Origin of the sequence: Paracidovorax cattleyae, from assembly GCF_900104515.1 — a bacterium.
GTDB classification, from domain to species: domain Bacteria; phylum Pseudomonadota; class Gammaproteobacteria; order Burkholderiales; family Burkholderiaceae_C; genus Paracidovorax; species Paracidovorax cattleyae.
The window spans coordinates 26,645-135,871 of record NZ_FNJL01000010.1 but is presented as its reverse complement, the minus strand read 5'-3'; the positions used below and the strand labels follow the sequence as shown (position 1 = coordinate 135,871).

General features: G+C 69.0%; 116 protein-coding genes, 2 tRNA genes and 5 pseudogenes. 48 read left to right on the top strand and 75 right to left on the bottom strand.

Annotated features, from left to right (window positions below):
• Window positions 1-5: 5 nt before the first annotated feature.
• Together BLR05_RS26760 and BLR05_RS26535 are read left to right on the top strand one after the other, a co-directional pair.
• A pseudogene (locus BLR05_RS26760) lies at window positions 6-83 on the top strand (Arm DNA-binding domain-containing protein); the annotation flags it as partial.
• A 165-nt stretch (window positions 84-248) separates the two neighbouring features.
• On the top strand, window positions 249-416 hold the full coding sequence (locus BLR05_RS26535; protein ID WP_167361234.1) for a hypothetical protein: 168 nt from the start codon (window positions 249-251) through the stop codon (window positions 414-416).
• Between the two features lie 548 nt (window positions 417-964).
• Here the strand turns inward: BLR05_RS26535 and BLR05_RS10435 are convergent.
• The gene (locus tag BLR05_RS10435; protein ID WP_225979252.1) at window positions 965-1,921 is read right to left on the bottom strand and encodes a LysR family transcriptional regulator; all 957 of its coding nucleotides are present in this window, start codon (window positions 1,919-1,921) and stop codon (window positions 965-967) included.
• Between the two features lie 31 nt (window positions 1,922-1,952).
• On the opposite strand from BLR05_RS10435, the gene BLR05_RS10430 reads away from it, so the two are divergent.
• The 6 genes from BLR05_RS10430 to BLR05_RS10405 all read left to right on the top strand — a co-directional run bounded on the left by BLR05_RS10430 (window position 1,953) and on the right by BLR05_RS10405 (window position 7,269).
• Window positions 1,953-2,738, top strand: coding sequence for an SDR family NAD(P)-dependent oxidoreductase (locus BLR05_RS10430; protein ID WP_092834368.1), 786 nt, complete (start codon window positions 1,953-1,955; stop codon window positions 2,736-2,738).
• Window positions 2,739-2,817: 79 nt separating this feature from the next.
• Complete coding sequence (locus tag BLR05_RS10425) at window positions 2,818-3,435, top strand: nitroreductase family protein (protein ID WP_092834366.1); 618 nt, start codon at window positions 2,818-2,820, stop codon at window positions 3,433-3,435.
• A 445-nt stretch (window positions 3,436-3,880) separates the two neighbouring features.
• Window positions 3,881-4,198 carry a pyrimidine/purine nucleoside phosphorylase gene (ppnP, locus tag BLR05_RS10420; RefSeq protein WP_092834364.1) on the top strand — a complete coding sequence of 106 codons (318 nt, stop codon included), beginning with the start codon at window positions 3,881-3,883 and terminating at the stop codon, window positions 4,196-4,198.
• A 61-nt stretch (window positions 4,199-4,259) separates the two neighbouring features.
• Entirely contained in the window at window positions 4,260-5,603 is a 1,344-nt protein-coding gene (gene argG / locus BLR05_RS10415) for an argininosuccinate synthase (protein WP_092834362.1), read from the top strand.
• Between the two features lie 153 nt (window positions 5,604-5,756).
• The gene (gene sigJ, locus BLR05_RS10410; protein ID WP_225979251.1) at window positions 5,757-6,677 is read left to right on the top strand and encodes an RNA polymerase sigma factor SigJ; all 921 of its coding nucleotides are present in this window, start codon (window positions 5,757-5,759) and stop codon (window positions 6,675-6,677) included.
• A 121-nt stretch (window positions 6,678-6,798) separates the two neighbouring features.
• A complete protein-coding gene (locus BLR05_RS10405; RefSeq protein ID WP_092834360.1) occupies window positions 6,799-7,269 on the top strand; it encodes a carboxymuconolactone decarboxylase family protein in 471 nt (156 codons plus the stop codon).
• 25 nt (window positions 7,270-7,294) lie between these two features.
• On the opposite strand, the gene BLR05_RS10400 is transcribed toward BLR05_RS10405, so the two are convergent.
• Window positions 7,295-8,185 (bottom strand): LysR family transcriptional regulator, encoded by an 891-nt coding sequence (locus BLR05_RS10400; protein WP_092834358.1) that lies wholly within the window; start codon window positions 8,183-8,185, stop codon window positions 7,295-7,297.
• 106 nt (window positions 8,186-8,291) lie between these two features.
• Here BLR05_RS10400 and BLR05_RS10395 point away from each other — a divergent pair, with 106 nt between their 5' ends.
• Entirely contained in the window at window positions 8,292-9,185 is an 894-nt protein-coding gene (locus tag BLR05_RS10395) for an MBL fold metallo-hydrolase (protein ID WP_092834464.1), read from the top strand.
• A 31-nt stretch (window positions 9,186-9,216) separates the two neighbouring features.
• Here the strand turns inward: BLR05_RS10395 and murB are convergent, their stop codons facing one another.
• The gene (gene murB, locus BLR05_RS10390; protein WP_092834356.1) at window positions 9,217-10,290 is read right to left on the bottom strand and encodes a UDP-N-acetylmuramate dehydrogenase; all 1,074 of its coding nucleotides are present in this window, start codon (window positions 10,288-10,290) and stop codon (window positions 9,217-9,219) included.
• Window positions 10,291-10,356: 66 nt separating this feature from the next.
• Here murB and BLR05_RS10385 point away from each other — a divergent pair, with 66 nt between their 5' ends.
• The 3 genes from BLR05_RS10385 to BLR05_RS10375 are packed head-to-tail and all read left to right on the top strand — an operon-like array spanning window position 10,357 to window position 12,630.
• Window positions 10,357-10,842 carry a YajQ family cyclic di-GMP-binding protein gene (locus BLR05_RS10385; RefSeq protein ID WP_092834354.1) on the top strand — a complete coding sequence of 162 codons (486 nt, stop codon included), beginning with the start codon at window positions 10,357-10,359 and terminating at the stop codon, window positions 10,840-10,842.
• 34 nt (window positions 10,843-10,876) lie between these two features.
• A complete protein-coding gene (locus tag BLR05_RS10380; protein ID WP_208606000.1) occupies window positions 10,877-11,566 on the top strand; it encodes a retropepsin-like aspartic protease family protein in 690 nt (229 codons plus the stop codon).
• Between the two features lie 14 nt (window positions 11,567-11,580).
• Window positions 11,581-12,630: an HD-GYP domain-containing protein gene (locus BLR05_RS10375; protein ID WP_092834352.1), complete on the top strand. Its 1,050-nt coding sequence runs from the start codon at window positions 11,581-11,583 to the stop codon at window positions 12,628-12,630.
• Here BLR05_RS10375 and plsY read toward each other — a convergent pair whose 3' ends face one another.
• The 3 genes from plsY to BLR05_RS10360 are packed head-to-tail and all read right to left on the bottom strand — an operon-like array spanning window position 12,631 to window position 14,880.
• Window positions 12,631-13,263 (bottom strand): glycerol-3-phosphate 1-O-acyltransferase PlsY, encoded by a 633-nt coding sequence (gene plsY, locus BLR05_RS10370; protein WP_092834462.1) that lies wholly within the window; start codon window positions 13,261-13,263, stop codon window positions 12,631-12,633.
• Between the two features lie 55 nt (window positions 13,264-13,318).
• Window positions 13,319-13,822: an aminoacyl-tRNA deacylase gene (locus BLR05_RS10365; RefSeq protein ID WP_092834351.1), complete on the bottom strand. Its 504-nt coding sequence runs from the start codon at window positions 13,820-13,822 to the stop codon at window positions 13,319-13,321.
• The gene (locus BLR05_RS10360) at window positions 13,819-14,880 is read right to left on the bottom strand and encodes an aldo/keto reductase (RefSeq protein WP_092834349.1); all 1,062 of its coding nucleotides are present in this window, start codon (window positions 14,878-14,880) and stop codon (window positions 13,819-13,821) included. Before BLR05_RS10360 ends, BLR05_RS10365 begins: the two co-directional genes overlap by 4 nt.
• Before the next feature lie 78 nt (window positions 14,881-14,958).
• Here BLR05_RS10360 and BLR05_RS10355 point away from each other — a divergent pair, with 78 nt between their 5' ends.
• From BLR05_RS10355 to BLR05_RS10320, 8 genes are all read left to right on the top strand, one after another.
• Window positions 14,959-15,435: a hypothetical protein gene (locus tag BLR05_RS10355; protein ID WP_092834347.1), complete on the top strand. Its 477-nt coding sequence runs from the start codon at window positions 14,959-14,961 to the stop codon at window positions 15,433-15,435.
• Window positions 15,436-15,496: 61 nt separating this feature from the next.
• Complete coding sequence (locus BLR05_RS10350) at window positions 15,497-16,423, top strand: alpha/beta fold hydrolase (RefSeq protein WP_092834345.1); 927 nt, start codon at window positions 15,497-15,499, stop codon at window positions 16,421-16,423.
• Between the two features lie 118 nt (window positions 16,424-16,541).
• Window positions 16,542-17,646 (top strand): peptide chain release factor 2 gene (gene prfB, locus BLR05_RS10345; protein WP_107204751.1). Its coding sequence is split into 2 segments (ribosomal slippage): window positions 16,542-16,622 and window positions 16,624-17,646, totalling 1,104 coding nucleotides; the frame shifts between segments, so codons are not numbered across the junction.
• 7 nt (window positions 17,647-17,653) lie between these two features.
• The gene (locus tag BLR05_RS10340) at window positions 17,654-18,883 is read left to right on the top strand and encodes an AAA family ATPase (RefSeq protein WP_092834343.1); all 1,230 of its coding nucleotides are present in this window, start codon (window positions 17,654-17,656) and stop codon (window positions 18,881-18,883) included.
• Window positions 18,880-19,473: a DUF4276 family protein gene (locus BLR05_RS10335; protein WP_092834342.1), complete on the top strand. Its 594-nt coding sequence runs from the start codon at window positions 18,880-18,882 to the stop codon at window positions 19,471-19,473. Before BLR05_RS10340 ends, BLR05_RS10335 begins: the two co-directional genes overlap by 4 nt.
• A 60-nt stretch (window positions 19,474-19,533) precedes the next feature.
• On the top strand, window positions 19,534-22,245 hold the full coding sequence (pepN, locus tag BLR05_RS10330; RefSeq protein WP_092834340.1) for an aminopeptidase N: 2,712 nt from the start codon (window positions 19,534-19,536) through the stop codon (window positions 22,243-22,245).
• A 53-nt stretch (window positions 22,246-22,298) separates the two neighbouring features.
• The gene (locus BLR05_RS10325) at window positions 22,299-23,306 is read left to right on the top strand and encodes a class 1 fructose-bisphosphatase (RefSeq protein ID WP_092834338.1); all 1,008 of its coding nucleotides are present in this window, start codon (window positions 22,299-22,301) and stop codon (window positions 23,304-23,306) included.
• An 11-nt stretch (window positions 23,307-23,317) separates the two neighbouring features.
• Window positions 23,318-23,393: transfer RNA gene (locus tag BLR05_RS10320), tRNA-Thr, on the top strand.
• 38 nt (window positions 23,394-23,431) lie between these two features.
• Here BLR05_RS10320 and BLR05_RS10315 read toward each other — a convergent pair.
• On the bottom strand, window positions 23,432-24,346 hold the full coding sequence (locus BLR05_RS10315) for a LysR family transcriptional regulator (protein ID WP_092834336.1): 915 nt from the start codon (window positions 24,344-24,346) through the stop codon (window positions 23,432-23,434).
• A gap of 111 nt (window positions 24,347-24,457) precedes the next feature.
• On the opposite strand from BLR05_RS10315, the pseudogene BLR05_RS10310 reads away from it, so the two are divergent.
• The 3 genes and pseudogenes from BLR05_RS10310 to BLR05_RS10300 all read left to right on the top strand — a co-directional run bounded on the left by BLR05_RS10310 (window position 24,458) and on the right by BLR05_RS10300 (window position 28,316).
• Window positions 24,458-26,174, top strand: a pseudogene (locus BLR05_RS10310) (acyl-CoA dehydrogenase family protein).
• On the top strand, window positions 26,126-27,115 hold the full coding sequence (locus tag BLR05_RS10305; RefSeq protein ID WP_092834334.1) for a Bug family tripartite tricarboxylate transporter substrate binding protein: 990 nt from the start codon (window positions 26,126-26,128) through the stop codon (window positions 27,113-27,115). Before BLR05_RS10310 ends, BLR05_RS10305 begins: the two are co-directional and overlap by 49 nt.
• A 70-nt stretch (window positions 27,116-27,185) precedes the next feature.
• Window positions 27,186-28,316 (top strand): CaiB/BaiF CoA transferase family protein, encoded by a 1,131-nt coding sequence (locus tag BLR05_RS10300; protein ID WP_092834332.1) that lies wholly within the window; start codon window positions 27,186-27,188, stop codon window positions 28,314-28,316.
• A 21-nt stretch (window positions 28,317-28,337) separates the two neighbouring features.
• Here BLR05_RS10300 and BLR05_RS10295 read toward each other — a convergent pair whose 3' ends face one another.
• The 16 genes from BLR05_RS10295 to rpsB form a co-directional block, all read right to left on the bottom strand.
• Window positions 28,338-29,126, bottom strand: a complete 789-nt coding sequence (locus tag BLR05_RS10295; protein WP_092834330.1) for a TrmH family RNA methyltransferase — start codon at window positions 29,124-29,126, stop codon at window positions 28,338-28,340.
• Entirely contained in the window at window positions 29,123-29,848 is a 726-nt protein-coding gene (gene rnhB, locus BLR05_RS10290) for a ribonuclease HII (RefSeq protein ID WP_092834328.1), read from the bottom strand. Before rnhB ends, BLR05_RS10295 begins: the two co-directional genes overlap by 4 nt.
• Window positions 29,817-30,968, bottom strand: a complete 1,152-nt coding sequence (lpxB, locus tag BLR05_RS10285; protein WP_092834326.1) for a lipid-A-disaccharide synthase — start codon at window positions 30,966-30,968, stop codon at window positions 29,817-29,819. The genes rnhB and lpxB overlap by 32 nt, the downstream gene beginning before the upstream one ends.
• A gap of 16 nt (window positions 30,969-30,984) precedes the next feature.
• Entirely contained in the window at window positions 30,985-31,773 is a 789-nt protein-coding gene (lpxA, locus tag BLR05_RS10280; RefSeq protein ID WP_092834324.1) for an acyl-ACP--UDP-N-acetylglucosamine O-acyltransferase, read from the bottom strand.
• Between the two features lie 18 nt (window positions 31,774-31,791).
• Window positions 31,792-32,232 (bottom strand): 3-hydroxyacyl-ACP dehydratase FabZ, encoded by a 441-nt coding sequence (gene fabZ, locus BLR05_RS10275; protein ID WP_092834322.1) that lies wholly within the window; start codon window positions 32,230-32,232, stop codon window positions 31,792-31,794.
• On the bottom strand, window positions 32,229-33,230 hold the full coding sequence (lpxD, locus tag BLR05_RS10270) for a UDP-3-O-(3-hydroxymyristoyl)glucosamine N-acyltransferase (RefSeq protein ID WP_092834320.1): 1,002 nt from the start codon (window positions 33,228-33,230) through the stop codon (window positions 32,229-32,231). Before lpxD ends, fabZ begins: the two co-directional genes overlap by 4 nt.
• A gap of 39 nt (window positions 33,231-33,269) precedes the next feature.
• Window positions 33,270-33,797, bottom strand: a complete 528-nt coding sequence (locus BLR05_RS10265; protein WP_092834318.1) for an OmpH/Skp family outer membrane protein — start codon at window positions 33,795-33,797, stop codon at window positions 33,270-33,272.
• Complete coding sequence (gene bamA / locus BLR05_RS10260; protein WP_092834316.1) at window positions 33,797-36,094, bottom strand: outer membrane protein assembly factor BamA; 2,298 nt, start codon at window positions 36,092-36,094, stop codon at window positions 33,797-33,799. Before bamA ends, BLR05_RS10265 begins: the two co-directional genes overlap by 1 nt.
• Window positions 36,095-36,137: 43 nt before the next feature.
• Window positions 36,138-37,505 carry an RIP metalloprotease RseP gene (gene rseP / locus BLR05_RS10255; protein WP_092834314.1) on the bottom strand — a complete coding sequence of 456 codons (1,368 nt, stop codon included), beginning with the start codon at window positions 37,503-37,505 and terminating at the stop codon, window positions 36,138-36,140.
• A gap of 33 nt (window positions 37,506-37,538) precedes the next feature.
• Window positions 37,539-38,717, bottom strand: coding sequence for a 1-deoxy-D-xylulose-5-phosphate reductoisomerase (gene ispC, locus BLR05_RS10250; protein WP_092834312.1), 1,179 nt, complete (start codon window positions 38,715-38,717; stop codon window positions 37,539-37,541).
• Window positions 38,714-39,568 (bottom strand): phosphatidate cytidylyltransferase, encoded by an 855-nt coding sequence (locus BLR05_RS10245; RefSeq protein ID WP_092834461.1) that lies wholly within the window; start codon window positions 39,566-39,568, stop codon window positions 38,714-38,716. Before BLR05_RS10245 ends, ispC begins: the two co-directional genes overlap by 4 nt.
• A gap of 11 nt (window positions 39,569-39,579) precedes the next feature.
• Window positions 39,580-40,314, bottom strand: a complete 735-nt coding sequence (uppS, locus tag BLR05_RS10240) for a polyprenyl diphosphate synthase (RefSeq protein WP_377777748.1) — start codon at window positions 40,312-40,314, stop codon at window positions 39,580-39,582.
• A gap of 34 nt (window positions 40,315-40,348) precedes the next feature.
• Entirely contained in the window at window positions 40,349-40,909 is a 561-nt protein-coding gene (frr, locus tag BLR05_RS10235; protein WP_092834308.1) for a ribosome recycling factor, read from the bottom strand.
• A 70-nt stretch (window positions 40,910-40,979) separates the two neighbouring features.
• Complete coding sequence (gene pyrH, locus BLR05_RS10230; protein WP_019700064.1) at window positions 40,980-41,702, bottom strand: UMP kinase; 723 nt, start codon at window positions 41,700-41,702, stop codon at window positions 40,980-40,982.
• A gap of 49 nt (window positions 41,703-41,751) precedes the next feature.
• Window positions 41,752-42,648, bottom strand: coding sequence for a translation elongation factor Ts (gene tsf, locus BLR05_RS10225; RefSeq protein ID WP_092834306.1), 897 nt, complete (start codon window positions 42,646-42,648; stop codon window positions 41,752-41,754).
• A gap of 104 nt (window positions 42,649-42,752) precedes the next feature.
• Window positions 42,753-43,505, bottom strand: coding sequence for a 30S ribosomal protein S2 (gene rpsB, locus BLR05_RS10220; RefSeq protein ID WP_092834304.1), 753 nt, complete (start codon window positions 43,503-43,505; stop codon window positions 42,753-42,755).
• A gap of 311 nt (window positions 43,506-43,816) precedes the next feature.
• Between rpsB and BLR05_RS10215 the strand changes: the two genes are divergently transcribed.
• The 3 genes from BLR05_RS10215 to BLR05_RS10205 all read left to right on the top strand — a co-directional run bounded on the left by BLR05_RS10215 (window position 43,817) and on the right by BLR05_RS10205 (window position 47,019).
• Window positions 43,817-45,064 carry an FAD-dependent oxidoreductase gene (locus BLR05_RS10215; RefSeq protein WP_092834302.1) on the top strand — a complete coding sequence of 416 codons (1,248 nt, stop codon included), beginning with the start codon at window positions 43,817-43,819 and terminating at the stop codon, window positions 45,062-45,064.
• 61 nt (window positions 45,065-45,125) lie between these two features.
• A complete protein-coding gene (locus tag BLR05_RS10210; protein ID WP_092834459.1) occupies window positions 45,126-46,664 on the top strand; it encodes an NAD(P)H-hydrate dehydratase in 1,539 nt (512 codons plus the stop codon).
• Between the two features lie 169 nt (window positions 46,665-46,833).
• Entirely contained in the window at window positions 46,834-47,019 is a 186-nt protein-coding gene (locus BLR05_RS10205) for a hypothetical protein (protein WP_092834300.1), read from the top strand.
• 71 nt (window positions 47,020-47,090) lie between these two features.
• Here BLR05_RS10205 and BLR05_RS10200 read toward each other — a convergent pair whose 3' ends face one another.
• The 4 genes from BLR05_RS10200 to BLR05_RS10185 all read right to left on the bottom strand — a co-directional run bounded on the left by BLR05_RS10200 (window position 47,091) and on the right by BLR05_RS10185 (window position 50,189).
• Entirely contained in the window at window positions 47,091-47,813 is a 723-nt protein-coding gene (locus BLR05_RS10200; RefSeq protein ID WP_092834298.1) for a hypothetical protein, read from the bottom strand.
• The gene (locus BLR05_RS10195) at window positions 47,810-48,823 is read right to left on the bottom strand and encodes an MlaD family protein (protein ID WP_092834297.1); all 1,014 of its coding nucleotides are present in this window, start codon (window positions 48,821-48,823) and stop codon (window positions 47,810-47,812) included. The genes BLR05_RS10200 and BLR05_RS10195 overlap by 4 nt, the downstream gene beginning before the upstream one ends.
• 25 nt (window positions 48,824-48,848) lie before the next feature.
• Complete coding sequence (locus BLR05_RS10190) at window positions 48,849-49,649, bottom strand: MlaE family ABC transporter permease (RefSeq protein WP_092834295.1); 801 nt, start codon at window positions 49,647-49,649, stop codon at window positions 48,849-48,851.
• Window positions 49,650-49,724: 75 nt separating this feature from the next.
• Window positions 49,725-50,189 (bottom strand): Cd(II)/Pb(II)-responsive transcriptional regulator, encoded by a 465-nt coding sequence (locus BLR05_RS10185; RefSeq protein ID WP_092834293.1) that lies wholly within the window; start codon window positions 50,187-50,189, stop codon window positions 49,725-49,727.
• Window positions 50,190-50,281: 92 nt separating this feature from the next.
• On the opposite strand from BLR05_RS10185, the gene BLR05_RS10180 reads away from it, so the two are divergent.
• From BLR05_RS10180 to BLR05_RS10120, 14 genes and pseudogenes are all read left to right on the top strand, one after another.
• Window positions 50,282-52,381, top strand: coding sequence for a heavy metal translocating P-type ATPase (locus BLR05_RS10180; RefSeq protein WP_092834291.1), 2,100 nt, complete (start codon window positions 50,282-50,284; stop codon window positions 52,379-52,381).
• Window positions 52,382-52,390: 9 nt separating this feature from the next.
• Window positions 52,391-53,350 (top strand): LysR family transcriptional regulator, encoded by a 960-nt coding sequence (locus BLR05_RS10175; protein WP_092834289.1) that lies wholly within the window; start codon window positions 52,391-52,393, stop codon window positions 53,348-53,350.
• A 108-nt stretch (window positions 53,351-53,458) separates the two neighbouring features.
• Window positions 53,459-54,904 (top strand): FAD-dependent tricarballylate dehydrogenase TcuA, encoded by a 1,446-nt coding sequence (gene tcuA, locus BLR05_RS10170; protein ID WP_092834457.1) that lies wholly within the window; start codon window positions 53,459-53,461, stop codon window positions 54,902-54,904.
• A 1-nt stretch (window position 54,905) separates the two neighbouring features.
• The gene (gene tcuB, locus BLR05_RS10165) at window positions 54,906-56,114 is read left to right on the top strand and encodes a tricarballylate utilization 4Fe-4S protein TcuB (protein WP_092834287.1); all 1,209 of its coding nucleotides are present in this window, start codon (window positions 54,906-54,908) and stop codon (window positions 56,112-56,114) included.
• Window positions 56,115-56,384: 270 nt separating this feature from the next.
• Window positions 56,385-57,023 carry a YitT family protein gene (locus tag BLR05_RS10160; RefSeq protein ID WP_092834285.1) on the top strand — a complete coding sequence of 213 codons (639 nt, stop codon included), beginning with the start codon at window positions 56,385-56,387 and terminating at the stop codon, window positions 57,021-57,023.
• Between the two features lie 34 nt (window positions 57,024-57,057).
• Window positions 57,058-57,546, top strand: a complete 489-nt coding sequence (locus BLR05_RS10155; RefSeq protein ID WP_092834283.1) for a hypothetical protein — start codon at window positions 57,058-57,060, stop codon at window positions 57,544-57,546.
• A gap of 109 nt (window positions 57,547-57,655) precedes the next feature.
• Window positions 57,656-58,051, top strand: coding sequence for a hypothetical protein (locus BLR05_RS10150; protein ID WP_092834281.1), 396 nt, complete (start codon window positions 57,656-57,658; stop codon window positions 58,049-58,051).
• Window positions 58,048-59,535 (top strand): TolC family protein, encoded by a 1,488-nt coding sequence (locus BLR05_RS10145; protein WP_092834279.1) that lies wholly within the window; start codon window positions 58,048-58,050, stop codon window positions 59,533-59,535. The genes BLR05_RS10150 and BLR05_RS10145 overlap by 4 nt, the downstream gene beginning before the upstream one ends.
• 3 nt (window positions 59,536-59,538) lie before the next feature.
• On the top strand, window positions 59,539-60,957 hold the full coding sequence (locus tag BLR05_RS10140) for a multicopper oxidase family protein (protein WP_092834277.1): 1,419 nt from the start codon (window positions 59,539-59,541) through the stop codon (window positions 60,955-60,957).
• A 61-nt stretch (window positions 60,958-61,018) separates the two neighbouring features.
• A pseudogene (locus BLR05_RS27150) lies at window positions 61,019-61,534 on the top strand (DUF411 domain-containing protein); the annotation flags it as partial.
• Window positions 61,517-61,831, top strand: coding sequence for a copper-binding protein (locus BLR05_RS27145; RefSeq protein ID WP_225979345.1), 315 nt, complete (start codon window positions 61,517-61,519; stop codon window positions 61,829-61,831). The pseudogene BLR05_RS27150 and the gene BLR05_RS27145, both read left to right, overlap by 18 nt.
• A 165-nt stretch (window positions 61,832-61,996) precedes the next feature.
• Window positions 61,997-62,350 (top strand): cupin domain-containing protein, encoded by a 354-nt coding sequence (locus BLR05_RS10130; protein WP_092834456.1) that lies wholly within the window; start codon window positions 61,997-61,999, stop codon window positions 62,348-62,350.
• A gap of 211 nt (window positions 62,351-62,561) precedes the next feature.
• Complete coding sequence (locus BLR05_RS10125) at window positions 62,562-63,608, top strand: P1 family peptidase (protein ID WP_092834273.1); 1,047 nt, start codon at window positions 62,562-62,564, stop codon at window positions 63,606-63,608.
• Window positions 63,605-64,972, top strand: a complete 1,368-nt coding sequence (locus tag BLR05_RS10120) for a TAXI family TRAP transporter solute-binding subunit (RefSeq protein WP_092834271.1) — start codon at window positions 63,605-63,607, stop codon at window positions 64,970-64,972. Before BLR05_RS10125 ends, BLR05_RS10120 begins: the two co-directional genes overlap by 4 nt.
• Before the next feature lie 105 nt (window positions 64,973-65,077).
• Here BLR05_RS10120 and BLR05_RS10115 read toward each other — a convergent pair whose 3' ends face one another.
• The 3 genes from BLR05_RS10115 to atpC form a co-directional block, all read right to left on the bottom strand.
• A complete protein-coding gene (locus BLR05_RS10115; protein ID WP_092834269.1) occupies window positions 65,078-67,471 on the bottom strand; it encodes a DUF1631 family protein in 2,394 nt (797 codons plus the stop codon).
• Window positions 67,472-67,551: 80 nt separating this feature from the next.
• Entirely contained in the window at window positions 67,552-69,213 is a 1,662-nt protein-coding gene (ettA, locus tag BLR05_RS10110) for an energy-dependent translational throttle protein EttA (RefSeq protein WP_092834267.1), read from the bottom strand.
• 125 nt (window positions 69,214-69,338) lie between these two features.
• Window positions 69,339-69,794 (bottom strand): ATP synthase F1 subunit epsilon, encoded by a 456-nt coding sequence (atpC, locus tag BLR05_RS10105; protein WP_092834265.1) that lies wholly within the window; start codon window positions 69,792-69,794, stop codon window positions 69,339-69,341.
• A gap of 366 nt (window positions 69,795-70,160) precedes the next feature.
• Between atpC and BLR05_RS10100 the strand changes: the two genes are divergently transcribed.
• Together BLR05_RS10100 and BLR05_RS10095 are read left to right on the top strand one after the other, a co-directional pair.
• A complete protein-coding gene (locus tag BLR05_RS10100; protein ID WP_092834264.1) occupies window positions 70,161-71,978 on the top strand; it encodes a DEAD/DEAH box helicase in 1,818 nt (605 codons plus the stop codon).
• A 275-nt stretch (window positions 71,979-72,253) separates the two neighbouring features.
• Window positions 72,254-74,113: a M14 family metallopeptidase gene (locus tag BLR05_RS10095; RefSeq protein WP_092834262.1), complete on the top strand. Its 1,860-nt coding sequence runs from the start codon at window positions 72,254-72,256 to the stop codon at window positions 74,111-74,113.
• A gap of 41 nt (window positions 74,114-74,154) precedes the next feature.
• On the opposite strand, the pseudogene BLR05_RS10090 reads toward BLR05_RS10095, so the two are convergent.
• Window positions 74,155-75,911 (bottom strand): annotated as a pseudogene (locus BLR05_RS10090) (cation:proton antiporter domain-containing protein).
• Between the two features lie 183 nt (window positions 75,912-76,094).
• Here BLR05_RS10090 and BLR05_RS10085 point away from each other — a divergent pair.
• A tRNA-Arg gene (locus BLR05_RS10085) sits at window positions 76,095-76,171 on the top strand.
• 37 nt (window positions 76,172-76,208) lie between these two features.
• Here BLR05_RS10085 and BLR05_RS10080 read toward each other — a convergent pair.
• The 41 genes from BLR05_RS10080 to BLR05_RS09885 all read right to left on the bottom strand — a co-directional run bounded on the left by BLR05_RS10080 (window position 76,209) and on the right by BLR05_RS09885 (window position 104,771).
• A complete protein-coding gene (locus BLR05_RS10080; RefSeq protein WP_092834260.1) occupies window positions 76,209-76,430 on the bottom strand; it encodes a helix-turn-helix domain-containing protein in 222 nt (73 codons plus the stop codon).
• Entirely contained in the window at window positions 76,427-76,921 is a 495-nt protein-coding gene (locus BLR05_RS10075; protein ID WP_092834258.1) for a hypothetical protein, read from the bottom strand. Before BLR05_RS10075 ends, BLR05_RS10080 begins: the two co-directional genes overlap by 4 nt.
• Window positions 76,905-77,132, bottom strand: a complete 228-nt coding sequence (locus tag BLR05_RS10070) for a hypothetical protein (protein WP_092834256.1) — start codon at window positions 77,130-77,132, stop codon at window positions 76,905-76,907. Before BLR05_RS10070 ends, BLR05_RS10075 begins: the two co-directional genes overlap by 17 nt.
• On the bottom strand, window positions 77,129-77,299 hold the full coding sequence (locus tag BLR05_RS26530; RefSeq protein ID WP_167361233.1) for a hypothetical protein: 171 nt from the start codon (window positions 77,297-77,299) through the stop codon (window positions 77,129-77,131). The genes BLR05_RS10070 and BLR05_RS26530 overlap by 4 nt, the downstream gene beginning before the upstream one ends.
• A 97-nt stretch (window positions 77,300-77,396) precedes the next feature.
• Window positions 77,397-77,666 carry a hypothetical protein gene (locus BLR05_RS10065; protein ID WP_092834253.1) on the bottom strand — a complete coding sequence of 90 codons (270 nt, stop codon included), beginning with the start codon at window positions 77,664-77,666 and terminating at the stop codon, window positions 77,397-77,399.
• Window positions 77,663-78,028: a hypothetical protein gene (locus BLR05_RS10060; RefSeq protein ID WP_092834251.1), complete on the bottom strand. Its 366-nt coding sequence runs from the start codon at window positions 78,026-78,028 to the stop codon at window positions 77,663-77,665. The genes BLR05_RS10065 and BLR05_RS10060 overlap by 4 nt, the downstream gene beginning before the upstream one ends.
• Entirely contained in the window at window positions 78,025-78,246 is a 222-nt protein-coding gene (locus BLR05_RS10055; RefSeq protein WP_092834249.1) for a hypothetical protein, read from the bottom strand. The genes BLR05_RS10060 and BLR05_RS10055 overlap by 4 nt, the downstream gene beginning before the upstream one ends.
• Window positions 78,243-78,653 (bottom strand): hypothetical protein, encoded by a 411-nt coding sequence (locus BLR05_RS10050; protein WP_092834247.1) that lies wholly within the window; start codon window positions 78,651-78,653, stop codon window positions 78,243-78,245. The genes BLR05_RS10055 and BLR05_RS10050 overlap by 4 nt, the downstream gene beginning before the upstream one ends.
• Entirely contained in the window at window positions 78,640-79,020 is a 381-nt protein-coding gene (locus BLR05_RS10045) for a hypothetical protein (RefSeq protein WP_107204748.1), read from the bottom strand. Before BLR05_RS10045 ends, BLR05_RS10050 begins: the two co-directional genes overlap by 14 nt.
• 5 nt (window positions 79,021-79,025) lie before the next feature.
• Window positions 79,026-79,448 carry a structural protein P5 gene (locus tag BLR05_RS10040; RefSeq protein WP_092834243.1) on the bottom strand — a complete coding sequence of 141 codons (423 nt, stop codon included), beginning with the start codon at window positions 79,446-79,448 and terminating at the stop codon, window positions 79,026-79,028.
• Entirely contained in the window at window positions 79,445-79,762 is a 318-nt protein-coding gene (locus tag BLR05_RS10035; protein ID WP_092834241.1) for a hypothetical protein, read from the bottom strand. Before BLR05_RS10035 ends, BLR05_RS10040 begins: the two co-directional genes overlap by 4 nt.
• Before the next feature lies 1 nt (window position 79,763).
• Window positions 79,764-80,384 (bottom strand): hypothetical protein, encoded by a 621-nt coding sequence (locus BLR05_RS10030; RefSeq protein ID WP_152034219.1) that lies wholly within the window; start codon window positions 80,382-80,384, stop codon window positions 79,764-79,766.
• The gene (locus BLR05_RS27140) at window positions 80,384-81,337 is read right to left on the bottom strand and encodes a hypothetical protein (RefSeq protein ID WP_244160080.1); all 954 of its coding nucleotides are present in this window, start codon (window positions 81,335-81,337) and stop codon (window positions 80,384-80,386) included. The genes BLR05_RS10030 and BLR05_RS27140 overlap by 1 nt, the downstream gene beginning before the upstream one ends.
• On the bottom strand, window positions 81,334-82,245 hold the full coding sequence (locus BLR05_RS10020; protein ID WP_092834237.1) for a carbohydrate-binding protein: 912 nt from the start codon (window positions 82,243-82,245) through the stop codon (window positions 81,334-81,336). Before BLR05_RS10020 ends, BLR05_RS27140 begins: the two co-directional genes overlap by 4 nt.
• Window positions 82,242-87,581 (bottom strand): phage tail length tape measure family protein, encoded by a 5,340-nt coding sequence (locus tag BLR05_RS10015; protein ID WP_092834235.1) that lies wholly within the window; start codon window positions 87,579-87,581, stop codon window positions 82,242-82,244. Before BLR05_RS10015 ends, BLR05_RS10020 begins: the two co-directional genes overlap by 4 nt.
• A 72-nt stretch (window positions 87,582-87,653) precedes the next feature.
• Window positions 87,654-87,974: a DUF1799 domain-containing protein gene (locus BLR05_RS10010; protein WP_092834233.1), complete on the bottom strand. Its 321-nt coding sequence runs from the start codon at window positions 87,972-87,974 to the stop codon at window positions 87,654-87,656.
• Between the two features lie 17 nt (window positions 87,975-87,991).
• Window positions 87,992-88,411, bottom strand: a complete 420-nt coding sequence (locus tag BLR05_RS10005; RefSeq protein WP_092834231.1) for a phage tail assembly chaperone — start codon at window positions 88,409-88,411, stop codon at window positions 87,992-87,994.
• Window positions 88,412-88,509: 98 nt separating this feature from the next.
• Complete coding sequence (locus tag BLR05_RS10000; RefSeq protein ID WP_244160079.1) at window positions 88,510-89,031, bottom strand: phage tail protein; 522 nt, start codon at window positions 89,029-89,031, stop codon at window positions 88,510-88,512.
• A gap of 238 nt (window positions 89,032-89,269) precedes the next feature.
• On the bottom strand, window positions 89,270-89,773 hold the full coding sequence (locus BLR05_RS09995; RefSeq protein ID WP_092834227.1) for an HNH endonuclease: 504 nt from the start codon (window positions 89,771-89,773) through the stop codon (window positions 89,270-89,272).
• A 67-nt stretch (window positions 89,774-89,840) separates the two neighbouring features.
• A complete protein-coding gene (locus tag BLR05_RS09990) occupies window positions 89,841-90,197 on the bottom strand; it encodes a DUF3168 domain-containing protein (RefSeq protein WP_092834225.1) in 357 nt (118 codons plus the stop codon).
• The gene (locus BLR05_RS09985) at window positions 90,194-90,724 is read right to left on the bottom strand and encodes an HK97 gp10 family phage protein (protein ID WP_092834223.1); all 531 of its coding nucleotides are present in this window, start codon (window positions 90,722-90,724) and stop codon (window positions 90,194-90,196) included. The genes BLR05_RS09990 and BLR05_RS09985 overlap by 4 nt, the downstream gene beginning before the upstream one ends.
• Window positions 90,721-91,050 (bottom strand): phage head closure protein, encoded by a 330-nt coding sequence (locus BLR05_RS09980; protein ID WP_092834221.1) that lies wholly within the window; start codon window positions 91,048-91,050, stop codon window positions 90,721-90,723. Before BLR05_RS09980 ends, BLR05_RS09985 begins: the two co-directional genes overlap by 4 nt.
• A gap of 1 nt (window position 91,051) precedes the next feature.
• Window positions 91,052-91,375 (bottom strand): head-tail connector protein, encoded by a 324-nt coding sequence (locus BLR05_RS09975; protein ID WP_092834219.1) that lies wholly within the window; start codon window positions 91,373-91,375, stop codon window positions 91,052-91,054.
• A gap of 3 nt (window positions 91,376-91,378) precedes the next feature.
• Entirely contained in the window at window positions 91,379-91,834 is a 456-nt protein-coding gene (locus BLR05_RS09970) for a hypothetical protein (protein WP_092834217.1), read from the bottom strand.
• Between the two features lie 61 nt (window positions 91,835-91,895).
• Entirely contained in the window at window positions 91,896-93,143 is a 1,248-nt protein-coding gene (locus BLR05_RS09965) for a phage major capsid protein (protein WP_092834215.1), read from the bottom strand.
• Between the two features lie 92 nt (window positions 93,144-93,235).
• Window positions 93,236-94,027 carry a head maturation protease, ClpP-related gene (locus tag BLR05_RS09960; RefSeq protein ID WP_092834213.1) on the bottom strand — a complete coding sequence of 264 codons (792 nt, stop codon included), beginning with the start codon at window positions 94,025-94,027 and terminating at the stop codon, window positions 93,236-93,238.
• Entirely contained in the window at window positions 94,008-95,300 is a 1,293-nt protein-coding gene (locus BLR05_RS09955) for a phage portal protein (protein ID WP_092834211.1), read from the bottom strand. The genes BLR05_RS09960 and BLR05_RS09955 overlap by 20 nt, the downstream gene beginning before the upstream one ends.
• Window positions 95,300-97,009: a terminase large subunit gene (locus BLR05_RS09950; RefSeq protein ID WP_092834209.1), complete on the bottom strand. Its 1,710-nt coding sequence runs from the start codon at window positions 97,007-97,009 to the stop codon at window positions 95,300-95,302. The genes BLR05_RS09955 and BLR05_RS09950 overlap by 1 nt, the downstream gene beginning before the upstream one ends.
• Complete coding sequence (locus BLR05_RS09945; RefSeq protein WP_244160078.1) at window positions 97,009-97,254, bottom strand: hypothetical protein; 246 nt, start codon at window positions 97,252-97,254, stop codon at window positions 97,009-97,011. Before BLR05_RS09945 ends, BLR05_RS09950 begins: the two co-directional genes overlap by 1 nt.
• A 230-nt stretch (window positions 97,255-97,484) precedes the next feature.
• Window positions 97,485-97,832, bottom strand: coding sequence for an HNH endonuclease (locus tag BLR05_RS09940; protein WP_244160077.1), 348 nt, complete (start codon window positions 97,830-97,832; stop codon window positions 97,485-97,487).
• The gene (locus tag BLR05_RS09935; protein ID WP_092834205.1) at window positions 97,829-98,170 is read right to left on the bottom strand and encodes a hypothetical protein; all 342 of its coding nucleotides are present in this window, start codon (window positions 98,168-98,170) and stop codon (window positions 97,829-97,831) included. The genes BLR05_RS09940 and BLR05_RS09935 overlap by 4 nt, the downstream gene beginning before the upstream one ends.
• A gap of 449 nt (window positions 98,171-98,619) precedes the next feature.
• On the bottom strand, window positions 98,620-98,997 hold the full coding sequence (locus BLR05_RS09930) for a hypothetical protein (RefSeq protein ID WP_143015892.1): 378 nt from the start codon (window positions 98,995-98,997) through the stop codon (window positions 98,620-98,622).
• A gap of 240 nt (window positions 98,998-99,237) precedes the next feature.
• On the bottom strand, window positions 99,238-99,930 hold the full coding sequence (locus BLR05_RS09925) for a DnaJ-like cysteine-rich domain-containing protein (protein ID WP_092834201.1): 693 nt from the start codon (window positions 99,928-99,930) through the stop codon (window positions 99,238-99,240).
• A complete protein-coding gene (locus tag BLR05_RS09920) occupies window positions 99,911-100,426 on the bottom strand; it encodes a hypothetical protein (protein ID WP_092834199.1) in 516 nt (171 codons plus the stop codon). The genes BLR05_RS09925 and BLR05_RS09920 overlap by 20 nt, the downstream gene beginning before the upstream one ends.
• Window positions 100,426-100,866 carry a RuvC family protein gene (locus tag BLR05_RS09915; protein ID WP_092834197.1) on the bottom strand — a complete coding sequence of 147 codons (441 nt, stop codon included), beginning with the start codon at window positions 100,864-100,866 and terminating at the stop codon, window positions 100,426-100,428. The genes BLR05_RS09920 and BLR05_RS09915 overlap by 1 nt, the downstream gene beginning before the upstream one ends.
• Window positions 100,860-101,999 (bottom strand): hypothetical protein, encoded by a 1,140-nt coding sequence (locus BLR05_RS09910; RefSeq protein ID WP_092834195.1) that lies wholly within the window; start codon window positions 101,997-101,999, stop codon window positions 100,860-100,862. Before BLR05_RS09910 ends, BLR05_RS09915 begins: the two co-directional genes overlap by 7 nt.
• Window positions 102,000-102,186: 187 nt before the next feature.
• Complete coding sequence (locus BLR05_RS26525) at window positions 102,187-102,324, bottom strand: hypothetical protein (RefSeq protein WP_167361232.1); 138 nt, start codon at window positions 102,322-102,324, stop codon at window positions 102,187-102,189.
• Window positions 102,315-102,860 (bottom strand): hypothetical protein, encoded by a 546-nt coding sequence (locus BLR05_RS09900; protein ID WP_244160076.1) that lies wholly within the window; start codon window positions 102,858-102,860, stop codon window positions 102,315-102,317. Before BLR05_RS09900 ends, BLR05_RS26525 begins: the two co-directional genes overlap by 10 nt.
• A complete protein-coding gene (locus BLR05_RS09895; RefSeq protein ID WP_244160075.1) occupies window positions 102,857-103,597 on the bottom strand; it encodes a helix-turn-helix domain-containing protein in 741 nt (246 codons plus the stop codon). The genes BLR05_RS09900 and BLR05_RS09895 overlap by 4 nt, the downstream gene beginning before the upstream one ends.
• A complete protein-coding gene (locus BLR05_RS09890; RefSeq protein ID WP_092834189.1) occupies window positions 103,594-104,292 on the bottom strand; it encodes a phage antirepressor KilAC domain-containing protein in 699 nt (232 codons plus the stop codon). Before BLR05_RS09890 ends, BLR05_RS09895 begins: the two co-directional genes overlap by 4 nt.
• The gene (locus BLR05_RS09885) at window positions 104,292-104,771 is read right to left on the bottom strand and encodes a phage regulatory CII family protein (RefSeq protein WP_092834187.1); all 480 of its coding nucleotides are present in this window, start codon (window positions 104,769-104,771) and stop codon (window positions 104,292-104,294) included. The genes BLR05_RS09890 and BLR05_RS09885 overlap by 1 nt, the downstream gene beginning before the upstream one ends.
• Before the next feature lie 189 nt (window positions 104,772-104,960).
• On the opposite strand from BLR05_RS09885, the gene BLR05_RS09880 reads away from it, so the two are divergent.
• Complete coding sequence (locus BLR05_RS09880; RefSeq protein WP_092834185.1) at window positions 104,961-105,221, top strand: hypothetical protein; 261 nt, start codon at window positions 104,961-104,963, stop codon at window positions 105,219-105,221.
• On the opposite strand, the gene BLR05_RS09875 is transcribed toward BLR05_RS09880, so the two are convergent.
• Entirely contained in the window at window positions 105,199-105,408 is a 210-nt protein-coding gene (locus BLR05_RS09875; RefSeq protein ID WP_092834183.1) for a hypothetical protein, read from the bottom strand. The two genes, BLR05_RS09880 and BLR05_RS09875, sit on opposite strands and share 23 nt — an antisense overlap.
• Window positions 105,409-105,590: 182 nt before the next feature.
• On the opposite strand from BLR05_RS09875, the gene BLR05_RS09870 reads away from it, so the two are divergent.
• Window positions 105,591-105,935 (top strand): hypothetical protein, encoded by a 345-nt coding sequence (locus BLR05_RS09870; RefSeq protein ID WP_143015891.1) that lies wholly within the window; start codon window positions 105,591-105,593, stop codon window positions 105,933-105,935.
• On the opposite strand, the gene BLR05_RS09865 is transcribed toward BLR05_RS09870, so the two are convergent.
• Window positions 105,932-106,177 (bottom strand): transcriptional regulator, encoded by a 246-nt coding sequence (locus tag BLR05_RS09865; RefSeq protein ID WP_092834450.1) that lies wholly within the window; start codon window positions 106,175-106,177, stop codon window positions 105,932-105,934. The two genes, BLR05_RS09870 and BLR05_RS09865, sit on opposite strands and share 4 nt — an antisense overlap.
• A 48-nt stretch (window positions 106,178-106,225) precedes the next feature.
• Here BLR05_RS09865 and BLR05_RS09860 point away from each other — a divergent pair, with 48 nt between their 5' ends.
• Together BLR05_RS09860 and BLR05_RS25830 are read left to right on the top strand one after the other, a co-directional pair.
• A complete protein-coding gene (locus BLR05_RS09860; protein ID WP_092834179.1) occupies window positions 106,226-106,918 on the top strand; it encodes a LexA family protein in 693 nt (230 codons plus the stop codon).
• An 11-nt stretch (window positions 106,919-106,929) separates the two neighbouring features.
• Window positions 106,930-107,415 (top strand): hypothetical protein, encoded by a 486-nt coding sequence (locus BLR05_RS25830; protein ID WP_143015890.1) that lies wholly within the window; start codon window positions 106,930-106,932, stop codon window positions 107,413-107,415.
• Window positions 107,416-107,617: 202 nt separating this feature from the next.
• Here the strand turns inward: BLR05_RS25830 and BLR05_RS09855 are convergent, their stop codons facing one another.
• Window positions 107,618-108,019, bottom strand: coding sequence for a hypothetical protein (locus tag BLR05_RS09855; RefSeq protein WP_143015889.1), 402 nt, complete (start codon window positions 108,017-108,019; stop codon window positions 107,618-107,620).
• An 840-nt stretch (window positions 108,020-108,859) separates the two neighbouring features.
• Between BLR05_RS09855 and BLR05_RS26520 the strand changes: the two are divergent.
• Window positions 108,860-109,227 (top strand): annotated as a pseudogene (locus BLR05_RS26520) (hypothetical protein); the annotation flags it as partial.

Here is a 109,227-nt window from a genome sequence, read left to right as displayed (position 1 = left end):
TCACCATGGCAAAGATCAAGCTCACCAAGTCCGCTGTCGATGCGGCACCAGCTCAGGCACGGGCCGTCGAACTCCGGGACACGCAAGGTGTTCATGCTCCGGTACCGGACTGATTGACTCAGACCTGCCTTTGCGGCCTCACGATGACGAAGCTGTATTTAGTGCCGACGAGATTGTCGTGACTCTGCACGACGAGAGTGAACAGGGGCGGCTGTTCAAAATGCGTGCGTGGTGACTTCGAGGTGACGATGAGAAGACCCCACGACGAGACGGTGGCCGGGCTGAACCGCAGCGATCCGGCGTTCGCGCTCGAAGTCATCAACGGCATTCTGGAAGACGGCAACCAGGCCGAACTGCTGACCATGCACCGAAGACGAATGGGCCCATGTCTGAACAAGATGCGTTGGACATCTTGACGCTGGTGTCGCTGATCCATCGCAAGCTGAAGGGCGCGCAAAGATCGCCAACGACTTCTCCGTAGGCATCGCAGCGCCGCTTTGCGCGATGGCCGTATCGGTGATACGCGAACCAGCTTTCATTTACAGAACATTGCGTCCCGGCGTACCGCCGGCGGGCTCGCGGGCTACGCCCCGCGCTTCGTGCCGAATCGCGGCCAACCGGCTTTGATCCCTGCCGCCTCTCCATGCATATCCGAGCGCAACGCGTCGGCGCGCGGGATTAATCTTGGGATACGCGAGCCTGACCACTGAGCAGATCATCAGCGGTATACGCATCCTGGCCAGTGTTATCGCCACCTTCAAGCGCCAAGCTTGAGACATCGCACGTCTCGGCCCGCGCTGTGGTCGGCCATGTCGTTGGCTTTCACCCGCGCCCGGTAGGTCAGTTCTGCGTGGAAATCAACAGTCCTTCACAACTTGCTGCTACCGCAGGCTCATCTTGGACGTTGACATTCTGGGCAGCGACTTGGCCAAGCTCGTGTTGCACTTGCAAGAAACGGCCGCAGTCAGGCCGTCGTCCGCAACGCTTCTGCCAGAAAGTCCAGCAGTGCAGTCACTCGACGGCTGGGATGGCCACCGTGGTGCAACGCGTAAAGGTCCACAGGGCCGGCGTTGAAGCCCTGCAGCACTGCCTCCAAGGTTCCGGCGCCCAATTCACGGCTGACGTCCGAGGAGTTCTTCAGCGTCACGCCGAAGCCCTTGACGGCCCAGTGCCTCAGGACGTCGCCGTCACTGGTCTGGCGGTCGCCGCGAACCTTCACGTGGAACAGGCTTGTTTCGTCCCGAAACGGCCAGGATGCCAGGGTTGCACCGGGGCGGGCCAGTACGAGGCAGTTGTGTGCTGCAAGTTGATTCGGGTGCTCTGGACGACCCATGCGCTGCCAATAGGAGGGCGCTGCGCACACCAGTCGTCGACCCGGCAGCAGCAACCGGGCCCGATTGGACGAGTCGGGCAGCGGCCCGTAGCGCAGCGCGACGTCGATGTGGTCTTCGATGAGGTCAAGGTTGCTGTCGCTGAGCAACAAAGTCACCGATAACTGCGGATGCAGGGCCTGGAATTCGTCGACGAGCGGCAGGATGCGCGCGCGGCCGAAGTCGTTGGTGGCCGTCAGCCGGATAGGGCCGGACAGGACGCTGTCTTGCCCCAGTCCGCCGATGCTGGCGTCCCACTCGGACACGATGCGTCGGGCATCGCTCAAAAGCGTCATGCCCTCGTGCGTGAGTGCAAGTTGCCGCGTCGAGCGGGCCAGCAGGCGGGTGCGGAACTCTTCTTCGAGTTGCTTGACCGCGAGGCTCACGGTGGAGACGGCAATGGCCTGCTGGCGTGCGACTGCCGAGAAGCTGCCGGTTTCCGCAACCGCGATGTACAGCCTCAGTGCGTCAAGCCGGTCCATATTTCGAGTTTCTAAAAAAGTGTTTAGCGATGTTGCCAGATTGCCATCTTGAAGGTCGAGAAATAGCATTTACCCAGCGCAACTTACAGGGAACTCAGACATGCAGATTCGATTCGACAACAAGCGGGTACTGGTCACCGGCTCCACCGGCGGCATCGGCTTCTCGGCGGCACAGGCCTATCTCGACGCGGGCGCAACCGTCGTCATCAACGGCCGCAGCGAAGACAGCGTCGGCCGCGCTCTGAAGCGCCTGGGACAAAACCCACGCGCATCCGGGTTTGCCGGCGATCTGTCGCAAGTGGATGCTTGCAGTGCGTTGGCCAAACAACACCCGGACTTCGACATCCTCGTCAACAACCTGGGTATCTTCGGTCCGCAGGACTTCTTCGAAACGCCCGATGCGGACTGGGACCGGTTCTTCCAAACCAACGTCATGTCTGGCGTACGCCTGTCGCGCCACTACGCGCCGGGCATGGTTCAGCGGGGCTGGGGCCGCATCGTGTTCATTTCGTCCGAGTCGGCGCTCAACATTCCGGCCGACATGGTGCATTACGGTTTCAGCAAGACGGCGCAACTGGCGGTATCCCGCGGACTGGCCAAGCGGCTGGCGGGCACCGGCGTGACGGTCAATGCCGTGCTGCCTGGCCCGACGCTGTCGGAGGGCGTGGCCGACATGCTGCAGGGGGAGGTCGATAGAACCGGTGCGCCCGTCGAGCAGGTCGCTGCCGACTTCGTCAAGACCCACCGGAGCACCTCGATCATCCAGCGTGCCGCAAGTGTTCAGGAAGTGGCCAACATGGTCATCTACGTCAGTTCCGAACAGGCGTCGGCCACCACCGGTGCAGCGCTGCGCGTGGACGGCGGTGTCGTCGACACCATCGCCTGAGCATCAAATCAAATGCCCCTGCCGCGTTTTCGCATCGGGCGCAGACCGGCCTTCTCACAACCAACCGGAATCCATACACATGTCCGAAGCCGTCATTCGCACTATCGAAGAGCAGCGCACCACCAACCTGTTCGATCCCACGTTCCGCTTGCCCGACTCGGAGATCGCAGAGCTGGTACGCCTGGCCACGCTGGCACCCACCTCGTTCAATTTTCAGAACTGGCGCTTCATCGCCGTCCGCACGCCCGAGGCGCAGGCACGGCTGCGCAAGATTTCCTGGGATCAAGCCAAGATCACGGATGCAGCCGTGACCTTCATCGTCACCGGACACGCGCCCGACTTCGTCGCACTCGCAGACCGACTGACGCCTGCGGTCACGGCTGGGTTCTTTCCGGCCGCGATGATTCCTGGCTGGCAAGGCGCGGCCAAAAGCCTGTACCACGAGCAGCCGCAACGCGCTCGCGACGAAGCCGTCCGGACCGCCACCTTCGGCGCCATGACGCTGATCCACGCGGCCCACGCCAAGGGCTGGGGCACCGCGCCCATGATCGGCTTCGATGCGGAAGCGGTGGCCAGCGAATTCGGCCTTCGCGAGGGGGAAATCCCGGTGTTGCTGCTGTCTGTCGGGCGCGCTTTGCCTGAGAACTGGCCACGCAAGCCCCGGCGGCCGATCCACGAGGTGATGGAACTCGTGTAAGGCACATCGTTGATCGACACGCAGCAGGGCTGGCGGTCGATCAGCGGCAAGTGGTCTATTCGGGCGTCGGTGGGTGGCACGCCTCTCGTACCGAGCATGAGCAGTGGTACGTCAACCGGGTGATAAGGCCTTTTGGTCGCAACCCGTCACTCGCTTGAGCACTCCCAGCCTTGCAGTCGCGCCGCCCCTATGTAGCTCCTAGCTAAAAGGTCGGCGAGGTCGGCGCGAGCCTCAACGCCCGGATACGGGCCTAAACTGTTGCTCCACTCGGGTTTTGTTGCGCGCGCCCAGTTCACAACGCGCTTGGCAGCGGACATTTTTCATGCCCGGGCCGCGGGCGGCCTCCGGGGCCCTGCCGGGGCATCCCGTGCAGGACGCGGCCGGACACACTCTAGAATCTTCGGCTTCCGCCCTCCTCTTTCCCCTTTCAGAGAACAGCGCATCCATGACGACCGAAAAGATCGACGGCGTGTCCGTCACCACCCGAGCCAACGTGTACTTCGACGGCAAGTGCGTGAGCCACGGCATCACCTTCCCCGACTGCACGAAGAAGTCGGTCGGCGTGATCCTTCCCGCCACCCTCACCTTCAACACGGGCGCGCCGGAGATCATGGAATGCGTGGGCGGCTCCTGCGAATACAAGCTGGACGGCACCGATGCCTGGGTGACGTCCGGCGAGGGCGAGAGGTTCAGCGTGCCCGGCAACTCGAAGTTCGAGATCCGCGTGACCGAGGCCTACCACTACATCTGCCATTTCGGCTGACCTGCGGCCGAGACCGCTCCGCTGCTGCACCGCGACGCACCCGACAAGACCCGAGATTTCCATGGCGACCATCCTCCAGAACCTCCCCGCCGGCCAGAAGGTCGGCATCGCCTTTTCCGGCGGCCTCGACACCAGCGCAGCCCTGCGCTGGATGAAGAACAAGGGCGCCCTGCCCTACGCCTACACCGCCAACCTGGGCCAGCCCGACGAGCCCGACTACGATGCCATCCCGCGCAAGGCCATGGAATACGGCGCCGAGAAGGCCCGCCTGGTCGATTGCCGCACGCAGCTGGCCCATGAAGGCATCGCCGCCCTGCAGGCCGGCGCCTTCCACGTGCGCACCGCTGGCGCCACCTACTTCAACACCACGCCCCTGGGCCGCGCCGTGACGGGAACCATGCTGGTGGCCGCCATGAAGGAAGACGACGTCCATATCTGGGGCGACGGCTCGACCTTCAAGGGCAACGACATCGAGCGCTTCTACCGCTACGGCCTGCTGACCAACCCGTCGCTCAAGATCTACAAGCCCTGGCTCGACCAGTTGTTCATCGACGAGCTGGGCGGGCGCGCCGAGATGTCGGCCTTCATGACGAAGGAAGGCTTCGGCTACAAGATGAGCGCCGAGAAGGCCTATTCCACCGATTCCAACATGCTGGGCGCCACGCACGAGGCCAAGGATCTGGAGTTCCTGAACAGCGGCATCCGCATCGTGAACCCGATCATGGGCGTCGCTTTCTGGAAGGACGACGTGGTCGTCAAGGCCGAGGAAGTCTCGGTGCGCTTCGAGGAAGGCCAGCCAGTGGCCCTGAACGGCGTCGAGTTCAACGACCCGGTGGAGCTGTTCCTGGAAGCCAACCGCATCGGCGGCCGCCACGGCCTGGGGATGTGCGACCAGATCGAGAACCGCATCATCGAGGCCAAGAGCCGCGGCATCTACGAAGCCCCCGGCCTGGCGCTGCTGCATATCGCCTACGAACGCCTGGTGAGCGGCATCCACAACGAGGACACGATCGAGCAGTACCGCATGAACGGCCTGAAGCTCGGCCGCCTGCTCTACCAGGGCCGCTGGTTCGACCCGCAGGCCATCATGCTGCGCGAGACCGCCCAGCGCTGGGTGGCCCGTGCCGTCACCGGCACCGTGACGCTCGAACTGCGCCGCGGCAATGACTACTCCATCCTGAACACCGATTCGCCCAACCTGACCTACGCACCCGAGCGCCTGTCGATGGAAAAGGTGGAGGACGCGCCGTTCAGCCCCGCCGACCGCATCGGCCAGCTGACCATGCGCAACCTGGACATCGTGGACACGCGCGACAAGCTCGGCGTGTATGCGCAGGCCGGCCTGCTGTCGCTGGGCGGCAATGCGGCGCTGGCGCAGCTGGGCGACGACAGCGACCGGAAGTAAGCGGAAAAGGCCACACCGCGCCATCCCTGCGGTGGCACATGCCCGCCCGCGCCAAGCCGCCCCGCCGACAGGCCGGGCGGCTTTTTCGCGCCTGCGCACAGGGGCCGGCAGGGCGGCGTGTCACAAAATGGGGTCGCGATCCGTCTTGAGGGTATGAACACCGATTTTTATCCGTCGATGCCGATGCCTGTCCCCGGCCCCGCCCAGGATGACCATGCCGCCATGTTCCAGCGCCACCGCGCGCGGCTGGGCGCAATCGCCTACCGGATGCTGGGCTCGCGCGCGGACGCCGAAGACGCCGTGCAGGACGTCTGGCTGCGCTGGCAGGCGACACCGGCTGACCGCGTCCAGACGGCGGAGGCCTGGCTCGTCGCGACCACCACGCGCCTGTGCGTGGACCGGCTGCGTTCGGCGCGCGCCGAACGCGAGGCTTACCGCGGGCCCTGGCTGCCGGAGCCCTGGCTGGGCGCAGAGGCCGCGCCACCGGCCGATGCGCGCGCGGAACTGGCAGGCGACCTGTCCATCGCCCTGCTCGTGGTGCTGGAGCAATTGACCCCCGACGAGCGCGCCGCCTTCCTGCTGCATGACGTGTTCGATAGCGACTACGGCGATGTGGCGCACGTGCTGGGCCGCACCGAAGCCGCCTGCCGTCAGTTGGTGCACCGCGCCCGCACGCAGGTGCGCGCCCGCAGGACCCGTTTTTCCGCCACGCCGGAAGCGGCCCGTGCCCTGGTGGCACGCTTTCTGGAAGGCATGCGCACGCAGAGCCATGCCGAACTGCTATCGCTGTTTTCGGAAGAAGCGCAGTGGACCTCCGACGGCGGCGGCCGCGTGCGCGCGGCCAGCCGGGTGCTGCACGGCCCGCGCGCGCTCGCCCGGCTGGCCGCGGGCATCTGGCGCCGCTACCTCGCGGACAAGCACTTCGAAGCCGCCGAGGTCAACGGCGCGCCCGGCCTGATCGTGCGCGACGCAGACGGCGGCGCCGTGCGGTCGGTCATGGCTTTCGAGACCGACGGCGTGCGCATCCGTGCGATCTATTCGATCCTCAATCCGGACAAGTTACGCGGCCTCTGACCGCGCCACGGGCCGAGTGCCGGGGCGGGGGGCCATGCAGCGCACGCGCCCCTGCCCCGCGCCCTGCTCCGTTCGTTCGCTTCCCTTTTCTTTAACTGTTCCTCTCGACGAAAGGCCATCCATGACCACGACCACCGCCCACGCCCCACGCATCGACCTGCCGCGCCGGCACCCCGCCAGCTACCAGGCGATGTTCGCGCTGCAGAAGCACGTGAACGCCGGCACGCTGCCCGTGCAGTTGCACGAACTGGTGAAGATGCGTGCCTCTCAGATCAACGGTTGCGCCTTCTGCATCGACATGCACGCCCGCGTGGCGCGCGAGCACGGAGAGAGCGACCGCCGGCTGCACCTGCTGGCCGCCTGGCGGGAGTCCGGCGTGTTCGATGCCCGCGAGTGCGCCGCCCTCGCATGGACGGAGGCGCTCACTCTGGTGGCCTCTTCGCAGGTGCCCGACAGTGTCTACGACGAAGTGCGTGCCCGGTTCACCGAGGCGGAGATCGTGGAGCTGTCGATGGCCATCGTTGCCATCAATGGCTGGAACCGTCTCATGGTCGCGTTTCGCGCGCCGCCTGCAGGGCACGCGGTGTCTTGAGCCTTTTCTGGTGCGGCCGCAGCGCCTACCAGCGCGCGACCGCGAAGCGCTCGGCCAGGAAATCCAGCAGCGCCCGCACGGCCGCCGGCAGGTGCCGGCGCGAGGGGTACAGCGCATAGACCGTGAGCACGGGCGGCTGCCACTGCGGCAGCAGCGCTTCCAGCGCACCGGCGGCGATGCGCGGGCGTGCGAGATAGGCGGGCTGCAGCGCGATGCCTGCGCCGGCCTCGGCAGCCGCCAGCAGCACCACGGCGTCGTTCGCGGTCAGGCGTGTCGTCACGGGCACTTCCACCGACTCGCCGCCCGACGAGAAGCGCCACCGGCTGCGGCCGTAGGTGGCGTGCCCGAGGCAGGCATGGCCCGCCAGTTCGGCCGGATGCGCGGGACGGCCGGCGCACCGCAGGTATTCGGGCGCCGCCACCAGCACCGATTCGCACGCGGCGAGGGGCCGCGCGATCAGGGCCGGGTCCGGATCGCTGCTGATGCGGATCGCCAGATCGATGCGCGACGCGACGAGGTTCACCGTGCCTTCGCCCGCGTCCAGGTCGACCTTGAGGTGGGGATGAATCGCCAGGAAGTCACCCAGTGCCGCGGCCAGTTGCGCGGCTCCAAATGAGACGCTGCAGGCCAGGCGCAATTGGCCGCGCAGCGTGCCGTCGGACGGCGCGGTCTCGTCCACCACCTCGGCGGCGATGTCTAGCATCTGCAGGCTGCGGCGCAGGCACTGCTCGCCCGCATCCGTGAGCGTGACCCGGCGGGTGGTGCGCTGCAGAAGGCGCGCACCGAGCCAGCGCTCCATCGCTGCGACGTAGCGCGTGACCATGGCGCGCGACATGTCGAGCCGGTTGGCGGTGGCGGTGAAGCTGCCGGTGGAGGCCACGTCGGCGAACACCTGCATGGCGGTGAGTCGGTCCATCGATTTGATCGATCCAGGCAACAAATATGGGCATTTTGAAGCGTTTATTCGATCGATCCAAGAACATACAGTGGACAGCCTCAGCGACTCCTTCCATACCGACAGCATGACCTCGAACGCACCCGCCCCTGCATCTTCCCTTCGCGCCACCGTGATCGCCGCCACGCTGGCCGTTTTCTCCTCCGCATCGTCGGCCGCGCAGCCGCTGGCGCTCCAGGTGGTCAACGCGCCGGCCACGAGCTTCCACGTGAACTCGGCCCTGGTCACGGGGCCGAAGGAAGCCGTCGTGATCGACGCAGGCTTCACGCGGGCCGACGCATACCGCATCGCCGCCAACGTGCTCGACAGCGGCAGGACGCTGACCACGATCCTCGTGAGCAACGCCGATCCGGATTACTACTTCGGCGCGGAAGTGCTGAAGGCCCTCTTCCCGCAGGCGAAGGTGGTCGCCACGCCGGCGGTGCGCGAGAAGATCGTCGCCAAACTACCCGCCAAGGTGGCGTTCTGGGGCCCGAAGATGGGCGCCAACGCGCCCGCGCAGCCGATCGTGCCCGAGGCCCTCGCGGTGGACCGGCTCACGGTGGACGGCGAGGCGATCGAGATTCGCGGCACGACCGGCCCGCTGGCACACCGTCCGTATGTATGGGTGCCTTCGCTGCACGCCATCCTCGGCAACGTGGCCGTGTTCGGCAACATGCACGTGTGGACCGCCGATACGCAGAAGCCCGCCGAGCGACAGGCCTGGATCGCACAGCTCGACGAGATGAGGGCGCTGCAGCCGCGCACCGTCGTGCCCGGCCACATGGCACCCGGCACGCCGCTGGATGCCGGCACGATCGATTTCACGCGCAGCTACCTGGTGAAGTTCGAATCCGCGCTGCAGCAGTCCAAGGACAGCGCGGGCGTGGTGCGCGCGATGAGCGAAGCCTATCCCCAGCTCGGCGAGAGCACATCGCTCGAACTGGGCGCCAAGGTGCTCAAGGGCGAGATGGCCTGGTAAGCGTCCCGGCGGGTTCGGGCAGCGCGGCCGTTCAGACCACCACCGGCTCCGGCTCGAGCCGGATGCCGAAGCGCTCGTACACGCTGGTCTGGATGGCCCTGGCCAGCGTCATCACCTCGCCGCCCGTGACGCTGTCGGCGCCGCGGCCGCGGTTGACCAGCACCAGGGCCTGCTTTTCGTACACGCCGGCCTTGCCGACGGTCTTGCCCTTCCAGCCGCAGGCATCGATGAGCCAGCCTGCCGCGAGCTTGATGGTGCCGTCCGGCATCGGGTAGTGCACGATCTTCGGGTCGCGCGCGATGATGTCCGAACACTGCTCCGGCGTCACGGTAGGGTTCTTGAAAAAGCTGCCCGCATTGCCGAGCACGGCCGGGTCGGGCAGCTTGGCGCGGCGCACCTCGCACACCCAGTCGAAGATCTGGCGGGCCGTGGGCTGCTCCACGCCCGCCTCCTGGCGCTTGCGCTCCAGGTCCAGGTAGCCGAGCTCGGGCTTCCAGGGCTTGGGCAGGCGAAAGCGGACATGCGTGATGACCGCGCGGCCCGCCAGGCCCATTCCCCGGGGCAGGCCGGTGTCGGCCCCATTGCCGGCAGGCGCGTGCTTGAAGACGGAGTCGCGGTAGCCGAAGGCGCACTGTGCCGATTCCAGCGAGAACGAGCGGCCGGTGGCGAGGTCGATGGCGTCCAGCGAGTCGAAACGGTCCTGCAGCTCGACGCCGTACGCGCCGATGTTCTGCACCGGGGCGGCCCCCACGGTGCCGGGGATGAGGGCCAGGTTCTCCAGCCCCGGGAGGCCGTGCTCGAGCGTCCAGGCGACCGCGTCGTGCCAGCGCACGCCCGCGCCGGCCTCCACGATCCAGGCGCGCGGGGTTTCCTCGACCAGGCGGATGCCCGGGATCTCTATCTTGAGCACGACGGGCTTGACGTCGCCCGTGAGCACGATGTTGCTGCCCCCGCCCAGCACGAACAGCGGGCCGGCGCCGAGCTGCGGATCGGCGAGCAGCGCACGCACGTCGTCGGCCGAGCACGCGCGCACCAGCGTATGGGCGCGCGCCACGATGCCGAAGGTGTTGCAGGCCTGCAGGGGGACGTTTTTCTCGACTAACATCCACCGGATTGTCGCATTCGGGCCTCGCTGGCGAGGCCCCCCACCCGAGATACCGAGAGCGAATCCATGCCTTCTTTTGATACCGTCTGTGAAGCCAACCTCGTGGAAGTGAAGAACGCCGTGGAGAACTCGGCCAAGGAAATCGGCACCCGCTTCGATTTCAAGGGCACCTCCGCCGCCATCGAGATCAAGGACAGGGAGATCACCCTCTTCGGCGATGCCGAGTTCCAGCTGCAGCAGGTCGAGGACATCCTGCGCAACAAGCTGACCAAGCGCAACGTGGACATCCGTTTCCTGGACAGGGGCGATGTGCAGAAGATCGGCGGCGACAAGGTCAAGCAGGTCATCAAGGTGCGCAACGGCATCGAGAGCGAGCTGGCCAAGAAGATCCAGAAGCTCGTCAAGGAGAGCAAGATCAAGGTGCAGGCCGCGATCCAGGAAGAGAAGGTGCGCGTGACCGGCGCCAAGCGCGACGACCTGCAGGCCGTGATGGCGCTGATCCGCAAGGACATCACCGACGTGCCGCTGTCCTTCGATAATTTCCGCGACTGACCTGACGGGCCGCCCGCTGCCTGCCCACCCCGCCATGCTCCCGCTGCCCGACGCCCCTGCCCTGGCCCAGGCGCCGCGCCTGGCTCGGGCGTGCGCCGTCGCCTGCGCGCTGGCATGGCTCGCGCCGCTGCCGGCGGCCTCCCAGGCGATCGCGCTCACGGGCATCCTGGGCACCAAGGCGCTGCTGGTGGTCGATGGCGGCGCGCCCCGCGCGCTGGCCGCGGGCGAGTCGCTCGGCGGCGTGACGGTGGTCTCCGTCGGCCGCGACGATGCCGTGCTGGAAACGGCCGCTGGACGCCGCACGGTCCGGCTGGGCGAGGCGCCGGTGAGCGTCGGCAGCCGGGGCGCGGGCACGGGGCGCACCGTGGTGCTCATCGCCGACGGCCGCGGGCATTTCTCGGGCACCGGCACGGTCAACGGCCGCAGCATGCAGTACCTCGTGGACACGGGCGCGAGCATGGTGGCCATCGGCCAGCCCGATGCCGAGCGCATGGGCCTGGACTACCGTGGCGGCCAGCCCGTGGCGATAGGCACCGCCAACGGCACGGCCCGCGGCTGGCGCCTGCGGCTCGACTCCCTCCGGCTGGGCGACGTGGAGCTGTTCGGCGTGGACGCCATCGTCACGCCGCAGGGCATGCCCTACGTGCTGCTGGGCAACAGCGCCCTCAACGAATTCCAGATGAACCGGTCGGGCGACCGGCTGGTGCTGGAAAAGCGGCACTAGGGCCTGTCAACGCCATGCCCTTCCCGCCGCCCTCGTCATCCCGCCCTGCGGCCCTGCATGCAGAGGCCCCCGACAGCGAATACGAAGACCTGCTCGGCCTGTGGTCCGACCTGGAATCGGCCCTGTCCGTCCTGCTTTCGCGGCCCGGCAGCGTGGTGGACTTCGCCGCCAAGATGCGCCAGTGCGACGCCTGGCTGCAGGATCTCGTCGCGCACGACACGGATGCGGCGCTCTACCTGATGTTCCAGCTCGCCGCCACCTCCAGCGTGGGCTACAGCGCCTCGCACGCGCTGGTCTGCGGCACGCTCTGCCACATCCTCGCGCACGAGCTGCAGTTGCCGCCCGCCGAACGCGACAGCCTGGTGCGCGCGGCGATGACGATGAACATCGGCATGACGGCCCTGCAGGACGAACTGGCCAACCAGCGGGAGCGCCCTTCATCCACCCAGCAGAAAGCCATCGACGAACACCCCCGGCGCAGCCGGATCCTGCTGGAGCAGTTGGGCATCGGCGACACGCTGTGGCTCGAAGTGGTGGGCCACCACCATGCCCCGCTTGCCGAGGGCGATGCGCGCGCGGTCGCCACCCTGCCGGCGGCGCGGCGGCTCACCCGCATCATCGGCACGATCGACCGTTACGCGGCCATGATCAGCCCCCGCAAGTCCCGGGCGGGGCGCAGCGCCACCGATTCGGTGCGCGCCATCGTGGGCCACGACGACGAGCGCCGCGACGAGGTCACTTATGCGCTCGTGCGCTCCGTGGGGCTGTGCCCGCCGGGCACATTCGTGCGGCTGGACAATGGCGAGACTGCGCTGGTGCTGCGCCGCAGCGAGAAGATCAATTCACCACTGGTGGCCAGCGTGATCGACCGCGAGGGAGAGCAGAGGCGCCAGCCCGCGCTGCACCAGACGGCCACCGGGCGCCCGCGCATCCAGTCGGCGCTGGCGCGCTCGGCCGTGCAGGTGGAGCTGGACCACCGCCTGCTGGTGCGCCTGGGACTCTATGCCGCCCGCCAGTACCGCGGCATCGCCGGCCTGGTGGGCGCGCCCGGCGCCCCCCGCTGATCAGGATTTGCCCTTGCTGCCCAGGCGCGATTCGGTGCCGGCGACGAGGCGGCGGATGTTCTCGCGGTGGCGCCAGACGAGCAGCGCCGACATGGCGGTGATGGCCACGCCCACCGGCGGCTCGGCATACCAGGCCACGCCGCCGCCGAGCACGTAGTACAGCGGCGCGAAGGCTGCCGCGACCAGCGAGGCCAGGGATGAATAGCGGAAGAAGAACGCGATGATGACCCAGGTGAGCAGCGTGGCGAGACCCAGCCAGACGCTCACGCCCATCAGCACGCCCAGGGCCGTGGCCACGCCCTTGCCCCCCTCGAAGCGGAAGAACACCGGCCAGAGATGGCCCAGGAAGGCGGCCAGCCCCACGAGCGCGACCGTGCCCTCCCCCAGCCCGTAGCGCGGACCGAACGCCTGGGCCAGCACCACCGGCAGCCAGCCCTTGAGCGCGTCGAACAGCAGCGTCACCACTGCGGCCGCCTTGCTGCCCGAACGCAGCACGTTGGTGGCGCCCGGGTTCTTGCTTCCGTAGGTGCGGGGATCGCTGAGCCCCATCGCGCGGCTCACGATGACGGCGAAGGAGAGCGAGCCCAGCAGGTAGGCGGCGAGCGTGGCCAGGAGGGAATAGACGGCGGTCAAGATCGTGTCCTTGTGGTGGAGCGGGGCGCGGCGTCGGCCGCCGCGCACGGGCCGGCTATTCTGCCAGCGCGCACTGCACGGGCCGCGCGCCCAGGGCCTGCACGCAGACCGCGGGATCGAGCTGCACCAGGAAGCCCCGGCGCCCGCCGTTGATGGCGATGCGAGGGAGCGCCAGGATGGTCTCCTCCACGTACACCGGCATCTCGCGCCGCGTTCCGAAGGGAGAGGTGCCGCCGACGAGGTAGCCGCTGTGGCGGTTCGCCACCTCGGGCTTGCAGGGCTCCACCGACCTGGCACCGATCTGCCGGGCCAGGTTCTTGGTGGACACCTTGCGGTCGCCGTGCATGAGCACGATCAGCGGCCGGGCGTCCTGGTCCTGCATCACCAGCGTCTTCACGACGATGTGCTCGTCCAGCCCCAGTTGCCGCGCCGACTCGGCCGTGCCGCCGTGCTCCACGTACTCGTAGGGATGCTCGGTGAACGCCACGCCGTGGCGGCGCAGGAACTGCGTGGCCGGCGTTTCGCTGACGTGGGCGCCGGCCCGGTCCCGGCGACTCACAGGGCGGGGTCCCGGATGTCCCAGCGGATCGCGTCGATGGCCGCCAGCAGGTCGGGCGAAAGCTGCGTGTTCCACGCGGCAATGTCATCCTCCAGCTGGGCCAGGGAGGTCACGCCGATGATGGTGCTGGCCACCCGCCAGTTGCGGTAGCAGAAGGCCAGCGCCATCTGCGTGGGCGTCAGGCCGTTGTCGCGGGCGAGCTGGTTGTAGCAGCGCGCGGCGGCCAGCGCCTCGGGCCGGCCCCAGCGCTGCTTGCGCACCGACTCGTAGCGGGCGATGCGCGCGCCCTGCGGCGCGCCCGGGTCGGTGGGCGCATGCCGGTCGTACTTGCCGGTCAGCAGGCCGAAGGCCAGCGGCGAATAGGCCAGCAGCGATACGCCCAGGCGATGGCAGGTTTCGTCCATCGCGTTGTCCCAGGTGCGGTTGATCAGGCAGTACGGGTTCTGCACCGTCGCCACGCGCGGCAGGCCGTGCGCCTCGGCCAGCCGGACGAATTCGTGCACGCCGTAGGGCGTCTCGTTGGACAGGCCCACGTAGCGCACCTTGCCGGCCTGCACCAGCTTCGCGACGGCTTCGAGCTGCTCGCGAATGGGTGTCGCCGAGGTTTCCTTCTGCGGGTCGTAGTACAGGGTGCCGAAGGCGGGCACGTGGCGCTCGGGCCAGTGGATCTGGTAGAGGTCGATCACGTCGGTCTGCAGGCGGCGCAGGCTGCCCTCGCAGGAGGCCTGGATGTCGGCCGCCGTCATCCCCTTGCCTTCGCGCACCCAGGGCATGCCGCGCGAGGGGCCGGCCACCTTGGTGGCGAGCACGACCTTGCCGCGGGCGCCCGGGTTCTTGGCGAACCAGCGGCCGATGATGGATTCGGTCGCGCCGTAGGTTTCGGCGCGCGCCGGCACGGCGTACATCTCGGCCGTGTCGATGAAGTCGATGCCGGCCGCCAGCGAGCGATCGAGGATGGCATGGGCGTCGGCTTCGCCCACCTGCTCGCCGAATGTCATGGTTCCGAGGCAGATGGGGGAAACCTGGAGCGCGCTCGCGCCCAACGTGACTTTTTGCATGGAATAAGGCCTACAAGCTGCGAAAGTGGCTGGGGAGAATAATGGATTTTCACGAACGCCGCAGACCCAGACCGCCCCATGCCCGAAGGCCCCTCCCTCGTCCTGCTCAAGGAAGCCGCGCGCCCGCTGGCCGAGGGCCGCAGGATCGAGCAGGCGTTGGGCACCGCCACCGCCATCGGCACCGCGGCCCTGCCCGGGCGCCGCGTCGTCTCCGTGCGCACCTGGGGCAAGCATTTCCCGCTGGAGCTCGACGGCGGCTGCACGGTGCGGGTGCATTTCCCGGCGCTCGCCCGCAGGCGCCTGCGGGCCCGTCCCGACCTTCTCGCCTGCGACGCGCTGCTCGACCAGGACGTGTTCGCGGGCGTGGGCAACATCATCAAGAACGAGGTGCTCTTCCGCATCCGCGTGCATCCGCTCTCGCCTGTGGGCGCCCTGCCCGCCGCGCGCCTGCGCGAACTCGTGGCACAGGCGCGGAAATATGCGTTCGAGTTGGGGCGCACAGCGCGCATTGCCTGCTACTGCGAACGCTGCCAGGAACTTTTCGGCCCGGGGTAAGCCGCCGCGCCTTGTCCCAGCCTTGACTGCCGCGCCCGCCCGGCATGCCAATAATCCGCGCATGTACCAGCCCCTCCGAACCTCGCGCAGCGAACGGTTGCCCATCCGCACCCTCCAGTACCACGTCCGGCTGTGGGAGGTCGCCGATACCGCCGCGACGGCGCCTCCGCTGGTGATGGTGCACGGCTGGATGGACGTGGGCGCGTCCTACCAGTTCGTGGTCGATGCCTTCGGCGCGGAATTCGCGGGCGCGCGGCGCATCATCGCTCCCGACTGGCGCGGCTTCGGGCACAGCATGCCGCCCGGACGCTGCGACCACTACGCCTTCGCCGACTACCTCGCCGACCTGGACCGGCTGCTGGACCACTACGCGCCCGACGGCCCGGTGGACCTCGTCGGCCACAGCATGGGCGGCAACGTGGCGATGGCCTATGCCGGCGTGCGGCCCGGGCGCATCCGGCGCCTGGTCAACCTGGAGGGCTTCGGCCTGCCCGCCACCGGGCCCGCGCAGGCGCCCGCGCGCTACGCCCAGTGGCTGGACGAGTTGCGCACGCTGGAGGCCGGAGGCATGGAGCTCAAACGCTATGAGAGCGCGGAAGCCGTCGCGGGCCGCCTCATGAAAACCAACCCGCGTCTCGGCCGCGACCAGGCCGAATGGCTGGCGCGCGAGTGGGCGGAGCCGGACGGTGCGGGAGGGTGGCGCATCCTGGGCGATGCCGCCCACAAGGTCGTCAACCCCCTGCTCTACCGCGTGGAGGAAGCGCTGGCCCTGTACGCCGGCATCTCCGCCCCCGTGCTGGCGGTGGAAGCCAGCGGAGACAGCATGGGCCAGTGGTGGAAGGGCCGCTATTCGCTCGAGGAGTACCACCAGCGGCTGGCGCACGTGCGCGAGTGCCGCACCGCGGTGGTGCAGGACGCCGGCCACATGCTGCACCACGACCAGCCGGCCATGGTGGCGCGGCTGATCGAGGACTTCCTGCAGGCCTGATGCCCTGCCCTGCCCCGCGGGGCGAGGCGCGGGGGTCCGAAGGGACATTGGAGGCCCGGCCCCGCGCCCATGAGAAAATCGCCGGTTACACCAACGCACCGCAAGACAGGACAGCACCATGGACGCAGAACGCATCAACCTCATCGGCACCACCCTCGAAGACCTCTCGCAGCGCACGCAAGAGTTACGGAGGTATCTTTGACTTCGATGCCAAGTTCGAACGCCTGAGAACCGTCAACGCATCGCTCGAAGACCCTTCTGTCTGGAACGATCCGAAGAAGGCCCAGGAGCTGGGCAAGGAACAGAAGTCCCTCTCCGCCGTGGTCGTCACGCTCGACAAGCTCACGCGCGAGCTGGCAGACAACGCCGAGCTCTATGAGATGAGCAAGGAAGAAGGCGACGAGGCCGGCCTGATCACCATCGAGGCCGAGACCGGCAAGCTGCGTCCGCTCATCGAGGAGCTGGAGTTCCGCCGCATGTTCAGCAACGAGGCCGATCCGCTGAACTGCTTCGTCGACATCCAGGCCGGCGCCGGCGGCACCGAGGCCTGCGACTGGGCGGGCATGCTGCTGCGCCAGTACCTCAAGTACGCCGAGCGCAAGGGCTTCAAGGCCACGGTGGAAGACGAGACCCCGGGCGACGTGGCCGGCATCAAGAGCGCCACCATCAAGATCGAGGGCGAGTACGCCTACGGCCTGCTGCGCACCGAGACCGGCGTGCACCGCCTCGTGCGCAAGAGCCCGTTCGATTCGTCCGGCGGCCGCCACACGAGCTTCGCCTCGCTGTTCGTCTATCCCGAGATCGACGACTCGATCGAGATCAACATCAACCCGGCCGACGTGCGCACCGACACCTTCCGCGCATCAGGCGCGGGCGGCCAGCACATCAACAAGACCGATTCGGCCGTGCGCCTCACGCACATCCCGACCGGCATCGTCGTGCAGTGCCAGGATGGCCGCAGCCAGCACAGCAACCGTGATGTCGCCTGGCAGCGCTTGCGATCGCGGCTGTACGACTTCGAGATGCGCAAGCGCATGGAAGAGCAGCAGAAGCTGGAAGACACGAAAACCGACGTGGGCTGGGGCCACCAGATCCGCAGCTACGTGCTCGACAACAGCCGCATCAAGGACCTGCGCACCAATATCGAAGTCTCCGCCACCCAGAAGGTGCTGGATGGCGACCTCGACGTGTTCATCGAAGCCTCCCTCAAGCAGGGCGTGTGAGGGCACCATGAAGTTGACGCGCGTGGACGCACGCCATTGTTTCAGTCTGGAAGACGTGGACTTAGACCTGTCTCCTGGCGTGACGGTGCTCGTGGGCCCCAACGCGACGGGCAAGACCAACTTCGTGCGCACGCTGGAGTTCCTGCGCGATGCCGTGCGCGACGGATTGGACCATGCTGTCGCAGCGCGCGGCGGCATTGGTCGCCTGCGACAGCACAGCGGAGAAGCGGACATACCCGGTTTGGTGGAAATCGGTATCCATGCCACGCAGTCTTTCAGGAAGTATGCGAATCAGCCTGCTCACTATGTGCTGAAAATCGACAGCGCCGCCGATGGCAACTACCGCGTGGCCAGCGAGGATGCAAACTACCACCACGAAGAACTCGTTCCGCGGGACGGGCGGCAGCAAGGATGGGCCTGGGAAGTGTTCGAATTCGGTTTCACTCGGGACGGAACAGGGCAGATCCTGAGGAAGAACATCTCCCCCAACACACCCTTCACTATCGAAGATCCGCAGCGCCTGGCGCTAGGCGCCCTGCTGGGAGAGACCAGGATGTTCGGATTCGATGAATTAGGAAAGCCGCTGGAGCGTCACATCCTGCGCTGGAGATTTTCCTCGCTCTATCCCAACATCCTGCGGCAAGTCACTACCCTACACGCAGACACGAGCCTGCGCGAAGACGGCAGCAACTGGGTGTCCGTCATTCGCTCCGCGCAACGCACGGAAGAAGGCCGCCAGATGCTGGAGCGCATCTACGAGATGATGCGCGTCGTGCTGCCCGACTTCATGGACGTGGCGGTCACGCCCGTGGGCAGCTACCTCATCCCCTTTTTCCGCTTCGGCCAGGAAGGGCAGGCGCAGAGGCAGTTCGACCCCGCCCAGCTTTCCGACGGCACGCTACGCATCCTGGGCATCCTGCTCACGCTCTATCAGACCCCGACGCCGTCGCTCATCGTGATCGAAGAGCCCGAGCAGACCGTCCACCCCGCAGTTCTTTCGATGCTGGCCGAAGCCTTCAAGGAAGTGGCGGAGGTGACGCAGGTCATCGTCACCACACACAGCCCTCAACTCATCGAGCATTTCGAGCCGGCTGATATCCGCATCGTCACCATGCAGGACGGTGTCACGCACATCGCCCCCATCAAGGCGTCGCAGCGCGAGGCCGTGCAGCGCGGCCTCATGACGCTGGGCGAATTCATGGCGGCCGAAGGCCTTCAACCGGAAGAGGCCCCATGACCACGACCCGCCAGAGGCTGCTGGCCATCGTGGAAGGGGAAGGCGACGAGCGCGCGGTGCCCGTATTGCTGCGACGTATCCTCGAACACCATGGACGCTATGACGTCCAGGTACTGAAGCCCCAGCGCCGCGGTGAACTGCCCAAGGTCAAGGCGAACTTCGATCGTTTTTTTGAAGCAGCCATTCTGGAAGATGCGGCCGTGCTGTGCGTTCTGGATTTCGATTGCGAGTGGTGCATCGATGTCGAGCATGAAGAGCGGAGCCTAAAGACCATGGCGCATAGCATCCGAGCTGATCATCCTTTCGAGGCCTGTTTTATCGTAAAAGAATTCGAATCGCTGTTCCTCTGCGATGAGGCGACCACACGCTTGGCCCTGCCAGCCATCTCGTCTGAGGCCTCCTTCCCGACCGACCCGGAGGGTGTAAGAGACGCCAAAGGCTGGCTGTCCGCCGCCCAGCCCAAGGGCATGGCCTACAAACCCACAACGCATCAGGCAAAAATTGCGTCACAGTTGAACCTGACGCACCTCGCGCAACATTCGCCGAGCTTCCAGCGCCTCGACCGCGCAGTCCTGAACCTCGTCCAATGACCCCCATTTCCCCCATGCCCGCCGTGAGACGGCTCGTGCCCAACCTGGAGATTACGCCCCATGCGTGAAGGACAACCCGCCACGGCCATCCACCGTGCCGACTACACCGCCCCCGCGTTCTGGATCGACAGCGTGGACCTCACGTTCGACCTGGACCCCGCCAAGACCCGCGTGCTCAGCCGCCTGCGCGTGCGCCGCAATGCCGACGTGCCGCCGGCCCCCCTGCGCCTGGACGGCCAGGAGCTGAACCTCGCGCGGGTGCTGGTCAACGGGGCGGGCACGTCCTTCAAGCTCGAAGGCGGCCAGCTCGTGCTGGAGAACCTCCCTGAAGGCCACGAGCCGTTCGACCTGGAGATCTTCACCACCTGCGCGCCCGTGAAGAACACCCAGCTCTCGGGCCTCTACGTGAGCCAGGGCACGTTCTTCACGCAGTGCGAGGCCGAGGGCTTCCGCCGCATCACCTACTTCCTCGACCGCCCCGACGTGATGGCGAGCTACACCGTCACGCTGCGGGCCGACAAGGCCGAGTACCCGGTGCTGCTGTCCAACGGCAACCTGGTGGACCAGGGCGGGCTGGACGATGGCCGGCACTTCGCCAAGTGGGTCGATCCGCACAAGAAGCCCTGCTACCTGTTCGCGCTGGTGGCGGGCAAGCTGGTGGCACGCGAGCAGCGCATCCGCGCACGCTCCGGCAATGACCACCTGCTGCAGATCTTCGTGCGCCCGGGCGACCTGGAGAAGACCGAGCACGCGATGAATTCGCTCATGGCCAGCATCGCCTGGGACGAGGCGCGCTTCGGCCTGTCGCTCGACCTCGAGCGCTTCATGATCGTCGCCACCAGCGACTTCAACATGGGCGCGATGGAGAACAAGGGCCTGAACATCTTCAACACGAAGTACGTGCTGGCGAGCCAGGCCACGGCCACCGACGCCGATTTCGCGAACATCGAATCGGTGGTGGGCCACGAGTATTTCCACAACTGGACCGGCAACCGCGTCACCTGCCGCGACTGGTTCCAGCTGTCGCTCAAGGAAGGCCTCACGGTCTTCCGCGACCAGGAATTCAGCCAGGACCTCTCGGGCAGCCTCTCGGCGCGCGCCGTCAAGCGCATCGAGGACGTGCGCGTGCTGCGCACCGTGCAGTTCCCCGAGGATGCCGGCCCGATGGCACACCCCGTGCGCCCGGACAGCTACGTCGAGATCAACAACTTCTACACCGTCACCATCTACGAGAAGGGTGCCGAGGTCGTGCGCATGATGCACACGCTGGTCGGCCGCGACGGTTTCGCCGCGGGCATGAAGCTCTACTTCGAGCGCCACGACGGCCAGGCCGTGACCTGCGACGATTTCGCGCAGGCCATCGCCGACGCCAACCCGGACAGCGAGCTGGCCCGCCTGCTGCCGCAGTTCAAGCGCTGGTACGCACAGGCCGGCACGCCGCGCGTGCGTGCCCGCGCCGCCTACGACGCCGGCGCACGCACCTACACGCTCACGCTGGAGCAGAGCATCGCGCCCACGCCCGGCCAGCCGGTGAAGGAACCGATGGTGATCCCCGTGGCGCTGGGACTGCTGGGCGCCGACGGTGGCGCCCTGCCCCTGCAGCTCGAAGGCGAGGCCTATGCAGGCGCCCCGGACCGCACCGTGGTGCTCACCGAGCCGGCCCATACCTACACGTTCGTGAACGTGCCGTCGGAGCCGGTGCCGTCGCTGCTGCGCGGCTTCAGCGCCCCGGTGCTACTGGACATCGAGGCCACCGACGCGCAGCTGCTCGCGCTGCTCGCCCACGACACCGATCCGTTCAACCGCTGGGAGGCCGGCCAGCGCCTGGCGCTGCGCATCGCCATCCAGGCCATCGGCGACACGTCGCTGGATGTACCCGCCGATGGCGTGCTGCAGCGTGAACTGCTGCCGGCGAGCTTCGTCGCTGCGATGCGCGACGTGCTGCGCCATCCCGCGCTGGACGCCGCCTTCAAGGAACTGGTGCTCGCCCTGCCCTCCGAAGGCTACATCGCCGAGCAGCTCGACGTGGTCGATCCGCAGCGCGTGCACGCCGTGCGCGAGGCCATGCGCCAGCAGCTCGCCGCGGCCCTGCAGCCCGACTGGGAATGGACCTGGGAGCAGCACCACGACACCGGCGGCTACCAGCCGGATGCCACGTCTTCCGGCCGCCGCGCGCTGGCCGGCATGGCGCTGTCGATGATGTGCCTCGCAGCGCGCCGCACGGGCGACACCGTCTGGCCTGGCCGGGCCTACCAGCGCTTCAAGGACGCGGGCAACATGACCGATCGCTTCAACGCGCTGGCCGCCCTGGTGGCCAGCGGCCAGCCGCTCGCTGTGCAGGCCCTGGCGCGCTTCCATGCGATGTTCAAGGACGAGGCGCTGGTGCTGGACAAGTGGTTCGCGCTGCAGGCCGGCGCGCCGGACCGCGGCGGCGACGTGCTGCCCGCCGTGAAGGAGCTGATGAAGCACCCGGACTTCAGCCTCAAGAACCCGAACCGCGCACGCAGCCTGATCTTCAGCTACTGCAACGCCAACCCGGGGGCCTTCCACCGCCAGGATGCCGCGGGCTACGCCTTCTGGGCGGACCGCGTGATCGAGCTCGACACGCTGAACCCGCAGGTGGCCGCCCACCTCGCGCGCGCCCTCGACCGCTGGAGCAAGCTCGCCGAGCCCTACCGGACGGCCGCGCGCGACGCCATCGCCCGCGTGGCGGCGAAGCCCGACCTGTCCAACGACGTGCGCGAGGTGGTCGGCCGCGCGCTCGCCGACTGATCCGGCAGGCCGGACGCTCCTTTCGAAAAAAACAACCGAGAGACCCACCGAACATGGCACAACGCATCAGCCTCACCCGCTACCTCGTCGAGCAGCAGCGCGTCGATGGCCTCATCCCCTCGCAGCTGCGCCTGCTGCTGGAGGTGGTGGCCCGCGCCTGCAAGCACATCAGCCACGCCGTGAACAAGGGCGCCCTCGGCGGCGTGCTGGGCTCGGCATCCAGCGAGAACGTGCAGGGCGAAATCCAGAAGAAGCTGGACATCATCGCCAACGAAGTGCTCATCGAGGCCAACGAATGGGGCGGCCACCTGGCCGCCATGGCGTCGGAAGAGATGGACAGCATCTACGTGGTGCCCAACCGCTACCCGCAGGGCGAGTACCTGCTGCTGTTCGATCCGCTGGACGGCTCCTCCAACATCGACGTGAACGTGAGCATCGGCACCATCTTCAGCGTGCTGAAGAAGCCCGAGGGCCATCCCGGCGTCACCACCGAGGACTTCCTGCAGGCCGGCTCCAGCCAGGTGGCCGCCGGCTACTGCATCTACGGCCCGCAGACCACGCTGGTGCTCACCGTGGGCGACGGCGTGGCGATGTTCACGCTCGACCGCGAGCAGGGTTCGTTCGTGCTGGTGGAAGAGAACGTGAAGATTCCCGCCGATACCAGGGAATTCGCGATCAACATGAGCAACATGCGCCACTGGGACGCCCCGGTGAAGCGCTACATCGACGAATGCCTGGCCGGGACGGAAGGCCCGCGCGAGAAGGACTTCAACATGCGCTGGATCGCCAGCATGGTGGCGGACGTGCACCGCATCCTCACGCGCGGCGGCATCTTCCTGTATCCCTGGGACAAGCGCGAACCGAACAAGCCGGGCAAGCTGCGCCTGTTGTACGAGGCCAACCCGATGTCCTGGCTGATCGAGCAGGCCGGCGGCGCCGCGACCAATGGCAGGGAGCGCATCCTCGACATCGCGCCGAAGCAGCTGCACGAACGCGTCAGCGTGATCCTCGGATCAAAAAATGAAGTGGAACGCGTGACGCGCTACCATTCCGGTATATAATTCAATTCTTCGCCGGTGTAGCTCAGTCGGTAGAGCAGCTCATTCGTAATGAGAAGGTCGGGTGTTCGATTCATCTCTCCGGCACCAAACAAAAAACCCCTGATTCGCAAGAGTCAGGGGTTTTTTCATGGGGTGCGCCCTCGGCGCTCCCGGCGCCCACCGGAACCTGCGGCCACGAGGATCGCCATCAGATCGCCGACCAACGGATTTTCCGGCGCCGCGGGCCATACGGCGTAGGCCTCGGATTGCGCCACGGCCGGGCCCACCGGCCGGAACACCGCCCCCGGCAGGCGCGAATGCTCCATGGCCTGCGGCACCAGGGCGACGCCGAGGCCTTGCGAGACCAGCGAGACCACCGCCAGCCAGTGCCGCACCTCGTGCCCGATTTCCGGCTGGAAACCGGCGCTCGCGCAGATCGACAGGATGCGGGCATGGTAGTCGGGCGAGACCGCCCGCGCGAACAGCACGAAAGGCTCGCCAGCGAGATCGCGCAGATCGATGGCCTTTCTGCGCGCCAGGCGGTGCCCCGCCGGCAGGCAGCACAGGAAGGGCTCCGTCACGAGCAGACGGTGCTGCAGCGTCGCCGGCATGCGGCTCGTATGGACGAACCCCAGGTCCAGCCGGTCGTGCAGCAACTCGCCGATCTGTTCACCGGAGTTCAATTCCTGCAGCGAAACGCGCACCCCCGGATGGCGCTGCTGGAAAACGCCCAGCGCCTGCGGCAGTCCACGGTACAGCATGGCACCCACGAAGCCGATGCGCAGCCGGCCTGCGAGCCCGCCCGCCACGTCGCGCGCCTCGGATAACGCCTCCTCCGCTTGCGCCAGCACCCGCCGCGCAGATGCCTTGAGGGCCCGGCCGGCGGGAGTCAGGCGCACCTCCTTGGGGGTCCGTTCGAAGAGTTGCGCCCCGACGTGCTCCTCCAGTTGCCGGATGGCCACCGAAAGGGGCGGCTGGGACATGTTCAGGCGGACCGCGGCGCGCCCGAAATGCAGTTCGTCCGCGAGGACCACGAAATAGCGCAGGTGCCTCAGTTCCATGGCGGTTCCATGACGGTAGCGATAGGAGTTTCGAATGGTGCAAGACCCAATCGATATTAGACACGAATAGCCAGTCGCCCAAGAATAGTGAATCGACAAGGAGACATCACGATGCCGCAGCCCTTCCCGGCGGCCCATTCCCATCCGGTTCCGGATGGCCACGGCCGCAATCTGTTCGACACCGACACCGAGCTGCAGTCCCTGCTGGCGCTCTATCTGCCGGACGCGCTCTACGCGCACATGCGGCCGCACTTCGAGCGGCTGGGCAGTCTTGCGGGGGGCCTGCTGGACGACCTGGCCGGCACGGCCGACCGGAGCCCGCCGGTGCTCGAGCACCGCACGCGCACCGGCCTCGACGTGCAGCGCATCGTCAAGCACCCGGCCTACGTCGAGATGGAACGGCTGGCGCTCAGCGAATTCGGCCTGGGCGCCATGTCCCACCGCGAGGAAACACTGGGCTGGCGGGGCCCCATGCCGGCGCTGGTCAAATACACCCTGACCTATCTCTTCGTGCAGGCCGAGTTCGGCCTGTGCTGCCCTGTCTCGATGACCGATTCGCTGACGCGCACACTGCGCAAGTTCGGCAGCCCGGATCTGGTCGCCCGCTATCTGCCCACCCTCACGTCGCTGGATTTCGGCGAACTGGCCCAGGGTGCCATGTTCATGACCGAACAGGCCGCCGGCTCCGACATCGCCGCCACCGCCGCGCGCGCCACGCCGGCCGGCGACGGCAGCTGGCGCCTGAGCGGCGACAAGTGGTTCTGCTCCAACCCCGACGCCGGGTTCGCGATGGTGCTGGCCCGCATCGACGGCGCACCCGACGGGTTGAAGGGGGTGTCGCTCTTCCTGCTGCCGCGCCGGCTGGACGACGGCAGCCTCAACCACTACCGCATCGTGCGGTTGAAAGACAAGCTGGGCACGCGCTCCATGGCCAGCGGCGAGATCCAGCTCGCAGGCGCGGTGGCCTACCTCGTGGGCGAGGAAGGCCGCGGCTTCGTGCAGATGGCCGACATGGTGAACAACTCGCGACTGTCCAACGGCGTGCGAGCCGCCGGGCTGATGCGGCGGGCGGTGTCCGAGGCGGAATTCGTCGCCTCCGGGCGCCGTGCGTTCGGCCGTGCGCTGCAGGACATGCCGCTCATGCGACGCCAGCTCGACAAGCTTCGCGTGCCGGCGGAGCAGGCCCGGACCATGGTGTTCCAGACTGCACGGGCGCTCGCGCGCTCGGACGCCGGAGAGAAGGATGCCTATGCATTGCTGCGCATCCTCACGCCGCTCATCAAGTTCCGCGCCTGCCGCGACGCACGCAAGGTGACCGGCGACGCGATGGAAGTGCGCGGCGGCTGCGGCTACATCGAGGAGTTCAGCGACGCGCGCCTGGTGCGCGACGCGCACCTGGGCTCGATCTGGGAAGGCACGAGCAACATCGTCGCGCTGGATGTGCTGCGCGCCATCCGCCGCGAAGGCTCGCTGCCCGTGCTGTCCGCCCACAACGCCGCGCTGCTGGAGGACGCCGCCCTGCCCCCCGGCCTTCGCCACCGCACTGCGCCACAGCTTCGACCGGGCCTGCGCGCTGGCCGAGACCGCGCTGCAGGAGGGCGGCGGCGAGGTGCTGGCCCGCCAGGCCGCGTCCGCGCTCTACCACTGCACCAGCGCCATCGCCATGGCCTGGGAGGCCGGCAGGACCGGTTCGGCTGCGCGGATGCACTGGGCACGGATGGCGCTGTGGCATCGCGTGCTGCCGCGCGATCCGCTGCGGCCCGACGTGCCGCCAGCCGAATGGCAGGACCGCCGCGGCGCGACACGGGAGGCCGCCGCCACGGCCTGAGCCGCCCGCCACTACAGACACAACGGAGACAAAGCAAGATGAAGAAACGTACCCTGATGTCCGCCGCCTGCGCCCTGCTGGCGGCTCCCCTCCTGGCGTCCGCGGGGGCTGCGGACGCCTTCCCGGCCAAGCCGGTCACCCTGGTGATCCCCTACCCGCCGGGCGGACCGACCGATGCCATGGCGCGCACCCTGGCCGCGGAGATCAAGGACCGTATCGGGCAGCCGATGATCGTGGAGAACCGCGCGGGGGCCAACGGCAACATCGGCGCAGAGCACGTGGCGCGGGCGGATGCCGACGGCTACACGCTCATGTTCGGCACCTCCGGCCCCCTTGCCATCAATGCGAGCCTCTACGCCAGGATAGGTTACGACCCGGTCAAGAGCTATGCGCCGGTGATCCGGGTGGGCTACCTGCCCAACGTGCTGGTGGTGCATCCCGGCGTGCCGGCGCAGAGCGTGCAGGAGCTCGTTGCGTACGGCCGGGCCCATCCGGGCAAGCTGGCGTACGCCTCCTCGGGCAGTGGTGCATCGTCGCACCTGGCGGGGGTGCTGTTCAACTCCGTGGCGGGGACCGACTTCCTGCACATCCCCTACAAGGGCACCGGCCCCGCGCTCAATGACCTGCTGGGGGGGCAGGTCGCCATGAGCTTCACCGACGTGCTGACCGCCCAGCCCTACGTCAAGGCCGGCAGGCTGCGCGCGCTCGGGGTGACGACCTCCAGGCGCTCCCAGGCCCTGCCCGATGTGCCCACGGTGGCCGAGCAGGGCTATCCGGGCTACGACGTCAGCGTGTTCTTCGGCGTGGTGGCCCCCGCGGGTACGCCGGCCGACCGCATCGCCATCCTCAACAAGGCATTCGCCGAAGCGCTCTCCACCGCCAAGGTCAGGACGCTGTTCGCCTCGCAGGGGCTGGAAGCCGCTGCCGATACCCGCCCCTAGGCGCTGGGGCGCTTCATCGCCGACGAGACGGCCAAGTGGGCGCAGGTGATCCAGCAATCGGGAGTCCGCCTTGACTGATACGACGGCAGGCACTGGCGCACTGGCCGGCATCCGGGTGCTCGATCTCTCGCGCATACTTGGCGGGCCGTACTGCGGCCAGATTCTGGGCGACCACGGTGCCGACGTGCTCAAGGTGGAGCCGCCAGAGGGCGACGACACGCGCACCTGGGGCCCGCCGTTCCGCGATGGCGTGGCGTCGTACTACATGGGGCTGAACCGCAACAAACGGGTGCAGCACCTCGACCTGTCCAGCGAGGAGGGCCGGGCCCGCCTGCTGGAACTGGCGGCGCAGGCCGACGTGCTCGTGGAGAACTTCAAGTCCGGCACCATGGAGCGCTGGGGCATCGGCTATGGCGAGTTGTCGCGGCGTTTTCCGCGGCTGGTGTGGTGCCGCGTGAGCGGCTTCGGCAGCGATGGCCCGCTGGGCGGCCTGCCGGGCTACGACGCGGCGGTTCAGGCCATGGCCGGCATCATGAGCGTCAACGGCGAGCGGGGCGGCGACGCACTGCGCGTCGGCCTGCCCGTGGTGGACATGGTGACGGGGCTGCATGCCGTCATCGGCGTACTGCTCGCCCTGCAGGAGCGCCAGCGCAGCGGCCGGGGCCAGCTCGTCGAGGTGGCGCTCTACGACAGCGGCATCTCACTGCTGCATCCGCATGCGGCGAACTGGTTCATGGATGGACGCGTACCGGGCCGTACCGGCAATGCCCATTCCAACATCTATCCGTACGATACGCTGCGCACCGCCAGCGAGCCGGTCTTCGTCACGGTGGGCAATGACCGCCAGTTCGCAGCCTTCTGCCGCTGCATAGGCCTTCCGGGGCTGGCGGACGATCCGCGTTTTGCACGGGCGGGTGACCGATCGCGCCATCGGTCGGAACTGAAACCTCTGCTGGAGGACGCGACGCAGACATGGCAGGCCGCCACGCTGGTCGAACGGCTGATGGCCGCCGGCGTGCCGGCGGCGCCGGTGCTCCAAGTAGACGCGGCGCTGGAGCATCCGCACACCGTGCACCGGAAGATGGTGGTCGAGATGGAGTCCGGTTACCGGGGCCTGGGAAGCCCGGTGGCGCTGAGCCGCACGCCGGCGACCTACCGGCATCCACCGCTCACGGCAGGAGAAACTTTCCTTCCCCCTTGATGCATGACGGCAGGCAGCCGATCAACCGTGCCCCGCGGAATCCGCGTGCGCCGCGCTGGCGTGCAGGCAGATGGCCGCCGCCGCCCCCACGTTGAGCGATTCCTCGCCGCCCGGCTGCGCGATCCGGATCAGGTGCGTGGCACGCTGCTGCAGCGCCTCGGACACGCCCTGCCCTTCGTGGCCCAGGATCCAGCCGCAGGGCCAGGGCAGGCGCGCGCGGTGCAGCAAGTCGCCGCTGTGCGAGCTCGTGGCCAGCAGCGGCAGGGCCAGCGCGTCGATGTCATCCACCGCCAGCCCCTCCACCAGGTGCAGGGCGAAATGCGCGCCCATGCCCGCCCGCAGTACCTTGGGGCTCCAGAGGCCGGCCGTGCCTTTCAGCGCCGCGACCTGCCGGAAACCGAACGCCGAGGCGCTGCGCAGGATGGATCCCACGTTTCCGGCGTCCTGCAGCCGGTCCAGCACCACCGTCGGCAGGCCGGATTGCAGCACCGGCGCCTCGGGCGCAGGCACCACGAAGCCCATGCGCGCAGGCGACTCCAGGCCGCTCACGTCGGCCCAGAGCGCATCGGCCAGCACCACGTTGCGCGCTGCGACGCTTCCCCACTCGTGCTCCCACGCCGGCCAGGCGGATTCGGCATAGACGCCGATCGCCGGCTGCACGCCGCGCTCCAGCGCGGCACGGCAGAGATGGTCGCCCTCGAGCCAGACACGGCCCTGCCGGCGGTAGGCGCCGCTGTCCTGCGCCAGCCGGCGCAGGTCCTTCACGAACGCGTTGTCGCGCGACTGGATGAAGGTCGGCCCGCCGGTCATGCGTGCAGTCCTTCCGCGGACCGGGGCGCCAAGGGGCGCACGGACACGGCGGTTTCCACGGTGGCCAGGGTGGCACCCGCCGTGGCCTTCAAGATCACGGTGCGCTGCACCGCCGCCGCCACCGGCGCGAAGGACCGGCGGTGTTCCGGGCATGCGCCGTGGGCCTGCAGGGCCGCCATGTGCTCCGCAGTGCCGTAGCCCTTGTGCGAGGCGAAGCCATAGTGCGGATAGGCCTCGTGCAGCTGCGCGCACCAGCGGTCGCGCGTGACCTTGGCCAGGATGGACGCGGCGGAGATGGCCTGCACCAGCGCATCGCCCTTGACGATGGCCTCGGCGGGTACATCCAGCGGCGGCAGGCGGTTGCCATCCACGAGAACGCGCACCGGCTTGAGCCGCAGCCCGGCCACGGCGCGGCGCATCGCCAGCATGGTGGCCTGCAGGATGTTCAGCGTATCGATCTCCTCCACCGTGGCCTCGGCGACGCTGCAGCACAGCGCCTTGGCGCGGATCTCGTCGAACAGCGCCTCGCGGCGCGCGGCGGTGAGGGTCTTGGAGTCCGCCAGGCCTTCGATGGGCTGCAGTTCGTCCAGGATCACGGCCGCGGCCACCACGGGCCCGGCCAGCGGCCCGCGGCCCGCCTCGTCCACGCCCGCGACGAGTCCTGGCGGGTGCCATGGCAGATGGGCCTGCTCAACGCGCGGCAAGGATTTTCTGGATCGCATCGGCGGCCAATCTCGGGGTATCGCGGCGCAGTTCCTCGTGCAGCGCGGTGAAGCGCCGCGCCAGCGCGTCGCGCCGGGCGGCTGGCGCATCCAGCCATTGCCGCACGGCGGCAGCCAGGGCCTGAGGCGTGGCCGCGTCCTGCAGCAGTTCAGGCACCACGAAGTCGCCGCACAGGATGTTGGGCAGTCCCACCCAGGGCTGCAACTGCTTGCGGCGCATCAGGCGCCAGCTGACGGGGTGCATGTGGTATGCGACGACCATTGGCCGCTTGAACAATGCGGCCTCGAGCGTCGCGGTTCCGCTGGCGATCAGCGTGCAGTCGCAGGCGGCCAGCACCGTGTGGGACTGGCCGGCCGTGATCTGCAGCGCATCGCGCATGCCGCACTCGGCGGCGATCTGCTCGATGCGCGCGCGCAGCGCCGGCACCGCGGGCACCACCATCTTCAGGCCGGGCCGTGCCTGCCGCAGCAGCGCCGCCGCCTGGAAGAACGGCCGGGCAATGTAGGCGACTTCCGCGGAGCGGCTGCCGGGCAGGATGGCCAGCACCTCGTCGTCCGCGCCCAGGCCCAGCTGTGCGCGGGCCGCGAGGCGGTCGGGCTCCATCGGAATGACCTGCGCCAGCGGATGGCCCACGTAGGTGGCATCGATGCCGTGGCGGGCCAGCAGTTCAGGCTCGAAGGGGAAGATGCACAGCACATGGTCCGCGCTGCGGCGGATCTTGTGGACGCGCTCCGCACGCCAGGCCCAGATGGAGGGGCAGACGAAATGCACGGTCCTGATGCCCGCGGCGCGCAGGTCGGCCTCCAGGCCCAGGTTGAAATCCGGGGCATCGACGCCGATGAACAGGCCGGGCCGCTCCGCCAGCAGGTGCCGGCGCAGTTGCTGTCGGATGCGCACGATGCCCCACAGGCGGCGCACCAGTTCGACGCTGTAGCCGTGCACCGCGAGGCGCTCGCTCGGCCACAGGGACCGGAAGCCCCGGCGTTCCATCTGCGGCCCGCCGATGCCCTGCGCGGACACCGCCGGCCACTGCGCCTGCAGGCCATCCAGGAGCAGGCCGGCGAGCAGGTCGCCGGACGTCTCGCCGGCCACCATCGCGATGCGCGGGGCGTCTTGCATGGCTGCGCACTTCCCTTCAGCGTGCAATACCGCGCGTCGAGGAGGCGATGAAATCGCGCAGCAGGGCGATGTCGACCGCGGCCTCGGGGTGCTCGGCCGCAAGCGCCTCGAGCGCCTTCACGGCCGCCTCCAGGGTCAGCCCCTGGCGGTACAGCAGGCGATGCATCTGCTTGACCGCGGCGAGGCGGTCCGCGGAGAAGCCGCGGCGCCTCAGGCCGACGATGTTGAAGCCGCGCACGCCCATCGGATTGCCATCGACCAGCATGAAGGGGGGCACGTCCTGCGATACCGCCGACGCGAAACCCACCATGGCATGCGCGCCGATCTTCACGAACTGGTGGATGCCCACCAGTCCCCCGATGGTCACCCAGTCGCCCAGCTCCACGTGGCCGGCCAGCGTGGTGTTGTTCGAGAGCGTGGTGTGGTTGCCCACCAGGCAGTCGTGGGCGATGTGGCAGTACGCCATGATCCAGTTGTCGTCGCCCACGCGCGTGACGCCGCCCGCGCCCGGCACGCCGAGGTTGAACGTGCAGAATTCGCGGATCGTGTTGCGGTCGCCGATCTCCAGGCAGGTGTCTTCCCCGGCGTACTTCTTGTCCTGGGGAACCGCGCCGAGCGAGGCGAACTGGAAGATCCGGTTGTCACGCCCGATCGTCGTGCGGCCCTCGATGACGCAGTGCGGCCCGACACTCGTCCCGGCCCCGATGCACACCTTGGGCCCGATGACCGCATAGGGGCCGACGGTGACCGAGCTGTCCAGCTCGGCGCCCGGATCGACGATGGCCGTGGGATGGATGCTGCTCATGTCCCGTGCCCCGGCCCGTCAGGCGACGGTCCGCATGGTGCACATGATCTCGGCTTCGCAGGCGATGCTGTCGCCCACGCGCGCCACGCCGCCGAACTTGTAGATGCCGCCCTTGATGCGGTCGAGCTTCACGTCCAGGATGAGCTGGTCGCCCGGCTCCACGGGCCGCTTGAAGCGCGCGCCGTCGATGCCGACGAAGTAGAACACCTTGTCGTCGCCGGGGGCCTCGCCCATCATGTCGAAGGACAGCAGGCCCGCCGCCTGCGCGAGCGCCTCGAGCATCAGCACGCCCGGCATCACCGGACGGCTGGGGAAATGCCCGGTGAAGAACGGCTCGTTGATCGTGACGTTCTTGATCGCCTGGATGCGCTGGCCCCTTTCGAGTTCGACGACGCGGTCCACCAGCAGGAAGGGATAGCGGTGCGGCAGGAGCTTGAGGATTTGGTGGATGTCCATCATTGGATGTGTGCGGTGGGACCGTCTTTTCGTATCTGTTCTTCGAGGGCCATGATGCGCGCGCGCAGCCCGTGGAGCTGGCGCAGCGTGGCCGCGTTCTTTTCCCACTTCGAATTTTCGTCGAAGGGAAACATGCCGGAGTAGAGCCCGGGCCGCAGGACGGACCGCGTGATGGCCGTGCCGGGAGACACCTGCACGCCGTCGGCGATCTCCAGGTGCCCCAGGATCATCGCCGCGCCGCCGATCATGCAGTGCGCGCCGATGCGCGTGCTGCCGGACACGCCCGTGCAGCCGGCCACGGCCGTGTGCCGCCCGATGTGCACGTTGTGGCCGATCTGCACGAGGTTGTCGAGCTTGACGCCATCCTCGATGACGGTGTCGTCGAGCGCGCCGCGGTCGATGCAGGTGTTGGCGCCGATCTCCACGTCGTTGCCGATGCGCACCGCGCCCAGCTGCTCGATCTTGGTCCACGCCCCGCCCTCGGAGGCGAAGCCGAAGCCGTCCGCCCCGATCACCACGCCCGGATGCACGAGGCAGCGCTCGCCGATGCGGCAGCCTTCGGCCACGGTGACGCGCGAGGTCAGCACCGTGCCCGCGCCGATGTGCACGCCGGCCCCGACCACGCACAGCGGGCCGATACTCGCCGACGGATCGATGGCGGCCTCCGGGTCCACCACGGCGGACGGATGCACGCCGGCGGCGGGTGCGCGGCCATGCAGGCGCTTCCACAACTGGGTGGCGCGAGCGAAGTACGCGTACGGGTCGTCTGTGACGATGCATGCGCCACGCGCCAGCGCGGCATCGCGCAATGCGGGAGCCACAATGACACAGGCCGCCCGGGAGGCGGCCAGTTGTTGCCGATAGCGCGGATTGCTCAGGAAGGCCAGGTCGCCCGGTTCCGCCGAGTCCAGCGGGGCGATGCGAAGGATCTCGACGCTGCCGTCGCCTCCTTCGATCGTTCCGCCGAGCGCCTCAACAATCTGTCCGAGGCGCACGCTCACGCGGGAAGCCCCGGGAGCGCCGCGCCACGGCGGCCGAGATCACTTCGCACCGGTGCCTGCCGTTGCGTTGAGCGCCTTGATCACCTTGTCGGTGATGTCGTGCTTGGGGTTGATGTAGACGGCTTCCTGCAGGATGACGTCGTACTTCTCGGCCTCGGCCACCTGCTTGACGGCCTTGTTGGCACGCTCCAGCACCTGGCCCAGCTCTTCGTTCTTGCGCGCGGCCAGGTCGTCCTGGAACTCGCGGCGCTTGCGCTGGAAGTCGCGGTCCTGGTCGGCCAGCTGGCGCTGGCGGGCCGTGCGCTGGCTCTCGGCCATGGTGGGGGCCTCGCGCTCGAACTTCTCGGTGGCGGCCTTGAGCGCACTGCCCTGGTCCACGAGGTCCTTCTCGCGCTTGGCGAACTCCTGTTCCAGCTTGGCCTGTGCGGCCTTGGCCGTGCTGGCTTCACGGAAGATGCGGTCGGTATTCACGAAACCGGCCTTGAACTCCTGTGCCTGCGCAGGCACGGCTGCGCCGAGCGCGCCGAGCAGAAGGACCAGGGGAATATGGCGGGAAAGGGATTTCATTAGAAAGACGTTCCGATCTGGAATTGCAATTTCTGGATTTTATCGCCGGCGAACTTGCGCACCGGTTGCGCGAAAGCGAGGCGAAGCGGACCGAGCGGGGAAATCCAGCTCAGGCCCAGGCCCGCAGAGACACGCATGTCGCTGAAGGAAACCTTCTCGTCTTCGCCGTAAACGTTGCCGGCGTCCACGAACGTGAACACGCGCAGCGTACGGTCGTTGCCCGCGCCGGGGAACGGCGCGATGAATTCCGCATTGAGCGTGACCTTCTTCGGGCCGCCCAGGGAGGCGCCGGTGACATCGCGCGGGCCCAGGGTGCCCTGGTCGAAGCCGCGCACCGAGCCGAGGCCGCCGGAGTAGAAGTTCTTGAACACCGGGAACGGACGGCCGTTCAGGCCCTTGCCCCAGCCCAGTTCGGAGTTGAACGCCAGGGTGAATTTCTTGTTCAGCGGCACGTACTGCTGGAACTGGTAGTTCGCCCGCACGTAGCGCGCGTCGCCCGCCACCGACCAGTCGGAATTCAGGCGCTGGTAGCGGCCCGAATTCGGCGCCAGGGCGCTGTCGCGGTCGTCGCGCGACCAGCCCACCGTCAGGGGGATGGCCGTGCTGCTGGTGCCGTACGTGTTGGCGTAGGCGAGGTAGGCCGCGGGGATGTTCGTGCCCAGCTTGATGCGCGTGTTCTCCAGACCGCCGCCGAAGAACACGGTGTCGGTCTCGCTGAACGGGATGCCGAAGCGCACGCTCGTGCCGGCGGTGATGAGCTGGTAGTTGCCGCCCTGGTCCTCGTAAGGCTTGTCGGTGCGGTAGTAGAAGTCCAGCGTGCGGGAGATGCCGTCCGGGGTGAAGTACGGGTTGGTGGTGCTGAGCACCAGCGTGCGGCGGTACTTGCTGGTGTTCACGTCCACGCCCAGGTAGTTGCCCGAGCCGAACACGTTCTCCTGCTTGATGCTGAACGACAGCGACACCTTCTCGGCGCTGGAGAAGCCCGCGCCCAGCTGCAGGGAGCCGGTGGGCTTCTCGGCCACGTTCACCACGAGATCGACCTGGTCGGGGGAGCCCGAGACCTCCTGCGTCTCGACGTTCACCTCGGTGAAGTAGCCCAGGCGGTCCACCCGGTCGCGCGACAGCTTGATCTTGTCGCCGTCGTACCAGGAGGCCTCGTACTGGCGGAACTCGCGGCGGATGACTTCGTCGCGGGTGCGGTTGTTGCCGCTCACCACGATGCGTCGCACGTAGGCGCGGCGCGAGGGTTCGGCGCGCAGCACGAGGGCCACGCGGTTGTTCTCGCGGTCGATCTCGGGCACGGCCTCCACGCGGGCGAAGGCGAAGCCGAAGTTGCCGAAGTGGTCGGTGAAGGCCTTGGTGGTCTCGGTGACCTTGTCGGCGTTGTAGGGCTCGCCGGGCTGGATGGTGATGAGGGACTTGAACTCGTCGTCGCGGTCCAGGTAGTTGCCCTCCAGCTTCACGCCGGAGACCACGTAGCGCTGGCCTTCGGTGATGTTGATCGTGATGCTGATGTCCTGCTTGTCCGGCGATACCGCGACCTGCGTGGAGTCGATGCGGAACTCGAGGTAGCCGCGCGCGAGGTAGTAGGAGCGCAGCGTTTCCAGGTCGGCGTTGAGCTTGGTGCGGGAATAGCGGTCGGACTTGGTGTACCAGCTCAGCCAGCCGCCGGTGTCCTGGTCGAACAGGCCCTTGAGCGTGGATTCGCTGAAGGCCTGCGCGCCATTGATGTGGATGTCCTTGATCTTGGCCGGCTCGCCCTCGGTCACCGTGAAGGTGAGGTTGACGCGGTTGCGCTCGATGGGCGTCACCGTGGTCACCACCTCGGCGCCGTACAGGCTCTTGTTGATGTACTGGCGCTTGAGCTCCTGCTCGGCCCGGTCGGTCAGGGCCTTGTCGTAGGGCCGCCCTTCGGTCAGGCCCACGTCCCGCATGGCCTTCTTGAGGGTGTCCTTGTCGAACTCCTTGGTGCCGGCGAAATCGACGTCGGCGATGGTCGGACGCTCCTCCACGACCACCACGAGCACGTTGCCGCTGGCCTCCAGGCGCACGTCCTTGAACAGGCCCAGCGCGAAGAGGGAGCGGATGGCGGCCGCGCCCTTCTCGTCGTTGTAGTCGTCACCCACGCGCAGCGGCATGGAGGCGAACACCGTGCCCGGCTCCACGCGCTGAAGGCCTTCCACTCGGATGTCCTGGACCTTGAAGGGTTCAAGGGCCCAGGCAGCCTGCGCGACGAAGACCATGGCGGCGACGGCGCATGCCGTACGCACGCCCAGGCGGTTGATGTGTTTTTTCATGAGTGAACTGGTGCCGACATGGCGGATTCATGCGGCGGTAGGTTTAGCCAAAAAGCCGGGTGACGTCGTTGAAGAGGGCGATGGACATCATCACGAGGAGCAATGCGACGCCGCCCCTCTGCAATCGCTCCATCCAGGCGTCGGACACGCCCCTGCCGGTCACGCCTTCCCAAAGATAATACATCAGGTGGCCCCCATCGAGGACCGGCAGCGGCAGCAGGTTCAGCACCCCGAGGCTCACGCTGATGAGGGCCAGGAACACGAGATACTGGGTGAATCCGAGGCTGGCCGAACGGCCCGCGTAATCGGCGATGGTGAGCGGGCCGCTCAGGTTCTTGAGCGAGGCTTCGCCGATCACCATGCGGCCCATCATGCGCAGCGTGAGTGCGGAGACTTCCCAGGTGCGCGTCACGCCGTTCCAGAGGCCTTCGAGCGGGCCGTGGCGCACGGTGACCATCGCAGGCTGGGCGCCCACGTAGGCGCCGATGCGGCCCGCGGGCGCCGCGCCGTCCTGGCGCACCACGTCGGGCGTCACCTGCAGATCGACCGCGCGCCCTGCCCGGTCGATGCGCCAGGTCTGCGTGGCGGCCTTGCCGTCCCGCACGGAGGCACGGATCAGTTCGCGCAACTGCTGGCCGTCCACCACGGGCGTGGCACCCACCTGCAGCACCGTGTCCCCTTCACGCAGGCCGGCACGCTGCGCGGCGCCGCCGGCAACGACCTCGCCGATGACCGGACGGGTCCACGGGCCCAGCACGCCGATCTTGCGGAACAGCTGTGCGTCGGCCTCGCGCGCATCGAAGTCGTGCAGCTCCAGCACCAGCTCGCGTTGCGGGGCACCCGGATCGGATTCGACCTGCAGCCGCACGTCCTGGCCGTCGAGGGCGCCGCGCGTGAGCGCCCAGCGCAGGTCCTCGAAGGAGCGCACCGGCTCCGACTCCTCGGCGCCGATGGCGGCACCCACCACCAGTTCTCCGCCGCGCAGCCCGGCGTCGTAGGCCACGGAGCCGGCGGCGGGGCTGGCGAGGATGGCCCGGGGCTCCTGGACGCCGATCCAGTTGACCGCGGCATACAGCGCGACGGCCAGCAGCAGGTTGGCGATGGGGCCCGCGGCCACGATGGCCGCGCGCGCGCGCAAGGGCTTGTTGTTGAAGGCGAGATGGCGCTCGGCAGGGTCCACCGGCGCCTCGCGCTCATCGAGCATGCGCACGTAGCCCCCGAGCGGGAAGGCGCCGATCACGAATTCGGTGGAGGACCCGCGCGGCTGCCAGCGCAGCAGCGGCTTGCCGAAGCCCACGGAGAAACGCAGGACCTTGACGCCGCACGCCACGGCCACGCGGTAGTGGCCGTACTCATGGACTGCGATGAGCAGGCCCAGGGCGACGACGAAGGCGACGATGGTGAGAAGCATGTGGCACTCCCGTACGGTGGAGGAACGCGGCGGTCAGGCCGCTAGCCGCTCTGCCCGGTGCCGCGCGACCGAGCGCGCCTGGGCGTCGAGGTCGAGCAATGCGCCCAGCGAGTCCGGGTTGGAGGGCGATACCGCCTCCAGAGTTGCAAGATTCAGCCGGTGGATCTGGTCGAAACGGATGCGGCGCTCCAGGAACGACGCCACCGCCACCTCGTTGGCGGCATTGAGCACCGCGGTGGTACCCGGCGCGGCACGCAGGGCCTGCCACGACAGGTGCAGCCCGGGAAAGCGCGTCGCGTCGGCCTCCTCGAAGGTCAGGGCCGCCAGGCTGCGGAAATCGAGCCGGGGCGTGCCGCTCTCGATGCGCTCGGGCCAGGCGAGGCCGCAGGCGATGGGCACGCGCATGTCGGGCGTGCCCAGCTGCGCCAGCACGGAGGCATCCTTGAACTGCACCATCGAATGGATGATCTGCTGCGGATGGATGACCACCTGAATCTGCTCGGGCGCCAGATTGAACAGCCAGCGCGCCTCGATCACTTCCAGCGCCTTGTTCATCATGGTCGCGGAATCCACCGATATCTTGCGTCCCATGGAGAAGTTGGGGTGGGCGCAGGCCTGCTCGGGCGTCACGTCGCGCAGGGTGGCAGGCTCGCGGGTGCGGAACGGGCCGCCGGACGCGGTGAGCAGGATGTGGTCCACGCGCCGCGGCCAGGAGGACGCATCCTCCGGCAGGCACTGGAAGATGGCGGAATGCTCGCTGTCGATGGGCAGCAGCGTGGCGCCGCCCTCGCGCACCGCGGACATGAAGACCTCGCCGCCCACGACCAGCGCTTCCTTGTTCGCCAGCAGCAGGCGCTTGCCCGCGCGCGCGGCGGCCAGGCACGGAGCGAGCCCGGCGGCGCCGACGATGGCCGCCATGACCACGTCCACCTCGGGATGGGCGGAGATCGCCTGCAGGGCATCGGGGGTGTCCATCACCTCGGTGGACGAGCCCTGGGCGGCCAGCGCCTCGCGCAGCGCGCGGACATGCTCCGGGCTCGCCATGACTGCGTAGCGCGGACCAAAGCGCAGGCACTGCGCAGCCATCGCGTCCACCTGCGTGGCTGCGCTCAGCGCGAAGACCTCGTAGCGGCCGGGGTGGCGTGCGACCACGTCCAGGGTGCTGGTTCCGATGGAGCCGGTGGAACCCAGGACGGTAAGGCGTTGTTTCATGGGGCAGCGAAATGGGTGAGCATCATGGCCAGGGGCAGCGTGGGCAGCAGCGCGTCCACGCGGTCGAGCACGCCGCCGTGGCCGGGCAGGAGCCGGCTGCTGTCCTTGGCGCCCGCGCTGCGCTTGACCAGGGACTCGACCAGATCGCCCACCACGCTCATGCAGGCCATGAACACGGCGCCGATGACCAGCAGCCACCAGCCCTTGGCGGCCAGCCGCGTGTAGAAGCTCGGCACCAGGGCCTGCGAGGCGGCATCGGCCGCCGCCCAGGCCAGTGCGAGCACGATCACGCCGGCCATGCCGCCCCAGACGCCCTCCCAGCTCTTGCCGGGGCTGATGGACGGCGCCAGCCTGGAGCGCGTGAAACGCAGGCCGAACGCCCGTCCGGCGAAGTAGGCGAAGATGTCCGCGACCCAGACCAGGACGAGCACGGACAGCAGGAAATTGATGCCGACGGTGCGCGCCTGCACGGCGGCCAGCCAGGCCAGCCAGAGGGCCAGCACCCCACCGGCCAGGCGCACGGGATGCGGGATGCGCGGCCAGCCCTCCACACCGTGGCGCAGCAGCCAGGCGCCGCAGAGCACCCAACCCGCCCCGGCGGCAGCCCAGAGCCAGGGCAGCGGACGCTCGGTCCAGCCGCCCGCCCAGCTGGCGGCGCAGAGCAGCACGCAGGCGGCGCCTGCCGCGAGGGACGCCGGCTGGCCCAGCCCCTGCAGCCGGCCCCACTCCCAGCCGGCGGCGGCCATGATCACCAGCACCACGGCGGCGAAGGGCACCGCCGAGCCGGCGAAAAGCGCTGGCAGCAGGATGGCCAGCAGGACAATGGCCGTGAGGATGCGCGTCACCAGCATGGGAAATTCCTTCAGGCGCACGCCGACGAGGTCGGGGAGGCCACCAGTTGCTCGGATGTCTTGCCGAAGCGGCGCTCGCGCGCCCCATAGGCTGCGATGGCCTGGTCCAGGGCCGCGCCGTCGAAATCGGGCCAGAGGCGGTCGCTGAAGTACAGCTCGGAATACGCGCACTGCCACAGCAGGAAATTGCTGATGCGCATCTCGCCGCCCGTGCGGATCACCAGGTCGGGATCCGGCACGTGGGCCAGACCCATGGCGGTGTGGAGACTGGCCTCGGTGATGGGCTCGCCGCGCGCCGCAAGCGCGGAAGCCGCCTGGGCGATGTCCCAGCGCCCACCGTAGTTGAAGCACACGTTCAGCACGAGGCGTTCGTTGTGGGCCGTGGAAGCCTCGGCCTGCGCCAGGCCGGCGCGGACCTTCTCGGACAGCGTGGATTTCTCGCCCACGAAGTGCAGGCGCACGCCATCCTTCTGCAGCTGCGGCACCTCGCGCGCGAGGGCCTTGGCCAGCAGGTCCATGAGACCGGACACCTCCTCGGCGGGACGGTTCCAGTTCTCGGAGGAAAAGGCAAACACGGTCAGCACGGACACGCCGCGCTCCACGCAGTCGCGGGCGCAGCGCTTGAGCGACTCCACCCCCTGCTTGTGGCCGGCCAGCCGCGGCAGGAACCGGCGCGTGGCCCACCGGCCATTGCCATCCATGACGATGGCGATGTGGTGGGGAATGGCTGGCGAGGCAGTGGACATGGAAGGCATCGATCGAACCCGTGCAACGGGCCGATCAGACCGCCATGATTTCCTGTTCCTTGGCGGCCACGAGCGCATCGACTTCGGCGATGTGCTTGTCGGTCACCTTCTGGATGTCGGCTTCGGCGCGCTTCTGCTCGTCCTCGGAGGCCAGCTTGTCCTTCACGAGCTTCTTGACCGATTCGTTGGCGTCGCGGCGCAGGTTGCGCACGGCCACCTTGGCGCCCTCGCCCTCGTTGCGCGCGAGCTTGGTCATCTCCTTGCGGCGCTCCTCGCTCATCGGCGGCATCGGCACGCGGATGAGGTCGCCCAGGGACGCGGGGTTCAGGCCCAGGTCGCTTTCGCGGATGGCCTTCTCGATCTTGGCCCCCATGCCTTTTTCCCACGGCTGGACGCTGATGGTGCGCGCGTCGATCAGCGACACGTTGGCGACCTGCGAGAGCGGCACCATCGAGCCGTAGTACTCGACCTGGACGGAATCGAGCAGGGCCGGATTCGCACGGCCGGTGCGGATCTTGGCCAGGTTGTTCTTGAACGCCACGATGGACTGGTCCATCTTGGCTTCGGTGTTTTTCTTGATGTCGGCAATCGTCATGTGTTCTCCTGTGCGCGCATCCGTCACCCCGGGCGGCGCCAAGCCGCCCGGGGCGCGGTGCAGTCGGGCGTCAAGCGTACACCAGCGTTCCTTCGTCCTCGCCCATCACCACGCGCTTGAGTGCACCGTGCTTCACGATCGAGAAGACCCGGATGGGCAATTTCTGGTCGCGGCAGAGCGCGAACGCGGTGGCATCCAGGATGCCGAGGTTGCGCGACATGGCCTCGTCGAAGGTGAGCTGCGCGTAGCGCGTCGCCGTCGGGTCCTTCTTGGGATCGGCGGTGTATACGCCGTCCACCTTGGTCGCCTTGAGCACCACCTCGGCACCGATCTCGGCGCCGCGCAGCGCTGCGGCAGTGTCCGTCGTGAAGAAGGGATTGCCGGTTCCCGCGGCGAACACCACGACCTTGCCCTCTTCCAGGTACTGCAGCGCCTTGGGCCGCACGTAGGGCTCCACCACCTGCTCGATGCCGATGGCCGACATCACGCGGGCGATGAGGCCCTGCTTGTCCATGGCGTCGGCCAGCGCGAGCGCGTTCATGACCGTCGCCAGCATGCCCATGTAGTCGGCGGTGGCGCGGTCCATGCCGACGGAGCCTCCGGCGACGCCGCGGAAGATGTTCCCGCCCCCGATCACCACCGCGACCTGCACGCCCATGCGCGTGACCTCGGCGATCTCCTCGACCATCCGGACGATGGTGGCGCGGTTGATGCCGAAGGAGTCGTCACCCATGAGAGCCTCTCCAGACAACTTGAGCAGAATGCGCTTGTGGGCTGGAGCGGCGAGGGTCATGGGCGTTTCTCTTCGGGTGGCGGGATCGGGGAATGTACGGAACCAGGGATCAGGCAGCGGCCTTGGCGGCGGCCACTTGCGCAGCCACTTCGGCCGCGAAGTCGTCCACCTTCTTCTCGATGCCTTCGCCCACTACGTAGAGCGTGAAGCCCTTCACGGTGGTGTTGGCGGCCTTGAGCATCTGGCCCACGGTCTGCTTGCCGTCGGCGGCCTTCACGAAGACCTGGTCGAACAGCGAGACTTCCTTGAGGTACTTCTGAACCGAGCCTTCCACCATCTTGGCGGCGATGTCGGCGGGCTTGCCGGATTCGGCAGCCTTGGCGGCGGCGACGGTGCGCTCCTTCTCGATCAGCTCGGCAGGCACGTCGGCGCTGGTCAGGGCCACGGGCTTCATGGCGGCGATGTGCATGGCGACGTCCTTGGCGGCGGTTTCGTCGCCGTCGAACTCCACCACCACGCCGATGCGGGTGCCGTGCAGGTAGGAGGCCAGCTTGGAGCCCGAGAAGCGCTTGAAGCGGCGGAACGACATGTTCTCGCCGATCTTGCCGATCAGGCCCTTGCGCACTTCTTCCAGCGTGGGGCCGAAGCTTTCCTGGCTGTAGGCCAGCGCGCCCAGGGCTTCCACGTCGGTGGGGTTGTGCTTGGCGACCAGCTCGGCCGCGGCCTTGGCCAGGGCGATGAAGCTGTCGTTCTTGCTCACGAAGTCGGTTTCGCTGTTCACTTCGATCAGGGCACCGGTCGTGCCGTCGATGAAGCTGGCGACCACGCCTTCAGCGGTGATGCGGGCGGCAGCCTTGCCAGCCTTGGTGCCCAGCTTGACGCGCAGCAGTTCCTCGGCCTTGGCCAGATCGCCGTCGGCTTCCGTCAAGGCCTTCTTGCACTCCATCATGGGAGCGTCGGTCTTCGCGCGCAGTTCGGCAACCATGCTAGCGGTAATTGCAGCCATCGGTAATTCTCCAGATTTCAGTTCGTTACAGGATTCAAGGCTAAAAAAAAGGGGGCTAACCAGGAGCCCCTCTTTCATTCGCGACAGGTCGCGCGGCCGGGTCTTCAGGCAGCGGATTCTTCCACTTCCACGAATTCGTCCGAGCCTTCGGGAGCGGCAGCCTTGACCACATCGTTCACGGCGTTGGCACGGCCTTCGATGATCGCGTCGGCGATGCCGCGGGCGTACAGCGCCACGGCCTTGGCCGAGTCGTCATTGCCGGGGATCACGTAGTCGATGCCTTCAGGAGAGTGGTTGGAATCCACCACGCCGATCAGCGGGATGCCCAGCTTCTTGGCTTCGGCGACGGCGATCTTGTGGAAGCCCACGTCGATGATGAAGATGGCGTCCGGCAGGGCGTTCATGTCCTGGATGCCGCCGATGTCCTTCTCGAGCTTCTCGATCTCGCGGGTGAACGTCAACTGCTCCTTCTTGCTCATGGACTCCAGGCCGGCTTCCTGCTGGGCCTTCATGTCCTTCAGGCGCTTGATGGAGGTCTTGACGGTCTTGAAGTTGGTGAGCATGCCGCCCAGCCAGCGCTGGTCGACGTAGGGCACGCCGGCGCGCTGCGCCTCGGCAGCCAGGATCTCGCGGGCCTGGCGCTTCGTGCCGACCATCAGGATGGTGCCGCGGTTGGCGGTGAGCTGCTTGGCGAACTTCTGCGCCTCCTGGAACATCGGCAGCGACTTTTCCAGGTTGATGATGTGGATCTTGTTGCGATGGCCGAAGATGAACGGGGCCATCTTGGGGTTCCAGAAGCGGGTCTGGTGGCCGAAGTGGACACCGGCTTCCAGCATTTCGCGCATGGTGACGGACATGGGTATTCTCCAAAGGTTGGGTCTAAAATCCGGCCCCGCTAACCGCCCGGCAACGATCGAAAGACCGACTTGCCCGGGGCGGCACCTTGATAGGGCCGGTTCGCATTTGCGTTGGCTTGAATGTTCCGCCGCTGCTGACGCCACCTGATAAAAGAGGCGCCCCTCACAGCAAAACCCCGAGATTCTAGCATACCGGGCCGCATACCCCTTGCGCCGCCGCTCCCCGCGGCGGGGCGGGCGGCGGCCCGCGGCCCTCCCCGAACCCCAGAAGCGGGTCCGCCCCGGCCCAACGGGGGCGGACCCCACCCACCATGCACATTGCCATCGTCGGTGCCGGAATCGTCGGCACCGCCACCGCTTATGAACTGGCCTGCGACGGACATGCCGTCACCGTCTTCGAACAGCGCGGCGCCGCCGCCGAAGAGGCCAGCTTCGCCAATGCCGGCCTGCTCGCTCCCGCCCCCCTGATTCCCTGGGCGTCCCCGGGCGTCGGCGGCCCCGCGCGGCAGAGGCTGCTGGGCCGCCATGCCGCCATCCGCCTGGCCCAGGGGGCCGGCCTCGCCGACCTGCGCTGGCTGTGGCGCCGCCGCCGGGCGGCGCGCGGCGGCATGGCCGAACCCTCGGTCGCCGCCCTGGCACGGTTCGGGCACTACAGCCACCTGCGCATGCGGCAGGTGGCGCAGGCCCTTGAATTGGACCCGGAAACCAGCCGCGGCGTGCTGGTGCTGCTGCGTGCGCCCACCGACATGGACCGCGTGCAACCGGCCGCGCGCATCCTGCGCGAGACCGGGCTGAACGTGCTCGACGTGGATGCGGACACCGCCCGCCTTATCGAGCCCGGGCTGGCGTCGGACAACGAACTGGCAGGCGCACTGCACCTGCCGGACGGCGAATCCGGCAATTGCCGCCTGTTCGCCCAGATGCTGCGCTACGCGGCCCAGGAGCGTGGCGTGCAGTTCCTGTTCCAGTCGCGCGTGGAGGCGCTGCAGGGCGGGCCGGTCGGCGTGCGGCTGGCCGGCGAACGCGACGCGCGCCGCTTCGACGCGGTGGTGGTGTGCGCAGGCGTGTCGGCCGCCGCCCTGCTGCGGGGCACCGGCACCGCGATGCCGCTGGCGGCGCTGCACGGCTACACCCTGAGCGCGCCCGTGCGCGAAGACACCCACGCCCCGCAGGGCACGGTGATCGACCCGCTGCACCGCATCACCGTCACCCGGCAGGGGCAGCGGGTGCGGGTGGCCGGCGGCGCGGAACTGGGCCCGGGCGGCGCCGCGCCGCACGCCTCCACCCTGCAGACGCTCTACAACGCGGCCTCGGGCTGGTTTCCCGGCGGCGCGCTGTGGTCCTCGCCGCAGGTGCAGACCTGGCGTGGGGCACGGCCCATGCTTCCGGACGGGCTGCCGGTGGTGGGCGCCGCCGGCGTGCCGGGCGTGTGGATCAATGCCGGGCATGGTGCATGCGGCTGGGCCCTGGCCTGCGGCAGCGCCCGCGCCGTGGCCGACCTCGTCGCCCGGCGGGTGCCGGAGACGGACCTGCAGCCCTTCGGACTGCGCAGGTTCTGAGCGGCGCGGCGCAGGGCGCGATGCGGTCCACAATGCCCTCCCGAAGACCTGCCGCATGCCCATGATCCGCATCGAACCCGACCACCCCCATCCGCTCTTCGACGTCCCGGCGACCCGCCGCATCGAGCAGGCCGCGCTGCGATCGCTGCCGGCCGGCACGCTGATGGAGCGCGCGGGGCTGGCGGTGGCGCGCCTGGCCCAGGCGGTGGCGCCGCACGCGCGGAACGTGTGGATCGCCTGCGGCGGCGGCAACAATGGCGGCGACGGACTCGAGGCGGCAGCGCAGCTGGCACGCCGCGGCGTGCGGGTGCAGGTGACCTGGCTCGGCCGACCGGGCGCAGTGCCCGGCGATGCGCACCGGGCCCGGGAACGCGCGCGGGCGGCGCAGGTGCCCTTCCTCGACGGTCTGCCCGCGGACCTGGGGCCGGAAGATTTGTGCATCGATGCGCTGCTGGGCATCGGGGCGGCCGCACGGAGCGGCGCCCCATCGCCGGAAATGGCCGCGCTGTGGCAAGCCCTGCAGGTCAGCGGCGCCCCCCTGCTCTGCGTGGACGGCCCCTCGGGCCTGCAGGCCGATACGGGCCAGTACCTTTCCGGCTTCGCGCTGCAAGGGCACGCGCGCCCCGGCACGCGGCACACCCTGGGGCTGCTGACCCTCAAGCCCGGATGGTTCACCGGCCAGGGCCGGGATGCCGCCGGCACCGTATGGTGGGACGACCTGGGTGTGGATGCGTCGGCCGAGCCCCCGTCGGCCTGGCTGTCCGGCCCCGGCACACCCGCGTGGCGGGCCCACGCTTCCCACAAAGGCAGCTACGGCGACGTGGCGGTGGTGGGCGGCGAGGCCATCGGTGCACGGGGCCAGGGCATGACGGGGGCCGCGTTGCTGGCGGCCTCCGCCGCGCTGTACGGCGGCGCAGGGCGGGTGGCCGTGGCGCTGCTGGACGCCAGCGGGACGGACACCCTGCCGGTGGACCTGATGCAGCCGGAATGCATGCTGCGCCGCTTCGACGTCCTTGAACTGGACCGGGCTACCGTGGTCTGCGGCTGCGGCGGCGGCGAAGCCGTGCGGGACGTACTGCCGCGCGTGCTGGCCGAGGCGCCCCGGCTGGTGCTGGACGCGGACGGGCTGAACGCCATCGCCCGCGACGCCTCGCTGGCGGCGCCATTGCGCGGGCGCGACCAGCGCCATGGCCCCCTGCCCACCGTGCTCACGCCCCACCCGCTGGAAGCCGCGCGGCTGCTCGGCAGCGATACGGCCGCGGTACAGGCCGACCGGCTGGGTGCGGCCCGGGCGCTGGCCGAGCGCTTCCACTGCGCCGTCGTGCTCAAGGGTTCCGGCAGCGTGGTGGCCGCGCCGGACCGGCCGGTGCACGTCAATCCCACAGGCAATGGGCGCCTGGCCACCGGCGGCACCGGGGATGTGCTGGCGGGTTTCCTGGGTGCGCTGTGGGCGGGCCGGCCCGAAGGCCCGGACGCAGCGTTCGAGGCAGCCACTGCGGCCTGCCACGCCCATGGGCGTGCAGCCGACCAGTGGCCGCCAGGCAGCACGCTGACGGCGTCCGGCCTGGCCCGCCGGCTGACGGCCTCAGAGCGCGCATAACCCTGCCGTCCTACAAGGTATCCCGCGCTGCGAAACCAAGGGTAACTCCCGTTGCAGCACACGTCCGTGAGGGCGTGTCCGACAGACGCGGAGGCGCGGCCGGCATGTAATGGCATCCAACACCACGCATTACCCGCCTGTCCACCGATCCGCTGCCAAGGAGACTGCCATGCAACGCAACCGCTATACCGGCCCCCGCGCGTTCATCGCGTTCACTGCCACGGTCCTGTTGGCGGTGGCGGCGACGGCGATGAACCTCGTACCTGACGAAGCCGTTCAGGCGGCGGACTCCCTGGTGCGCATTCCGCAGGATCTGGAGCAGTTCCTGCCCGGCGACCCGATTTCCTCGCCCTGAGCACCTGCCGGGCGCCTCACGGGCCCGCCGCCCCCGACGTCCTGGCTGACCGGGACCTGCCGCACAGCGGATCAGCGCGATCCTCCCGCTCCCCCCGGGCCCGCCTGATCGAGCACATCCAGTCTCTGCTGCAGGTCGTCTGCCCGCAGACCATCGCCTGCGGCCCGCGCGTTCCGCTCCGCCAACAGCAGCCAGGCCATCAGCGGCCTGCGCCATCCCCGGGAGGATGCCGCGTCGATGGCATGCCGCGATACGTCGGAGCCATCCTGTCCCCGCACATGCAGCACCGCGGCAGCCACCAGCCGGGCCAGCGGTTCCTGCACACCGGCCAGCGCCGGGGCGCCGCCGGCCTGCACCGCCTGTTGGGCCGGCGGCAGCAATTCCGCCTCCGCCGCGCCGGCGCGGCCTTCCAGGTAATCCGCATAGGCGCGCTCGGCCGCCGCCGCACCGCCCCGCAGCGCCGCGAAATCGGGGCAACCCACCTGCGCCAGGCTGGCGACCTGTGTGGCGCATTCGAGCAGCACGACCCGGGCCAGCAGGTCGGGCCGCGCCGTGCGGGCCGTCTCCTCCCGGGCGCGCCACCATTCCTGTGCGGCCACGCGGTCGTTGCCGGACAGGAAGGCCTGCGTGGCCCGGTCGGCGGCGCCTCGGGCATTCAGTTCCCATTCGGGTGCAGGGAGGCGCTGGGCGCAGCCCGCGACCAGCGCGGCAGACAGCACCGCGGCCAGAAGCATGCCGGGGCGCAAGGAGGGGCAGGACCGGCCAGGCCGGCGGAACATGGGTGCAGGGCTCATGGCAGCTGGATCCGGGTGTCGCGCGCGAAGGGCCATTTGCGCTGGATTTCGTTCACCAGGCTCTCGACCTTGCGCAGGTTGCTTTCCACGTCGGCGCGCAGGGCGCCGAGATCGGTGGTGGCTTCGCGGGCGTTGGCCCCGATGGCCTGGGCCTCGGCCAAGACGGCATCCACCTTGGCCAGGCTCTGGCGGGTGTCGGCGAGCAGGCCGTTGAGCTGCACCACGGTGGCGCGCACGTCGGTCACGAGACCGGCCTCCCCAGCCGTGCCGAAGACCTGCCGGTCCGCCTTGGCAGCCATGCCGTCGATGCGCGCGAGCAGCTGGTTGGTGCGGTCGAGCGTGGTGGCGATCCTGCGCGCCTCGGCCTCGCTGCCCATCAGCACGCCCAGGGCGCCGCCGGGCGCGTTCAGCCGCTCGGTGAGCGTGCGCACATTGGCCAGCGTGCCGCCCAGCGCGGCGTCCTGGGCGGTCAGGGCCTGCAGGTTGGAGAGCAGTTCGCGCGCAGCCGACATGAGTTGCGGGATCTCGGCCGTGGCGTCGCCGCGCAGCACCGGGCGCACCGCCCCGTCGGGCAGGGGCGGATCGGTCAGGATGCCGCTGTAGGCCTTGATGGTGGTGCCGCCCACGATGCCGCGCACCAGCGTGAAGACGCTGGATTCGCGCAGCCAGTGCGCGTCCTTGCGCGGCACGTCGATCAGGATGCGCACGTCGCCGTCCTCCGCGAGCTCGGTGCGCCGCACCCGGCCGATGGGGAAACCCGAGAACGTCACGTCCATCCCGGCAACCACGCCTTCGGAGTCGTCGGCGGTGAGCACCAACTGCTGCGTGGGCTCGAATACGCCGCGCGCGCAGAGCAGATACAGGCCCGAGCCGACGATGAGCGCGAGGGTGAAGAGCAGCAGCGCGGCCGCCTTGCGCTCGAGGTGGGCCACGGGGCGCAGCAGCACCTCGGCCGGTTCGGAGGCGGGCGGGCCGGCGGGGGGCGGCGGCGGGCTTGGAAGGTCGTTCATCGGAGGCGGTCCGGGACAGCGTGAATCAGTAGTAGTTGCCCATGAGCGAGGCGATCTCGATCAGCAGCAGCACCGCGAACATCCGCGCGAAGCCGCCGAGTTCGGAGCGGGCGCGCGGGTCGCCGGTGGCATGCAGGCCCGCGGCCATGGGAATGAGCGCGACGGCCAGGCTGAACAGCAGGGTCTTGAGCGCGAACAGCAGGGTGACGGGCGGCGTGAACACCTGCCCGAACATGCGTGTATAGGCGGGCAGGCCCGCCGTGCTCGCGCCATACACGCCCAGGTAGGCCATCACGAGGGCCACCACGCACGAGAGCGCGGCGAGCGTGATGCTGGCGTAGATGCCGGCCACCACGCGCGGCAGCAGCTCCACGCGGACAGGATCGGCGCCGCGCGCACGCAACGCGTCCCAGTGGCCCGACTGGCGCATGAGGGCCAGCTGCGTACCGCCCGGGATGGTGGTGCGCAGCGCCACGAACAGCGCCGCCGTGAGCGGGATCAGCTCCAGCACGAGCACCCGCACCACCATCTGCAGCGCATAGTGCGACAGGCCGTAGCTGCGCGCCGTGACCACGACGATGTGCGTGACCACCAGGCAGATGAGCGCCACCAGCGCGGTGAAGCCCGGGAGCAGGGGCGCGGTGTCGATGTACATGTGCCGCGCCAGGCGCGCGCGGATGGATCGCCCATAGCTGGACGGCGACAGCATCAGCACTGCCACCACCGCTCCCAGGTAGACGATGCGCCACCAGGCCAGCGCCCAGCCGCGCGCGGAGCGCCACAGCCGGTCGGTCCATCCGGGCAGGGTGCCTGCTGCTGCGCTCATGCGCCCTCCTCCGCCAGCAGGCAGGCGGACGGGATTCCGGTCGGGAGCGGCGGTGCGGGCATCGGCGAAGGGCGCTCACACATGCCGGCGCGCCGGCGGATCGGGCAGCGGCAGGGGGTCGGCATCGGCGCGGTCATGGAGGGCCTCGATCACGTGGCAGCGGCTGCCGTCGGTGCCGTCGCAGCGTCCGCGCAGCGACAGCAGTTGGGTCTCGAGCGCCTGAAGCTCCCGCAGGCGGGTGCGCACGTGCAGCAGGTGCTCGTCCACCGTGGCGCAGGCCGCATGGTCGGCGGCGGTGTCCGGCCCACGGCCGAGCGAGAGCAGCGTGCGCACCTCGTCCAGCGACATGTCCATGGCGCGGCACAGGCGGATGAACCGCAGGCGGTGGATTTCGTCATCGCTGTAGAGGCGGTAGCGGTTGTCGGCGCGGACCTGCGTGGGCAGCAGCCCTTCCTTCTCGTAGTAGCGGATGTTGGCGGCGGGCACGCCCGAGAGGCGGGCGGCATCGCCGATACGGTGGTGGGGGCTTGCGGCGGACACGGCTTGACCTTGAAGCGGCTTGAAGGTTTCCAATGATGGCACGGTCCGGCTGCGGACCCCTGTCGGAATTCACCCCAAGCAAGGACAACACTATGGCAAACACGGCTTCCACCGACCGCTCTCCGGCGGCTGCCGCCCCGGGAGGCAAAGCGCGCATCGACCTGGCCTGCGGTTGCGGCAGCGCATGCGGCGCGCCGCCGCGGGCTGCGGCACCGGCGGTTTCGCACGGCGACCACGACCATGGAGACGGCGACCACGGCCATGCGCACGGTGCGGACAGCGGGGCAGCCGCCGGCCATGGGCACGACCACGACCATGGCGCGTTGCCCGGCTGGGGCAGGCTCGGCGCCTCGCTGGTCGCCGCGACCGGCGCCGAACTGCTGCACCTGCTCGCACCGGACACCCTGCCCTGGCAGACGGCCGGCATGGCCGTGGCGGCCGTCGCCATCCTGCTGGCCGGGCTGGGCGTGTACCGCAGCGGCCTGCGCTCGCTGGCGCGCGGCCGCCTGGACATCTCGGCGCTCATGGCCGTGGCCGTGACGGGCGCCTTCCTGATCGGCCAGTGGCCCGAGGCCGCCATGGTGATGGCGCTCTACGCCCTGGCCGAGCGCATCGAGGAGCGGGCCGTGGGCCGCGCGCGCGACTCCATCGGGGCCCTGCTGGCGCTCAGCCCCGAGCAGGCCGAGCTGCGCGGCGAGGACGGCCGCTGGCGCACGGTGCCCGCGGCCGAAGTGCCGCTGGGCGCCGTGCTGCGGCTGCGCCCCGGCGCGCGCGTGCCGCTGGACGGCGTGGTGCTGGAAGGCCGCGGAGCGGTGGATGAATCCAGCGTGACGGGCGAAAGCCTGGCCGTGGACAAGGCGCCCGGCGACGCACTGTATGCAGGCACGCTCAACGCGCAATCCGAACTGCAGTTCCGCGTCACGGCCGCTGCCGGGAACACCACGCTGGACCGCATCATCCATGCGGTGGAGGAGGCGCAGGGCTCCCGCGCGCCCATGCAGCGCTTCGTGGATCGCTTCGCCGCCATCTACACGCCCACGGTGTTCGCGCTCGCGGCCGTGGTGGCAGTGGGCGCCCCGCTGGCGCTGGGCTGGGCCTGGCTGGACGCCCTCTACCGGGCCCTCGTGCTGCTGGTGATCGCCTGCCCGTGCGCGCTGGTCATCGCCACGCCGGTGACGGTGGTGAGCGGGCTCGCGGCGGCCGCGCGGCGCGGCATCCTGATCAAGGGCGGCCAGTGGCTGGAGCGGGCCCGCGGCGTGCGCGCCGTGGCCTTCGACAAGACGGGCACGGTGACGGCGGGTCGCCCCGTGCTGGTGGGCAGCGAACGCTTCGGCGGGGACGGCGCCACCGACGTGGCCGCCGCGCTGGCAGGGCGCTCGGACCATCCGGTTTCCAGGGCGATCACCACCGGCATCGGCGATGCGCCGGCCGACCTGCCGCAGGTGCAGGACTTCACCGCCCTGCCCGGCCGCGGCGTGGAGGGCCGCATCCACGGCGCGACCTGGTTCCTCGGCAACCGGCGGCTGGCGCAGGAGCGCGGCCTGTGGACGGACGCGGTGGAGGCGGCCGCTGCGGCCCACGAATCCGAAGGCCGCAGCGTGACGCTGCTGGGCGACGCCCAGGGCGTGCGGGCGCTGTTCGCCGTGGCCGATACCCTGCGGCCGCAGGCGGTGGAGGCCGTGGCCGACCTGCGCGCCCTGGGCATCGTGCCGGTCATGCTGACGGGCGACCACGCGGCGGCGGCGCAGGCGGCCGCGCGGGAAGCGGGCATCCCGGAGGTGCAGGCGGGCCTGCTGCCCGAGCAGAAGCTCTCGGCCATCGCCGCGCTGCAGCAGAAGCACGGCATGACCGCCATGGCGGGGGACGGCATCAACGACGCGCCCGCGCTGGCGCGCGCCGACATCGGCTTCGCCATGGGCGCGGCCGGCACCGACGTGGCGATGGAAACCGCCGACGTGGTCATCATGAACGACGACCTGCGCCGCGTGGCCGAGACCGTGCGCCTCTCGCGCCGCACGCACGCGGTGCTGTGGCAGAACGTCGCCCTGGCGCTGGGCATCAAGGCGGTGTTCTTCGGCCTGGCGCTCGCGGGGCAGGCGACCATGTGGATGGCCGTGTTCGCCGACATGGGGGCGAGCCTGCTGGTGGTGGCCAACGGGCTGCGCATGCTGCGCGGGGTCGGCGGCCGCTGACGGGACAGGATGGAACTGAGACAACTCCGCACCTTCGTGCGCATCGTCGAACTCGGTTCGATGAGCCGCGCCGCGCTGGACCTGGACATGGTGCAGTCCGCATTGAGCCAGCAGATCGGCCGCCTGGAATCCGAGCTCTCGACGCGGCTGCTGCAGCGCACGCCCCGCGGCGTCGTTCCCACCGATGCCGGCCAGGCCTTCTTCCGCGAGGCGCAGCTCACCCTGCGCCATGCCGAGCAGGCGGTGCTGGCCGCGCAGCAGGCACGCCTGTCGGGCGCCGTGAGCATGGGCCTGCCGCCGTCCATCGCCTCGGTGCTGGGACTGCCGCTGATGCGCGCCATGCAGGAGCGCTACCCCGACGTGCGCATGCACATCGTCTCGGCGCTCTCCGGGCACCTGACGGGGCTGCTCAACGCCCGGCAGCTGGACCTGGCCATCCTGTTCGACACCCACAGCGCCCGGCGCTGGAGCATCACGCCGCTGCTCGAGGAACGCCTGTTCCTGATCCAGTCGCGCCGCCAGCCCGTGGCGCGCGGCATCGCGCACGCCCGGCCCGTTCGGCTGGCTCGGCTCGGGAACATACCAATGATCCTCCCCTCGGGCAGCCACGGCCTGCGCAGCTCGGTGACGGCGGCGTTCGCCAGCGCGGGCGTGCAGCCGCCCATGGCGATGGAGATCGACTCGCTGCCGCTCCTGATGGAAGCCGTGGACTCCGGCTTCGGAGCCACCGTGCAGCCCTGGTCGGTCGTGGCGCTCTACAAGGATGCCGCGGAACGGTTCCAGTGGTCGGAAATCGCCGACGAGAAGGTCCGGCGCGACGCGGCGCTCTGCAGCCTGTCGGACGACGAACTCTCGCCCGCAGGTCTCGCCGCGCGCGTGGTGCTGGTCGACTGTGCCAGGCGGCTGGTGACGTCGGGCCAGTGGATCGGCGCCACGCTGACCGGCCCGCCACCCCATCACGAAACGTGATACCCCCATGACGGGCAGCCCCTGTACGGGGGCGGCAGCGATTCCTATAGTCCGGCGCAACGACACAAAGCGCTGAACTGCGGCCGGCCCCGGCCGCCGCTGCCCATGATGAAACGAGACAACTTCGACACCGATGTGCTGGTCATCGGTGGCGGCAATGCCGCCCTGTGCGCCGCGCTGATGGCGCGCGAAGCCGGTGCCCGCGTGCTGCTGCTGGAGGCGGCGCCGCGCGCATGGCGGGGCGGCAATTCGGCCCACACCCGCAACCTGCGCTGCATGCACGACGCACCGCAGGACGTGCTGGTCGAAGCCTACCCGGAAGAGGAGTTCTGGCAGGACCTGCTCAAGGTGACGGGGGGCCTCACCGACGAACATCTCGCCCGCCTGGTGATCCGTGCCTCCTCCACCTGCCGCGGCTGGATGCGCCGGCACGGCGTGCACTTCCAGCCGCCGCTGTCGGGCGCGCTGCACGTGGCGCGCACCAATGCCTTCTTCATGGGCGGCGGCAAGGCGCTGGTGAATGCCTATTTCCGCAGCGCCGAAGCGCTGGGGGTGCAGGTGCGCTACGAAGCGCCCGTGGATCGCCTGGAGATCGAGGGCGGCGCCTTCCAGGCGGCCTGGGCCGGCGGTCAGCGCATCACCGCGCGCAGCTGCGTGCTGGCCGCGGGCGGCTTCGAATCCAACCGCGAATGGCTGCGCGAGGCCTGGGGCCAGAATGAGCGCGGCGAATGGCCGGCAGACAACTTCCTGGTCCGCGGCACGGCCTTCAACCAGGGCGTGCTGCTGCGGCACATGCTCGAGGGCCAGCACGCCGACGGCATCGGCGACCCCACGCAGGCGCACATGGTGGTGATCGACGCGCGCGCGCCGCTCTACGACGGCGGCATCTGCACGCGCATCGACTGCGTGTCGCTCGGGGTGGTAGTGAACCGCGACGCGCAGCGCTTCTACGACGAAGGCGAGGATTTCTGGCCCAAGCGCTACGCCATCTGGGGACGGCTGGTGGCCCGGCAGCCGGGCCAGATCGCCTATTCGGTCATCGACGCCAAGGCCATCGGCCGCTTCATGCCGCCGGTGTTCCCGGGCGAGCAGGCCGACTCGCTGCCCGCACTGGCGCGGCAGCTCGGGCTGGACGCGGCGCAGTTCATGCAGACGCTGGACGCCTACAACGCCGCCTGCCGGCCGGGCCGCTTCGACCACACGGCGCTGGACGACTGCCGCACCGACGGCATCGCGCCCGCCAAAACGCACTGGGCCCGCCCGATCGACACGCCGCCCTTCTACGGCTATGCGCTGCGGCCCGGCGTGACCTTCACCTATCTGGGCCTGAAGACCGACGACACGGCCGCCGTGCGCTTCGACGGCCAGCCGAGCGCCAACCTCTTCGTGGCCGGCGAAATGATGGCCGGCAACGTGCTGGGCCAGGGCTATACCGCCGGCGTGGGCATGTCCATCGGCACCGCGTTCGGACGCATCGCGGGGCGCAATGCCGCGCTCGCGGCGGCCGGCAAGCCCGCCCGGCGGGGCGCAGTGAACGACGACCACGAGACCTGACATGCAAAACCTGAATGCCATGACCGACGCGGTGCAGGACCGGATGCCCGCCGCGCGCCGGGTCATCCCCATCCGTCCCGCGCCGACAGAGACCGCCTCCGAGGCCGAGGTGGCTCGCGCCCTGCAGATCTGCAACGCCTGCCGCTACTGCGAGGGCTTCTGCGCGGTGTTTCCCGCGATGACGCGGCGGCTGGAGTTCGGCAAGGCCGACGTGCACTACCTGGCCAACCTGTGCCACAACTGCGGCGCCTGCCTGCACGCCTGCCAGTACGCGCCGCCCCACGCATTCGCCGTGAACATTCCGAAGGCCATGGCCGGGGTGCGCGGCCAGACCTACGTGGACTACGCCTGGCCGCCCGCCCTGGGCCGGCTCTACCAGCGCAACGGCCTCACGCTGTCGCTGGCGCTGGCGGCCGGCCTGTTCCTCTTCCTGGCGCTGGCCATGGCGCTGCAGGGCGGCGTCGCGCGGCTCCGGGACAGCGGGCTGGGCAACAACTTCTACCACCTGTTCCCGCACAACCTGCTGGCGGGACTCTTCGCGCCGGTGTTCCTGTTCGCGGTGTTCGCGCTGGCGATGGGCGTGCGCCGCTTCTGGAAGGACGTGAAGCCCGCGACCGGGGGCGCGGACATGGGCGCGCCCGCCGCCGCCGAGGCCGCCTCCGACGTGCTGCGCCTCAAATACCTGGGCGGCGGCCACGGCGAGGGGTGCCACGACGAGGACGACGCCTACACCCTCCAGCGCCGGCGCTTCCACCACCTGACCTTCTACGGCTTCCTGCTGTGCTTTGCCGCCACGGCGCTGGGCACCGTATATCACTACGTTTTCGGCTGGGTGGCTCCCTACGAATGGCCCAGCCTGCCCAAACTGCTGGGCGCCTTCGGCGGCGTGGGCCTGATGGTCGGCACCGCCGGTCTCTGGACGCTGCGCCAGCGCCGCCATCCGCAGCACGGCGACGCGCGCCAGAAGCCCATGGACCTGGGGTTCATCGCCCTGCTGTTCCTGGTGGCCGCCAGCGGCATGGCGCTCTGGCTCGGCCGCGGCACTCCGGCGCTCGCCCCCCTGCTGTGCCTGCACCTGGGCGCCGTGATCGCGCTCTTCGCCACCCTGCCCTACGGCAAGTTCGCGCACGGCATCTTCCGCACCGCCGCGCTGCTGCGGCACAACGCCGAGAAGCGCCAGCCGAGCCCCATCGGCCTGGGGGCGGATTGAACATCCCTGTCCCGCCCCTCCGCCACGATCGCGACCCGGGAGTCTCCGGCAGCGGTACGGTTCTTGCAACACCCCCGGCATGCCTTCCATGCCGATCCCGTTTCACGCAGGCAAATCAGGGTTTACCCTAGAATTCTGCATCTCCCATCGCACCGGCTCCCGGGGGTTGCGCCGCTTGACGCACCGCAACCTCGGGGGCGGTGCTGCGTGCTGCAATTACGGGAAGCTCGGCCATTACGCGCCGCCGCGTCCCCTCGCCCCCCGACACCCATGAGCCAGACACTCGCTCCCGCCCCCGCCGCCACCGCACCCGCCATGGTCCCGCACAGCACCACCGAAGACATGCTGGCCGTGTTCACCGGCGTGCTGCTGATCTCGGTGGGCGTGGCGTTCTTCACGAGCGCGGGGCTGCTGACGGGCGGCACGGCGGGCATCGCCTTTTTGCTGCACTACGCCACGGGCATCGGTTTCGGCAAATGGTTCTTCCTGCTGAACCTGCCCTTCTACTGGCTGGCGTGGCGCAAGATGGGCCGCGCGTTCACCGCCAAGACCTTCATCGCGGTGCTGCTGCTCTCGCTGATGACCGAGGCGCAGTCGCGCTTCCTGCAGCTGTCGGCGCTGCAGCCGCTCTACGCGGCCGTCGCGGGCGGGCTCATCGTGGGCACGGGCTTCCTCGTGCTGTTCCGCCACCGCTGCAGCCTGGGCGGCGTCGGCATCCTCGCGCTCTACCTGCAGGACCGGCACGGCTGGCGCGCCGGCAAGGTGCAGATGGGCGTGGACTGCGCGATCGTGCTGCTGGCGCTGTTCACCGTCGAGCCGGTGCGGGTGCTCTGGTCCATCGTGGGCGCCGTCGCGCTCAACCTGGTGCTGGCCATGAACCATCGCCCCGGCCGCTACATGGCCGTGTGACCGCGCCCGCCGGGCACGCCGTATCATCGGGCCCATGCGCCGCCGCATCGTCTTCTTCGCACTGATCGTGCTCATGGCCCTGCGCGGGCTCATGGGTCCGGCCATGGCCGCGCAGATGGCGGGGATGACGCATGCGGGTGCCGCCGGGCATCCGGCCACCGGGGTGATCGATCGCGGTGCCGGCAGCACGGTGTCGCAGCACGCGGAACATGCGGATCAAGCTCTGCACGCTACGGCCCATGCCGGACACGGCTCCGCATCGCCAGACCCCATGGCAAGCGCAGGCGCCTGCCATGGCGAGGCCGCAACCCACGTCCCACTCTCCACGGCCTGCAGCGCCGCAGCAGGCGACCACGCCGCGCATGCGACCTGCGCCGATTGCGAGATCTGCCACACGGTGGTGATGGTTCCTCCCGCACCCGCCCCGGGCGCGGTGTCCCACGGCGCCGGCCCGCGCGTGCCGGCCGCCGTCCGCTTCGTGAGCGCCCTGCCCACGCAGGCCACCAAGCCGCCCATCTCCTGAGCCTCGACGCCCGAAGTGCGTCCGCCCCGGCCGTGCCGTCCGAGACAACCTCGGCGCACGGCGGCGCGGCCGCGTTCCGTTCCGATTCCGAGTCCAGGAGAGGCTTTCCATGCATACCCCGGGGCCCCGTGCCCATTTCCGTTCCCGACGTTTCCGTTTCACTTCCCGTATCCATCGTTCGGTCCTGGGCCGCTGCGCGCTCGCAGCGGCGCTGATCCTGCCCGCCGCCGTGCCGGCGCAAATACCGGCCCCGCCGGCCGATGCCGTGCAGGGGGATGCCGCGCTACCGGACGCACCCGCCGCGCCACCGCGCCACGCGGCGCTGCCGCCCTGGCCCGCGAGTACCGCCTCGATGGACTGGCGCGACGCCCAGGCCGCGCCCGCGGCGGCGGAGCCATCACCCGGCATGCACGACCACGACCACGACCAAGGCCATGGTCACGGCCATCACCACGGCAGCGATCACGGACACGGCAGCAGCCCTGCCGGAGGGCACCGGCCATGACAACCGCACCCATCCCCCACCTCCGCCCGGTGCGCTGGCCGACCCTCGCCGCCGCGCTCCTGCTGGCAGGCTGCGCCAGCGTCTCGCCCGACGGCCTGCGCAGCGACGTACAGTCCGCATTGCAGGGCCGCACGGCCCGTGCCGACAGCGCCGCACTGCCTTCCACCGACCCCGCCGCTCAGCACGCCGCCGACGATGCCGTGGCCCGCTGGCTGGCCGAGCCCCTCACGCAGGACGCCGCGGTGCGCATCGCACTGCTGCGCCACCCCGGCCTGCAGGCCCGCCTCGCCCGCCTGGGCGTGCAGGACGCGGAGCGCGTGCAGGCGCTCACGCCGCCCAACCCGGTGCTGGGACTGGGGCGGCTCGCGACCGCGCACGAGCGCGAGATCGAGCGCTCGCTCACCTTCAGCCTCGCAGACCTGATCGCCCTGCCCTGGCGCAGCCGCTGGGCTGGCAGCCTGCGCGAGCAGGACACGCTCGCCTCCGCGGCGGATGCGGCGCGCGTTGCGAGCGATGCGCGCCGTGCCTGGCTGCGCGCCGTGGCCGCGCAGGAGACCGCTTCTGCGCACGAGCGCATGCACGATGCCGCCGATGCCGGCGCCGAGCTGGCGCGCCGCATGGCCAGCGTCGGCAACTGGAGCCGGCTGCAGGCCGCGCGCGAGCAGGCCGTGCTGGCCGACGCGCGGGCGCGGCTGGCCCGGGCGCGGCTCGCAGCCGGCACGGAGCGCGAGGCGCTGGCGCTCGCGCTGGGCCTCTGGGGCACCTCCGCCGATGCGATCACCCTGCCTCCGCAACTGCCCGACCTGCCGGCTGAACCGATGGACTCCGCCACCCTGGAGCAACGCGCCCTGCGCGAACGCCTCGACGTGCGCGCGGCGCGCCTCGGGCTCGATCGCGTGGCTGGCCAGCAGGGCGTCTCCCGCGCCGCCCAGCTCTTCGGCGACATCGGCCTAGGCTACCGGCGCGACACCACCACCGAGCGCGGCGCCGGCGGCCACTCCGAAGTCAAGCGCGGCTGGGAGCTGGAACTGCCATTGCCGCTGTTCGACTGGGGCGGCGCCGCGAGCGCTCGTGCGCAGGGGCTCGTGAACGAGAGCGCCGCCACGCTGCAACAGACGGCCCTGCGCGCCCGCTCCGAAGTGCGCATGCACTGGCGCGGCTACCGCACCGCCTGGGAGCTGGCGCAGGAGCAGGAAAAGCACGTCGTGCCCCTGCAGCAGCAGATCCAGGACGAGACCCTGCTGCGCTACAACGGCATGCTCGCCAGCGTCTGGGACCTGCTCGCGCAGGCACGCCAGACCACGCAGGCCGTGGCCGACGCCGTCGCCGCACGGCGCGACTTCTGGCTCGCGGACACCGACCTGCAGTTCGCGCTCGCGGTCGCCTCGCCCGGCGCGCAGTCCACCGCATCCACCGCGGCAACCTCCTCCGTTGTTTCCTCCCCCACTTCGTCCAGCACGGCCCCGGCCGGCGCGGGCCACTGACCCATGCAACGCAGACACTTCTTCGGCGGCGCCGCCACGGCCGTGGCCGCCCTCTCCGCCGCTTCGGTGGGCCGCGCGGCCCTCGCGGCCCTGCCCGAGGCCGCCACGCCCGCGGGCGCCGGCACCCAGGTACCGCCGCTCCCGCCCACGGGCCTGCCCTTCCATCCGGTCGTCACCCTCAACGGCTGGAGCCTGCCCTGGCGCATGAACGCCGGGGTCAAGGAATTCCACCTCGTCGCCGAGCCCGTGGTGCGGGAATTCGCGCCAGGCTTCCACGTCAACCTCTGGGGCTACAACGGCCAGAGCCCCGGACCCACGATCGAGGTGGTCGAAGGCGACCACGTGCGCATCTTCGTCACCAACCGCCTGCCCGAACACACCAGCGTGCACTGGCACGGCCAGCGGCTGCCCAACGGGATGGATGGTGTGTCGGGCCTCAACCAGCCGGCGATCCCCGCGGGCAAGACCTTCGTGTACGAGTTCACCGCGCGCCGCCCCGGCACCTTCATGTACCACCCGCATGCCGACGAGATGGTGCAAATGGCCATGGGCCTCATGGGCCTGTGGATCACGCACCCGCGGCTGGATGCGCGCGGCAGGCACCCGCGCATCGCCACGGCCGACCGCGACTACGCCTTCCTGCTCGGAGCATTCGCGGTGGAGCCGGGCAGCCGCACGCCGCGCATCAACGAGATGACGGATTTCAACGTGTGGTCGTGGAACAGCCGCGTCTTCCCGGGCATCGATCCCTTCGTGGCGCGGCGCGGCGACCGAGTGCGCCTGCGCATCGGCAACCTCACCATGACCAACCACCCCATCCACGTGCACGGCCACGAGTTCGAGGTGACGGGCACAGACGGCGGCACCGTTCCCCCGTCGGCACGCTGGCCCGAGGTGACCACCGACGTCGCCGTGGGGCAGATGCGGCAGATCGAGTTCATCGCCGACGAGCCCGGCGACTGGGCCGTGCACTGCCACAAGAGCCACCACACCATGGGCGCCATGGGCCACGACGTGCCCACCATGATCGGCGTGGACCACCACGGGCTTGGGGCCAAGATCCAGAAGATCGTGCCCGACTACATGGTGATGGGCGAGCGCGGCATGGCCGACATGGGCGCGATGGAGATGCCCCTGCCCGACAACACCCTGCCCATGATGACCGGCACCGGCCCGTTCGGGCCGCTGGAGATGGGCGGCATGTTCAGCGTGCTCAAGGTGCGCGAGGGGCTCGCGGCCCGGGATTTCCGGGACCCGGGCGACTACGCGCAGCCCCCCGGCACCCGCGCGCACGAATGGCAGGGCGATGCCACGGCACTGCCGCCCGCAGCGCGCGCAGCGGATGCACCGCCTCCCGGTGCGGGCGCCAGCGACGGCGCGGCCCGCGTGCGCAAGCCGGCCGGAGGGCACCATGGCCACTGACACCCGCACCACCCCCGAGGCGCAATCGCACCCCTGCAGCTTGACCGAAAGGACGCATTCCATGCACCACACCGCCCAGTCCACTTCCTCCTGCGGCGTGCGCCGGCCCGCCCTCTCCCGCCGCGCCTGGCTGGGGAGCGTGCTCTGCACCACGGCCGCCACCGCTCTGCCCTGGCCAACCCACGCGGCCCGCCCGGCGTCCACAGCCATCGAGGTCTGGAAAGACCCGAACTGCGGCTGCTGCAAGGACTGGGTGGACCACATGCAGGCCAACGGCTTCCAGGCCACCGTGCACGACACGGGCAATGCCGCGGTGCGCGAAAAACTCGGCCTGCCGCAGAAGCTGGGCTCGTGCCACACCGCGCTGGTGGGCGGCTACCTGGTCGAGGGCCACGTGCCCGCTGCCGACGTGCAGCGCCTATTGCGCGACAGGCCCCAGGCCCTGGGCCTGGCCGTGCCGGGCATGCCGGTGGGCTCGCCCGGGATGGACGGTGCCATCTACGGCGGCCGCCGCGATGCCTACGACGTATTGCTGGTCGCGCGGGGCGGCAGTGCCCGCGTGTTCACCAGCTATTCCGCGCAGCCGGCCGCTGCCGGCCCTGCGGACCATGGGGCCACCGCCAACACCGGGAGCACTCCGCAGGCGCCGGACCTGAGCGACGGCGAAGTCGTGCGCTGGGACGCCGCCACCCGGCGCATCACGCTGCGCCACGGCGAACTCCGGAACCTGGACATGCCCGCCATGACCATGGTGTTCCGCGTGCGCGAGACGATCCCGGAGGCCGTCCTGGTGCCGGGCGCGCGGGTGCGATTCCTTGCGGAACGCGATACGGGCGGCTTCGTCGCGAGCCGTATCGAACCCGCCGGCCGCTGAGCATGCCGGGCGGCAGATTGCGCTGGCGGCCCCGCCGCAACAGCACATTTGCCGCTGCCGGCACGGGCGTTTTCGGCACACTCCCGGCGCCTTCCCCACCTAGCATCGGAGCATCGCATCGCCCCAACGGGTTTTTCGTTGCTTCCTTCCCTGCAGGACCACGCCATGTCTGATTTGCTCGTGACCTTCCCCTTCGACAAGCTCGGCGAAGCCCCCGAATACCGCCCGCCTGCCGAGCGCGTGATCGAGGGCGACATCGTCTGCCGCAACTGGGACATCGACAGCGCCAAGGACGGTGCCATCCGCGCAGGCGTCTGGGAAGCCACCCCGGGCCTCAACCACTCCATCAAGGGCGAGACCTGGGAGTTCTGCCTGATCCTCTCCGGCGTGGTGGAAATCACCGAACGCGGCCACGAGCCGAAGATCTTCAGGGCCGGCGACTGCTTCGTCATGAAGCCGGGCTACGTGGGCACGTGGCGCACCATCGAGACGGTGCGCAAGGTGTGGATCATGGCCTGACCGCATTGTTCTCGGCATGCCATGGCAAAGTGCACTGCCTGCCGCGGTGACCTCCGCCCCGGCACGCCACGCTTCGGTTCGGGGCGCTGCGCAGGCCTTCCGTCGTTGCAAGCCCCATGCCGGGTTCGCAGCCGCGCGGGCTGACGGAGCCTGCGTGCTTGCGCTATGGTGGCGCCCTCCGCGGCACGCCGGCGAACCGGCCCTTCCTCCCATGTCCCAGTTCTCGCACTCCCCAGGCCCTGCCGGCGATGCCGGCTCCATCACCCGCGTCGCCGGCATCGAGGTCGGCCACAGCACCGACACGCGCCGGCCCACCGGCTGCAGCGTGGTCATCGCCCGCGAGGGCGCGGTGGGCGGCGTGGACGTGCGCGGCGCGGCGCCCGGCACGCGCGAGACCGACCTGCTGGAGCCCACGCACCTGGTCGATCGCATCCATGCCGTGATGCTGGCCGGCGGCAGCGCGTTCGGGCTGGACGCGGCCAGCGGCGCCGTGCGCTGGCTGGAAGAGCGCGGCATCGGCCTGGACGTGGGCGTGGCCCGCATCCCGCTGGTGCCGGCTGCCGTGCTGTTCGACCTTCCCGTGGGCGACGCGCGCATCCGCCCCGACGCTGCCGCAGGCTACGCGGCCTGCGCCGCCGCGTCGCGCGCGGACCCGCCCGAAGGCAACGTGGGCGCCGGGGCGGGTGCCTCGGTGGGCAAACTCTTCGGCATGGAATACGCCATGAAGGGCGGCATCGGCAGCGCGTCGATCACCGTGCTGGGCGTGACCGTGGGCGCGCTGGTGGCCTGCAATGCGGCCGGCGACGTGATGGACCCGGAGTCCGGCCGTCCGGTGGCGGGCGCCCGCACGGCCGACGGGCTGCGGCTGCGCGATACGCGCCGCGCGCTGCTGGCGGGGGATGTGCCGAGCACGCTGCTCGCGGGCACCAACACCACGATCGGCGTGGTGGCGACCGATGCCGCCATCACCAAGGCACAGGCGCGGCGGCTGGCGGTGTGCGCGCACGACGGGCTGGCGCGCGCCATCAACCCCGTGCACACGCTGTCGGACGGCGACACGCTCTTCGCGCTGGGCACGGGCCTGGCGGGCCGTTCTCCGGGCATGATGGTGCTGTCCACCCTGGCGGCCGAGGTCACGGCCCGCGCCACGCTGCGTGCGGTGCTCGCGGCGCGGTCGCTCGCCACGCCGCAGGGCCTGCACCTGCCCGGCGCGGCGGAGCCGGGCGGCATGGCGCCCTGGGGAGCGGTCTGGCCATGAACATGCTCGCCGTCCGGTCGCGCACCGCCGCCCGGCGCCTGCGCACGGCCCTGCTGAACGTGCGCGACTTGATCCTCTCCGCCGGTCCGCTCGCCTTCCTGGCCGTGGGGCTGGTGGCGCTGGCCTACTGGTGGCTGCAGCCCAATCCGCCGCGCCGCGTCACCCTGGCCACCGGCCCGGCGCAAAGCGCCTATGCCGAATTCGGCCAGCGCTATCGCACGGCCCTGGCGGCGGACGGCATCGACGTGGTGCTGCTGGAAAGCGAAGGCTCGTCAGCCAACCTGCAGTTGCTGCGCGAGGGCCGGGCCGACCTGGCCTTCGTGCAGGGCGGCACGGGCGAACTGCGCCCGGAGGACGCCGAAAACCTGGAGTCGCTGGGCAGCCTGTTCGTGGAGCCGATCTGGCTGTTCTACCGGGACGACGCGGCGCGGCGCGTGTCCGCCAGCGGCCGCCTCGCCAGCCTGGCACAGCTGCGCGGCCTGCGGGTGAACGTGGGCACGCCGGGCAGCGGCGTGCCGACCCTCATGGACACGCTGCTGGAGGCCAACCGGGTGGATCCGGCCCGCGTGCACCGCACGCAGCTGGGCCAGACGCCCTCCACGGTGGACTTCCTGGCGGGCCGGCTGGACGCGCTGGTGTTCGCCTCCGCGCCCGAATCGCTGATGGTGCAGATGCTGCTGCAAACGCCCGGCGTGCGGCTCATGGACTTTCCGCAGAACGAAGCCTATGCCCGGCGCTTTCCGTTCCTCACGCCCGTCACGCTGCCGCGCGGCGTGGTGGACCTCGCGGGCAACGTGCCCTCCTCCGATGTGCGCCTGGTGGCTTCCACCACCTCGCTGCTGGCGCGCGAGGGCACGCACCCGGCGCTGCTGCAGCTGTTCGCGCAGGGCGCACAGACGCTGCACGGCGGCGCGGGCTGGTTCAACCGGGCGCGCGAGTTTCCCAATACCCGCCACAGCGAACTGCCGATCGCCGCCGAGGGCGAGCGGGCCATCAACGGTTCGCCGCCACTGCTGCAGCGCTACCTGCCGTTCTGGATCGCCAACCTCGTCGAGCGCATGTGGCTGGTGCTGGGTGTACTGCTGGCCGCAATGCTGCCGCTGTCGCGTATCGTGCCGCCGCTCTACCAGTTCCGGGTGCGCTCGCGCGTGTTCCGCTGGTACGGCCGCCTGCGCGAGATCGAGGACCAGTTCGAGACCGGCAGCCTGCCGCCCCCGGAACTGCTGGAGCAACTGGCCCGGCTGGAAACCCAGGTCGAGAAAGTGAGCGTGCCGCTGTCGTATGCGGATGAGCTCTACGCGCTGCGCCACCACATCCAGATCGTGCGCCAGAAGGTGGCCGGCGCGCCGTCCGCACCACCCTGACGTGCGGCCACCGCCCACGGCCGCGTTCAGCAGATTTCAGATCGCTTACGTTGCGCCATCTCGCGCTGACCTCGGTGGGTTGGGCGGGGTAGCGCCTGCCGCCGCTCACCGCGGTTTGCGCACCTGCGAGGAGCCGTCGCCCGGCGCACCCCTGGGCCTGGGCCTCGGCTTGGCCTTCGCCGGCGGCCCCGGCAGCACCCTGAGCGCGCCCTCGGCCATGAGCTTGTCACGCACGCGCCGCGTCATGGATTGCGTGCTGCCGTCGGGCGCGGTGAACAGGAACAGCGTGTGGTGCGGGCTGGCCCAGGTGAGCTGCGTATGCACCGCGAGGTGATTGGTGGTGAGTTCCACCCAGGTGCCGATCGAGAGTTCGACCCCGGAGGCCTTCGTCCCGTCGGTGGGCGTGGATGCAGCCTCGGCCGGATCCTCGCCAGCCTCTTCAGCCTCTTCGGGCTCCAGCAGGGAATTGCCGGTGTGCGGCATGCCGGATTCCGTGGCCTCCCCCGCGCGGGCCGCGGCCTGCTCGGCGGCCGCCTGGTGCAGGATGGCGACGCGCTCCAGGATGGCGGCGGTCATGCCTTCGTCGTGGCCCACGCTGTCCAGTCCGCCGCGCAGGGCACCCAGGATGCGCGTGACGGCCGGCGCCAGGCGTTCGGGCGCGCGGGCCGCGAGCGCGGGCTGGGCGAGCCAGAACAGCTCGGGCACGACCGCGAGGTAGCCACCGGGATCGTCCTCGCCGGGCCGGTCCGCCTGGGCACGTGCCACCACGTCGGCCCAGGGGCCCGCAGCGAACTCCACGATGTCCGGCGGCACGTCCTCGGCGCGGGCCAGCGCGCGGATGTCCTGCGACACGCGCCGCGACAGCGCCTCGCGCCGGGTGAGTTCCTGCGCCACGGCACGCGCGGACTCCTCCCGCACGCGGCGGCGCCGGTCCTGCTCGGACCAGCCGGCCTCCAGCCCCGCCAGGGCGGCCGCAAAGGTATCGGCGCTGCGGGTGTCGCCCGAAGCCACGCTGTCCACCGCCCGCTCCATGAGGCGCGCGAAGCCGCTGAAATCATCCACGTCTTCGGAATCGAAGGACAGCGCCCGCTGCGTGAGCGCGTCCAGCAGGCGGCGCGCGGGATGCCGCTCGTCGGTGAAAAAGCGCGGATCGTGCCGCACCAGGCGCTGCAGCGCCGGGCGCAGGTTCTGCAGCGAGCGCTGCACCGGCGGCAGCAGGCGGTCGTCCTGCGCGATGTTGTCCATCATCCGGCTCACGACCTCGCTGGCAGTGCGCGAGCGGGGCCGTGCGGCGGCATCCGCCGGACCGGCCCGCCCGGGATGCTCCAGATGCGCCGGCGCAGGCGCGACGGCGGCGAGCGGCGCGGGCAGGCTGCCGGACAGGCGGCCCACGATACGTTCGAGCTCGGCGATGTCCTCCATGGCCTCGGCCGCCGCGGCGGCGAGATCGCCGTCGGGGGCGACGGCCAGCGGCAGCCCCGCCACCGAAAGACCATCCAGCGCGCCCGGGTGCGTCGCCATCGCCCGGTGCTCGGGCCCGCCTGCGGCCACGGGGACCGGCAACGGTCCCATCGGCTGGGCCAGCATCTGCCGGAGCATGGCGGCGGTGAGCAGCGCTTCCTCGGCCTCGGGTGCCAGGACCGCCGGCTGCGACGGCTGCAGCGGCGCGGCCCCCACGCTGCTCCAATCGGTCACCGGATCCCTCCAGGTGCCTTGCGCGGCGTGCATGCCGGCCAGGCCAGGGACAGTTCCGTATCCTGTGCCCCAGCCACCGCCCGGCCCGCCGCCCCCCTGGACGACCGCGGGCTCCTGCCAGCGCCCGGTGGCGGCGCCCCGCCCCGCGACATGGCCCGCGACCGCATAGCCCACGGGCTGCACGCCATCTTCGCGGAGCCGGGCCGCGGCGCCGCGGTAGGCGGCCTGGAGCTGGGTACCCAGGGCATTGCGCAGCGGCGCCATCCAGAGGGTGCGCACATCGGGCGAAACCCCCGTGGCCCCCACCACCTGCTGCAGGGCACGGATGTAGTTCCCGGGCCGCAGCGGATTGCGGTCGGGCTGTACGCTGGGCAGGCCCTGGGCCGCGCTCACCAGCGCGTCCAGTTCCGCCAGCACGGCCTCGGTGGCATGCAGCGCCACCTGCTGGGCGCGCGAGAGTTCCACCTGCGCCATGACCTCGGCCTCATCCATCAGGGACAGCTCGCCGAAGTCCGGCGCCGCGGGCCCGGAAGGCCGCGCCCGGGCACCGGGATCGGCGCCCGCGAAGATCTCCAGCAGGGCCATGGGAAAGCCCCGCACCAGCGCGGGCGTGTGCTGCGCCAGCAACGCCCGCGCGCCCTCCAGCGCATCGCGCCGCCGCGGATCACGCGCCAGCGGCGCCTCCGCGTCCAGGGCGTCGCGCGCCTGCGCCGCCAGCGCCTCCATCATCGCCTCGCCATCGCGGATGGCCGCCACGACGCAGGCACGGAAAGCCGACCGGGCGGCAGGAGCGATGGCGGACATGGCGCGGCGGCGTGGTTCGGCGCGAGGGGTCGCGGCAGGAAAGGGACGGAGCTACCGGGTGGGGCGGAGCCGTCCGGCCCTTACTTGAGCGCCTTGTAGCGCATGCGCTTGGGCTTGGCACCCTCCTCGCCCAGGCGCTTCTTCTTGTCGGCCTCGTATTCCTGGTAGTTGCCGTCGAAGAACACCCACTGGCTGTCGCCTTCGGCGGCCAGAATGTGCGTGGCGATGCGGTCGAGGAACCAGCGGTCATGGCTGATGACCAGCACGGTGCCCGCGTATTCCAGCAGCGCGTCTTCCAGGGCCCGCAGGGTTTCCACATCCAGGTCGTTGGAGGGCTCGTCGAGCAGCAGCACGTTGCCGCCCGCGATCAGCGTCTTGGCCAGGTGCAGCCGCCCGCGTTCGCCGCCCGACAGGCTGCCGACCTTCTTCTGCTGGTCGCCGCCGTTGAAGTTGAAGCGGCCCGCGTAGGCGCGGCTGGCCATCTGGAACTTGCCGATGTTGATGATGTCCAGGCCGCCGGAGATGTCTTCCCATACGGTCTTCTCGTCGGACAGCGCATCGCGGTTCTGGTCCACGTAGGCCATCTTGACGGTGGCGCCGATCACCACCTCGCCGCTGTCGGGCTGCTCGCGGCCGGCGATCAGCTTGAAGAGGGTCGATTTACCGGCTCCGTTCGGGCCGATGATGCCGACGATGGCGCCGGCCGGGATGTTCATCGACAGGTTGTCGATCAGCACGCGGTCGCCGAAGGACTTGGTGACGTTCTTGAACTCGATCACCTGGGTGCCCAGGCGGTCGGCCACGGGAATGAAGATTTCCTGCGTTTCGTTGCGCTTCTGGTATTCGAAGTCGCTCAGTTCCTCGAAGCGGGCGATACGCGCCTTGGACTTGGCCTGGCGGCCCTTGGCGTTCTGGCGCACCCACTCCAGTTCCTTCTTCAGGGCCTTGGCGCGGGCTTCCTCGCCCTTCTGCTCGGATTCGAGGCGGGCCTGCTTCTGGTCCAGCCAGGTGCTGTAGTTGCCCTTGTAGGGAATGCCGTGGCCGCGGTCCAGTTCCAGGATCCACTCGGCCGCGTTGTCGAGGAAGTAGCGATCGTGGGTGATGGCCACCACGGTGCCGGGGAAGCGATGCAGGAACTGCTCCAGCCAGTCGACGGATTCGGCGTCCAGGTGGTTGGTGGGTTCGTCGAGCAGCAGCATGTCGGGCTTGGACAGCAGCAGGCGGCACAGCGCGATGCGGCGCTTCTCGCCGCCGGACAGCACGCCCACGTTGGCTTCCCAGGGTGGCAGGCGCAGCGCGTCGGCGGCGATCTCCAGTTGGTGCTCGGAATCGGTGCCGGCCGTGGCGATGATGGCTTCCAGGCGGGCCTGCTCGGCGGCCAGCGCGTCGAAGTCGGCGTCGGGCTCGGCATAGGCGGCGTACACCTCCTCGAGCTTGGCCTTGGCGGCGAAGACTTCGCCCATGGCCTCTTCCACGCTCTCGCGCACGGTGTGCTCGGCGTTGAGCTGCGGCTCCTGCGGCAGATAGCCGATCTTCAGGCCCGGCATGGGGATGGCCTCGCCCTCGATCTCCTTGTCCACGCCGGCCATGATCTTCAGCAGCGTGGATTTGCCCGAGCCGTTCAGGCCCAGCACGCCGATCTTGGCGCCGGGGAAGAACGACAGGGAGATGTCCTTCAAGATCTGCCGCTTCGGGGGCACGGTCTTGCTGACGCGGTTCATCGAATAAACGTACTGGGCCATTGGCTTTCTTTCCTTGGAATGGGGGCGGCTCCGCCAGGGGCGGGCGGCGGCGGGGCGCCGCGCGGCGGAGGCTTCGCCTGCGATTATCGGATGCTTTGCGCCGCGCGCGATGGCGGGCCCGGCCGCTAGCGCCCGGAGAGCTTGCGCGCCTCGTGCGTCCACTGCGCCGCGGCGCGCGCAATCTCGGCGTGCAGCAGGGCATGGTCGATGTGGGACAGCTCGCTGCCGAGCAGGCTGGAAGCCGCCTGCCGCGCGGCCTCGGCACGTGCGGCGTCGAGGTCGGCATTGCGCACGGCGGTGTCGGCGAGCACCGTGACCCGGGCAGGCTGGATCTCCACGTAGCCGCCGGAGACGTACACCTCGACGCGCTCGCCGGCCGGGGTCTCGATGTGCACGAAACCCGCGCGCAGCCGCGTGAGCAGGGGCGTGTGGCCGTGCAGCACGCCGAAGGCGCCCTCCGCGCCCGGCAGGCTCACCACACGCACCGGTCCGGACCAGACCAGGCCTTCCATGTGGGCGATTTCGAGTTGCAGAGCGCCGTCCGGCGCTGCGGCGGGCGATGGCGATGGCGTTGAAGGCATGGGGTGCTGATCCGCGGGCTGGCGTGGTGGCCACAGCCGCGCACCGGGTAAATCCCGATGGCGAACCGGCCACCGCAACGTGAGTGACAGGCCACCAGTCTAAGCCCGGAAAAGTCCGGCGCGGCCAACGGCTGCGCTCCCGATGCGGCCCTGCGCACGGTGTGGTGCGATCTCGTGCCACAATAGGGCCTCAGCCGCCGGCACCAGGAACCGGCGGCCTCAGCAACCTGCTGGGGACGAGGAAGCCGCCACGCGGTGTTCCGGCTCCCATTCGTGAATCCCATCTGCCTTGACTGGACGCAGCCCCTTCCCCCGGGACCTGCGACAGGCCGATGCCTCCCGCGCCCGGAGAGGGCGCTTCCTTGAATGACTTTTGACGAACTGAATCTGGCACCCGCCATTCTGAAAGCCGTGCACGAGCAGGGCTACGAGACCCCCACCCCCATCCAGGCCCAGGCCATCCCCGCCGTGCTCGCGGGGCACGACCTCCTCGCCGGAGCCCAGACCGGCACGGGCAAGACGGCAGCCTTCACGCTGCCCATGCTGCACCGCCTTTCGCAAGGATCGGCGCCGAAGAGCAAGTTCGGCGGCAAGGGCGTGCGCGCCCTCGTGCTGACCCCCACGCGGGAACTCGCCGCCCAGGTCGAGGAATCGGTGCGCGCGTACGGCAAGTACCTCGACATCAATTCCACCGTCGTCTTCGGCGGCGTGGGCATGAATCCGCAGATTGACCGCATCAAGCGCGGCGTGGACGTGCTGGTGGCTACTCCCGGCCGCCTGCTGGACCTGCAGCAGCAGGGTTTCCTCGACCTCTCCACGGTCGAGATCCTGGTGCTGGACGAAGCCGACCGCATGCTGGACATGGGCTTCATCCACGACGTGAAGAAGGTGCTGGCCCTGGTGCCCCGCGACAAGCAGAGCCTGCTGTTCTCGGCCACCTTCAGCGACGAGATCCGCGAACTCGCCAACACCCTGCTCAAGAACCCGCAGAGCATCCAGGTCACGCCGCGCAACACCACGGTGCAGCGCATCACCCAGGTGATCCACCCCGTGGGCCGCGGCAAGAAGAAGCAGGTGCTGCTGCACATCATCCAGCAGCACAACTGGAGCCAGGTGCTGGTCTTCACCCGCACCAAGTTCGGCGCCAACAACGTGGCCGAGTTCCTCACCAAGAACGGCGTCACCGCCATGGCGCTGCACGGCAACAAGAGCCAGAGCGCCCGCACCCAGGCCCTCGCCGGCTTCAAGAGCGGCGAGATCCGTGCCCTGGTGGCCACCGACATCGCCGCGCGCGGCATCGACATCGACGAGCTGCCGCACGTCGTCAACTACGAGATTCCCAACGTGCCGGAGGACTATGTCCACCGCATCGGCCGCACCGGCCGTGCGGGTGCCAGCGGCGAGGCCGTGAGCCTGGTCTGCATGGACGAGGAAGGCTTCATGATGGAGATCGAGCGCTTCACCAAGCAGGAGATCCCGGTGCAGGTGCTCGACGGCTTCGGCCCGGAGGAAGGCGAGAAAGCCGAGCCGATCGCCATGGGCCGCCAGACCATCTGGGGCGGCGCGGGCAAGCCGCCCAGCCGCGAGGTCATGCAGGCGGCTGCCAAGGCCGCGCGCAGCGAGATGATGGAACGCATCCGCACCAACAAGGCCACCCAGGGTGAGCGCAGCGGCGGCGGCAAGTCCGGCGGCGGGCGCGGCGCGCAGGCCGGCCAGGGCGAAGGCGGCGGCAACGGCGGCCAGAAGCCCCAGCGCGGCCGTGGCGGCGCGCAGGGCCAAGGCCAGGGCCAGGGCCCGCGCGCGGGCCAGCCCCGTGGCCACGGCAATGCCAATGGCAACCCCGGCAACGGCGGACGCGGCAACCGCGCGCCCCGCAGCGAAGGCGGCGGTGGTGGTGGCGGTCATCGCTCCGACGACCTGCAGCCGCGGCGCGAGAATGCCCACCTGGGCACGCAGCTCGGCACCCACCTGGGCCCGGCGCGCCATGGCAGCGGCAATGGCGGCGGCCAGCCCGATCCGATGCGCACCAGCGTGGACAGCATGTCCAGCGGCCGGCGCGGTGGCGGCTTCCGCAGCGGCGGTGGTGGCGGCGGCGGCTACGGTGGCGGCGGTGGTGGCGGCTACGGCGGTGGCCGTGGCGGCAACCGCGGCCCGCGTGGCGGTGGCGGCGGCTACGGGCGCTGAACCCGGCGCACTCCCGCATTCACTTTCCATCGATGCGCAGCCCCCTTGCCGGGGCTCTGCATGGTGCGCACGGCGCGGCACGGGCGGTCTTCGGACCGTTCCGTGCCGCGCCGTTTGCCTGAGGGCTTCCGCGCAGACGCGGTCCGGGCGCCAAGGGCACCCCGCTCCGGTGGCCGGGCCGCGGCACACGGGGCTGCCACCGACACGGACCGCCCGCGGCGCCGGGTAACATCGGCCCCGCCTGCCATACACGGCCCCACGCGGCCCGATCGACCATGAACCAGCCATTCGACGCCCTCCGCTCCTCCAGGACCGCCGGCCCCGGCCTGCCGCCCCGCGCGCTCGCCCCCCTGGTCCTGGCCATCGCCGTGCTGGCGGCGGGCTGCAGCAGCACGCCGCTGCCTCCCTGGCCTGCCAGTGCGCCGACGCCCCTGCCCTCCACCGCGCAGACGCGTCCGGCCCCGCCGCGCGCCGTGCCCCCGCCGCTGGGCACCACGCGCGCGGAAGTGGTCACCACACCGATCGCAGACACCCCCATCGTGCCGCAGCCGGGAGGCGCGTCACCCCCTGCCGCCGCCGCTGCGCCGGACGAGGCCCTGCCCTATTCCACCGCCGTCGCGGCGCGGTTCCCCGATCCGTCGGTGCGCTACGACACGCCCGGCCTGGCCGACGGCCGCCGGGCCTTCACCACCAACGCCGAGGCTTCGCAGTGGCTGCACAGCCTCGCACCCCAGGCGGGCAGCGCGACGAAGACGGCGGTGATCGAATGGGGCCGCTCGCAGCGCGGCGTCCCGCTCGAGGCACTCGTGGCCACGCGCGGCGCCGGCACCTCGCTGCAGGAGCTGGACGCCAGCGGCCGGCCCACCGTGGTGCTGATCGGCCAGCAGCACGGCGACGAACCCGCGGGCGCGGAGGCGCTGCTGGTGGTCGCGCGCGAACTCGCGCAGGGCCTGCTGGAGCCGTTGCTGGACCGCATCAACGTCGTCGTCGTACCGCGCGCCAACCCGGACGGGGCGGAAGCGGGCACCCGCGTGACCGCGAACGGCACCGACATGAACCGCGACCACCTGCTGCTCACCACACCCGAGGCCCAGGGGCTGGCCCGGCTGGTGCGGGACTACCGCCCGATCGCCATCGTCGATGCGCACGAATACACCGTGGTCGGCCGCTTCCTGCAGAAGTTCGGCGGCATCCAGCGCTACGACGCGCTGATGCAGTACGCCACCACCGCCAACGTGCCGGAGTTCCTCACCAAGGCGTCGCGCGAGTGGTACTACCAGCCCATGTCGGCGGCCCTGCAGGGCCAGGGGCTGACCAGCGACTGGTACTACACCACCTCCACCGATCCGGCAGACCTGCGCGTCTCCATGGGCGGCACGCGCCCGGACACCGGCCGCAACGTGAATGGCTTGAAGAACGCGGTCAGCCTGCTGGTGGAAACGCGCGGTGTGGGCATCGGCCGTGCGCACATCCAGCGCCGGGTGCACACCCAGGTGACGGCGCTGACCAGCGCGCTGCGCAGCACGGCCGAGCGCGCCGCCAACCTGGAGCAGGTGCGCTCGTTCGTCGCGCGCGACACGGTCGCGCAGGCCTGCCGCGGCGAGGTGGCCGTGGATGCGGGCCCGACCGCCACGCAGCGCGATTTGCTGATGCTCGATCCGCAGACAGGCGCCGACAAGACCGTGCGCGTGGAATGGAACTCGTCGCTCGACCTGCGCACCCTCACCAGCCGCCCGCGCCCCTGCGGTTACTGGCTCGGCGCTTCCGCCGGCGAGGCGGTGGACCACCTGAAGATGATGGGCGTGCAGGTGATGCGCGTAGCCGAGCAGGGATCGCTGCTGGCGGACACCTACCGCGAGACCGCGCGCGACACCGCTCCGCGCGAAGACGTGCGCGGCACCGTGGCCGGCGCGGCGGACACCGTCCGCGTGAAGGTCGAGACGGTGCGCACCGCCATCGACGCGCCCGCGGGCAGCTACTACGTGCCGCTCAACCAGCCCCTGGCCAACCTCGCGGTCGCCGCGCTCGAACCGGACACGCAGAACAGCTATTTCGCGAACCGGCTCATCGGCTCGCTGGGCGACATGGCCCGGGTGATGAACACGCCGACGCTGGTGTTCGAGGAACCGGACTGACCCGAACCGCGGCACCCGTGCGCCCGGCAGGCCCCGGCGGCTCAGACGGACGCGTGCCGCTCCTCCAGGGCGCCCGGCACGGTGGCGGCCTGGCGCTCCTGCTCCGCCGCCATGGCCACCACGTGGGTGGTCATGGCCACGGCCAGTGCCTCCTCGCCCAGGAAGACCTTGCCCACGCCTTCGCTCTCGAGCAGTTGCGCCTCCTCCTCGTTGTGGGTGCGCACGACGGTCTCGATGGCGGGGTTGAGGGTGCGGGCGGTGGCGACGATCTGCCGCACATCCAGCGTGTCCGGCGTGGCGATCACCAGCATGTGGGCGCGCGCGATGTGCGCCTGGATCAGCACGGCCGGATCCACCGCGTCGCCGGCGACGGCGGCCACGCCCTGGCCACGCAGCCGTTCGACCAGTTCCCGGTTCTGCTCGGCCACCACGTAGGGAATGTCGCGTGCCGCCAGCGCCGCGGCGATGCGGCGCCCCACCCGGCCGTAGCCGACCAGCACCACCTGCCGGGCCAGATAGCGCTGGTGCGTGCTCTGCGGCAGTTCCGCCAGCGGATCGGCGCGCAGCTCCAGCTGCCGCGCCCAGGCTGAGCGGGCCCGCAGCCAGTCCTGCAGCGGCGCGATGGCGCGGAACAGGATGGGATTGAGCGCGATGGAAAAGAGCGCGCCGGCCAGCACCAGGCTCGCGCCCTCCGGCGGCAGCAGCCCCAGGGATGCGCCCAGGCCCACGAGGATGAAGGAGAACTCGCCGATCTGCGCCAGGCTGGCCGACACGGTGAGCGCAGTATTGAGCGGATAGCGGAAGGCCAGCACGAGCGCGGCCGCCGCGAAGGTCTTGCCGAAGATGATGATCGCCACCACGGCGAGCACCTGCAGGGGGCGCTCGAGCAGCACGCGCGGATCGAACAGCATGCCCACGGAGACGAAGAACAGCACGGCGAAGGCATCGCGCAGCGGCAGTGATTCCTGCGCGGCGCGGTGGGCGAACTCCGACTCGCGCATCACCATGCCCGCGAAGAACGCACCAAGCGCGAACGACACTCCGAACAGCGCGGCCGAGCCGAAGGCGATGCCCACGGCCGCCGCCACCACGCACAGCGTGAAAAGCTCGCGCGAACCCGTGCGCGCCACCTGCCACAGCACCCAGGGAAAGAGCCGCCGCCCCACGAGCAGCATCACGGCCACGAAGCCTCCCACCTGGGCCAGTGTCCAGCCCACGGTCTTCCAGAGCGGGGGATGGGCCACGGCATCGGCCGCGCCCTCCGGCGTGCCGCCCAGCCAGCCCGCCACGGGCGGCAGCAGCACCAGGACCAGCACCATCGCGAGATCCTCCACCACCAGCCATCCCACGGCGATGCGGCCCGTGTAGGAGTCGAGGATGCCCAACGTCTCGAGCGCGCGCAGCAGCACCACCGTGCTGGCCACGGACAGGGCCAGGCCGAAGACCAGCGCCCCCCGAGGCCCCAGCCCCACCAGGTGGCCAGGCCCACGCCCAGCAGCGTGGCCACGGCCATCTGCACGATGGCGCCGGGCAGCGCGATCTTGCGCACGGCGAGCAGGTCACCCAGGGAGAAGTGCAGACCCACGCCGAACATCAGCAGCATGACGCCGATCTCGGCGAGCTGGCTGGCCATGGCCCCGTCGGCCACGAAACCGGGCGTGTAGGGCCCGATCGCCACGCCCGCCAGCAGGTAGCCCACCAGCGCGGGCAGGCGCACCCGCGTCGCCAGGAAGCCCAGCAGCAACGCCAGGCCGAGGCCGACGGCGATCGTATGGATGAGGGCGACGCTATGGGACATGTGTCAAAGGATGGGCTTTGGCAGCGCTCAGAGCGCGGGACGGGCGGCGGAATGATCTCGTTGCATTCCGTTATAACCGCAAACCGGCCCGGCGGCGATGCCCTGCTGCCCTCGGGGCTCGCGGCCGCGCAGGTATGATCACGGGCCTCGGAAGGGCCGCGGCAGCCGGCTTCCTTCCCACATCTGCCCGTAGCTCAACTGGATAGAGCAATTGCCTTCTAAGCAATAGGTCGGGGGTTCGAGTCCCTCCGGGCAGGCCAGCATTTCCCCTCTGAGAACTGCAGATCGTTTGAAGTCTCAGGGAGGAATCGGGGAGGAATTCCACTCTCCCAGCCCCGCGGCCAGTGCCGCGCAAGCGAGCCCCACGGCCCGGCTCGGCTGCACCGGCTTGCCCGTTGTGCGGCTGCGCCCAGCCACCCAGTCAGCGTAGGTAGCCCGGCTCACGCCCAGGGCCCGGGCGGCGGTGTCGTAGGTGTAGCCCATGGCAGCATGCCAAGCGCGGAGGTCTTCAGAGGTCATTGCGCAAGGGTCCAGCCCTTCCAGCTCTTGGCGCGTCCGCCCTTGATGTTCAGGATGCCCGCCGTCGCGTTGCACCACTCCCCGCCCGTTCCCCTCTTGCCACCTGTCCGCTTCCACGCCACGTCAGCTTCGGCGAACAGCGCTGCATGTGAGCGCACGAAATCGTAGAGGTTGCGCACCTGGTGGCGCTCGCCGCTGGGCGACACCAGCACCCAGTCCACGGCGTGGACGTTCTCTGGGCCGCGCCCGGCCGCCGGGGACTGCCGGGCCGCCGCAGTGGCGGCCGGCTGGGTGCGAGCAGACTGCGCCCTGCGCTCGGGCCGCTGGTTGATGGCGGCAACATCGGGCCTCTTCCAGGTGGGCGAATCCGTCGGCACCCCGTGCTGGGTGCGCCGCTTCGCCACCGTGTGGATTGAGGCGCCGACCTCCACGGCCAGCACCGCATTGGACTTCGCCCAGTCCAGGGATTCCCAATCAGCGAGCTTGCGCATCCAGAGCCGCCAGCGCCTTTCGCTGGTTGAGCGAGGACACGACCCCGGCCCGCATCATCACCAGGATGCCTGTGGACTTGACTCGCGCCAGTGCACCGATCTCGTCCCCGCGCTGCACCGTGCCCAGCATTTCCCAGCCCGGCACAGCCGCGTGCTGGTAGAGCCGCCAAGGGCCGTCCAGCGTGATGGTCAGTTTGGCGAGGTTGCTCAAGCCAATTCCTCGGGGGTGATGGTGCCTACGTGGCCGGCGAAAAACCAGCCCTCCACGTCGGAGTTCGGCATGGTGCCGAAGGCATGGATGTCGCCGCTGGCGGTGATGCGGTACTTGCGGGCGCCGAACTTGGCGATCAGAGCTGCGCGGATTTGAGCGATGGTCATTTTTTCTTCCTTGCCCCCTCATACGGGGAGGCGCCGCGGTGATCACTGCGATCACCATGGAGCGAATATTAGTCTCTATTTGAGACGATGGCAAGCACTATTTTGCGATGGGAGCCCGGCACGCCTCCAGCGCCACCAGCAGCAGCCCCTCGTAGCCCTCGCGCCGCTCGATCTCCGCCATGGCCGCGCGGGCGAAGTCGTCCAGCGTGGCACCGGGCTGCAGCGCTTCCGTGGGCATGGCTGGGCGGGCGGGCACAGGCTCGCGGCACTCGACCGGCACGGGCACCCGCACCTCCACGGTCTCCACGCGCGGCGTGGCCGCGCAGCCGGCCAGCAGCGCCGCCAGCAGCAGGATCGCGGCCCTCATGGCTGCGCCCTCCCCTGCAGCCAAGCGTCCACCCGGTGCTGCGCGCTGGCGCATGCATCGCCCGGCACTGCCGGTGGAGCGGCCAGGATCGCGTCGGCCTTGCGGTCATGGGCGGCTGCCCGGACGCCGGCCGCCCGTCGCGCAGCCTCAGCCTCGCGGGCCCGGCGGTCGGCCAGCGTGCGCAGCTCGTCAACCGCAGTGCTGCAGGCCTGAGCCGCACCGCGCACGCCGGCCAGCTCCTGACCCTTGGCAGCCAGCTCGGCCCGCGCGGTGGTCGCGTCGTCGCGCGCACCGAGCCAGGCCCAACCCGTCGCGATGTTGCCCACCACCAGCACGGCCAGCACGATCTGCACCGGCGTCATGGCTGGCTCCCGGCGCAAGCGGCGTACATGCGGACGATGGTCTGCGTGTGCGTGCGGCGCTCCAGGCCAGACGCCCCGGAGCGCAGCTCTGGCAGCGGCAGGCAGTCGCGGCGAGCGATAGCGGGCGCGGCCGGCTCCGCCTGAGCGGCCGGCGGCTCAGGTGGCACGACGCCACAGCCGGCCAACAGCAAGGCCCCGAGGATGGTGATACGGATCATCGTGCGGACCCCTTGATGCGCTCGTTGGCGCGCTGGATGGTGGTGTTGATGGCCTTGCGCTCGTGCTCGGGGACAGCCGCGGGCACGCCCGCTGCCCTGGCCGCCTTACCGGCGGTGGCCGCCGCTGCTTGCGCCGTTTCCGCGGCCGTGGCCGCCGTATCGGCCGCCGCGGCGGTGAGGTCGGCGGCGCGTGCCACGCGACCCGAGAGCGCGCCCAGGGCAATGCGGTTGGCTTCCTGCAGCCGAGCGATCTCGTCCAGGTGGTCCTGGCGGTCCTCGGCCAGCATGCCGCGCATGCGCTCGACGCCGGCCCAGTAGCCGATGCCGGTGCCACCGCCGACCATCCCCAACAGCATGGCGCTGCCCGCGATCACCGCGCGGGCCCGGTGCAGATCAGGCTTTTGCATGGACTTGCTCCGTCAGCTTCTGGACCTGCGCCTGCAGGCTCGTGATTTCGTCGGTGGCGTTTTGCAACTGACGCTGCATGCCCTCGAGCTGCCCCTGCAGCTTGCCGAGCGCAGTGATCGCCTCGTTGCGCTCGCGGGCGAAGTCATCCGCCCGCTTGTCGGCCTGGGCGCGCGCGGCGCGCTCCGCCTCCAGCAGCTCTTTGTAGACGTTGATCGCCGACACGCGGCCGGCGTCGTCCGCACGGTCCGCCGCGCCCCGGCTCAAGTACTGGCGGAGGAACAGGAAGCCGCTGGCCACGGCCGCCGCCGCCGCGCCCAATGCGCCGAAGGGCCCGCCCGGGAAGTTGTTGAGGTCCGGCGAATCCATCGGCATCACTCCAGCGCCAGGCGCACGGCCTGGTCGATCAGGTCGGCGGGGTACGGCTGCTGCCCGTTTTCGTGCCGCACGATGGCCTCGACCAGCAGCGCCAGCACGTCTGGGTGCTCGATGTTGAGCTCGTCCCGGACTGCCACGTCCATGGCGCGGGCCACCGCCTGAGCATATGCGCTGGTGTTGTTTTCGACGCTCGGCGCCCAGCGGCCGATGATTGCCTCCACCGTGTTGAGTCCGCGTTTGCGGTAGTACGAGAGCAGCACCTTGGCCAGTGCCCGGAGGCCCCAAACAGGCGCCGTGAAAACGACGAAGCGCGGATCGCTGCTCTGGTCGGCAGCCATGCCCTGCCAGCGCTCGCTGGTGCGGTCGATGTTGCCGGGATTGTTATTGCGGATGCCACGCGGCGGCAGGACGGTGCTCATGGATGCTCCTCAGCGCGCACGGGCGCGTCGATGATTTCGGAGGGGTCGATGTCGTGCCCGGCGGCCTGCAAGATGGCCAGGCCCGCAGGCAGGTCGGGGTTGTCCAGGTCGATGAAGGCGCGGACGCTGGCGTCGCGCACCACGGCCCGGACCTGCGGCGACTCGTCGGCCAGGATGGCCCACTTCGCGGGCCCGAAGCGGTCGTAGAAGGCTCCCACGCTGATGCGCCGCGCGGGCGCCGCCGAGGCCACAGGGATCTCGGGGAAGGCGCGCACGGTGGCGCCGCCGAGCTGAAATTCGATCATCTCGGCCATGTCATGCCTCCGTCCGCAGCGAGTAACCGACGTACTCGGTAGAGCCGGTCCAGGCCCGGTACGTCGGGGTGATCCAGATGACCAGCGATCGCCGGAACACGATCGAAGCGCCGGGCGCGGCTATGACGTCGTCGCCCACCTTGAACGAGGAGCCCATCACCGTGACATAGTGGGGGCCTGCAGCGGTGGACTCCCACTCGATCAGCTTGCGGCCGTCCGTCCAGATCTCCGAGCGAAGGCCTGCGGTTTCGCCGCTGTTGGCGCTGCGGAATGCCCCAGCGTGCAGCAGCTGCCCACGGCCAGTGACCGAGAGCACCTGGGTGCGCGTCGCCTGCGCGATGTTGGTCTGCGCGGTCTTGGTGATGCCGCGCACCTGGTCCGGGTACGCCTGCGGCATCGTGTACCCGATCGGCGCCGCGGTCGTACGCGTGTAGCTGGCCGCTACGTAGTTGGTGAGGTCGTCCGCCGGGTCGGTGCTGCTGGTTCCCGTGGCCGCCACGCGCCGGTACACCTCCTTGTCCAGCGGGCTGATCACCAGCGCGCCCTGCTCGATCGTGGCCGAGGCGGACCACATTTCAGCGGAGCCGCCCCCGCCCTGTCCGAAGAGTTTTGCTCCATCCATTACACGATCCCCCTGGTGTTGTCCTGATAGCGGAGCCCCGGAGAGCTCCAGTAGCGCGCCGACAGCACCTGCATGCCCAGCGCCCGACCGCGTACCGGCGTGGAACCGAACGCCACGCTGTACTGCGCCCCGTTGCCGATCGCCTCGATCCACTGGATGCGGTCGTTGGTCGCCCACGTCGTGGGCATCGTCAGCGTGATGCCGGCCGCGCCGATCACGTAGCACCTGCCGGCCTGGGCCGTGGTGTTGGTGGTGATCAGCACCAGCGGTAGATCGGAGCTGTCGCCGCCGGCGATCCCCAGCACCCAGTCCGAACGGGACGCGGTGCCGCTGCTCGTGGTGATGAGCATCTGCAGCGCTCCGGTGGCGCGGTCGTAGCTCGTCACCGATCCCGTCATCTGGGCGGAGGTGTCGCCCGCGCTCGTGATGACCAGCCGCATACCCTGAGCGAAGGCCCGGCCCGTCTCGATGCTGAAGCTCTTGGCCCCCGTGCCCGGCACCATGCTCGTGCTGCTGCTCGCCGTCAGCACCTGGGCGCCCATGGCCAGCGTCTGGTCGCGCGCGGCCTCGGCGCCGGTGCGGGCGGTGGCCGCCGCGCTGGCGCTGCCACTTGCCGCGTCGCGCGCTGCCTCGGCGCCAGTGCGGGCAGTGCCGGCAGCGGTGGCGTGCCCGCTGGCCGTGTCCCTCGCCGCCTCCGAGCCGGCCCGGGCCGTAGCTGCGTTGGTCGCCTGCGTGCCGGCGGTTGTGGCCGAGCCCGCGGCCGCGGTCGCGCGTTCCTGCGTGGCCGTCGCGTTGGTGTACACGTTGGTAGCCACTGCGTTGATCTGCGGCACCATGCCGACCTGCGCCGCCACCGTGGCGAAGCCCTTGGCATTGAAGTCTGCCGGCGTGTCGGTCGGCAGCGGTGCCGGCGGCAGCGCGTCGATGCTCGGCGGAGAAACGATATCGGTCATGTGAGCCCTTCCAGCTCCAGCTCGGAGTCCGAGTAGTCGTAGTAAGAAATCACGATGTCGAAGCTCTTGTAGAAGCCGTACACCGTGGTCGATGCGTAGCGCTCGGTCCCCACCCACAGACAGGGCGTTGCGCGCACTTCCGCCAGGAAGTCGTTAAAGGAATCGACCTCGGCAGCGGTCAGCAACAGGGAGAAGCTCGCGCGTTTCGCGAAGGCCCGCTCCACGACCACCACGTCGCCGAACTCGGTGCGCTCCTTGCGGCTGTAGTCCTGAATGCCCACGCGCGCGCCGGCCTTGACGCCGAGCCCGAACGTGCGCACCTGGCCCAGCAACAGCACCCCCACCGCCAGCGACGCGCCGCCGGTGAGATCGATCAGCACATCCGCGCCCGGAAAGCTCGGCAGGTCCATCTGGACAGACTGCGTGGGCATGCGCCGCTCGCCGAAAAACCATTGCCACCAGCCAGCCGCCACAGGCTGGCGCGAGAGGTCCACCGTCTTGTCGTACACGGTGCCGTAGGCCGGATCGATCACGCGCACGCGCATGCTCGTGGTGCCGGCCAGGTTCAGCGCCGCGAGCGACGTGATCGCTTGGCCCGGCCGCAAGCGGTACTGGATGCTCGATGCCTGCACGGTCTGCGAACTCACGGACCTGTCGAAGACCTTCCACCGGTTTGTGGCGCCGACCTCCACCCACCAACCTGCCGTGGCCGTTGGATCCTTGCCCACGTTGCCTTCCTGCACGCTCTGGTACACCTTGTGGGCACCTACGTGCATGACGCGGGCGCCCACCGCGTAGGTGGTGCCCGAGGCCCAGGCTGGATAGTCGGTCTCGGGCACGTTCGTGCTCACAAGCATTGCCGTGGTGACGGCGATGGGCCGAACCACGGTCAGCGACTTGATGCTCATGCGGTCTGCTCCTCTCGTTGCGGCGGTGTGCCGTCTCCGTCCCATCGCTCCAGCACCTTCGCGATGCGCGCGTTGAGCCGCAGGATCTCGCCGGCCTGCTGCCGGTTCTCCGCAACCAGCTGCGCCACCAAGGCCTCCAGCCGTTCCGACCGCCCGCCCTGCTGGCCTGCATCGATCGCGGCCATCAGGGCCCGGTTGTCGGCCGCCGGGATGATCCGCTCCCCTTTGTGGACGATGGCCGGCATGTCCCGCGGCACGTAGTTCGTGCCCACGGCAAAAGCCGGCACGCCCACCGACGCCGCTGCCTTCACCCAGTCCGAATAAAAGTAGCCGGACAGGATGGACAGGTCATCCAGCGTCCCGCCCGCGCCCTTGATGGCGGTGAGCAACCCCAGAAGATCGCCCGTGCCGTCGAACGTGTGATACAGCGGCGACAGCTTGTCCAGCCGCTCGATCAGCGCCTGGTCGATGACGGGCGTGTAACCGATCGATGTGCCAAGCGACGTGACCCGTCGGTACTTGGTCTCCGCAGGAGGTGTGGCGCCCGCGCCAGCACCACCGCTGCTTCCTCCCCACGTAGCCGCGGAGCCCAGCATCTCCGGCTTGGTCTCGTACACCCCACTGTTGATCGCGCCCGCGATCTGCTTCACGGCCTCCGCAATGGAGGTCGTGACGTCGAAAGTACCGTTGGCGATGTCGATCTGCCGGCGCCAGTACGCCAGCATCTCCTGCTGGGCCTTGAGCTGCTTGTTGATGCTCTCGGTCTGGAGGTCCAGCGCCTTGGCCTGTGCCTCGATCGCGGCGATCTGCTGCTCGGCCGCGGTCTTCTGCTTGCCGCTGATGCCCTCCAGCCCCGACAGCATGCCGGCCAGCACCAGGCGGTCCCGGTCCTCGTCGAACTGCGTGGCGTAGCCCTTGGAATCCAGCCCGCCGCGGGCCGCACCAATGGCCTCCTGCAGCTGCGCTTGCTCGGGCAGGTATCCCGTGGTGCGCGCCGTCGCCAGCGCCTGCTCCACGAACGCCCATCCCTGCGCCGCCTGCATGGACGCCGTGCTCTCCACCTGGCCGTACAGCTCGCGCGCATTGCTGCGCACCAGGTCGAAAACGCCGGTGATGAGGGACAGCGACTCGTCGGCCAGCGTGCGCTGCTGGCCCAGGGCCGTGCGCTGCGCGTCGATGGCTTCGAGCTGCGCGTTCAGCCGCTCGTTCTCCAACGTGATGGCGTTCTGCAACTTGCCGTAGGCGTTCTCGCGGTCCTGCCGGAACTGGGCCGTCAGCGATGCCGCGTCCTCAAGCTCGTAGATGCGCCGCACCAGCTTGGCCAGTTCAGGATCCAGCTTCGTGAGCGCGTCCACCTCCTGATTTCGCCGCAGGGCCAGGGCCTCGCGGTCCTTGCCCTGGGCGATCAACAGACGCTGCTCAAGATCGAATCGCTTGTCCGCGATGTCCTTTTCGCGCTGCTTTTTCGCCGCGTCGTCCGCCGCCGTCGCCAACTGGTCGAATGCTCCAGCCAGCTGCAGCAGCACGGCGTACGCCTTGCGGCCCGCCTCGGTGTTCAGGTCCTGCGCCTCCACCAGCTTGCGGTACTGGGCTCGCGCGTCGCTGGCGTCGATGTCCGGCAGCTTGATGTCCACCGTGCCGAGCTGCTTCTCCAGCTGCTTCCTCGCGGCCTCCCGCTGCTCCTCGGCGCTGTAGAACTTGGCGAAGTAGTCCGCGCTCGACGCAGTGAACTTGTCCACGCCGCCGAACAGCTCCACCAGCTTGTCCGCCATGTCCCCGCCCTGGAGGCTCGCGGCGTACATGCTGTGCCCCAACGTCTCGAACACGCCGTTCGTCGCGGCAAGGCTCGTGGCCAGCCGCGTGAGCGTGTCGAGAGAGCTCTCCCCCGACTTCTGCAGCAGCTTGAACGCGTCCAGGTTCGCCTGGGCTGCAGGATCCACCGGCGGCGCGGCTGCCGCGTCAGGGTTGACGCCGAACAGGTACTTCCGGTCCGTGGCGGCTTCCTGGATCGTGGTGGGCAGCCCCAGGATCAGATCGGCCATGCTGATGCCGAGCTTCTGGAATTCCTCCTGCAGCTTCTTCTGCGCGTCCTCGGGGCTCAGCCCTTGCAGGCTGACCTTGATGCGCGCGGTGAACTTGTCGAGGGCCTCGCCACCCAGTCCGAGGACTTTCCCCATCTCCTTGATGGAGTCGCGCATCGTGGTGTACTGGTCCGCGAACTGTTTCCGCGTGGCCTCGTCCAGCTCCGAATACTTGGTCTTGTTAGAGCGGAGAAACCCTCCCTTGTAGAACTGGTAATACTGGCCCTCGAACCCCTTTTCGCCGCCGAAAGTCCCGTCAATGCCAGTGTCTGCCAGCTTGCGACCAAACACCCGGTTGACGAGGCCGCCGATCGCGCCACCGATGGCACCGCCCATCGGGCCACCGAAGATGGAGCCGATGATCGTGCCAGCGTTGACCGCGGTATTGCCCGAGCTGCCGATGGCGGAATAGCCGCCGGAGATGAACTGCCCGGCCATGCGGCCGATTCCAGCACCTGCAAGGTAGCTTCCGGCGCTGCCGACCATCGTCGCAAAACCACCCGGCGCGCCGAGTGCTGCACTGGGGTTCAGGAAGTTGAGCCCTCGCTGCACGGTGTAGGCGATCTCGTTGGCGATCGAACTGAACCCACCGGTGATCGCCGAGTAAATGTTCTTCCCGATCGACAGGATGTCGAGCGCACCGGAGCCGCCACTGCCACCCCCCATGATCCCGTTCGTGATCCCGGAGATCGCCCCCGACACCGGCGTTAGGATGTAGCTGCTGATCGGGCGCAGCACCAACGTGCTGAACATGTTCTTCAGCGTGTCGCGGAAGTTCTCAGCGAACCCTTTGCCCGACTCGAAACCGCGCAGTAGCGCATCCGTCAACGACTTGTTGATCTCGTCGGCCGTGCGGTCCCAGTCCTGCTGGATGACCTTCGAGACGGCGGCCTCGCCCTCGATGCGCTTCGCCTGCTCCACCTTCGCGCGCTGCTCGGCCTTCGCGACCCGCTGCTCGTCGTCGCCTTCTGGCATTCGGCCGATCTTGGCAAGCTCCTTGGCGTACTTCAATTCCACCTGGCGCAGCGCTACGATCTTCTCGCGCTCCAGGCGCGTGAGGCCAGCCAGCTTGCCCTCGTCCTCGTAGAGCTTCGCCTGCTCCTGCGCGGCGCGCAGCAGTTCGTCGGTGTGCGCGTTGATCGTCTTCAGGTCGCCGGCCTGCAGCGCGCGCACCCAGCGCTCTTGCGCATCGATCGCGGCGTCCATGGCCGCCAGGTACTCGGGCGTCCACGGCCCCGCGTCCTTCGCCATGTCGCGGGCGAGCTTGGCCTGCTCGAGGTTCATCTCGGCGATGGCCGTCTTCGACTTACCGTAGGTGGCGTTCGCCGCTTCCTGGGCCTCGGCCTGCTTGTTCGTGGCGTCAGCGCCCTTGTACATGCCGTCGAGGAACTTGCGGTAGGCGGCGTCGGCTTCGTCCTGGGACTTGATTCCCTTTTCGATCTCGCCACGGGTCTTCTGCAGCACCACCAGGCGCTCAGCCTCCGCGAGGGCCAACTGCTTCGCGGAACGGGTGCGACCATCCAACTTGCCGGCCAGCTCCTCCTGCAACTTGGCCACCAGTTTCTCGCCCTCGGTGAGCTTGCCCGCCTCCGCGCCGCGCTCGCGCAGGCGGGCGATGTACGCCTCTTCCTCCTTGATTTTGGCGCGGATGGTTGCGACCTCGGACTGGCCGGCCGCGGCGGATTTTTCCTTTTCCTTCTCCTTCACCTTGGTGATATCGGAAACGACAGTGAGGTAGTCGCGCTCGAGCTGCTGACGCTCTTGCGTGGTGATGCCCTCTTTCGACAAGGCCTCCACATATTTCGAGGTCGCATCCAGCACTGCACGGCGCTGCTTTTCCAGGTCGCTCTCGCGCTTGACGGCCTCCTGCGTCAGCTCCACGCCGGCCCTCACCGCGGCATTTGACTTTGCCTTTGCTTCGGCCACCTGCAGTTCGGATTTCTCCTGGTCTTCGAGGAGAGCGATCAGTCCTCGCTGCCGCTCGATATCCTGCGCGGCGCGGGTGCCCGCCAGCAGGTTGGGGCCGGCCGTTTGCACCATGCTCCCCAGCTGGTTGCGGGCGATTGCAAGCCGATCACCTGTGGTCTGCGGCGCACCAATCTTCTGCAGGTTCGCCAGCGCTCCCGACGATTCCTCCTTGATCGCGCGCCAAGCGCGTTCGATGAACCCAAGGCTCTCGACCACCTCCTTGCGCCGAGAAGCCATGGCATCGGCATACGCCCCGAAGGCCTTGGTGACGGCCTCCTGCTCTTCGCCTTGGGCCTTGAGGGCGGCAACCTGCTGGTACACCTCCAGCGTGAGGAAGCCGTACTTCTCGTTGAGTTTGGCCAGGGCTTGCACCGGGTCTTTGCCCAGCTCTGCGAAGTCCTTCACCAGGTCGGAAACTTTCTGGCCTGTGACCTCGACGCCCGCGGTAACCCCGCGCAGTGCAGTGGTCAGGTCAGCGCCCAGGATGGTTCCCACGCCCGCAAGCTCCAGCGCCGCGGAACGAGCATCGGCAAAGCGGCCCGTCACGGCTCCGGCCTGTTGCGCAAGCGCTGACAGGCTGGTTGCAGTCTGCCCGGACGATCCTCCCGACGCGATGACCGCGCGAGTGAACGCATTGGCTTGCTCTGCGCCCTGGTAGTACGCGACGCCCAGGGCTGCCACCGCTGCAGCGGCCACGGAAAGCGGGTTGATCAGCCCCATCACGTACCCGCCCATGGCGCGCACTGCGTTGCCGGCGCCACCGAATTGGTCCTTGATCTGGGCGCCCTGCTGCAAGAAGACCGTCAGCGGCGCCTGCCCGCCCTGGAGCGAAACGACAATGTCGCTGAACTGCGCAGGCAGTCCACGGAGCGCCGCAGCCGTCTGGGCAGCCGACACGCCCATTTTGTTCAGTGAACCGGACGCGACGCGCTGAGCCTCCTCGGCCTGCCGCAGCTGGTCGATGTAGGGCTTGAGCACATCCACGTTCGCGTTGCGCTGCTTGGCCAGGGACTCGAAATAGGATGCGGTGCCCCGTTCGCCAGCCTGCGCTGCCGCCGTGGCGCGCTCAATGCTGGCGGCGATGGACTTGGTGGCGCCGTCCATCTTCTGGGCCGCGGCGGGCGCACCGTCGCCAATGGCCTGGATGCCTTTGGCGGCCTGCTGGCCGGACTGCTGGACGTCCTGGGCCATCTCGCGCACGTCGCGCTTGATCTCGTCCACGCCCCGCTTTACGCCGGAGGCGTCCACGCCGAAACTCAACTGGGCTTTTCGTTCTTCGTTGGCCATGGCGTGTCCAGAAATGCAAAAGCCCCACGGGGTGCCGCAGGGCTTGGTATTGATGGCCCCGTAGGGCCGGCGTCAGGAGCCGCGGCTCACTTTTGCCTGTTCCGATCGCTCAGCGAAGATCGTGAGCGCCTCGGACTCAATCACCTGGATGTCGTGGAAGCGCTCGTCGTACTCATCGGGGTCGAGGTCGGCGCGGTCCAGCTCATGGAACAGCACGCCGTAATCCAGCGCGATCGCACCGGCCATGCCCACGCGCCACTGGTTGCAGATGCGCGACCACAGCGCATACACGGGCCAGTTCTCCGGCCACACCTCGGTCGCCTTGCCTGTGTAGTCGCTGCGCTGGAGCCCCCACGCGGCGAGCTCGGCGTCGCTCGCCTCGGGCTCGTACATGGACCGCGCGATCGCGGTCAGTTTCCCAGGCGGCCTTCGGTGATGGCCACGCGGTAGGCGTCCACGATCGCCTCGCTCGCAGCCGGCAATTCGTCGGAGAGCTGCTGCAGGGATTCCGCACTCAGGTCCACGTCGAGGTTCCAGCCGACCAGGATCTGGAGCATGTATTCCGCGTTGGTGCCCACCAGCTTGTCGAAGTGGTCGCGCAGGCTCCACGGCTTCTCGGACACACCTTCTTCCGCCGTGGCGGCCTCGGCGGTGGCCTGGGCGCCCGTCTTCTCGGCCTCGGCCCGGATGCCATCCACCAGCGCGCCGAATTCCTTGCGCGTCCGATACCTGAACACGCACTCGATGGTGCCCTTGCTGCCGTCCAGCAGCGGAACGGAGACGATGCGCTTGAAGGTCTCGGGGCGCTTGCCCAGTACGATTTTTGCCATGGTGTTGTGCTTTCGGAGAAGAGAAAAAGACCCTCGCCGCATACGGTCGGCGGGGCATGAAAAAGGGCCCCGAAGGGCCCTGAGGCAGAAGCGGCGGATCAGGTGCCCGACTGGTAGCGCACCGGGCGGCCTTGCAGGGAGATGGTGGCGCGCACCTGCATCACCTGGCCCTTGGTCAGCGTGGGCGTTTCGTTGAACGACACGTAGCCGTTGTAGAGGATCACCGAGCCATTGGGCAGCGTGATCTTGATGGCGCGGATGGCGCGGGCCTCGCCGGCCGCCTTCAGGGCCTGGTAGCCGGGCAGCGTGGGGTCATCGCCGATACCGATCTGGATGGACTGCGCAGCGGTCACGGTGGGCAGCTGGCGCTCGTAGTCTTCCTCGAGGAACGAGAAATTGGCGAACTGCTGGTCACCGCCGTTGGTCGTGAATTCCAGGATCTGCGGGATCTGCGTCCAGGCGAGGATCTCGCGCAGCGAGCCGGCCGAGGAGCCCGCGGGGAAGCGGTTCACATCGGTGGTGTCGGTGCCGGCCACCTCGAGTGAGTTGGTGGCCACGTTGGCGGTCTTGAAGATCCGCTCGCTGATCTTCTGCCAGCCGGTCTTGAGCTCGAAGAACACACCGTTGGCGAGACCGTGGGCCGTGCTGGTGGCGACGCCCGGCGCCGCGTTGGAAATCGCGCTGATCGCCTTGGCGGTGCCGTAGGAGGTTGCGATGGCGACGGTCGCGCCGTCGGGGAGAGAGACTGCGATGATAGTTCCTTCCCGCCCGTTATACGGGCGTCAGATATGCGCCCGCGAGGGCAGTTCTCCCGCGTGCGCGGGCGTTAGTGAAAGCCCGTCAGGGCTCGATCAGCACTCAGGCCGCGAAGCCCGGGTGCAATTTCCTTTTCGCGGCCATGTAGGCGGCGTGCGCCTCTTCTGCCGTAGCGAACATCCCGATGTGGATGAACTTTTTCGCCACCTGAATCCGCGCCCTGAACTTCCCGGACTGCTTGCACATCGCTGCGCCGAGCAGGCCCGAGCGACTGTCAACACGGGCCCGGCGTTTGTTCTGCGCGTTCACCACGGTCCGCACATCGCGGAGATTGGCGATGCGGTTGTCAGAAGGGTCGCCGTTGATGTGGTCGATTTCGTGCTGTGGACAAACGCCATGAACGTGCAGCCAGGCCAGCCGGTGCGCGAGCCACTTCTTTCCGACCAGGCTCACCACGAGGTAGCCGGCAAGGCTCCCGTGCCCGGGCATGTCGGCGGCGTCACCGATCCGGTGGCACTGCGCCGTGCGCTTCCTTCGCGTGAACCTCCCGGTTTGCGGGTCGTAGTCGAGCGCTGCACGCACGGCCTCTGCCGTCAGTTCGTTCATCGGGTGCTCCAGAAACAGAAAAGCCCGCGCGCGGCGGGCTGGTTGAAGGTTGGTCAGAGGCCGGAACTCAGGTGCGCGCGCCCCAGACACTGAAGGTCTGCAGCGCGCCGGTGAGCTCGTCGCCGTCGTCGTAGGCTGAGGTGGGCTCGGCCCGCGGCGAGGCCTGCAGCGCAGTCGAGGCGCACAGCGTTTCTTCGATGCCGCGCAGCAGGTCCAATGCCGCCTTCGGCGTGGTGGCCCAAGCGGTGATCTGGATGTCGGCGTGGCGCGTCGGCGGCGCCGAGTTGTCGAGGAAGCGGATCGGCTCTCCACCGACGTGCTGCCACACCACGTAGGGCGTGGGGGTGTCGTAGGGTGCGGTCATCGGGAACACCCGCGGGCATTGCGTGCGCAGCGCCGCAACCAGGTCTTCTTCCAAGCTCATGCCGATCCCCTCTGCGCGACGCGGCGCCGCATCTCCGCCTCGGCGGCCTTGTAGGCTGCATCCATGACCGACGCTGCACCGCGCACGAACGCCTTGCCGGGCACGATCCGCGGCGCGGGCAGCGTCAGGTAGTAGGCATCCTTCTGCTCGCGGGTGGCGCGCCGGCCGGGGCGCGGCTGGCCGTCCATCCCTGGGCGCACCACCGGGCCCATGCCGTCGGGGCGGTACACGTAGCGCTGCAGGTAGCCGTACTCCACCAGGTGCCCATGGGGCGCCTTGCGGTGGTTCCATGACACGTCATAGGTGGCCTTGCCGTCGCCGGACTTGCTCGCGCTGTACGCCTGGTAGATCGATGCCGCCAGCTTGCCTGTCCGGCGCCCCAGCCCGGCGACATTTCGCTGGACCTGTTCGTAGAGCACCTGCGCGCCCGCCTGCGCTGCGGGCCGCACCGCGGCCTCCGCTTCATCGCCCAGTTCGTCCAGGTAGCTCTCCAACCCGGTGGTGTCGGCATCGACGGTGAAGCTCATCGGGCCACCTCGCACACCAGATCAACGTGCTCTCGACCCGCAACATCCGGCAGCACTGCCTGCACGTCGTAGACCGTGCCGCCGTGTAGCACGCGCATGCCGGCGGCCAGGTCGGTGCGCCAGCGCACGCGGATGGACGCCTTGACGGTGGACGCCTGGGCGTCCGCCTTGATGGCGCCGAGCCCGGACAGCGTCTTGATGCTGGCCCGGGCCTTGCCGACCTCGGCCCAGTTCTCGGCTCCCGGCACCGGAGAGCCCCAGGTGTCCGTCGCCGTGCCACGGCGCTGGATGGTGATGCGGCGGTTCAGGTCTCCTGCTCGCAGCATGTCACGCTCCCCCGTCGAAGTTGATGTACGGCTGCAGGAGCCACTCCGCGCCCATCGGCACCGGTGCGCGGGAGCCTTCGGCCACCGCCTCGCGGTTGGCGAAGAGGTGCCCCAGGATCAGCAGCGCAGCGGAGTTGATCGCCTCGTCCGCCACCACGCCATAGAGGTCTTCCGGCGGCACGGTGTCCGCGTGCACGCGGCGGAAGATCTTCCCCTCCACGGCGAGGTATGCCGCCCGGAGCCACGTCTCGATCAGCGCGTCCTGGGCTTCATCGGCCTCCACGCGGAGGTGCTCCCGCGCCGTCGGGAGGTCGATCTTCGGCATCCCTCAGTCCTTGGGGTAGGCCCGGGCGGGGAAGCCATGCGCGCGGGCGTAGGCCACCGCTTCCGGCGTCGTGTCGATCGAGTCGGCGTGCTGCTTCGCGAGCTTCTCGGGCACGCCCTCGATCACGTCGTTGGGCTCGAAGCGCACCGCGCCGAAGGTGATGGCCGCCAGCACGCGGCCGTCCACGGCCTTGCCGGACGCGGCTGGCGCTGCGGCGGGATCGGGCGCGGCTTGCACGTCCGGGCGCTCGGTGGCCTTCGCGGTGTGGTCGATGGTGTCCTTGCCGCCGTCGGCCAGCACCTGCTCCGCCGTGGCGGACGCGCTGATGCCGTTCTGCTTGCGCACCTCGTCGCCGTTCGCCGTCTTGGGGTCGGCGGCCGTGTTGAGTTCGCCGTCGGGCACGGTGACCTTGTCGCCGGTGGCGGTCGGGACCGTGGAAGTGGGTTGCTGCTTCGCCATGATGTAGCTCCTCTAAACAGGTTGGGTGATGCGCCCGGGCGCGGTGCCCGGGCCTGCGCCATCAGGTGGCGGGGTGCTGGTAGGCCTTCACGGCGCCGCCGACGTCGATCAGGTTGCCGCCCGAGCGGCAGAAGGCGACGAAGCCCACCTGGCCCTTCAGCGTGTACGCGCTGTCGGTCATGCGGAACAGCGTGACGTCCATCACGTCGCGGATCAGGTACTTCGACATCTGGCCGAACAGGATGGACTTGGCGCTGGCGCCCGGTCCAGGCATGTTCTGGTTCAGCACGATTTCGCGGCCCAGCAGGCGGTCGGGCGCACCGCCGGGGTTGCCCGCTTCGTAGCCGGGCACGAAGATCGGGCGACCCTGCGTGTCCTTGATCTTGCGGACGGCCTTGAGCATGTCGTCATGCAGCATCAGCTTCGAGCCGGCGCGGTAGATGGGGTCCACCGAATGCTCCAGGTCCACCAGGTCGTCATAGGTGACGGTGGTGGTCTGGCCCGTCGCGCCCACCTTGCCGACGGGCGCTGCGGTGGCGAGGCCGCGCGGCTGGCCGGTGCCGGTGCCCACGGTCTGGTGACGGTTCTGGATGCGGTACAGGCGCAGGGCCAGGAGGTTCCGGATGTAGGCCTCGATGTCGAACATCGAGTCCTGCAGCAACTCGAAGGGCAGCGCGATCGACTTGGAGCTGTACTTGTAGACGTCCAGCGAGGCCTGACCGAAGGTCGTCTCGCCCACCGATACGGTGGCGTTCTGGCCGACGATCTCGCCCTCCTCGGCCGTGGCGTCCGAGGTGGGGAACAGCATCTGGGCCCCGGTGGACGTCTGGATGGTGCTGGCCACCGCGCGCACGCCGCCCATCATCTTCATGGCTTCGACCAGCGAGCGGCTGAACTCCGTCGCGACGGTGTAGCCGCCTTCGGAGCCGGTCGTCGTGGACATGGCCGCGCGAATGTCGGGGTTCTGCCGGGCCAGCAGGGCCTGGCGCTGCTCGGGCGTCAGCGCGGAGATGCCGCCCGTCAGCATGGCACGCAGCGCGCCGGCCTCGGGCGAGGCACTGCCGCCGCCGGCGGTGGTGGCCGCGTTGGCGGCGGCTTCGTGCTCGGCGCGCTCGTCGCCAGCAATCTGCGCCAGGCGGTTCTCGCGCGCGATCTCGCCGTCGATGGCTTCGATTTCGGCCAGCACGGCGTCCATTTCCGCCGCGTCCGCTGCCGGCATGCGCTGGTCGGCGGGGGTCTTGGCGTTCAGTTCGTTGGCCTTCTTGGCCTTGGCGTCGCGCTGGGCGCGCAGTTGAGCGAGTTTGCTCATGGGATACCTTTCGGATGTGACCGCTCGCGCAGGTCGTAGGGACGTAAAAAAGCCGCCTCGGTGGGCGGCCGTTCTCAGCTGCGCGAGGCGCTTTACTGATGGGCAAGGCGAGCCAGCACGCGCAGGCGCTGCTGCTGGCGGTCGCGGTGTTCGGCGGTGGCGTAGGCGGCTGCCGGCTCAGGCGGGGCCGCCACCGGTGCGGCGGGCGGCGTGGCAGCCGCCGGGCTCGCCCCCTTCGGCGCGTTCTCGTAGGCGGAGAGGTTCCAAGCGCAGGCCTTTGCCTCCGCCTCGGCGATCGAGTCGGCAAACCCGGCGTCCATCGCTTCTTGCGCCGTGAACCACGTTTCGGCGGCCATCCACGCGCTGACGTCTTCCAGCGGCTGGCCGGTCTTCGCGGCATAGGTCTCCGCCAAGGTGCCGTCGATCTTGTCGAGCAGGTCGGCTTCCTTGCGCAGGTCGGCCGCGTTGCCCCACATCCCGGTCCATGCCTTGTGGATCATGAACATGGCGCCCTTGCCCATCACCACCTCGTCGCCGGCCATGGCGATGAACGTGGCCGCGCTTGCGGCCAGACCGTCAATGTGCACCACCAACCGCCCCTTATGCAGGCGCAGTGCCTGCTCCATGGCGCGGGCCGCGAACACCGAACCGCCCGGGCTGTTGATGTGCAGGTGGATGGTGGCGTTGGCGTCCACGGCGTAGACGGCCTTCACGAAGGACTCCGGCGCCACCCCGCCCCACCACTCCGCCTCTTCCTCGCTGGAGACGATGTGGTCGTAGAGGAAGATCTGCACGTCCGGGGAGTCGGCCGCCGCGACCACATCGAAGCGGCGCGCCGCGGCCCGACGGTTGTCGGCGTAGAGCTTATTCAGGCGGTTTTTCATCGCTGTCCTTGCCGGCCTTGCCGGGGTTCGTCTTCAGGTTGGCGTTGGGCGGCAGGTTCTCGCGCCGCCGCACCTCCTGCGCATCCATCCACGGCATCTCTCCGGCCCGGCCCATGGCGATCCGGTAGGCCTCGTAGCGGCTCTTCAGGTCCGCGCGTTCCAGCGCCTCCACCAGGTGCTCCACGAAGAAGCGTTCGCGCACCGGCCACAGCTTGTAGTTCAGCTCCTGTGCCGACTGCGTCAGGTGGCGCTGCAGCGTGTACCGCACGAAGCCGATGCCCTGCTGCTCGATGCCCGAGCCCCAGCTCGTCGTCTTGTCGGTGTGGCCGATCATGTGCGGGGGCACGCCGAGGATGCGCGAGATCTCCTCCACGCTGAACATGCGCGTGGCGAGGATCTCGGCGTCCTTGCTGTTGATCGACAACTGCGCCGGCTCCAGCCCCCCGGACAGGATCAGCGGCCCGCGGCCCCCGTTCTGCGCGCGGGCCAGCAGCGACGCCTTCAGCTCGGTGAGCTGCTCCTTGGTCAACCTGCTGGCGGTCTTGAGCGCGTAATCGATGTTCGCGCCGCCCGCGAAGAACCTGCTCGCGTAGTCCTGCGCGGCGATGGCGGCGCCGATCGCCTCGCGGCCCGCGTAGGTGATCGGGCTCGGACTGCGCAGCCCGTCGAAGCCCAGGCTCGACAGGTGCAGGATGTCCGCGCTGTCCGCCGTGTAGGCCGGGCTGCCGTCGATCGGGTTGACCCGGTAGAGCACGCGGCCCTGGTGGCGAAAGGGATCCACCGACAGCGGGTGCAGCGGCTCCATGCCGATGATCTTGGAGCTGCGCACGCTCGACCGGATCAGCCGCCCGAAACCGTCCCCATGGAACAGCTTGGAGCTGATGAGGTATTCCCAGAAGGCGAAGGACGTCCAGCCATCCGCGGCGCGCTCGTTGAGCAAAAACCAGTAGTCGTGATCCACCTTTGTGCGGTCGTCCCGCTCGTAGATGGCCAGCGGCAGCGAGGCGATCGCCCCGGCCACCAGGGCCACGGCGGCGTACACCACGGACACGCGGATCGCGGATTCCTTCGTCACCGGCACACCGGCCGCCGAGCGCGCACTGGCGCCCAGCAGATTCGCCAGCTCGCTGATGTTTAGCGTGCCGTTCTCCACCGTGTTCTCGCCCAGCGCCAGCAGGCCGGCGCGCGCCGCGGCGCCCTCGCGCCCGGCGATCCATTCGCCCAGCACCCGGCTGCCGTGCTCTCGCGCGGCGAGGTTGAGGGTTTGCGTCATCAGGACAGCTCCAGAGAGTAAATCGCCGGGCCGGCCTTCGCCTCCGGATTCAGGGCCATCAGATAGACGGCGTCGAACATGGCCATGAGCGGGTCGATCTTCGCGAAACCGCTGACCTGCTTGGTGATGCTGATCGCATTGCCGACGGCCACCACCTTCGCATTGCCCACGCACCAGGCCATCAGCCCGGCTCCGCCGTGCACCAGCTTGCGGGCCGCCAGGTGCCGCTCCGCGGTCTTGATCGCGCCCTGCAGTTGCCAGCCCTGCGGAATGCCCACCACCTCGTCGGCGTTCACAGGCCCGGCCTTTTCATCCGTTCCCACCAGCGCGTCGTAGATGCCACCCAGCCCGGCCCGGTCCACGCCCACCTTGTCCAGCAGGCCCGAGTCCACCACCTGTGTGACGATGCGCACGACATCGGCGATGTCCTCGCCCACGCGCTCCACGAGCACCAGGTCGCCCGCCTTCGCGAAGTCGTGGTACTTGGCGGCTTCCGACTTCCGGCGCTCAAGCGCGATCGGATGCAGCCACGCCCGAGCCCAGACCAGCCACCGGCCGGTGTCGATCTCACGCCCGACCACGGCCAGCCCCAGCATGTCGTCCAGCCCCCCGCCGTCGATGCCGACAGTGACCACCTCCGAGCGCTGCAGCAGCTCCTCGAGCGAGAACACCGGCACGGCCGCGGCCAGCCAGAAGTCGGCGCCCAGCCAGCGGTCGCTGCGCAGGTTCATGCCCACTTCGACGTTCCCGTACTTCGCCAAGAACCCCTTCAGCGAGGCCTCGCCCTCCGCCTCCGCCTTCCGAAACTCGCGCTCCAGGTAGGCCCGGTCCACCGAGTACCCGAGGTTCGGGTTCACCATGGGCAGGTTCTCGAGCAACCGCGCCCCGCCGTTTGCGACCAGCTCGGGTGGGTGCTCGAAGAGGATGGGCAGGAACTGCGGATCGACGATCTTTCCGTCCCGCACGTCCCGCGCGTACTGCAGCTTCTCCTTGAACACCCCCTGTGGCGGCTCGTCGCTCTGGGTGGTGATGTAGATCGTGAAGCCTTCGGGCCGCGAGGCGAGCCCGCCGGTGGCCTCCCGCAGCATGTCCTTCGCATTCGCCTGCTTGCCGAACAGCCACAGTTCTTCCACCAGCACGCCGACCGACTTCTTGCCGGCGGCCGTGTTCGCGTCCGCCGCGATCACCTTCAACGTCGCATTCATGCCGCGGTGCGTCAGCGTCTTGATGTGCGTCTGCACCTGCACCAGGTCGGCCAGCTCGCTGTAGGTCTCGCCGTCGTCGCCCTCTTCCTCGAAGGCCACCATGTCCTTGGCCGGGCCGAAGCTGTTGTTCGCGACCTCGAGCGTAGGTGCCAGGATCGTGAACTCCGCCGACTTCCGCCAGTTGCGGATCAGCATCGTGAGCATGATCGAGGCGGCGAGCCCGGACTTGAAGTTCTTCTTGGGCAGCATCACGAACCATTCTGTGATGAGGCGTCGGCCGCTCTCGGCGTCGTAGGCGCCGAATATGGACGCCGCCAGATCGAACACCCACTGCCCGCTCGCATCCCCGATCTTCGGGCTGTCGGGGGCGTCCACGATGCGCAGCTCGCGCATCACGGACAGCCCGGCCTCGGCCTCCTCAGGGAAGATTGGCGGCGGGATGATCGACCGGCCCGAGCGCAGCCGCTCCGCCCAGTCTGGGCAGGCTGTCGTCCACTCGGGCATCAGACCCTCTTACCGCCGGCAGCCGCCAGCTTCGGCGGCGCGGCCGATGCGAACTTGCCCGCGCCGGCGGTCTTCGCCGCGGCCCTGGCCTGCTCCTTCTTGCCGCCGTTCTCGGCGCGGCGCACCTGGGCCGACAGCAGCGCCTTCGCCGCGTCAACTCGCAATTTCGCCTCGGTGCCGCTGTCGTTCATCACGGCGCGCAGGAACTTGTCCGGCTCGTCGTAGACGGTGCTGAGCGGGAGCACCACGGGCTCCTTTTTCGGTCGGCCGGCACCCGGACGGGCGCCACCGCTTCGTCCTTTGACTCCGGCCATTTGAATTCCTTTTGATAGGGGAAAAATTTTCTGCGCGTGCGGAACCGTGCGGTATCCAGGGGAAAGGGTTCCAGACTTCTTGGCACCCCCTCCCTTTCGGCGTCAGGGACGCCTGCGCACGGCCCGGCGAGGCCCCTCGCGGCCCGCAGGAGCGGGCGATCTCAGCCCGTGCCACATCTCGCCCGCTCCTGCGCCTCGCGAGCCGTCTTGGCCGCGTGGCAGTCCGGGCACAGGCACTGCCGGTTGTGGTCGGCGTCCTTGCCGCCGCGCCAGAGCGGGACCGTGTGGTCCAGCTCGAACGGGTCCGACGTGCCGGGCGTGATGTCGATCAGCTTGCCGCAGCCCTTGCAGTGCGGCCCGTCGCGCAACCAGATGCGCAGCCGCGCCTCCTGCCGGGCGCGCCCCCGATCCCGATGGGTCGCCCCAATGCGCGGCGCCTGCTGCAACCGTGTGGCCTGGGCCATCTGGATGCGCTGGGCGGCGGCTGGGATTCGGGGGCGCTGGCTCATTCGCGCATCGCGGCGTCGATGTCCGTGCGCACGCCGGAAGTGGTTCGCGTCGGGATGCTGCGCAGGATCTGCGCGACACGCTCTCGCACCTCTGGCGAGGCATGGTCCGCGGTCAGCCAGCGCAGCCGCTTGGCATCCGCGCGCACCTGCCCAACAGCAGCGACCATGGCGTCGTACTCGGCGGCGTCTGCTCGCCGAGCCTCGCTCATCATCCCCACCGCGTTCCGAAGCGACAGGATCTCGCGCTCGCGGTCAAGCCAGCGCATCACGATGCCCTTGAGGCTCTTCCATGCGGCATTGCTGCCATGCGTCCGGGCGCCGGTGTCGTAGGTCTTCATGGCATCTCCTGGGTGTTCTGGCATCCATCGGTCTACGGGGCTTGGTCTGGCCCCGCTGGTGCCTGCCGTCCGCTGTCCAGCACCACAGCTTGCGGTGGAAACCCCCGCGCCTGTGCGCGGCCGGCGCTGGCTGCCGGGAGTCGGGTATGAAGGATTCGCCCTCCTGGCACTACGATGGAGTTCTCACACAACCATCGCCAGGAGGGCGGAAACAATGCATACGACCGAAGAACTCATCCTCGCAGCTCACGTCCGCGAACTGGCATCAGCCATACGAACTGGCGCGAGAGCCCAAGCCTTGAAAGAATGGGAGCGAAACAGCATGGAACCGAATGACGCAGAAGGTCGGGCCAAGAGAGATGCCTTTTCGCAAGAATGGTCGGCCAGCCATCCTGTGGCGTCCTTCGCCGCAGTCGCTTACGCGCAAATCGAGACAGTGGCCGACGCAATCAAGGGTATTCGGCAGTAGCCGGCAGGCCCTCATCGCCCCATCGCATCAGAAGGCGGGAAATATCCGCGGCCTGCTGCCGAATTGCTCGCACCTCCAGCAGCATCGTGTCGGGAAGAACAGCGTTGCCTGGATTGCACGCCGCAGGACTCGGTGCACTGAGCTGCTCCAGTGTCAGGCCCGAGCGCAGGGCAGCGTGCACCGTCTCGGCGATCCCATCGCGGCCGGGTTGCTCTGCAGCACTGCGCTCCTGGTCGAACTTCTCACCACGCCCGCGCTTCAGCCGAGCGAAGAACTCCGATGCCCGGTAGCGGCGACGCTTCTGCATCTCCTGCACAGCGGGCGGCGCAACGTCGCCCCAGCGGTACGGCTTGGTCATCTGCGTCTCCTTGGAAGGCGCCACCACCTGGGCATGGCGTCCCTGGCGGCGATAGAGGCGTGGTGGATGCGCCCTGGTGGTGGCAAACGAAAAAGCCCGCAGGCGAACCGTGCGGGCTTGGGATGTTCTGGGCGCACTTCTCCAACAACTTCTGACCTGACCGGACTCACCGCCCGGGGGCCATTCGACATGTTGGCATGGCGGGTGTATTGCGCCTGCGCTCTAGGGACGCATTCTACCTCAGCATTTCGCCGCCGCGAAGTTTTTCCACGCTGGCAGCTGCTTGAGCGCGGCACGCGACCCGCTGCGCGCACGGCAAACGTGGTGCGCGATGTGCTCGGAGATTCGCAGGCCATCCGTCCCGTGGGGGACCTGACGTTCGCCCGAGCCGCGGCAGACCTTGCAGGCCTGCCCGTCCCTTTCCTTGGTGCCCTGGCAGACCGGGCAGCGGCGATCGGCCCACCAGCCCAAGACATCGAGAAGCTTCGTGCGCGGCTCATTGATCCCTCGGCCGGCCACCCAGGCCAGAAGTCCGGCGTGCTCGTCCACCAGGTGCCGCAGACTGGGCAGGCGCTGCAGTACCCGGCGCCGCTCTTCCGCCAGCCATGCATCAGCCGCAGCGCGCGCGCCCAGCAAGTCCAGCGCCTCCACCTCACGCACTCCTCGCTTGCCATGCTTCTGGACCTTGATGCGCGGCAGTCGCTGAGCGATCAGCTCGATATCGGCTGAGGTGAGGCTGCGCGGCTTCGCGCAGCTGTCCCATTCGGTCATGAGTTGGTAGACGCGGCGGCCGATTACCGCTGGCGTCTTGCCCGAGGCGATCAAGTAGTCCACGTCGCCGCGCTTATCGAGGCTCACGGTGAGGTCGGAACTTGCACCAGCGCTGGTGAGGCGCTCGGCTGCGGTGGGGTATTTATTGATCATGGCGGTCATCGGTCGGGTTGATGTGGGGCAAAGCCCCAGGTTGTTGGATGCCCGCGGGCCAGAGCCCCAGGGCGATGATGCGGCGCTGTGTGTCAGCGATCCATGCCGGCTCGATCGCGCGGCGCGCGGCCTTGGGCAGCAAAGCCCCCTGATCGAATAGGCTGTGGCAGCCGGGCGTGCCCGGGCGGTCAGAGCAGAGCGGGAAGCTCTCCAGGTCGCAGACCTTGATCCCCATGCCCTTGCCGGTGTTTGCGTGCGCGCACTGCGAGAGCCCCGGCATGCCGCAGGCCATGCACGGCAGCGCGGCGACCAGTCGGCGGTAGGCCTCGCTGCGCACCGGCGCCGCCTTGGGCACGGCCGGCGCCAGCTCTGCGCAGGGCACCACCACGGAGGCCCGCGGCCGCACCTCCGCCATGGTGCGGGCGGCGCGGGCGGCGAGCCGCTGCTCACGATCGGCAGCAGGTGCTGCGGGCCGCGGCGCGCGGCGGAATCCGGTCCGGCGCATCAGCGACCGCCTCCCCGGAGATCCTTGGATCGGCGGTACGGCCACGCCACCATGGCCGCGTCGCGGGCATGCTCGTTCGAGGAGCCGGCCCAGCCAGTGGTGCGCGCGAACGCGACCGCGTCCAGCTTGGCGCCCTTGTTGGCCGGGCTGATGCCGTGCGCCGGGATGCCCAGCTCGCCGCACACCTCGGAGATCAGCCTGCACCAGGCGTCCACCTGGCCGACATTGCGCGCCATCTTGGCGCTGGCGGCGCCGCTGCGGCCGCGCGTCCAGGTGTGGCTCTGCAGGCGCGAGTCCTCGAAGACAACCCGGGTCGGCTGCCGGCCGCGGATGATCCGCTCGATGTAGTGCGGCGGCACCGTCTCCAGTTCCGTGAGCACGCCATCCACGTAGGTGGCCACACCGGTGTGGGCGCCGGGGTCCATCCCGAGGATCAGCATCCCGACCTCCCGCCCAGCCCCAAGAACGGGCTCGCCACCACGTAGTCGCGGTAGCTCCGGCCGGCGCGGGCATCCTGCACAACCGATTTGGTCTTTCCCAACTGGCGCGCCAGCTCGGCACCTGTCAGTGGGCTGGTACGGATCAGCTCCACCTGCTCGGGCGACAGCGAACCGACCTTGTGCCGGATGGCTGCAGACACCCGCCGGCCGTGCTGCTCGCCCCCGAAGCCGATGGCCGCGAATGCCTTGCGCATCGCCGCGCTGCGCGTGACGTGCTTGTGGTGGTCGTGGTTGCAGCAGCCGGGCGTCTCGCACGTCTGGACCAGCGTGTGCCCCTTCTTCAATTCCTTTCCGTGCACGGCCGTCCACAGAACCATGTCCACCCGAGTGATGTTCCCCTCGTGGCGAACCAGCGGGCGGCCCTGCTTGTTGCGCGCCCCGCTCCACTTCAGGCAGTCACCGCCCACGTCCTCGCAGCGCAGCAGGATGTCCTGTTCGATCTCGGCGGACGTGCGCACATAGTCCGGCAGCACGTAGCGCCAGCTACCGTCCAGCCCGCGAATGGTCAGCTTCCCCGCGCGGCGCAGGGCGTGCACGCGCTGCCGGGTGTAGACGCGGCCGCGGCCCGTCAGCTCCGCAAGGTGCTCCAGCCGCATGGGTTGGTGCTGGGCGATCAGCGCGAGCAGGTCACCGTCATAGGGCTCGGGCCGCGAGCCCCCGGGCGCGATATGCCGGCTGAAGGGCACCCACTTTCGGAGGCCGTCGAACGCCGCCAACTTGATCCTCTTCGCGCGCTCCATCCTGCGCAGCAGCAGCCCCATGGCGACCTCAGGGGAATTGGCCAGGGCCGCCAGCTCGCGGGTGCTCATCTCCTGGCCGGCAATGGTCTTGAGGATCTGGGCAGGGTTCCAGGGACAGCGCGCAATCAGCACGTCCACAGCCACCCATGCGGTGTCCCTCTGGGGCTTCGTAACGACCGGCCGCGCCAGCAGGCGTTCGCGCGCGCCTTCCAGCACCACCTTCAGGTGCTCAGCGGCCCAGCCCGTCGCGGCGCGCAGCTCGCTCTCGCGGGCGGTGCCCCCGGCGGCCGTCAGCATCTGCATCAGCTGTGCGAGGTTCTTCTTCGTGGCCATCAGCGGCCTCCTTTCTGGAGCCAGCGCTCCCGGTCGGCTTGGATGTTTGCGGGCGCGGGCGTGTGCTTGGCGCAGGCGTGCTGCGGCGGGAAGAAGGTCCATGCCTTCCCGAGGGAGCAGGCGGCCATACCCTGCTTGGCCATTTCGCGGTGCTGGCGCAAGGCCCAGTGGATGCAGGTTGCGCAGGTCATACAGGCTCCCCGAGCAGTTGGAGCGCAAGCCGCACATCCGCGTCACGCTGCGGGTATCCGTCGCGAACATCGTCCAGGACTGCATGCGCCCAGGCCTTGGATTCGGTGAGGTGATCGCGCAGCGTCATTGCCATTTCTGCCTCCCTTCCATGCCCAGGGCCTGGCGCGCGCTCTTCAGGCTGTAGGGTGTGATCCGCTCGCCGGCAGCAGCGCGGGCCATGATCGAACGCGCCCAGTCCTTGCTGTCGCCCCGAGCCTCGTAGCTGACCGGCGCGCGCGGCGCGGCCACGGGGGCCGGCAGGCGCGGCAGGTTGTTCTCTTCGGCGTAGGTCTTGCGCGGCGTGATGGCCTCGCAGGTCTTCTCGAACTGCGGAAGGTTCGGCGCGTACTCGGGGTTCTCGGACTTCAACCGCTGCGCCGCGGCCTCGATCACTTCAGGCGCGAACCTGGCCAGGGCTGCGTCCCACACCAGCATCGCTGCGGCCACCCCCTTGTCGCCGCCTGCCTCCGACTTCTCGCCGGTGGCGAACTTCGATAGGAAGAGGTTGCCGTAGGAGCCGTGCAGCAGCACGAACAGCTTGCGGGTGGTGGGTGAGGCCTCCCGCTTCGGGCGGGGCTGGTGGGTCGCTTGGTGGATGGCGTCGTGCGCCAGGGTGGATATGTCGTTCACAGATCGACCCCTTCGTAGATCGTGGCGGCCGCTGCTGCGTACCGCATCTCGGGCGGGCCGCGCCGCGCGCCGCCGCCAGCCCCGCGCTGGCCGAACCTCACGGCGTTGCGCAACCAGGTGCGGAAGGCGGCCTGCCAGTCCTTGAAGATCGTGCCGCGGGCGGTGTGGTGGTCCAGAAAGTTCGCCAGCTCTGCCTGCAGGTCGATCCCGGACCGGGCTGCCATGTCGGCGGCGGTCTGGTCCGGCTCGAAGCCGGTCGGCAAGGTGGAGCCCCGGCTTGGCTTGGCCGGTGCGGCAGCGGCGGAACGATTCAGTGATGGTTCACTGATGGTTCTATGACGGTTATTTGCGGGTGCAACGGGTTGCACCGTTTCTTGCTCTGGATTGCACCCTTTCGTGTCGTCCGTTGCACCCTTTTCGTCGCGGATTGCACCCTTTTGGATGGGTGCAATTTCTGCACCCTTTATCCAGTCGATGGAAATCCGGTACTCACGGGTCATGGAGCGCCCGCCGTTGCCCGCGCTGACGAGGATCAGCCAGCCCGCCTCCTCCATGCGGCGCAGCTGGTACTGCACGCTGCGCACCGACTGGCGCGTCTTATCGGCAAGGGTCTCCACGCTGGGAAAGACCTTTGTACCGTCGTCCGATGCGTGATCGGCCAGGGCGAGCGCCAGCAGCATCTCGCCGCCGCCGCTCGGATAGCGCTCGAACACGGCGGTCATCACCTTGACGCTCACGATGCCTCCTGTGCGCGGCGCGCCGTGTGCCGGCCCCAAAGCCCCGCGACCCACTCCACACCCTTGGGCGTGAACTTCGTGGTGCTGAACGCGTGCTCGTTGGCCGTGGCCACGCCCGAACGGACGACGAAGCGCCCAGCGTCGATGTGAGCCTGGTAGGCCGTCCACTCCCCGCCCAGGCGGTACATGACCTTTTCCTCCTGCAGGAACGCCCGGAATTCGTGCTCGTTGGCCCGCAGCAGCTTGGCGACCTGACGGAAGCCCATGGCCCCATGGGCAGCCACGAAGCGGTCTACGTACTCCACCTTCGGCGCGGCCTCCTCCAGTTGGGCCCTCTGCAGCTCGATCTGCTCCGCCTGGTCGGCAGCCAGGCGCAGGGCCTGGGCCATCGTGCGCGGAATCGCGGGGGCCGCCTGGGCCTCCAGCTCCTGCCACCGATCGACCACGCGGGCCGTGAAATCGGGCGACAGCCGGGCGATCAGCACCAGCGAATCGCGCTTGTTGAGGCGGCACTCCATGTAGGTCTGCCCGTTCTGCGGGTTGGTACAGGGGGTCTCCTGAATCTCAGGACACACCCCCGCATCGCGCAGCGAACGGCAAACAGGCATCACGTTGTCGTGGCGCTTGCCCGTCAGCTCGGCAATCTCGCGGCTGCTCATCGTCAGCCCGGAGCCGGATGTGGTCACTACGTCCATCACAAGGCCCTCCCGGCGTTGTCCGCCGCATGCTGGGCATTCAGCGCAGCGGCCACGCCCTGCAGCGCGGCGACGGCCTGGCCGATCTCGCGCAGAACCTCGCGCTTGTCGTTGTCGCTGATCGATCCGTCTGCCTGGGACTGCGTAACGACCACCAGGACATCGGCGCTCTCGCGCACGGCGGCGGCCGTGGCCGAGCGCAGGCAGTGGTGCGCCGCGCCCATGTCGATCACGGGCAGCGACAGCATGCCGGCGCCAAAGGAAAAGACCGTGCCCAGGCCTTGAGATCCGGCGCTACCGGCCTCGTGGCACATCGTGGCGATCTCCTCCGCGTCGGCCAGGCCCATCTTGTGGCTGGTGCTGGAGCCGCTCAGCTCCTTACGCAGCACCTCATCGGACTTGCCGAGGCGCGCGGCCAGGGCGGCACGGCCGCCGGGGTAGTTGGCGACCATGCGTCGCAGGGCATCGAGAGAGTTCATGGCGTCCGGGGCTCCGTAAATTGGACGTGGACCAAAGGGGTGGCGGCGGCGACGATGCGGGCATGGACAACGAGACCAGCCCCAGCACCTCATCCAGCCGTAGCAGCGCGCGCGGCGCGGTGGTGGGCGCCCGCCTCTCCCAGGCGTACGATGGAAGCTCCTACACAACCATCGCCTGGGAGGGCGGACATGACCAGACAGGAAAAGGCGACGCGCTTGGTGCGCCGCATCAGCGTGAAAGACGAAGCGGGCCGGACCCGGTCCGTCGAGGAATGGGGCGACTTCATGCGCGTGCAGTTCAACGAGGGAACCTGGAGCGAATGGAACCGCAGCGGCGGCCGTTTCAAGCTCAGACAGCAGACGGTCAACCCCACGGACGACAAGCAAGGGTTCGCGGTGCCGACGACAGGCGAAGTGCTCACCATCGTCAGCCCCACTCCTCCGAATTGAGATCCACCGCCGCGATGGCCTTCATGACCTTCGCGGCCGCCTCGCCATCGAGGAAGACCCGCACGTTCAGGTACACCTCGCCCGGCCCGGCCACTTCCAGGCTGCAGCCCACCACACCCTGCGCATCGATGCCAGCGCCCTTGCGCATGGCCCGCCCCAGCCGGGCGCTGATCGGGCGGAATTGCATCGCGGCGGCTGGACGCGCGCAGGTGCAAGGCAATTCCGTCGCAGCATGGGAACCCAGGAAGTGCACGGATGGCCTGCCTTTCCCGCAGGTGGGGCAGAGGTCAGCCATGGCTTACCTCCTCCTTGGTGGGGGCCACCCCGGTCAAAATCCGCACCTCATTGCAAACGAGGGTGGAGCGGAAAATGGCAAGAAGAATCGGGCTCTCGCAGGAGCAGGCTTTCGAGACGCTGTGGGTCATGACGACGAACCTTTCACGCCTTCTGGCGTGGCTTGTGTTTTGGATTGCGCACCTGCTTCTGGCCCTGCTGGGAGCGGTGCTGCTGTGGTGGTTTCAGGTGACGCCAGCAGACGTGATCCAAGCCCTGACAGGTGCGAGTCAGTCAGCGACCGCCTCAGTCGCTGGATTTCTGGGGGTGTCAGCAGCGGGACTGCTGGGCGGCTACCTTGCTGCGGCTCGCTGGGTTTGGAAGAAAACCTACGTGCGATGGCAGATAAACCGGCTGCTAGAAGGCATCGAGCACGACTAAGCACTGCTGGCCTCCTTGGTGGGGGCGGCCAGCTCGGGCCAGATCAGGTGCCAGTCGTCGGGGCGGAGGTCCCTGCGGGAGACAGCACCAGAGGTGGCGCGCTCGATGGCGACGCAATATGCCGCATCGGGGGTCGTGCCCCGCGCGCGCCAGTTGCTGACAGCCGATTGACCGACGCCGATGGCCTCGGCCAGCTTTCCGACGCCGCCGATGGCGCTGATGGCCGCCTCAAGAGGGTTCATGTTCGTGATTCCTTTCACGAACGTGATAGTAAACCAACCACCAATGTGATGCAATCCTTTGACACCATCACGCCCGTGAAAACCATTGCAGAACGCCTGAGGGCCGCGAGAGAACGGGCTGGCCTCACCCAGCCAGCCCTGGCCCAGCGCGCCAACGTGTCCCAAGGGACGATCGGGAACATCGAATCAGGACTGCGCAAGCGCCCCCGCGACCTACTTGCTATCGCTGCCGCGTTGCATGTGTCCCCGTCGTGGCTTGAGACCGGACAAGGCCCTATGCATGGCGATCACGATCAGGCCAATGTCTCAGCTGCGCCTGCGTCTATGAGGCCGCGCCGCTACCCCGTTATTTCCTCAGTGCAGGCGGGCGAATGGTCTGAGATCGTTGACAACTTCCAGCCCGGCGACGCGGAGAGTTGGCAGGATAGCCCCGTGGACCTAGGCGATGCTGGGTTTGTGCTCAAGTTGGAAGGAGACTCGATGACCAATCCGACAGGCGGGCGCGACAACTTTCCGGAGGGTATGTATGTTCATATTCATCCAGGTATTGAGGCCCAGCCGGGGGACTACGTTGTAGCCAAGCGCGAGCACGAGAATAAGGCGACGTTTAAGAAGCTGGTCCGCGTGGATGGAGAGCAGTTTCTCCACGCGATAAACCCGGCATGGCCGAAGCCGTACATAAAACTTGAGCCGGGCGACAGAATTATCGGCAAACTAAAGTTTGCCGGATGGAGTTTTTAAAGGAGAGAGGCATGAAGAGGTTTTTAACGGCATCCATTATTTCCTGCTGCGCCGTGGCGCATTCGGCGAGTCTGGCGGATTCAAAGAAGGTTTTTTCTTCCGGAAGTTGGTCAGTCCTCAGGGGTACTGACAGCATGACAGATAAAGCCACTTGCACGGGGGTTTACAAAAAAGACTACTCCAAACAGTTATCTGCAGACACCCTGTACATTTCTATCAGGGGTGGCATCTCTTCGGTAACTATGAGGTTTGACGACGAGCCGCCGCGCGGCTTACGACTAGCCACCGAGACGGAGAAGGGCATCGACGCAATTACTGTAAATGAAGCCGAGTTCGATAAGTTACTGCAATCATCCAGGCTGCGCATGCGCGTTTCCACACTTGTGTCAGGCATACAGGATTTTGATATCGATTTGCGCGGATTGAACGACGCCGTGGAAAATATCAGGTCCGGTTGCCCTGAAAAATCACAGCCAGCAGGAAAGAAGAATGGATGACGATAAGGCAAAAGCGGCATCAAGCCTTGGGAACATCGAACAGCAAATCGCCGAATTACGGAGCGCTGTCTCCGGGAAGACGAAGCTAGCGCCTGGCGATCGAGAGTACGTCCGGGCCGGAATTTCTTCTCTGCGCAGCAGCCTGCAGGCGTTGGGCTCAGGACCGCGCTTTGATGACCCGGACATCGCTCGCCGGCTGGCCTCAGCCGGGAGTGGCATCCTTGCCGCCATGAGCAGCTACAGCGGGGATAGCCCCCAGGCCATCGAGCGGGCGCTCGTCAGCGCCTCCTTCGAGGTCAGCGATTGGGCTCATAAATTCTCGCGGCTCGACGGCTAAGCGCCAAAACCAATCGTCCGGCCGGGGCTCGAACAGCGCGGATTCCACCGCGAGTGCCGATCGGCGCACCAAGGTGAGGATGTGCGCCATGTAGTGCCGAGCCTCCTCCAGGTTTTCCGGGCACCTCTCGCGCATGGCGAAGTGCATCTTGCCGAGACCGACGAGCAGGTCGTTCATTTCCTGCCACAGCCGTTCTTGATCCTCAGCTCCCGAAGGGGCTCGCCAACCCACCGCCCTGGTGGGTTTTTTTTCGTCCATTTCAACCATGGGTGCTCCTTCGCCCGATGGGCGTGGAACAAATTTTAGCGATATCTCACATTCGTGTTGACACGTCAGTTCACGTTCGTGATAATTCATCCATCGCAGCCCCACACAGGCAGCGATGGGCCACCGCATCGACGGGAGCCCGCCGGCTCCTTAAAAATCCGCCCGCCCCGTCACCGCCGACGATGCTTGCGCCGCCCCGCGCATTCCCCGGCCCTGATGGATGAAAGAGCGATGCAGTTGGGGTGCTGCTGGCCGTCAAGGCACGTCGCGCGGGCAGTCCGGCCCGTCCCAGTCCGCCGAAGCGCGGTACACGGGTGACAACGGTGAGGCCACCCCGGGGAGCCAAGACAAGCAATCCCAGGCAACACCACCATGCGGCCCGCCCGCGAAGGAGACCACCATGCGCACCACCTGAGCCGGACGACCCGGCCACCCTGCCCGCCGGGCACGTAGAAAGCCGCACGACAGCCGGCATTGGACCAGATCTGGCCGATGGCTGTGGGATCGCCCACCCCACAACAGCCAGAAGACGCCGTAACATGCACGTCCAGCGCGCCAGCGCTGCGCTGACCCTGGGCGACACCAGGGTAAACACAAGCGCCTTCCCGAGAGGACGCTTGTGTTTTTAAGCCGCGCGCCCTCCTCTCCCTCCCATCTCATTGGGGCGCACCCACGCGGCTCTTTCTTTAGGCGTCCTGCTCAGGGCCGCCTTCCACCGCGCCGGGGGGTCTCTATTCCTCCCTCTCTTCTTCCCCCGGCACGCCCTTCGGGGCAGCGGTCTTTCTACAACCCCACCCGGCCCGCCACGCGCGGGCTTTTTTTCGTCCTACCGGAGCCAGCATGCCAACCACCAGCACCCTCATCACCAAGGACCGCGTCAAGGCGTGGTCGACCTGCAGCGACGGCTACAGGTGGTTCCTCGAAAACTACCCCGCCGGCCAGGGTGAATTTGTGCCGCTGTATCAGCACTTGGTCCGCGACAAGCGCGGCAGCGACGCCGACTGGCTGATGGGCAAGCTTTTCCCGGAAATCGATGACACGGGCCTCCGGGTCAAGTTGGTCACGCAGATCGCGGGCGCCGATGCCGAGCTGATCGCAGAGCAGGAGGCGGCAGGGGCCAACGCCGCCACCACCGGCGACTGGGCCAACGCCGCCACCACCGGCAAGGGGGCCAACGCCGCCACCACCGGCGAGGGGGCCAACGCCGC

Bases quoted from the DNA above. Each gene is read 5' to 3' on its own strand.
- BLR05_RS10080 (WP_092834260.1), bottom strand. From the start codon at position 76,430: ATGACCTCTGAAGACCTCCGCGCTTGGCATGCTGCCATGGGCTACACC.
- argG (WP_092834362.1), top strand. From the start codon at position 4,260: ATGGCGACCATCCTCCAGAACCTCCCCGCCGGCCAGAAGGTCGGCATC.
- BLR05_RS10125 (WP_092834273.1), top strand. From the start codon at position 62,562: ATGTCCCAGTTCTCGCACTCCCCAGGCCCTGCCGGCGATGCCGGCTCC.
- BLR05_RS10050 (WP_092834247.1), bottom strand. From the start codon at position 78,653: ATGCAAAAGCCTGATCTGCACCGGGCCCGCGCGGTGATCGCGGGCAGC.
- BLR05_RS09920 (WP_092834199.1), bottom strand. From the start codon at position 100,426: ATGCGCCGGACCGGATTCCGCCGCGCGCCGCGGCCCGCAGCACCTGCT.
- BLR05_RS09870 (WP_143015891.1), top strand. From the start codon at position 105,591: ATGGCAAGAAGAATCGGGCTCTCGCAGGAGCAGGCTTTCGAGACGCTG.
- BLR05_RS10325 (WP_092834338.1), top strand. From the start codon at position 22,299: ATGGCACAACGCATCAGCCTCACCCGCTACCTCGTCGAGCAGCAGCGC.
- BLR05_RS09875 (WP_092834183.1), bottom strand. From the start codon at position 105,408: ATGCAATTCCGCCCGATCAGCGCCCGGCTGGGGCGGGCCATGCGCAAG.
- BLR05_RS25830 (WP_143015890.1), top strand. From the start codon at position 106,930: ATGAAGAGGTTTTTAACGGCATCCATTATTTCCTGCTGCGCCGTGGCG.
- BLR05_RS10360 (WP_092834349.1), bottom strand. From the start codon at position 14,880: ATGCAAAAAGTCACGTTGGGCGCGAGCGCGCTCCAGGTTTCCCCCATC.
- BLR05_RS10155 (WP_092834283.1), top strand. From the start codon at position 57,058: ATGCGCCGCCGCATCGTCTTCTTCGCACTGATCGTGCTCATGGCCCTG.
- BLR05_RS26535 (WP_167361234.1), top strand. From the start codon at position 249: ATGAGAAGACCCCACGACGAGACGGTGGCCGGGCTGAACCGCAGCGAT.
- lpxB (WP_092834326.1), bottom strand. From the start codon at position 30,968: ATGCAAGACGCCCCGCGCATCGCGATGGTGGCCGGCGAGACGTCCGGC.
- rnhB (WP_092834328.1), bottom strand. From the start codon at position 29,848: ATGCGATCCAGAAAATCCTTGCCGCGCGTTGAGCAGGCCCATCTGCCA.
- BLR05_RS10030 (WP_152034219.1), bottom strand. From the start codon at position 80,384: ATGGATGGAGCAAAACTCTTCGGACAGGGCGGGGGCGGCTCCGCTGAA.
- BLR05_RS10375 (WP_092834352.1), top strand. From the start codon at position 11,581: ATGCCCTTCCCGCCGCCCTCGTCATCCCGCCCTGCGGCCCTGCATGCA.
- BLR05_RS10315 (WP_092834336.1), bottom strand. From the start codon at position 24,346: ATGGAACTGAGGCACCTGCGCTATTTCGTGGTCCTCGCGGACGAACTG.
- murB (WP_092834356.1), bottom strand. From the start codon at position 10,290: ATGTTAGTCGAGAAAAACGTCCCCCTGCAGGCCTGCAACACCTTCGGC.
- BLR05_RS10295 (WP_092834330.1), bottom strand. From the start codon at position 29,126: ATGACCGGCGGGCCGACCTTCATCCAGTCGCGCGACAACGCGTTCGTG.
- BLR05_RS10075 (WP_092834258.1), bottom strand. From the start codon at position 76,921: ATGCGCAAGCTCGCTGATTGGGAATCCCTGGACTGGGCGAAGTCCAAT.
- BLR05_RS10160 (WP_092834285.1), top strand. From the start codon at position 56,385: ATGAGCCAGACACTCGCTCCCGCCCCCGCCGCCACCGCACCCGCCATG.
- BLR05_RS09915 (WP_092834197.1), bottom strand. From the start codon at position 100,866: ATGCTGATCCTCGGGATGGACCCCGGCGCCCACACCGGTGTGGCCACC.
- tsf (WP_092834306.1), bottom strand. From the start codon at position 42,648: ATGGCTGCAATTACCGCTAGCATGGTTGCCGAACTGCGCGCGAAGACC.
- BLR05_RS09985 (WP_092834223.1), bottom strand. From the start codon at position 90,724: ATGAGCTTCACCGTCGATGCCGACACCACCGGGTTGGAGAGCTACCTG.
- BLR05_RS10210 (WP_092834459.1), top strand. From the start codon at position 45,126: ATGATCCGCATCGAACCCGACCACCCCCATCCGCTCTTCGACGTCCCG.
- BLR05_RS10065 (WP_092834253.1), bottom strand. From the start codon at position 77,666: ATGAGGGCCGCGATCCTGCTGCTGGCGGCGCTGCTGGCCGGCTGCGCG.
- BLR05_RS26530 (WP_167361233.1), bottom strand. From the start codon at position 77,299: ATGACCATCGCTCAAATCCGCGCAGCTCTGATCGCCAAGTTCGGCGCC.
- BLR05_RS09995 (WP_092834227.1), bottom strand. From the start codon at position 89,773: ATGAACGAACTGACGGCAGAGGCCGTGCGTGCAGCGCTCGACTACGAC.
- BLR05_RS10435 (WP_225979252.1), bottom strand. From the start codon at position 1,921: ATGCTATTTCTCGACCTTCAAGATGGCAATCTGGCAACATCGCTAAAC.
- BLR05_RS09950 (WP_092834209.1), bottom strand. From the start codon at position 97,009: ATGCCCGAGTGGACGACAGCCTGCCCAGACTGGGCGGAGCGGCTGCGC.
- BLR05_RS10045 (WP_107204748.1), bottom strand. From the start codon at position 79,020: ATGGATTCGCCGGACCTCAACAACTTCCCGGGCGGGCCCTTCGGCGCA.
- BLR05_RS10245 (WP_092834461.1), bottom strand. From the start codon at position 39,568: ATGCTGGTGACGCGCATCCTCACGGCCATTGTCCTGCTGGCCATCCTG.
- BLR05_RS26525 (WP_167361232.1), bottom strand. From the start codon at position 102,324: ATGGCAATGACGCTGCGCGATCACCTCACCGAATCCAAGGCCTGGGCG.
- tcuA (WP_092834457.1), top strand. From the start codon at position 53,459: ATGAAACGAGACAACTTCGACACCGATGTGCTGGTCATCGGTGGCGGC.
- BLR05_RS09860 (WP_092834179.1), top strand. From the start codon at position 106,226: ATGCAATCCTTTGACACCATCACGCCCGTGAAAACCATTGCAGAACGC.
- BLR05_RS09975 (WP_092834219.1), bottom strand. From the start codon at position 91,375: ATGCCGAAGATCGACCTCCCGACGGCGCGGGAGCACCTCCGCGTGGAG.
- BLR05_RS10385 (WP_092834354.1), top strand. From the start codon at position 10,357: ATGCCTTCTTTTGATACCGTCTGTGAAGCCAACCTCGTGGAAGTGAAG.
- fabZ (WP_092834322.1), bottom strand. From the start codon at position 32,232: ATGATGGACATCCACCAAATCCTCAAGCTCCTGCCGCACCGCTATCCC.
- uppS (WP_377777748.1), bottom strand. From the start codon at position 40,314: ATGTCCACTGCCTCGCCAGCCATTCCCCACCACATCGCCATCGTCATG.
- lpxA (WP_092834324.1), bottom strand. From the start codon at position 31,773: ATGAGCAGCATCCATCCCACGGCCATCGTCGATCCGGGCGCCGAGCTG.
- BLR05_RS09940 (WP_244160077.1), bottom strand. From the start codon at position 97,832: ATGAGCCAGCGCCCCCGAATCCCAGCCGCCGCCCAGCGCATCCAGATG.
- BLR05_RS10015 (WP_092834235.1), bottom strand. From the start codon at position 87,581: ATGGCCAACGAAGAACGAAAAGCCCAGTTGAGTTTCGGCGTGGACGCC.
- pyrH (WP_019700064.1), bottom strand. From the start codon at position 41,702: ATGACCCTCGCCGCTCCAGCCCACAAGCGCATTCTGCTCAAGTTGTCT.
- BLR05_RS10180 (WP_092834291.1), top strand. From the start codon at position 50,282: ATGGCAAACACGGCTTCCACCGACCGCTCTCCGGCGGCTGCCGCCCCG.
- BLR05_RS10335 (WP_092834342.1), top strand. From the start codon at position 18,880: ATGACCACGACCCGCCAGAGGCTGCTGGCCATCGTGGAAGGGGAAGGC.
- BLR05_RS10405 (WP_092834360.1), top strand. From the start codon at position 6,799: ATGACCACGACCACCGCCCACGCCCCACGCATCGACCTGCCGCGCCGG.
- BLR05_RS09980 (WP_092834221.1), bottom strand. From the start codon at position 91,050: ATGCTGCGAGCAGGAGACCTGAACCGCCGCATCACCATCCAGCGCCGT.
- BLR05_RS10005 (WP_092834231.1), bottom strand. From the start codon at position 88,411: ATGGCAAAAATCGTACTGGGCAAGCGCCCCGAGACCTTCAAGCGCATC.
- sigJ (WP_225979251.1), top strand. From the start codon at position 5,757: ATGAACACCGATTTTTATCCGTCGATGCCGATGCCTGTCCCCGGCCCC.
- BLR05_RS10305 (WP_092834334.1), top strand. From the start codon at position 26,126: ATGGCAGGACCGCCGCGGCGCGACACGGGAGGCCGCCGCCACGGCCTG.
- ppnP (WP_092834364.1), top strand. From the start codon at position 3,881: ATGACGACCGAAAAGATCGACGGCGTGTCCGTCACCACCCGAGCCAAC.
- BLR05_RS10340 (WP_092834343.1), top strand. From the start codon at position 17,654: ATGAAGTTGACGCGCGTGGACGCACGCCATTGTTTCAGTCTGGAAGAC.
- BLR05_RS10380 (WP_208606000.1), top strand. From the start codon at position 10,877: ATGCTCCCGCTGCCCGACGCCCCTGCCCTGGCCCAGGCGCCGCGCCTG.
- BLR05_RS10100 (WP_092834264.1), top strand. From the start codon at position 70,161: ATGACTTTTGACGAACTGAATCTGGCACCCGCCATTCTGAAAGCCGTG.
- BLR05_RS10150 (WP_092834281.1), top strand. From the start codon at position 57,656: ATGCATACCCCGGGGCCCCGTGCCCATTTCCGTTCCCGACGTTTCCGT.
- rseP (WP_092834314.1), bottom strand. From the start codon at position 37,505: ATGCTTCTCACCATCGTCGCCTTCGTCGTCGCCCTGGGCCTGCTCATC.
- BLR05_RS10060 (WP_092834251.1), bottom strand. From the start codon at position 78,028: ATGACGCCGGTGCAGATCGTGCTGGCCGTGCTGGTGGTGGGCAACATC.
- BLR05_RS09970 (WP_092834217.1), bottom strand. From the start codon at position 91,834: ATGGCGAAGCAGCAACCCACTTCCACGGTCCCGACCGCCACCGGCGAC.
- BLR05_RS10200 (WP_092834298.1), bottom strand. From the start codon at position 47,813: ATGAGCCCTGCACCCATGTTCCGCCGGCCTGGCCGGTCCTGCCCCTCC.
- ettA (WP_092834267.1), bottom strand. From the start codon at position 69,213: ATGGCCCAGTACGTTTATTCGATGAACCGCGTCAGCAAGACCGTGCCC.
- BLR05_RS09935 (WP_092834205.1), bottom strand. From the start codon at position 98,170: ATGAAGACCTACGACACCGGCGCCCGGACGCATGGCAGCAATGCCGCA.
- BLR05_RS10400 (WP_092834358.1), bottom strand. From the start codon at position 8,185: ATGGACCGACTCACCGCCATGCAGGTGTTCGCCGACGTGGCCTCCACC.
- BLR05_RS10430 (WP_092834368.1), top strand. From the start codon at position 1,953: ATGCAGATTCGATTCGACAACAAGCGGGTACTGGTCACCGGCTCCACC.
- BLR05_RS10190 (WP_092834295.1), bottom strand. From the start codon at position 49,649: ATGAGCGCAGCAGCAGGCACCCTGCCCGGATGGACCGACCGGCTGTGG.
- BLR05_RS10010 (WP_092834233.1), bottom strand. From the start codon at position 87,974: ATGTACGAGCCCGAGGCGAGCGACGCCGAGCTCGCCGCGTGGGGGCTC.
- BLR05_RS09865 (WP_092834450.1), bottom strand. From the start codon at position 106,177: ATGAACCCTCTTGAGGCGGCCATCAGCGCCATCGGCGGCGTCGGAAAG.
- BLR05_RS10115 (WP_092834269.1), bottom strand. From the start codon at position 67,471: ATGTCCGCCATCGCTCCTGCCGCCCGGTCGGCTTTCCGTGCCTGCGTC.
- BLR05_RS09855 (WP_143015889.1), bottom strand. From the start codon at position 108,019: ATGGTTGAAATGGACGAAAAAAAACCCACCAGGGCGGTGGGTTGGCGA.
- atpC (WP_092834265.1), bottom strand. From the start codon at position 69,794: ATGCCTTCAACGCCATCGCCATCGCCCGCCGCAGCGCCGGACGGCGCT.
- pepN (WP_092834340.1), top strand. From the start codon at position 19,534: ATGCGTGAAGGACAACCCGCCACGGCCATCCACCGTGCCGACTACACC.
- rpsB (WP_092834304.1), bottom strand. From the start codon at position 43,505: ATGTCCGTCACCATGCGCGAAATGCTGGAAGCCGGTGTCCACTTCGGC.
- BLR05_RS10140 (WP_092834277.1), top strand. From the start codon at position 59,539: ATGCAACGCAGACACTTCTTCGGCGGCGCCGCCACGGCCGTGGCCGCC.
- BLR05_RS10395 (WP_092834464.1), top strand. From the start codon at position 8,292: ATGACCTCGAACGCACCCGCCCCTGCATCTTCCCTTCGCGCCACCGTG.
- BLR05_RS10120 (WP_092834271.1), top strand. From the start codon at position 63,605: ATGAACATGCTCGCCGTCCGGTCGCGCACCGCCGCCCGGCGCCTGCGC.
- frr (WP_092834308.1), bottom strand. From the start codon at position 40,909: ATGACGATTGCCGACATCAAGAAAAACACCGAAGCCAAGATGGACCAG.
- BLR05_RS10195 (WP_092834297.1), bottom strand. From the start codon at position 48,823: ATGAACGACCTTCCAAGCCCGCCGCCGCCCCCCGCCGGCCCGCCCGCC.
- BLR05_RS10055 (WP_092834249.1), bottom strand. From the start codon at position 78,246: ATGATCCGTATCACCATCCTCGGGGCCTTGCTGTTGGCCGGCTGTGGC.
- BLR05_RS10040 (WP_092834243.1), bottom strand. From the start codon at position 79,448: ATGAGCACCGTCCTGCCGCCGCGTGGCATCCGCAATAACAATCCCGGC.
- ispC (WP_092834312.1), bottom strand. From the start codon at position 38,717: ATGAAACAACGCCTTACCGTCCTGGGTTCCACCGGCTCCATCGGAACC.
- BLR05_RS10350 (WP_092834345.1), top strand. From the start codon at position 15,497: ATGTACCAGCCCCTCCGAACCTCGCGCAGCGAACGGTTGCCCATCCGC.
- BLR05_RS10020 (WP_092834237.1), bottom strand. From the start codon at position 82,245: ATGAGCATCAAGTCGCTGACCGTGGTTCGGCCCATCGCCGTCACCACG.
- BLR05_RS10215 (WP_092834302.1), top strand. From the start codon at position 43,817: ATGCACATTGCCATCGTCGGTGCCGGAATCGTCGGCACCGCCACCGCT.
- BLR05_RS09890 (WP_092834189.1), bottom strand. From the start codon at position 104,292: ATGGACGTAGTGACCACATCCGGCTCCGGGCTGACGATGAGCAGCCGC.
- BLR05_RS09925 (WP_092834201.1), bottom strand. From the start codon at position 99,930: ATGACCGCCATGATCAATAAATACCCCACCGCAGCCGAGCGCCTCACC.
- BLR05_RS10095 (WP_092834262.1), top strand. From the start codon at position 72,254: ATGAACCAGCCATTCGACGCCCTCCGCTCCTCCAGGACCGCCGGCCCC.
- BLR05_RS09930 (WP_143015892.1), bottom strand. From the start codon at position 98,997: ATGACCAAGCCGTACCGCTGGGGCGACGTTGCGCCGCCCGCTGTGCAG.
- BLR05_RS10355 (WP_092834347.1), top strand. From the start codon at position 14,959: ATGCCCGAAGGCCCCTCCCTCGTCCTGCTCAAGGAAGCCGCGCGCCCG.
- BLR05_RS09880 (WP_092834185.1), top strand. From the start codon at position 104,961: ATGACCAGACAGGAAAAGGCGACGCGCTTGGTGCGCCGCATCAGCGTG.
- BLR05_RS09965 (WP_092834215.1), bottom strand. From the start codon at position 93,143: ATGAGCAAACTCGCTCAACTGCGCGCCCAGCGCGACGCCAAGGCCAAG.
- BLR05_RS10425 (WP_092834366.1), top strand. From the start codon at position 2,818: ATGTCCGAAGCCGTCATTCGCACTATCGAAGAGCAGCGCACCACCAAC.
- BLR05_RS10175 (WP_092834289.1), top strand. From the start codon at position 52,391: ATGGAACTGAGACAACTCCGCACCTTCGTGCGCATCGTCGAACTCGGT.
- BLR05_RS09885 (WP_092834187.1), bottom strand. From the start codon at position 104,771: ATGAACTCTCTCGATGCCCTGCGACGCATGGTCGCCAACTACCCCGGC.
- BLR05_RS10145 (WP_092834279.1), top strand. From the start codon at position 58,048: ATGACAACCGCACCCATCCCCCACCTCCGCCCGGTGCGCTGGCCGACC.
- BLR05_RS09990 (WP_092834225.1), bottom strand. From the start codon at position 90,197: ATGAGCTTGGAAGAAGACCTGGTTGCGGCGCTGCGCACGCAATGCCCG.
- BLR05_RS10035 (WP_092834241.1), bottom strand. From the start codon at position 79,762: ATGGCCGAGATGATCGAATTTCAGCTCGGCGGCGCCACCGTGCGCGCC.
- BLR05_RS27140 (WP_244160080.1), bottom strand. From the start codon at position 81,337: ATGACCGATATCGTTTCTCCGCCGAGCATCGACGCGCTGCCGCCGGCA.
- BLR05_RS09960 (WP_092834213.1), bottom strand. From the start codon at position 94,027: ATGAAAAACCGCCTGAATAAGCTCTACGCCGACAACCGTCGGGCCGCG.
- BLR05_RS09955 (WP_092834211.1), bottom strand. From the start codon at position 95,300: ATGACGCAAACCCTCAACCTCGCCGCGCGAGAGCACGGCAGCCGGGTG.
- BLR05_RS09910 (WP_092834195.1), bottom strand. From the start codon at position 101,999: ATGGCCACGAAGAAGAACCTCGCACAGCTGATGCAGATGCTGACGGCC.
- tcuB (WP_092834287.1), top strand. From the start codon at position 54,906: ATGCAAAACCTGAATGCCATGACCGACGCGGTGCAGGACCGGATGCCC.
- BLR05_RS10130 (WP_092834456.1), top strand. From the start codon at position 61,997: ATGTCTGATTTGCTCGTGACCTTCCCCTTCGACAAGCTCGGCGAAGCC.
- BLR05_RS10205 (WP_092834300.1), top strand. From the start codon at position 46,834: ATGCAACGCAACCGCTATACCGGCCCCCGCGCGTTCATCGCGTTCACT.
- bamA (WP_092834316.1), bottom strand. From the start codon at position 36,094: ATGAAAAAACACATCAACCGCCTGGGCGTGCGTACGGCATGCGCCGTC.
- BLR05_RS10265 (WP_092834318.1), bottom strand. From the start codon at position 33,797: ATGAAATCCCTTTCCCGCCATATTCCCCTGGTCCTTCTGCTCGGCGCG.